Genomic DNA, 110,608 nt, shown 5'->3' on the forward strand with positions numbered 1-110,608 from the left:
CCCTGTTAAATATGCTTTAATAGCTATAATTTTAGTATCCCAGGAAATTTTAGTCATAGAAATACCCCCAAAGTTGTTTCCAACTTTGGGGGTACACGTCATTTAATCGAAGCTCTTTTTTTCTTGAAATTTTGCGAAGGTGAGTCTATACTCACTAGTGAGTAATCAATTACTTACCCATGAACGGAGGGGTTAAAATGGCGGATGGAATCATTGATTTGGAACACTTAGTTAAGAAATTTGGCAAACAGACCGTTTTAAAGGACGTTAATTTAGCGGTGATGCCCCAACAGATCGTCGGTCTGATCGGGCCATCGGGTGCCGGGAAATCAACGGTAATCAAAACAGCGTTAGGGATGGAAGTGACGGATGGCGGCACGGCCACGGTTTTTGGTCAAGTCATGCCGAAACGCCCGTTATTATCACGAATCGGGTACATGGCGCAAACGGATGCCCTGTATGAGTCGTTGACCGGGCGGGAGAACCTCAAGTTTTTTGCTCAGATGAAGGGCCTCAAAAAAGCGGCGTTGAGAGAGTCCATTGATCACGTTTCTCACGTAGTCGATCTGCAGGACGATTTGGATAAACGCGTCAGCGGCTATTCCGGCGGCATGATGCGGCGTTTGTCGCTGTCGATCGCGCTTTTGGGCAGTCCCGAACTGCTGGTGTTGGACGAACCCACCGTGGGCATCGACCCGGCGCTGCGCCGGCAGATCTGGCAGGAACTGGATGCCATTCGTGACGAGGGCCGCAGCATCCTGATCACCACCCACGTGATGGAGGAGGCTGAATTGACGGACAAAGTCGCGTTATTATTGGGCGGCAAGGTGATCGCCTTTGATGAACCGGCCGCGCTGAAAGCCCAGTATCAGGTTGATTCGATTGAAAACGTCTTTTTGAAGGCAGAAGGTGAATTTAAATGAGAACTTTTGCGATTATGAAACGGGTGCTGACCGAAATGCTGCGAGACAAGCGGTCACTGGCGCTGCTGTTCTTGGCGCCGATCCTAGTCCTCTGGTTAATGAGTGTTATTTTTACAGCCAACTCCACGACTAGCGTGGAAGTCGGTACGGTGGGCGTGACCACCAGCGTTTCCACGAACTTAAATCAGGTAAAACACGTCAACGTGCATCACTATGCCAGTCAAGCCACCGCTAAAAAAGCGCTGAAGGCTGATAAAATCGATGCAATCATTCACAAAACGGGTTCGAATTATAGCCTGACTTATGCGAATACGGATTCCAGTAAGACGTCGGCAGTCAAAATGGCGTTTAGAAGCGCGCTGACCCAGACGAACATCAGCCAGATGAAGTCGCAGCTAGGGACGGCACATAAAACTATCGGCAAACTGCAGAAGACCTTGCCGGCGCCGGTCCAAAAACAGTTGCGAAGTCAACTGCCGAAGCAAAAACAAGCGGCGGCGCCACAAATTACCAACCACTACGTATACGGTGACGCGAATACCGGGTTCTTTGATAAAATGTTACCTATATTAATGGGCTTCTTCGTGTTCTTCTTTGTCTTCTTGATTTCTGGGATGGCCCTTTTAAAGGAACGAACCAGCGGGACGCTGTCACGGCTGCTGGCAACGCCGGTGAAACGCTATGAGATCGTCTTCGGCTACATGGCCAGTTACGGGATCCTGGCGATTTTTCAAACGATTTTGATCGTCATGGCCACCATCTGGCTGCTGGGCGTGGAAGTGGTCGGCAGTGTCTTCAACATCATTGTCATTAACCTGATCCTAGCGTTAGTCGCGCTGGCATTTGGCATCCTGCTGTCGACTTTTGCCAACTCCGAGTTTCAAATGGTGCAGTTCATTCCGGTGGTGATTATTCCACAGATCTTCTTCTCCGGGATCATCCCAATGGATGCCATGGCCAGCTGGATCAAGGATATTTCCTACATTATCCCCATCAAGTACTCCGGTGATGCCGTCACCGGGATCATGATGCAGGGGAAGAATCTGTCGTCGTTTGGCCTGGACATTGGCGTACTGCTGATCTTCCTGGTCGTGCTCACCATTTTAAACGTCGAAGGGCTCAAACGTTACCGTAAAGTATAGGGGGGATTTTCTTGCGAGACGAAATATCTGCCAGCTACCGCGACTGGCTGGCTGAACAGGAAATGCCCAAGGGCAAGCGCGCGGCCATGCTGTCAGCGTTGGAACTTTTTTCCAAACAGGGTTACGACGGCACATCAACCATGGCGATTGCTAAGCACGCGGGCATCAGCCAAGCCACGATTTTTAAGTATTTTAAGACCAAGAATGACCTGTTAGCGGCGATTTTAAAGCCGATGATCAATCACTTACTGCCGGAATATCGCGAGGACTTTTTAGCTGAGATCCCGGCGATGGCCACCCTGCAGGAAACCGTCCACTTTCTGGTGCGGGACCGCTACGAGTTTTTGATCAAGAACCGGGAAGTGGCACTGATTTTTCTTACGCAAGTCATGACGAACGCTGACACGCGGGCCATGTTTCAGAAATTCATGGCTGAAACGGCGCCGATGTTCATCAACGCCATTTACGGCACACTTCAGAAAAGCGGCAGCCTGCGGGACGATTTACCACCGGCCGCCGTACTGCGAACCATTGCGGGACAACTGCTCAGCTACTTTATTCAGCGGCAGGTGCTGATGCCTGACGCGAAGGCGGATGAAGACGCTGATCTGCAGCTGATTGAAGCGTTGATCGTGCGGGCAATCAGTAAAACCTAGGATGTAAATTAAAAGGATTTGATCAGCGGTATGTCGCTGGTCAAATCCTTTTTAATTGTTTAATCTTGATCTTTAATAGTGACGTCAGCGGACTTGGGGTTGCGCTGCAGCAGGAGTGCCGCAGCAATACCGCCGATGACGGCAATGACGGCCGCGGTGATTGCAACAGTGGCCATGCCGTTATCATAAGCCTTGATGACGATCTGCTGGAAAGCGTGCGCAAACGGTGCGTGGCTCAACCGGTTCGAAAAGGCGATCCCGTGACCGGAAAACGGGCCGGCATCGATCAGGGCTTTTTTCAAACCGCTGAGAGCTGGGGCGGGCATGCGGACCGAAGCCAGGTGGCCGTTGAGATAGCTCTCGTACTGGTTATCCTGGATCAGGCCTAAGCCCACGACACCAATGGTGGTGCCCAGTTGCCGGAACACGTTCAGCAAACCAGAAGCCATGCCCATTTCGTTGGCTTGAATGCCTTCCATGCCGGCGGTGTTTAACAGGGGATTGACCATCCCGTTAGCGATCCCCATGCCGACCATTCCCGGCCACAGGTCAACGAAGCTAACGGTGGGACTAATGGCCCGCGCCATCAGCCAAAAGCCGATCGCTCCAATGAACATGCTGATGCTGATCATCCACTTTTTGGAATAACGGGCACTGAGGATACCCACGATGGGCCCCAGAACTAGCGACCAAACACTGATGGTCAGCTGACGCAGCCCGGTTTGAGTGGCGGAGTAACCGATGTAATTTTGCATTAAAGCGGTCAAGAAGGTGTTGTAAGCGTAGAAGCCGGCTCCCAACGTGAAGGCGACGACCACGACGCCGATGAAATGCGGTTTCTTAAACAGTTTTAAGTTGACCATCGGATCCTTCATCTTTGTCTCGGCAAAAATAAACAGGATCAAGAAGATGGCGCCGCCAAGCAGCCAGCCGCTGACCCGAACGTCGGTCCAGGTCCAGTGCGGGTGGCCTTCTTTGACGATCAGGCCGTAAATAATGGCGAATAAGCCAGCCGCTGACAGCAGCATTCCCAGCAGGTCAACTTTTTGGTTCTTACCGTAGCTGGGCGTTTCTTGAACGTAGATCACGGTTAAAATAACCGCCAGGATTCCAAACGGCACGTTGACGTAGAAGATTGCCGGCCAGCTGAAATGTTCAACTAAGTAACCGCCGATCAGCGGACCTGAAGCAGAAGAGACCCCGATGATGGAACCCAGGATGCCCAGCGCCAGGCCGCGGTCTTTTCCTTCAAAGTTTGAGGCGACCAAAGCCATTGACAAAGACATCATTCCAGCACCGCCGATGGCTTGAACGCCACGGCCGATGTCTAAGATCAGGAGGCTGGCCGCCATCCCGTTGACGGCTGAAGCCAAAACGAACAGGACCAGGGAACCCAGGAAAATTTTCTTCCGGCCGTACATGTCACCTAACTTCGACATGATCATTAGGGTTACCGCGTAGACCAGGGTGTAGGCGTTTAGGACCCACTGTAAATCGGTAAAGGTGGTGTTGAAGTCGCGTACCATGGTCGGCAGCGCGACGTTGACGACGGTGACGTCCAGCAGCCCCATGAAGACGCCCAGTCCCATGGCTGCTAAGGCGATCCACTGTTTGACGCTAGTTTTTTGCTTCATTGTGATGCTCCTCATTTAAAATTTCGAATAAATACTGCGTGACCCAGTCCAGTTTCGTCTGACTAATGGCCACGCTGAGATCGATGGAACGAATACCGGCCTTCAAAGCCTCGATGTTTAGACTATGATCCGCTAATAACGTTAATAAGTGCTCGTGAACCCCGCGGTAGATGTTGAGGTCTTCTTGAACTTTATTGGCATAGTCTTGCAGGATCCTTTTTTGCTGAGTCAGTTCAACGGCGAACAGCCCCCGGAACTTGAAGCGGTAAATGGATTCGCTGCGGGCACCGTCAGCTACGGGCTGTTTCATGAGCTCATAGAAGTGAGCCTCGCCGGCAGCCGTGATGTGCGCCAGTTTCTTATTGCGCGGGTCCTGTGAATCCTCGATGAAGACGATGTCGCCGTTAGCCTCCAGTTTTGAAAGCAGCGGGTAGATGACACCGTTGGAAATTTTACGCTGGGGGACCAGCGCACTGCCTAAAACGTCCCTTAACTTATAACCAGACATGTCGCGGGACATGAGCATGCCTAAAAGCAGTAATTCGTACATAAAACCCTCCATAGGTCAAAACGACTTATTGAGTATAGGTCGTTTCGACGGGTAAAGCAAGTAAAAGTTTAAGCGGGCAGGCTGAATGAGAAGAAATAATTGATAGTATTGTGGTATACGGTCATTCCAAAAATATATATTACATTTTGGAAAAAAGAATTATTTTGATTAAGGTCTGGCGCATTTCGTGTTATTATAATAGGTAAATACGGGACTAAATTCTCATGTACATTTTTCACAATGGTCTCTATGATGAGATGCACCGGCACGTTTAATTCCTGTAACTAGTCCTGAAGAGGCCGTTAGAAAGGGTGAATGACATATGAAGAAGTTTGTGGCACTGGTCGGTACCAACACCGCTAAATCAACTAACCGTAAGTTACTTAAGTATATGAAAAAGCGCTACGCGGACGACGCCGAAATCGACGTTGTTGAATTGAAGGGGCTGCCGATTTTTAAGAAGACCGAGGAGGTATTCATTCCGCAGCAAGCTAAAGACATTGCTGAAAAGATCGATGCCTCAGACGGGGTGATCATTGGAACACCAGAATATGATCATTCCGTTCCAGCATTGTTATCTAGTGCACTAGCTTGGCTGTCATACGGGATCCATCCATTAATGGATAAACCGGTGATGATCGTCGGTACTTCGTACGGGACGCTGGGGGCTTCCAGAGCACAGGCTCAGTTGCGACAAATCTTGGATTCACCCGAACTCAAGGCCACGGTGCTGCCGAGTTCCGAATTTTTGCTGGGGCATGCTTTACAAGCCTTTGATGACAACGGCGATTTGAAGTCAGCCGAGGAATCCCAAAAGCTCGATGGTTTGTTTAAGGACTTTTTGGAATTTGTTGATTTGACAGAACAGCTGGTTAACTCGAAGAAACTGCACGAGCAAGATGCAGCTACCTTCACTTGGGATAACGGTACTACAGGAGATGATAAATAATGGTTAAATTAGTTGGGATCGCCGGTTCGATCGGCGAACAATCATATAATCGGATGTTACTGGAATTTATCCGTGACCACTTTAAAAAATCAGTCGACATTGAGATCTTAAATATCAATGACGTCCCCGTGTTTAACGAAGACGAAGATCACAATGACAACCCGGTGGTTCATGAACTGGCACGTAAGATTTCTGGCGCCAACGGTGTGATCTTAGCCACACCGGAACATAACCACACCGTACCGGCCGCCATGAAGAACGTGATCGAATGGCTGTCCAATAACGTTCACCCGTTAAACGGCAAGGCGGTCTGGATCGTGGGGGCTTCCTACCATACCCAGGGTTCTTCGCGGGCACAGCTGCACTTGAAGCAGATCTTGGAATCCCCAGGGGTCAACGCCTTTGTCATGCCGGGCAACGAATTTTTACTCAGCAACGCCAAGGAAGCCTTTGACGACGATGGCAACCTGAAGGATTCGCGGACGGTTGGTTTTCTTGAATTAGTCATGAAGAAGTTCTTAACGTTTATGAAGGTGATTGAAATGATGGATGCGCCAGATCCAAAGAATGCTCACGAAGAAGATATGGATTCTAAGCACCCCGTGAACACCACCGTTGAAGACGTTGACATGACCGATCCGGAATGGGTTGAAAAGGCTGCGGAGAAGACCCATGCAGCCAGTGGCGGCGACTACGTTAAGTTAGATCGCGGTCTCTTAACGGTCGATCAATTGAACTGCTTCTTGAACTCCATGGCCGGCGAATTAACGTTTGCTGACGATAATAACCAGTTCATTTACTACAATAAAAACGCGGACGCAGCTCACATGCTGGCCCCAAGAACGCCTGATCAAGTTGGTAATCCGCTGAGCGCGGTTCACCCAGACCGGGTGATCGAACACGTTAAGCAGGTGCTTTACGCTTTGCGGACCGGCGAAAGCGACGTGGTTTCCATGCCGGCACAAACCGGTCCTAACCAGCACGTGATGCACTACTACCGTGCCATGCGTGACGAAAACCGCCGTTACCGCGGTGTGAACGAATTGGTGATCGATATCATGCCGATCCTGAAGTACTACCTGGCAGCAACTGGTCAAAAGCTGGTCAAGGATCCCGATGCCGTACCGATGTCACCAATCACCGGCTTAGATGCCGTTACCGGGGCTTCAGCACATTCAGATCCAACTACGGATGCGACTAGCGGCGCCTCAGCTTCTAAGTCAGCTGAGAAGCCGGCCGCACCTGAACCTGTGAAGGACGATGCCTTAACCGGTGCTTCCGAGGAACCGGCGGCAGACGCCGCACCAAAGAAGCCGGAAGAAACACCAACGGATACGGATGCCACTACCGGTGCCTCAGAAAGTTAAGCGTCAATGATTTAAACGAAGTGAATAAAAGCCCGTGCAGCTGCCATAGCCGTGCGGGCTTTTTAAGCTGGTTTACTTGTTTGGCTGGTGTAAAAGCAGTATATTGATTGTACACAATCTAACTGGAGGCGGGTCACGAATGAACAATATCTATGATTTCAAAGAAACCGAAATGAGCGGGCAGCAGATCAACTTTGCCGATTACCGCGGGAAGGTCGTCATGATCGTTAATACCGCCAGTAAGTGCGGCCTGGCGCCACAGCTTGAAGGCATTGAAAAGTTGTATCAAAAGTACCATGATCAGGGCTTTGAAGTCCTCGGCCTGCCGTCAAACCAGTTTCATCAGGAACTGGCGTCGGATGAAGCAACTGAGGCCTACTGCCAGCTGCACTATGGTGTCACCTTTCAGATGACTAAACAAGTGCAGGTCAATGGAGACGGTGAGGACCCGCTGTTTACCTACCTTAAGGATACGGCGGGGCACGGCCGCATCAAGTGGAACTTCACCAAATTTCTGATTGGCCGTGATGGCCAGCTGATCCGCCGGTATGCGCCGATTGTTAAACCGGCCAAGATTGAACCGGCAATCGTGGAAGCGTTAGGGTAGGCGCTGACCGCGTAAAATTAAAAAAAGTGTGAAGCTTAATCGGCAATGATTAGACTTCACACTTTTTTGCTACATATCTGGATGTTCTATTAGAACAGTCCGTTTCAAGAAATCAACGGTTTCATTAAAGACGTCATCTAAGTAGCCTTTAGCATGCCGGGTTCCAGGGACCATATTCAGTTCGAAGGGAACGCCAGCGTCGGTTAAAGCATTCGCCATGGCTAAGACGCCGCTGGTCGGCACGAATTCGTTCAAGGAGTTTGCTAAATACATGCGGCCGGTTTGGCTGGTTACCCGGTGGACGGGTGTTGCCGCGGTCAGTTCATCGGTGCGCTGGTCAAAGTAGTTCATCACGAACCACTTATAGAAGGCATCGTTAGCCCCAGTCTGGTTGATGGTGGCGCTGGCCTGCTGGTTAAACCCACTAGTGTCGCCTTCCGCCGCTACCACGTCCTGGTGTTTTGCCAGCCAGTCGTCAATGTCTAGGATACCGGAAAGGGAGACGGCGGGGATGCCGTAGCGAATCGCCATTTCCACTGCCATATTACCGCCTGCCGAGGAACCGACGACCCCAATGGGCATTTGGTTATAAGCGCTCCGTGAAATCCATTCCATTAGTGCTGCCATATCGGCCAAGGGTTCCGGATAGTAGACTGCTGGTGTCATCCGGTAATTCGGTACCAGTACCATGTAACCCAGGTCGGCTAACCGGGTTGCCCAGTCCGCGTCCTTGCTTTTGTCACCACGGAACCAGCCCCCGCCGTGAATATCAATGATCAGCCCTAAAAATGGTTTTGAGCCGTCATGATAAGCATCAAGTGTTAGGTGGTGATTTTCATCATAGGTAATGTCGTGTTCGACTTGCATATTACCCACCTCCAAAGATTGAATTTACGGTGAGTATGGCAAATATGTGGTACAAAATCAAGCATTTGGCCCGCAAGCACAGCTCAACGGCCATTAAAAAGCGGCATGAACGCCTTGCTCAGGAATTCATACCGCTACCATTCACGGTTGAAGATGATAGATAACGATGCCAGCTGCGTAGGCCAGCACGACCACGTTACTCGTAATGATGAGGTGACTGGCCAGCGACATGAGGTGGTGGTAGTGAGCGCTGAGTTCGGTTAACGGCGCTGAAACTTTAATCAGTTCGGTATGCTGCTGGTAAAGCTGCTCGTACTTTGAAGCCAGGGAGTCGTATTTAAGGTCCCAAAACCAAAACAGCCAGGACAGGCAAAATGAGCCTACTGCTAAGCTGACAAACAGCTGTTCAGCTGGTGCTGCCAGTACTTCCTGCATGCTAACGGCGGTATAACTCATGGACGCTAACGGCTGAACACTGACGACACCGATCGTTGACGCGAGAAAAAGCAACACGCAAATCAGCTGTGAACACGCTGTTCTGACGTGACATTTGGCTTGTTTATCTAACGCAATCAGTCCCTGAGAAACATCGGTTTGTACCTGAGTATTGTAGTGCAGGTTGGCAAGCATGGCAGACCACTCCTTTCTTGATTCAAGACCCTTTTGACAAAATTATAACTAAAATGCCCCATTTTTTAAAATAAAAGGCTCGCTAATCTTGAATTAGCAAGCCTTTGAGTGATTTTAGTATTTTTAGTACTTGGTTCTGATAATGGGCGGGACGTAGTTGTTCATAAACTCAAAAATAGCGGGTAGGGTATTGGCGAACAGCAGCTTACTGCGGTGTTCAGCGGTGAGAAAGTCTTGCTGAACCATTTGGTCAAACAGCGTTTTTAGCGGATCGTAATAGTGGTTGACGTTGTAGAAAACACAGGGACTCAGGTTATCACCGATCCTAGCCCAGGAGTAAGCTTCCGTAATTTCCTCTAAAGTTCCGGGGCCGCCCGGCAAGGCAATGCTGCCATCAGACATTTCCAGCATCTTTTGCTTGCGGATCGCCATGTTATCGACCACCGTTAAGTCGGTGATGTTGTCGGCACCAGCGCCGCGCTGCGCTAAGTTCTTCGGCATGACGCCGTGGACTTTGCCGCCGTTTTCCATGACCGCGTTGGCGAGTACAGCCATCAGTCCGACGCTGCCGCCGCCATAAACCAGTTCCAATTGATGGTCGGCAAGGTAGTGGCCTAAATCGGTCGCAGCTTGTTGATAAACGGGTAAATTACCGGTAGCTGCGCCACAGTAAACTGCAATTTTTTGAATCATTTTTCTAGCCTCCTAAACACTGCCTCTAAGCATTTTGTATCTACCAATGTATGATGAAATCAAGCTGCTTTATGCTTTTTCCAGAGCTAACAGGTAGCGCTTGCGTGCCAGCCCGCCGGCGTAGCCCGTTAAGCTGCCGTTAGCACCAACGACCCGGTGGCAGGGAATAATGATGCCGATGGGGTTGTGGGCTACGGCGCCGCCGACTGCTCTGGCTGAGCCCGTTTTGTGACCGTTGCGCTTCGTCAGCTGGTCGGCAATCTGCTGGTAAGTCATGGTGCTACCGTACGGGATCGTTGTCAGTACCCGGTACACCTGCTGGCGAAAGGGCGTCGTTTGCGGGTGTACCGGCAGCTGATCGATGGCGGGTTTGCGGCCGTCGAAGTAAGCGTCCAACCACCGGCTGGTCTGCTGAAGAATCGGGGAGGTGCCGTGCTCGATCGTCGCTAACCGATATTTGGCACCAACGTGAGCCTGATCCGAGTACCAAAGCCCCAGTAAAGCAGTTGAATCTGCCAGCAGGATCAGTTGACCCAGCGGCGAAGAATAGGTTGTCTGCAGCATGCCATCAGCTCCTTTTTAATTTACCTGAAGATTAGGCTATTTTTGGTGAATTGGCAAGTGGGGCGTACGGGCGCGTGGGGGTAAAATTAAATCGAAAATATGTTCGCCCTTCCTCTTCCGCCAGCAACGTTAATTTGCTAAAATGAAAACAACTTAAACGAACGGGGATCGATGATATTGAAATTACTCCATACGGCAGACTGGCACATTGGTCGGCGGCTTCACGGCTTTGATCTAACCGATGAACAGCAGAATGCTTTTAACCAAATTGAACGGATCGCTAAGGAAGAACAAGTCGACGGCGTGATCATTGCGGGTGACTTATATGACCGGCGGCTGCCGGCGGAAGCTTCAGTGGCCATGGTCAATGAGATGCTGCAGCAACTGAATTTGCTCGACCAGCTGCCGATTTACGCAGTTTCGGGAAACCACGACAGTGCTACCCGGCTGGCAACCGGGACACCCTGGTTTAAGGCGACCGACTTGTACCTGCACACGGCTTTGCGGCAGGCGTTCACACCGGTGGAACTGGCGGATACCCAAATTTTCCTTTGTCCCTACTTTGAGCCTTTCGACGCGCAGCAGTATTTCAACGACGATTCCTTACAGCACCTGGATCAGGCCTTCGAACGGGTTGTGACCGAAATGAAGCGGCATTTTGATCCCGCCAAAAAGCACCTGTTAGTGGCGCACTTCTTTGCTGCCGGCAGTGCCACGACGGACTCGGAAACGAATTTAACGGTTGGCGGTTTAGCCGCGGTACCGACGGCGCTGTTAGCCGACTTTGATTACGTGGCGCTGGGTCATTTACACGGCAAAGACGCGCTGCAGTTACCCACGGCGCGTTACAGCGGTTCGCCAGTTAAATTTTCCCTGTCGGAGGCGTCTCAAAAAAAAGGCGTTTGGCTGGTTGATACGGATCAGACACCGGTGGCACTGACCTTCAAACCCATTACACCGATCCATGACGTCAGGCAGCTGACCAGCAGCTTTGACGATTTAATGGCTTCGGCCGATGACGACACGGTTGATCACGAGGATTACGTGGGCGTTACCCTAACGGACCGGCAGCCGATCCCCAACGTGATGGCCCGGCTGCGGGAGGTCTTTCCGCGCATCGTAACCCTTAGCCGAGCGGACGGCTTTGAATCTCAAGTCCGCTACCAGGGTGAATCCAGTCGGCAGATCCGCCAAAAGTCGCCGCTGCAGCTACTGAGCGATTTTTACGAAGAAGTGGCCAAGGAGCCGTTAAGCCCGCAGCAGGAAAAGTGGGCCAAAGCGGCGCTGAAAGACGCTAGTGAAGAAGGTAAGCAAGCATGAAACCATTAAAACTTAAACTGCATAACTTTGGCCCCTACGAAAAACAGACCATTGACTTCACGCAGCTGGAGGATGCGTCGATCTTCCTGATCGCTGGACCGACTGGCAGTGGTAAAACCACCCTGTTTGACGCCATGACCTTTGCCTTATACGGCGAAAGTGCCAGCGACGACCGGGATCCCTCAGCGTTGCGGTCAGACTTTGCCGCGGTCAGTGAACCCACCGAAGTGACGTTGAGGTTTGAACACCAAGGACTGGAATACGAAGTGACCCGGCAGCCCAAGCAGACCTTGGCTAAAAAGCGCGGTACCGGTACCCGTGAGTACCCCAGCAGCGGGAAGCTGAAAATTTTTAAAGACGGGACCCAGACCGATGAGCTTACCCGGATGCAGGAAATCAACTTGAAGCTGACTGACATTTTGCAAATCAGCCGCAAGCAGTTCGTCCAGATCGTTCTGCTACCGCAGGGGGAGTTTAGACGTTTCCTAGTGTCTGATAGCAGTGAAAAGGAAGCCATTCTGAGGAAGGTTTTCGGCACGCAGTTATTTCAGCGTTGGGCTGCGGCCCTGAAGCAGCAGCTTAACCAGCAACGCGACAAGATCAAGTCAGCACAGTCGGTGATCGATAGTGGGCTGAAGCGCGTACGTTGGACCCAATCAGACGGGGAACACGACCTGGCGCAGTTAGAAGGACAGCATCAAGCCGATCAAAAGGCGTTACGAACGGCCAAGCAGGATCTGAAGACGACCCAGCAGCAAGTTAATCAGTTAAAGAATCAGCTTGAAGCTGACCAACAGATGAACCGCAACATTGAGACACTCACTGCCAAGAAAGCAGAAGTGGAAAGGCGTCAACGTGAGCAGCCTAAGATCAAGCAACAGCAGCAACGGTTAGCAACTTTGAATTGGGTGCATGATCAGCGCCACGTTTACGAGCAGCAGCAAGACTTGGCAAAACGGGCTGAAGAACTGAAATTGCAAAAAGTTACTTTAACTAAACACTTAAAAGATCAAAACCAAACCACAACCCAGCTACAAGCCAAACAGGCACAGTTAGCCGACGCAGCACAGGCCATTTCCGATACCCAATCAGAAATCGCCGTGCTGACCAAGCAGCGGCCGTTATACCAGCAGGTGCGCCAGTTAAGCGAACAGTTAGAGCAGAAAACGGCCGCCTATGCCGGTACGGCTGACAAGCTTGCCCAATTACAGGAAGATGAAGGGCATCAACAAGAACAGCTCAAGCAACTCAATGACCAGATCAGCCAGCAGCCGGCGTTGCTGAAAACCAGCGCTAAACTGACGACTGACTCGGCCACTTTGGCAAACAGCAAACAGCAGATCAGCGACTTGCTGACGCAGCAAAGTCAGCTGGATCAGCAGCGGCAAGTCGTTGCCGATGCGCAATCAGCAGTGGCCGCGCTCAAGCAGACAGTCGCGCAAGCCAGCCGTGATTATGATGAGTTGAGAAATCAATGGTTAGCCGGCCAAATTGCGGTGCTGGCAAGTCAGCTGAAACCGGGAACACCCTGTCCCGTTTGCGGCAGTACCGACCATCCGGCACCGCACGTGACAACGGCCACTCAGCTAGTGGATAACCAAACGATTAAACAGGCAGAACGGTCCCTGCAACAGCAAAAAGACCAGCAGACAACGGCTGAAGCTAATTTAACGACTAGTCTAACAGCTTACAAAAAGCAGGAACAAGCCGTTCAGGAACAGGCAAAAGCCTTAAAAAGTCAGTTGAAAGTGTCAGCAGAGCTTTCAGTTGAAGACTTGCTGGCGCAAGTGACAAAACAAGCAACGCAAACCAGTCAGCAGCTGAACACGGTCAATGACCAGCTAAAGGCCATCGACCAAGCCTTTGAAAAACAGCAGCGCAAGACGGCTGAGATCAAGGACCTGCAACAGCAGATTCAAAGGCTAAAGGAGCAGGTTCAAACCGCCAAACTGGCGCAGCAGACCACCCAGACCAAACTGGATGAGGCGCGCAAACAAGTCCCTGATCAGTTTGCTGACTTGGCCGCCTTGGACCACTACCTTGACCAGCAGCAAAAACAGGTTGCTGAGCATCAGCAGCAAGTCCAGGCCAATACTCAGGCTTTGCAACGCAGCAGGGAAGCTGTCGCCACTACTCAAGCCAACCTGAACAACGTCGATTCGTCCCTGCAGGAAAATCAGCAGAAATTAACTGAAACGACGGCTGCTTTGAGCCAAGCCGTGACTGAGCAGCTGGGATCAGATCAGATGGACCGGTTCGTTGAGCTGGTGGGTCAGTTAGACCAGATTGCGGGCCTCAAGCAAGCCATTGAAGATTATCAGCAGGCGCTGACCGCTGCCAAAGCGGACGTTGCTGCTTACCAGCAGTTAGTCGGCGACAAGCAGCCCGTTGATCTCAGTCAAAGTCAGGCTAAGCTCAGTCAGCGCAACGAACAGCTGGACGCGCGCCAGCAGGCAGTTGACGATCAGCAGCAGCAAGTGACCGTCAACGGGGATATTTTGGCACAAATCAAGGCTGCAACGCAGCAAGTTGCAACCCAATTAGCTGATTTAAATGAACTGCAGTTGTTGGTTGAAACGGTTGCGGGCGGCGGCGAAAACAAACTCGGTTTGGAGCGGTACGTTTTACGGGCCCAATTAGCCGAAATCTTGGCAATCGCTAATCAGCATTTAAAGCAGCTGAGCTCTGGCCGCTATTCAATGCAGCTTCACTTGGAAGCGGGGGCCTATCAAAAAAATACCGGCTTAGAAATTGACGTTTACGATGACAACGTCGGTCAAGTCCGCAGCGTCCACACGCTTTCCGGTGGTGAAAGCTTCATTGCCGCGTTGAGCTTAGCTTTAGCACTAGGGGAATCCATCCAAAATGAATCCGGCGGTATCAGTATTGACGCCCTGTTTATTGATGAAGGGTTCGGCTCCCTTGATCAAGAGTCCCTATCAACGGCGATGACGGCCCTAGAGAACGTGGAAAGCAGCAACCGGATGATCGGCATTATCAGCCACGTGTCGCTGCTGCAAGAAACGATTCCTTATCAGATTCAAGTTCAGCCGACGGGTCAGGGGAAATCGGTCGCTAAAGTGGTATTACCCTAGTTCCAGATTGGCGTATAATGATCTGTCGACGGATGCAGAAGTCTGACGCGAATTAAAGCATTTATCAAATGAAGAAATAATAGAGGGGTATTTTATGATTACATTAAAGTCAGCACGTGAAATCTCACAGATGCGTGCATCCGGTGCCGTTTTAGCAGGCGTTTTAAACGGACTGGAGAAAGTCATCAAACCAGGTATTTCAACCTGGGAAATTGAAAAATTTGCCAATACTTATATTGAAGACCACGGTGCGACCGCGGAAGAAAAGGGTTTTGAAGGCTATAAGTATGCGACTTGCGTGAACGTCAACGATGAAGTGGCCCATGCAACGCCGAGAAAAGCCCTGATCCTTAAATCAGGGGACGTGGTGGCGGTAGACTTAGTCGTTAATCTCAACGGCTTTTTGAGTGATGCCTGCCGGACGTTTGCGGTTGGTGAAATTTCAACGGCTAGTCAACGGCTGCTGGACGTCACCCGAGACGCGCTTTATCGCGGCATTGATCAAGCGGTGATCGGCAACCGTCTGGGTGATGTGGGGGCTGCGATTCAGCAGTACGTTGAAACCGAAAACCACATGGGCGATGTGCGGGAACTGATCGGTCACGGCATTCAGCCAACCATGCATGAACAGCCGGACGTGCCGGCTTACGGTGAAGCTGGTAAGGGGCTGCGGCTACGTGAAGGCATGACCATTACGATCGAGCCCATGGTCAATCTGGGTACCCGTGAGATTCGTGCCAAGGAAACTGCTGATCAGTGGGAGTATTACGTGACCGCCGATGGCAAACCGTCAGCTCAGTTCGAACATACACTGGTGATCACCGCTGACGGGCCGAAAATTTTAACTTCTCAAGACCCGGTCAGAGACGCCAAATACTTGTAGTTCATTTTTTGGGCCGCAAACAAAATTTGTGGCAAATCTCATTTCCACTATTATACTAACGATAGTATGGCATGAGGGTGAGGAGAAAAATTATGGATCAAGTCTTGTTATTAATCATCATTTTGGCCGTTGTGGTACTGGCTAATATCTTATCGCGGCACGTTAAGGCCATTCCGCTGCCGTTTTTTCTGATTGTTTTGGGGCTCTTGCTGGCACTGCTGCCGGCATACGCCGGTTTCCATTTGGATCCGTCAACGTTTGCGTTTGCCATTATTGCACCGATGCTGTTTAACGAAGCACAAAACAGTTCACGGTTTTGGATCGGCCGTTCGATTACCAATATCCTGTCATTAGCCGTGGAATTAGTGGTGGTGACCGTCCTTGTTGTGGGGACGAGTATCCACGCGCTGTACGTGGTCCTGCCGCTGAGCTTAAGCTTTGCGCTGGTAGCCATCGTGGCCCCGACCGATGCGTCGGCGGTCAACTCGATTTTCGAGGCGAATCCGATTGCTGAAGAACAGTCGGCCACGCTGCAGCACGAATCGCTGTTTAACGATGCTGCCGGTATCGTTATTTTCGACATGGCTCTGGCCGCCTATATGTCGGGGAAGTTTTCGATTGAAGCCGCCGTTGGCATGTTTGCCTGGGAGTTTTTAGGCGGTCTGCTATTTGGTGCCATCATCGGTGTCATGGTGGTCAGTGCCCGGCTGTTTTTGATCCGGCACAATGACGATACGCCATTGATCATGGTGCTGATTCAGCTGCTGACGCCCTTTTTGGTTTATTTACTGGCCGAGAAGCTGGCACTATCAGGCATTTTGGCGGTGGTTGCGGCCGGAATGGTGCAGGGATCCGAACGGGATAAGTTACGCCTGACGTCTTCACGGATGCAGCTGGTCACAAGCAACGTCTGGGAAATTGTCAGCGGCATTTTATCCGGGACGGTGTTTGTGCTTTTGGGCTTGTCATTGCCCGATGTGATTCGGGCTTTAAGGGCGCACTCAATCGCGCAGATCACGATTCCTAAGTTACTGGCGGTGGGGCTGTTCTTGTATGCTTTAAAGGGGATCATTCGCCTGTTATGGACCCGCTTTTTGCTTAAGCGGCGTACCAAGTCGGATCACGTCTGGCGGGATAGTTTGGTCATGGCGCTAAGTGGTGCTAACGGAACGATTACGCTGTCACTGGCATTTTCCATTCCCACCTTGGTCAATGGCCGGCCCTTCTTGTTACGGGGGCCGCTGATTTTCCTGTCTGCGGTAGTGATTCTGACCAGTTTGTTACTGCCGACCATTTTTGTGCCGCTGCTGCTGCCGAGCCAGAAGTCGACCCAGCCGCGGTTTAAGTGGGTGCGGCGGATGATTCAAGCCGGGATCAGTGACCTGGTTGCTGAAAAAGACCATCCCGCAGAGGCGCAGATCGTCGTGGATTCGCTGCAGCAGCAGTTAATTCTGGATTCCACGCCGAACTTACGGATCGAACGGCAAATCATGCGCCAGGCCCACAAGGTTGAGAGCCAAAAGATCCGTGAAATGTTTGAAGCAGGCCAGATTACCGAAGATGAAATGACCTATTATAATAAATTTTTGCAACTGAATTATTTTACTGCTGATGAAAAGGTTTGGAAAAACGTCTGGCTGCGCATTCGGTTTAGTTTGCATATCGGGACGCTGTACAAGGATCTGCACCGGGCACAGGAAGCTTTCTTAACGGCGCCAGTCGCGCTGGAAGAAGTTTACTGGCGAGAACAGTTCGACAAACACGGCGAAGATATTTTGCCGATTGAACAGGCCGGCTTTGAAGCAGTCATGGATTATTTGAAGCATAACAGCGGCGAAAACGGTGTGGAGACTAACTTAGTCCGTCGTTTCTACCGGACCCGGCACCGGCGAATCCGCGGTGGCGACGTTGACCCCGACATGGTTTATCAGCTCTTTATGCGGGCGTTTCATGCCGAATACGAACTTATCCAGCGAGCCATCGCTAAGGGTGAGATTTCCGCTGACTTAGCCGAGAAGCTCCAGCAGCGGATTTCGTTTGATGAAATCACCTATATTCAAAACAGTGAATCCTACCGTTAAAACTACGGTTGAAATATTACCCTGATATCAGTAACATAAGGATAGTAGGTGTCTCATTTTGGGAATCGGATAAATAAATAACGTTGTGGCGATTGTTAAACCGGGTGTCGTTTACGGTTCTTTCAATGTCACATGGAGGAATGAACTGGTGGTCCGTGAGGTGCTGGGGGAAACAGGAGATGATATTTTGATTGCTTATACGTTGAAGATTCAAAATAAGGTGACCACGAGAGACATTGTGGTGACGTATCGCGCAACGATCGATGGCGAACAGAAGGATTTAACGACGGGGTCCATGAAGTTTAATCTGGAAACCGCCAACGTTAACTACCTCACGCACAGCAAGTTTGTGTTGGGCCTGGTTGAAACGGTTATTTTGCGGTTGAACGATGAGTGTAAACTGGACCGCATTGAAGTCGACCAGTCCGCTAACCGGCTTCAGCTGCAGGTGCCGAAGCTGACTGAATTTAGATCTTACGTGCAATCGCATCATCTGCTCAACAGCGTGGCACAGTCCTGTGTTGCTAACGGGCACCAAGCCATTAACGTCACCATTTCGACACCGTTTAAATTAGGATAATACTTAAAAAGCTCACCTTGGTGAGCTTTTTTTATTGCTGGTTTATATAAATATGGAATATTAAATGATAACGAAGATGCATATTTAAAGCATTTTAATCGTATTCTGCAATGTGATTTATAAAATTTAATTGTGAGGTAATGCTGACTACATTTCCAAACTTATACATTAAATAACGCTGAAACAGCTTGTTATCAACTGATAAATGATATTTTAGTTATCAGCTTATTAGTGAAAAAAGTCACGAATTTGCGATTTTTTGTTTTATTAATGGCATATTTCGCGGTATAATTCTTACATAGAAGCACTTTATATATTTTCTAATTTACGTGCAATTATTTTGAATCATTGGAGAGCTCCTGGAGTAGGGGAAGGTTGCTTAGCAATCAACATATTATGTCAGTATCGGAGGAATTATTTATGAGAAATATGTGGGTTAAAAGATTATTTAGGGGTGCGTTGATTCTTATTTTGGCGTTGGTGAGTGTTAATTTACTTGATAAAAGTGCGCAGGCGTCAACGTATCAGGATGGGACGTATTCGATCCCGGTTAATGTATATAAAACTGGCACAACAGCACCATCATTGTCAGCAAAATTCTTTGGCCCAAATGCTGACGTTGTCGTGCACAATGATAATGCAGATGTAACAATGCACTTACAAGGTTATGGTCCGCGCTTTCTTACAAGCACAATAGTGAATGGGCAGTCAGCGTTAAGTTCTGATAAAAATTCACTTAATTTTACTATCCCAGCAGGAACAAAAACGGTTCAGGCGGCCTTTGATATTAAAGTTGGTGCAGGGATGCATGAAGTAGGTGATTTTTCCTATGATTGGAGTGGCGTACCAAAAGATACTGATCAATCCGGATCGCCAGCTGCAAACAATTTGCAAGACTCACAGAATCTGAAGACTGATTCTAGTTCTCCAGAGAAACTTCCGATTGTCGCAACGGAAACGAAAAAGGATTCTTCAGGTAAGACTATTGGTACGACAGTTGTCATTACTAATGCTGGGCAAACACCTGTGAGCTTTGATGTTTCTAATAGCGACAGCCTTTCGTTTAAGCCACTCGAAAGTGGTGATGGCTATAAGGTTTATGTTAATAATGCTGAAGTTGCCACAGTGCCTTCAGGAAAGGCACCAGTAGTCACTGAAACTAAAGGTCCTAATGGTCAAGTTATTGATCGGAAAATTGTTATTGATAACAAGGTAGTCGCACAGCTTCCCCCTGTAGCAGTAGCTCCGGAAACAACTAACGGAGAAGATAAAGGAAATCCGGTTTCTCCACTCACAAATGTTTCCAAGTTAACCTACTCAGTCCTTCAGTCGAATGACAAATCAATCTCTGAAGCCAACAAATACTACACTCACGTGGCTGACATTGAAAAGCTCAGCGATGGTTCGTATAAAGTGACGATGCACGTTCAATACGGTAAGAATTCCGGCATGTCCGCCAAGGGCTTTGTGCCGTTAACCGTGGATGGTCAAAAGGTGTCAGACGTGACGTACGGGTCAACGGATAAAGACTACACCGCCAGTTTTAGCTTCACGGCGAAAAGCCTTGATGAGCTGGTTAAGGCACCGGTTAAGGGAACGATTCACGTTTCAGTACCAATGATGGGGATCAGTTCTGACTTTGACGTTTATTACAAATTCGGTGCACCGGCGCAAGGCAGCAATAATAGTAGCAGCCGCAATGGCTCAAAAGCGGCTGAAGCGCCAGGTAAGACTGGTCAATCAGCAGCTAAGGCTAACGCGGCCAAGAAGGCGACCGGTGAGTTACCGCAAACCAGTGAACTTCAAACTATCACGGCGGCAGCCATCGGACTCGTCAGTCTAGTCCTGATCAGTACCATCGTCATTTACAGAAGAAAACGCGCTTAATGATATCGATCCAAGGCCCCTCAGGAGTTATTTTCTGTGGTGGTCTTTGTGACCGCTTACAACAAAACATAATTTACAGGAAGCAGGGAAAATAATGAAACGGATGAAATGGTTTATCGGCTTACTGGCTGTGGCAGCCTTTAGTTTGGCGCTGGGTGCTGGCAGTACGACCGCTCAAGCAAAAGCAATCAATTATCAGGCGTTAAGGTACCATACAAATCAAACTTCCATGGCTAGCGGCTACTTTGTTAAACCAGCAAGTGTCAAGGTATCCCACCATAAATACGTGGTCACGATGCATATCCGGACGGCTAAGAAGCTGTCCTCTTACCCAGTTAAAGTACTATCGGTCAACGGTGGTGCCGCTAAGCACGTGCGGCGGGTGAAGGATCACGCGGGCAATTCCAACCTGTATTATTCGTTTACCACGACCAACTTAAAGAAGCGGATCAACGCTAAACTAGCGATCGACGTGCCCAAGGTTTACAAAGCGACGCATTTGATTTCATTTAAGTTCAGTACCAAGGGTCTACCCAGTTTAAAAGGTAAGGCGGCTGCCACTGCCGCCACAGCAAAAGTGACTGGTGCGGCTGCCACTACTCAAAAAAAGCAGTCTAATGGCAAGGCCAGTGATAACAATGGTCAGCAGCCTCAGGAAAATAAGGTTAAACAACTAGGGCACAATCAGAAAAAGGGTCATAAGGCGGTCAACAGTCAAAAGCCGGCTGCTAAAGCGTCGTCTGCTTCCAGCAATACTGCTAGTGATCAGACCGCTAAGCAGCCAGCCAATAGCGCTAAGACCGCTTCGACGGACAAAAAGGATCACAGCAATACCGGTTCGCGGTTACCATTTTTAATCGTGGGTGTGGTCGTGATCATTGCCGTCGTTGTTGGCGGCAGCTACATTGTCATGAAGAAGAAAGAATAGGGGGCGCCAATCTTGAAATCACCTAGACGAACAGCGTTGATCGTCATTATTATGCTGCTGGTGGTCGGTATCGTTGGCGGCTTCTTTGCTCACCATCAGCTGGCGAAGAATCGTCATCATGAGCGAATCGTCGCTACCACGTACGCAGTGGTTCAAATCGCTGATCGGCTAAAATTACCGCTAGTCGGTGTTCCCAACACGGAAAACAAGCTGCCGGCACGCTATAAGAACGTGACCAGGGTTGGCAGCCCGATGAATCCCAGTGCGGAGAAAATTGCTTCCGTCAAGCCGACGGCAGTCTACAGTGTCACCACGCTGAAGGAGCAGTTCGGTAAATCATTTAAACAGCAGCACATCAAGCCCTACTTCTTAGACCTGCAAAGCGTCAGTGACCTGCAGCGCGTCGTGACGAAGATGGGAAATCAGTATGACCGTAAAGCGGCAGCCCGCGGGGCCAACCGCGAAATTGACCATGCCATTTTAAAGGCTAAGCACCGGGCCAACGGTCAAAAGAAGCCCCGGGTTCTGGTACTCATGGGCCTGCCCGGCGCGGGTTACATGATCGCCACGAACCGTTCCTACGTGGGAAACCTGGTTCAGCTTGCAGGCGGCAAGAACGTGTTTGCTTCGAAGGACCAGGAATATATTCAGCCCAGCGATGAAGCCATTCAAAAGGCCCGTCCGCAAGTCATTTTGCGGCTTGAACACGCCATGCCGCAAATGGTGACTGAACAGTTTAACAGTGAATTTAAATCGCAATCATTCTGGCACCAGACACCTGCCGTCAAGTCAAAGCGAGTGTACGATTTGCAGGAACCCGACTTTGATGCCACGGCGAACATGCACGCGGCTAAGGCGTTAGGTGAAGTTTCCCAATGGTTGTATCCAAGAGGTAAATGAGATGGCAAAGGAACGCAGCGCATACGTTATTATTTGTCTGGCCCTTATCGTGACGGCTATTTTGGCGCTCATGCTAGGAACGCAGTTTTATTCACTGCCTCAGTTATGGCAGGCCCTGCTGGGTAATCGGCCGGCAGTCTTATCCACGGTGCTGACTTTTCGGCTGCCGCGGGTTCTAGCGGCCATGATCGCTGGGGGCATGCTGGCCTCAGCTGGTGCCATCAGCCAAGCGGTCTTTCGTAACCGGTTAGCGGACCCGACCATTTTAGGGGTCACCAGTGCCGGTGAGCTGTTCATGTTACTGGGCGGCATGGTACTGCCGGCATTTATCTTCCAAAAACAGCTGCTGGCTTTGCTGGGCGGACTCGTGGCCTTTGCGTTGCTGGCAAACCGCAAAACACTGCGGCAGCCTTACCAGCTCATCATCGTTGGGGTAGCGTTGAACCTGACGTTCATGGCGTTGACCCAGCTGTTTACCAAAGGCATCAACGTCAGCAGTTCACTGGGGTTCAACGGCATTACCTGGTCGTCGGTATACAGCCTGTTGATCACTGGTTTTGTTGGCTTAGTGGCAGTGTTATTGATGGCGCCTTGGGCCAATGACCTGAAGCTGTCGGATGAACAGCTGGCGTCCGTTGGTGTGCCAGTGACTGACATGCGGCTGGGCTTACTGGTGCTGGTGGTTTATCTGTCGGCGGACGTGACGGCCGCCGTGGGGACGATCCCGTTTATTGGGATTATTGTGCCCAATATTGCCCGGTATTTTGTCGGCCATGATTACCAGACCATTTTGCCGTTTTCGATGTTAAGCGGTGCTTGGCTCCTATTAGTTGTGGATACGATCGGTCGACTGGTCGTATTGCCCAGTGAACTATCAGCGGCCACAATCATGGCGGTGCTTGGCGGCCCGTTCCTGATCATTCTGGTTCAAAGAGGGGGATTCCATGGAATTAAAGCACGTTAACTATGGCTATCCTGGCTCAGGGCAGCTGATTACTGACTTCACCGCTAGCGTACCAACGGGGCAGATCCTGTCGATCATCGGTCAAAACGGAGCGGGTAAATCCACTTTGCTAAAATTACTGATGGGGTCGCTTTCACCGTCATCAGGCGTGGTTGAACTGGACGGAAAACCCATTTCAACGTTATCCAGCCGAAAACGGGCGGCCAAAATCGCGCTGGTGAGCCAGCAGCATCAAATTTATGATGAAATGACTGTTAAAGAAGTGGTCAAGACCGGCCGTTTACCGTTTCATTCCTTGCTTGCCACCATTACTGACGCTGAAGTGCGGCCCTTTTTAGAGACCGTTAATTTAGTTCAGGCAATGGACCGGCCCCTGACGTCACTTTCGGGCGGTCAGCAGCAGCGCGTTTGGCTGGCAACGGCGCTAGCGCAGGAACCGGCGTATTTGTTTTTAGACGAACCCACCACTTACCTGGATATCCGGTACCAGCACGATTTGATGGCGCTGATCCGGAAACTGAACGTGACCCAACACCTGACCGTTATCATGGTCTTACACGATATCAACCAGGCACTGAAAATCAGTGATCAGCTGTGGCTTATCAAACAGGGACAGCTGGTTAAAGCAGGGACGCCAGCAGAACTCCTGGACGAGCAGCTGCTCAGTCAGGCATTCGAGTTACCGATTAAAATTGTCGAGATTGAAAAGTACGGGCCGTACGTGATTCAGCTAACGGCCTAAAAGCGGTGCTAACCGCTTTTTTTTGACCAATTTTCAATGACGACTTGAATTATTGTTAAATAAGTTTATAACTATGGCATGGTAGTTAATATTCTATGAGAGATTTATGAGAAGACTGGAAGAGAGGTTGATATGATATGAAGGAGATTCGACTTAATTCTGCTTACATTGTGGCCGCCATGAGCGTTTTGATCGCTATGCAGGTGGTCCTTGGCAGCTTTTTCTCAATTCAATTGCTAATCACGAAGATTACTTTTTCGTTTGTTGTGACGGCTATTATGGCGCGCTTGTTTCCGCCGAAACTGACCGCAGCCGCTACCGGCATGGCCTATTTGATTGGCATGATCTTGTTCCCTAAGTTCAGTTTCTTTTTCGGCTTTGTGATCACCGCTGCTTTGACCGGGTATACCTTTGGGGTGCTGTTTTATCAAAAGCCGGTTAAGCTGTGGCGCATCACGCTGGCTTCTTTGATCGTGACAATGGGCTGGAATTTACTCTTGAATAGTCTGTGGCTGCACATGATGTACGGCATCAACTGGCCGACTTTGTTTGCAACTCGCTTGCCGCAGGAATTGATTTCCTTCGTGATTTATACGGTGCTCATCGCGGTCGTCTTCAAGGCCTTCCCAATCGACCGTTTCCTGCATCGTTAGACGACAAGGTAATCTTTAACTAGTGGAGTAGACTTAATTGACTTTAACCGTTAAAACGGGCATACTACCGGCATTAAATGGGGGTGGTGAGATGTTAGCCATTTTAATTGGTCTAGTGATCGGTATTGGGTTACCCATGCAGACCAGCATTAATTCCCGCCTGCGTTCAGCGTTAGGATCGCCGTTTTTAGCGTCGTTAGTTTCCTTTGGTATTGGGACGGCTTTTCTGGCTGTGATGACCCTGATAGACCAGCGCAGTTTACTGATCGGCATGCCGCTGATCAGGACGCAACCGTTTTGGCTGTGGCTGGGCGGTTTGTTAGGGGTGATCTACCTCACTGGTAACATTATGCTTTTTCCAAAGTTAGGCAGTGTCCAAACGGTTATTTTCCCGGTTTTAGGTCAGATCTTGGCGGGACTATTGATCGATGATCTTGGCTTGTTTTATTCACCAATCAGCCAGTTAACGGTGGTCCGCGGTTTGGGCGCCTTACTGGTGATTGCCGGTGTGATGATTACGGTAGCTGGTAATGGCTGGCTAGAGCGGATCACGGGTCAAGCTGGTCTGGAAACGGTGGCAGAGGAGACGCCAAGAGCCGCACACCTAATGCTGTGGCGGCTATTCGGTATTTTTGCCGGTGTCTTAAGTGCCACGCAAACTGCGGTGAACGGTCATTTAGGCGAAGTACTCGGTTCCAAAATTCAGGCGGCTTACGTGTCGTTTCTTGTCGGGACCGTGACGCTGATTGTCATTGTATTGGTCTTGCGGCCGCCGCTGATGTTTCAGCGAAACCACGGCAAGTCGCCGTGGTGGATGTGGATCGGCGGTTTACTGGGCGCTTTGTTTGTCCTGGGAAACGTTTATCTGGTGCCGGTTATCGGTACCGGTTTTGCGGTCATTATCGTGCTGATCGGTTTAATGATCGGCAGTCTTTTGATTGACCAGTTTGGCTGGCTGTCGTCTGAAAAAAACCCGGTGACACTGCTTCAGCTCGGTGGGCTGTTGGTGATGATCATTGGGGTTGTCGTGATTCGGTTACTATAGAAGAAGTTATTCCAACGCATCAGTACGGCGTAATCGTGCGCTAAAATTCAGTTTTTTGCTAATTAACCTAAAAATAGTGCCTGTCCCGATAACGTTTACCGGAACAGGCACTATTTTTAGGTTAAATTCTGGAATCTACTGCGTTTGATGACGCACTATTTTTTTGAATAATACCGATTGCGAACCACACTGTTACGGTAGCCGTAGCTGAAGTAGAATATCAGCCCGATAGCCAGCCAAATGAAGAAGGCAATCCAGGTAAAGGTCTTTAATTCCAACATTAAAATAACGCAGAGAATAAAGGAAACGATTGGCAGCACGGGATAAAACGGTACCCGGAAAGCCGAATCAAGTTCGTTAAACTCCGGGTTCCGCCGCAGGAAGACGATCCCAATAGAGACCATGGCGAAAGCAAATAGCGTCCCGATGTTAACTAACTGCGTGATCTTATCAATGGGAATCACGCACGCGAAGAAGCTTCCTAAAATACCGAATAACCAGGTGTTAGTCACGGGGACGTGCGTTTTGGTGCTCAAACGGCTGAACACGCGTGGCAGCAAGCCGTCACGGCTGATGGCGAAGACTAGTCGGGTACCGCCATACAAGAACACCATCAGCACGGTCGTCATACCGATAACAGCCCCTAGGGAGACAATTCCTGAGACCCAGTTTTGATGGATAAAATGCAGGGCATAGGCGACGGGATCAGCAACTTCCAAGTGCGTGTATTTCACCATTCCGACTAGGACCAGTGAAAGGGCAATGTAGAGGATCGTTGCGATTAACAGTGACCCAATGATTCCCAGCGGAACGTTCTTTTGGGGATTTTTGACTTCTTCAGCGGCAGTAGATACCGCATCAAACCCAATGTAGGCGTAAAAGGCAACGGCCGCACCGGAGATGATTCCCTTCATCCCAAAGGGCAGGAAGGGATGGTAGTTTTCTGGCCGAACGTAAAACACGCCGACAACGATAAATAAAATGATCACAATAATCTTTAAAATAACCATAATGGCGTTGATCTGAGCTGATTCACGGACACCGCCGATCAGCAGGAATGATAGCAGCATGATAATCACGAAGGCTGGTAAATCAAAGAGCGCGTGGGGCATGCCGGCCGTACCGTACGCTGCCCGGAACGCTTCCGGCAAATACCAGTGAAACCCCGCTAAAATATTTTGGAAGTACGATGACCAACTTGCTGCAACCGCCGAAACGGAGAATAAATATTCTGATACTAATGCCCAGCCTAAAATCCAGGCGATAAATTCCCCGAAGACGGCGTATATGTATGTATATGCGCTACCAGCTAGTGGAATGGTCGAAGAGAATTCGGAGTAGCATAACGCAGCCAGGGAACAGACAACGGCGGCTACGATGAATGAAAGAAAAGCACCAGGACCAGCGTACTTTGCGGCAATAATGCCGGGCGTGATAAAAATCCCAGCCCCAACAATTGCGCCAACCCCCATTGTGATTAAACTAAAAGCGGTTAGAGATTTTTCCAGGCCAGTCTTCTTATAAAGGTCGGTTTTGATATCTTTACGAAGAAATAGCGTGGAAGTCTTCTTGTTCTGACTCATTTCTAAACTCCTTTCATGAAATGAATAAAATATTAAAACCTGAATATATTTATTATATTATACATCAAACTCTAATAAAAAGAGCATTTAAATGAGAAACCGTTTAATCCAAATGATTTTTAACGGTCAAAGTTCACTATTTTTCTTGTGCTTTCACGCTGGATGAGATAGAATGCTACAAGTGAGGTTGCCACGGTAACCCGGTTCGATTATAAAAGAAGAGTAGTCAGTTAGCCGGCTGACAGCGAGTTTGGGGTGATGGAAGCCAAACAGCCGACCTGATGAAGCGCGCTTTTTAGAATAACAATTTTATAAGTTGAGTGGATAGCAATATCAACAAGAGTGGTACCGCGGGTAGTCTCGTCTCTTACAGGTTTCATTGTAGGAGGGGGACTTTTTTTATTGCCCTAATATCACCGTCGTCAGATAAGCACCGTCAGAATTTAATACGTAAGGAGTTAATACCATGGATTATAAACAATTTGTTGCTGATACGTTAGCACCAGCGTTAACCGATGTCCTTTCAGCAGAGGACATTTACCAAAAAATCGAACGGCCTAAGGATACCAGCAAGGGTGACTACGCCTTTCCAGCGTTCACTTTAGCGAAAACCTTCAAAAGGGCCCCTCAGCAGATCGCCGCTGACTTAGTTGAAAAAATTGATACCAGTAAATTCGACAAGGTTGAAGTTGCCGGTCCGTACCTGAACTTCTTCTTGGATAAGACGGCTTTCAGTGCTCAGATCTTAAGTGAAGTTTTGACACAGGGTGCCGATTACGGTCAAAATCAATCCGGTAATAATGGTAACGTGCCGATTGACATGTCATCACCCAACATTGCCAAGCCCATTTCAATGGGACACTTGCGTTCAACAGTGATTGGTAATTCCATTGCCGAAATTTTGAAAAAGAACGGCTATAACCCGATCAAGGATAACCACTTGGGCGACTGGGGGACACAATTCGGTAAGCTGATCACGGCTTACTTGAAGTGGGGCAACGAAGAAGACGTCAAAAAAGATCCCATCACTAACTTGGTGAAATACTACGTTAAGTTCCATAAAGAAGACGTGGAACACCCTGAACTGGATGATGAGGCCCGCGAATGGTTCAAAAAGCTGGAAAACGGCGACGAACAGGCTCACCAACTCTGGTCATGGTTCCGTGACGAGTCATTGAAGGCCTTTAAAGCAATCTATGATAAATTAGGCGTTCAATTTGATACCTATAATGGGGAAGCCTTTTATAACGACAAGATGCAGGGTGTTGTTGATGCATTAAAAGACAAGGGCCTGCTGAAAGAATCCCAGGGTGCCCAAGTGGTCAACCTGGACAAGTACGATTTAAACCCAGCTTTGATCTTAAAGAGTGACGGTGCGTCACTTTACATTACCCGTGATATTGCCACGGCCGTTTACCGTGAAAACACCTATCACCCAGCCATGAACCTTTACGTGGTTGGTTCCGAACAGATCTACTACTTCAAGCAATTGAAGGCGGTTTTGACCGAAATGGGTCTGCCTTCTGCTAAGAACCTGCACCACATTCCGTTTGGCTTGATCACCGTTAACGGCAAGAAGCTGTCAACCCGTTCCGGCCGGATCATTTTGTTAGACGAAGTGCTGGATGATGCCATTGCCATGGCACAAAAGCAGATCGCTGAAAAGAACCCTGACCTGCCGAATAAGGATAAGGTCGCTAAGCAGGTCGGTGTTGGCGCCATCATCTTTGGTGATCTGAAGAACGAACGGATGAACAGCATTGACTTCAATTTAGCTGAACAGCTGAAGTTTGAAGGGGAAACCGGACCTTACGTGCAGTATGCTCACGCGCGTGCTGAAAGTATTTTACGTAAAGCAAGCGACGTTACGATTCCAACGGAAGGTGCTCAGATCTCTGATCCAGAAGCTTGGGAGACGGTCAAAGCATTGGCTGACTTCCCAGATACGGTGGTCGAGGCGCTGAAGGAATTTGAACCTTCAGACATTGCCAAGTACGCTATTCGCTTGGCTAAAGCGTTCAATAAGTACTACGCCCACTCTAAGATTTTAGCGGACGATGCCGAAAAGCCAGCCCGTTTGGCCTTAGTTAAGAGTGTGTCAACGCTGCTGAAAGAGTCCCTGCGGCTCTTGGGTGTTGAAGCTCCGGATGAAATGTAAGTTAGAATTTAAAAAATGCCTGTTCCAGCGAATTGCCGGGGCAGGCATTTTTGTAATCAAATGACCGGCATGTACTTTGATACGGCTACTTTGGTGTTTGAAGGGCATCACTGATGCATTTAGAATAGAAACCAAACGTTGCATAAAATTATCATTTACATTAAAAAAGTATTAACATAGCGTTAGGTATCGCCAGATTTTAACCAGCGCTTTCTGAATTAATATTAGTTAATGAAGAGACAGATTCATTATAGTGACCGAAAGTTAATTCTTAACCGCTTAATTCACGCTTTGATTTATACTCACTTTGAATACTTATTTAAAATCTGCTTTCTTTTCGTTTTTCATTTTGTTATAATAATTAGGTATTAGTACAGTTAAGGGGGGCTGCATTAGGATGAAAAAAAGTATTCGTCAATCACGGATTGAACAGTTGATCAATCAGTATCCGATCGGTACACAAGAAGACCTAATGCGTCATCTAAATGAAATTGGGATTAAGGCGACGCAAGCAACGATTTCTCGTGATATTCGCGAGATGCAGGTTGTCAAAGCCCAAGATGGCCATGGACACTTGCGTTATACGATCTTTAAACCCGGAAATAAATCAGAAGAAGAACACCTGCGTGAAACCATTAACGAAGTGGTGATCGACTTGACGCGAATCGAATTTATGAACGTGATCAAGACTTTGCCAAGTAATGGGAACTTGTTAGCCGCAATTTTAGATGATTTGAAGTTACCTGAAGTTGTGGGCACGCTAGCCGGTCATGACACGATTTTAGTGATTAGTCCAAACGCTGAAGTTGCGCAGCAGTTGAACGATGAAATTGCTGAAAACATGAATCCAGACATTGCACACTAACATCTGCGGGTATCAAACACGCCATTTATGGCGTGTTTTTTGTTTAAGTCCTGTTAAAACTTCTCGGCGGCTTTTAGCCACCCTGATAAAATATGATAGAATTAACAGTGCAAATCTTTTACATGTTGAGGGAATCTAATGAATAATAATCGGGGAAATCAATCAAAACAGGGATTCAGAGCGATGGTATCGCCGTATTACCAAAGGTTTAAAAAACACTTTGGTCAATTTTGGCATCGCTATCAACTGACACGCTGGGTCATCGTGGTTATATTAGCGCTGATCTTCGTGGTGAGTGCAACGCTGACTTTTCAGGCCAAGACGGCAAACGTTGGCGATTTAAAAGCCCAATTGGAAAAAACAACTTATATTTACGATAAAAGCAACCATAAGGCTGGGTCACTGTATGCCCAAAAGGGGACCTTCGTGCCTTTACGGCAGATTTCGCCTAACGTGCAAAAAGCGGTGATCTCAACTGAAGACCGGAATTTTTACCACGAACACGGCTTTTCTGTCAAGGGAATTGCGCGGGCTTTCTTTTTGCTGGCGAAAAATAAACTGCTTCACCGCGACTATATCAGCGGCGGTGGGAGTACGCTGACCCAGCAACTGGTAAAAAACGCGTTCTTAACGCAGCAGCAAACCATGACCCGGAAGCTGAAAGAAATTTTCTTGGCAATTGAAGTCGAAAACGTTTATTCCAAGCAGGATATTTTATCCATGTACCTGAATAACGCGTACTTTGGCAACGGTGTCTGGGGTGTCCAAGACGCGGCACACAAGTATTTTGGCACCAACGCAGCTAGTCTGACGGTGCCGGAAGCGGCTGTTTTGGCTGGGATGCTGACGTCGCCGAGCGGCTATAATCCCATTGACCATCCGCAGGCGTCTAAGGATCGTCGTAACGTGGTCCTTGGTTTAATGGCGGAAACCGGCGCAATCACGAAATCGCAGGCAGCCGCTTATCAAAGAACGCCGATCGTTACTGAAGATACGTACCAGTATAAGGATTCGTACCGTTACCCGTACTATTTTGATGCGGTGATCGACGAAGCAATTTCAAAGTACGGCCTGACCGAATCAGACATTATGAATCATGGTTATAAAATCTATACTTACTTGGATCAGAACTACCAGTCTCGCCTGCAGCAGAACTTCAAGAGTGACTACCTCTTCCCGCAAAATGCGGTTGACGGTATGAAGGTCCAGGCGGCATCGGTGGCCGTTAATCCCAATAACGGCGGTGTCATGGCCGTAGTTGGCGGCCGTGGCAAGCACGTGTTTCGCGGGTATAACCGGGCAACACAAGTTAAGCGGCAGCCTGGTTCAACGATGAAACCGCTGGCAGTTTACACGCCGGCACTGGAGAACGGCTACTTCTACGATTCAGAACTGCAGAACAAAAAGAAGTCATACGGCAGCAACCATTACACACCGAAAAATTACAATAACGTTTACACCGGGAAGATCCCGATGTATGAAGCGCTGGCGAATAGTGTGAACGCGCCGGCGGTTTGGCTGCTGAATAAAATCGGTGTGAATAAGGGTTATGAATCGGTTAAGAAGTTTGGCATTCCAGTGACGCCATCGGATAAAAACTTGGCGTTAGCATTAGGCGGATTAAATAAGGGAGTCTCACCGCAGGAACTCGCGGGAGCTTACACTGCCTTTGCGAATAACGGGACGCGAACGGATACCCACTATATCAGAAAGATCGTGGATGCTTCTGGTAACGTCATCGTGGATAACCCGAAAGTGACCACGCATCACGTCATGTCGCCGAAGGTTGCTAAGCAGATGACCAGTATGATGCTGGGGGTCTTTAACAACGGGACTGGGGCGGATGCCAAACCCTATGGCTATCAAGTTGCCGGAAAAACGGGGAGTACTGAAGCCGACGACACCGGGGATGGTGATGCCACCCGTGATAAGTGGATCGTGGGCTACACGCCGGACGTGGTGCTGACCACCTGGGAAGGCTTTGACAGTACGAACAAGAATCATCATTTGGAAAACTTAAGCGGAACGGGCGTTGGTCCGCTCTTTAAGACGGAAATGCAAGAAATCCTACCTTATACCAAGCAAACGCAGTTCGATACCCAAGATGCGTCAACTTTGGCGAAGGCCTCGAAGTCGGATGATAACTTCTGGGACAGCGTGCAGAAGGGAGCCGGCAGTGTGGGCGACCAAATTGAACAGGGTGCCAATGACGCGGTGGATACTGTAAAGAATTGGTGGCAGAGTAGGTTTGGAAATTAGAGAGTGTGAAGTAAGGCGTTTAGAGACTGGAGTATAACAGGAGTCCGGCATAAGCCCTGAACTTTGGGGCTTGTGCCGGACTCCTGTTATATGCATATGCAAGTCTCTGCCGCACGGAACACGTTTAGGCTAGGTAAAATCAACGAGAAAGTCCTGAACTTTGGGCTTTGTGGCGGGGCTTCACTATATGCAGGTCTCTGCCGCACGCAACACGTTTAGGCAAGGTAGAAATTATGACCAGAAACTGTCAACGCTTTCTTTCCCCACCTATCATTTCATGATACAATATGGAAGTATCGAAGACAGGAGGATGCTTTTTATGGCAGACATTTTAACAACCGCTGGTGAGTTACGCGACGAGTTAGCTAGCTCTGATGAATTCACAGCTTTACAGAGATCTTATAACATCATGAAGGCGGATTCTGAAGCCTATGACTTGTTCAAACAGTTTCAGGAGATGCAATTAAAGTTACAGCAAAAACAAATGCAGGGACAGCAACCTGATCAAGACGAAATGAAACAAGCGCAGGACCTCGCTGGTAAGGTTCGGGAAAAAGACGCCATTAAAGATTTGATGGAAAAGGAAAAGGACGTCAATCAGTTACTGGCTAAACTAAACAATGAAATCACAAAGCCTATCCAAGCCCTGTACGAAAGCTAAAGCAGGCACTTGATCGTGGGTAATAGATCAAAAACGTCGAAGAACTTTCTTCGGCGTTTTTTAGGAGTTGATTAGCAGTGAAGTTTATTCATGCGGCAGATTTACACTTGGACAGTCCGTTTGAGGGGTTACAGCGCTTACCGAAGGCACTGTGGCAGCAAATTCACCAGGCACCGTTTAACGCGACAAAAAAGATGATAACGGATGCTATCGAACAAAAGGTAGATTTTGTATTACTCGTCGGTGATTTATTCGACCGTGAAACGCAGAGTGTTCAAGCACAAGTTTTTTTAAACGAACAGCTGCAGCGCTTGTGCGATGCAGATATTGCCGTTTTCGTTTCCTTCGGGAATCACGATTATTTGACCGGTGATCAGCAGCTGGCATTACCTGAAGGTGTCAGCGTCTTTGGCAGTGAAGTGACCACCAAGCAATTAACGACGGCAGACCACACTCAGGTAGCCATCAACGGGTTTAGTTACGCTGACCGCTGGCTGGCAGAAGACGTGATCCCGCAGTTTCCTAAATGCGGCACCGCCGACTTTCAAATCGGCATGCTGCATGGTGCGGTGAAGCAGGGTGATAATAACCATTATGCGCCGTTTACGGTTAGTGAACTGACGGGGATTCACTACGATTACTGGGCTCTGGGTCACATACATAAGCCCAGCGTGTTAGCCGAACAGCCGCCCGTCATTTACGCGGGGACCATTCAGGGCCGGCACAAACTGGAAGCGGGTCAGCACGGCTACCAGTTGGTCAGTTCACGGGGGCAGCGGCTAACAAGGCAGTTCGTGCCCGCGGATCAGGTGCGCTGGTCGTCACTGACGCTAACGGTTGATGAAGACACGACGGATGCCAGTTTGATCGACGCCGTGCAAACAGCACTCACACAACGGCAGTCAACGGTTTTTGAGCTAATCGAATTAAGGTTAAACGGCATCGAAAAGCTGTCTGCCAGCATGCTGAGCAGGTTAAACGATAGGACGTGGCTTGAACGCCTGGACCAAACGCAAAAGAAGACTTATTCAAAAGCACAAGCCTGGATCTACGAAGTCAACGTGCAGCCGACGGATCAGCCGGTTCAGTACGCTCAGCTGGACGCAGCTTATTGGCAGCGCGCCCAAGCCAAAGTATTTACACCCGATAACGTGGAACTGACTGCCGGTAAACTCATGCAGTATCCGTTTATCGCGGACCATTTGCGCGATCCCAAAACGACCGCTAATTTGACTGATCGGGCTAAGAACGAACTGTTAGCGCAATCGCGTTTGGAGGAAGAAAACGATGCAGATCAAAACGATTAAAATCTACGGGTTCGGTAAATTCCACGATACGACGATCGACCTGTCCAATCGTTTTTCACTTCTTTACGGTGAAAATGAAGCCGGTAAGTCGACGTTAGTGGCTTTTATCACCAGTATGCTGTTTGGGTTTGCGACGGCTAAGCACCGGTATGCGATGTATCAGCCCAAACAGGGGTCGCAATACGGCGGTGAACTGACCTTTAGCCACGCCCAAAACGATTATTGGCTTAAGCGGGTAGACGGCACCCACGGCGGTGCGGTGACCCTCCGCAATTTAACCACGGATACGGCACTCAGCAAGGACGATTTGACGCAACTATTACAGCCGTTAAATCAGGAACTGTTCCACCAAATTTTTTGCTTCGGTGAACGGGAACTGCAGGCCGTTTTTGATTTAAACCGCTTTGATTTAGTGAAGCGGATCCAACGAATCGGCGCTATCGGCAGTGAAAACTGGATCGGACTGACGCAGGAACTCACGGCCTCGGCGGGTGAATTGTATAAACCCCGCGGACGGGTCCAGCCCTTGGTACGGCTATTGAAACAGTACGATGAGCTGTCCGAAAAGCTTGACATTGCCAAGCTGCAGTTCCAGCAATATCAAACGTTGCAAACGGACGCTGTCGAGACGACCCAGGAACTGACGGCGGTTCAACAGCAGTTAGCCAATTTAACGGATCAGTTGAACCAGTATCAGCGGCTGATCAAACTTTACCCCCAGTACCAGCAGCTTAAAACTGAGGCATCCACGTCAGAAACGACGCCTATCACCACGAAAGATTGGCAGGAGGCGACCCGACTTTCAACGGCCGTTAAACAGCTTAAGCGAGATCTCACGACACAGGAGCAAGCAATCAAACAGCAGCAACAACACGTTGCCAGTGAAGCGCAGCAATTCTATAACGCGCATCAGCAGCAGATCGACCAGTTAGCTGGCCAGATATCAGCGGTGAAGCAGCTGCAGCAGCGTCAGCAGCAAAATGAAACGCAGTTGGTTAACGTTAAACAGGAACTAGAAAAGCTTAACCAGCACTATGGGATGTCATTGACCAATCTAAAAGTGCTGATTCCCAGTGAGCAGCAGCAAATTAAGGCCTTATTTGAGCAACAGCAGCATTTAAGTATCGAACGGGATTCCCGTGCTGATCAGCGGCAGGAACATCAAAAGACGTTTGAAAAACTGCGGCAGCAAGCCGATGCCGATACGTCTTCCGGGATGGCGCCTAAGTGGCTGATTGCCGGTGTGGGCATCGTGTTAGTGGCCCTGTTTGCGCTGAGCGGTCTGCTGCGGACAGCGGGCGGTATGATTGGTATGCTGGTAGCGGGTTACGGCATTTTTAAGCCGATCATTTCCGGTAATCAGCAGTCTGCCATCGATTCACAGATGGCGTTGCTGTCGTCGCAGTTGGATCAAGATCGACAGCAGTTAGCCGACTTAGACCAGCAGCTGATCGACGCGGATGCGGAGGTGACCAAATTTGGTGCGCAACATCGGCTGCAGGGCTTTGCCCCGGAAAGATGGCTGGATCTTCAGGGTGATTTAAGCCTTTATCAGGCGGCCAGCACGCAGCAAATTCAACTGCAGGAGCAGCAAAATCAGCTCAGTCAAAAAATCCGGACTTATTTAGCCCAGTGGCAGTTTGCCGGTGACGTTATCAGTTTGGGTGGCAGCACCGAGCATCAGCTTCAGCAGATCAGCCAGTTCTTGTCAGAACGGCAAGATGAAAGTCAGCGGCTGCATTGGGCCAATGAGGCGCTGACGACGAGTACTCAGCGCCAAACGGCACTTCAGCAGCAGTATCAGTTGCAGCAGGGGGCTTTAACGCAGTTATTGTCGCAGTACCATCTGGCTTCCTTTGCTGAGTTTGAGCAGCGTTATCAGCAGGATCAGACCACCGCTCAGCAAAACCAGCGCTTAGGCGTCTTAAACGCGCAGCTGACCCAGACGGACCGGCAGATCTTGGCTGATAGCGGATCTCAGGAGGCACTGGAAAAGACCAGTCAGCAACTCCAAGCTCAGCAGCTGGCAAAAAAGCAGCGTCAGTCTGAACTGCTGAAGCAGTCCAGCCAGCAGCAGTATCAGCTGCAGCACCTGGCATCCAGCGACAAGTATCAAAACTTACTGCAGCAGCAGGCCGATCTGCAAGCTGAAATCACGGCGCTAACGGATGACTGGCTGACGAAGAAACTGTTGATCAACTGGATCGATCAAACACTGATCAACGCTTCGCAGGGCCGTCAGCCGCAAATCATTAAGGTCGCTGAGCAGTTCTTTAATGAGCTAACTGGCAACCGTTACCGGCAAATCATTTTTACTGATCAAACGGTTCAAGTGGTTCGCAAAGATGGGCTGACCTTCGACGTGGGGGAGCTATCCAGCGGCACTGCCGAGCAGCTGTACGTTGCCCTGCGGTTTGCCTTTACTAAGGTCATGGCGGACGTCATCGCCATGCCGATCATTGTCGATGATGCCTTCGTCAACTTTGACCGTCAGCGAACCCAAGCAGCGGTGAAAATGCTAAAGGGGTTAGCGCAAACTAGTCAGGTCATTTATTTGACGGCTAACCATGATAACCTGACGCTAGCAGATGAGGATGAAGTCTATGATTTGGACGCTGGAAAGTCGGTTTGAAAAACTGTAGAATTAGGTTAAACGAGGGGGATTAATCATGGCAGAAAAACAATTAATGGCTTACACAGTTGGCGAACAGATGAACCTGATGGCACTCTTGAAGAGCGTTAATGTTCGGGTGGCCAAGAACGGGAAGCAGTACCTTGATTTGACCTTTGAAGATCAGTCCGGTGAAATCACCGGTAAGTTTTGGGATGCCAGCACTGCTGATGTTGAGCGCTTTCAAGCTGGTCGGGTAGTTCGCCTAGCCGGTAAACGGGAAAATTATCAGGGTTCCCCGCAGGTTAAAATCGTTTCTTTACGGCTAGCCAACGCTGATGAGCTGCATGACCCCAGCGAATTTGTGGTTCACGCGCCAATGAAGGCGAGTGAAATGGAAGATGAACTGAACCAAGTGGTTTTTGAAATCACCAATCAGGTTTGGAACCGCATCGTGCGTTACCTGATTGCCAAGCACCGTGATGCCTTTTTCACGTATCCAGCCGCTAAACATAACCACCACGCGTTTGAAGGCGGGTTAGCCTACCATACGCTGTCGATCTTGAGACTGGCACACAGCGTAGTGAAGCAGTATCCGTCGATCAATGCCCCGTTGCTTTATGCCGGCGCAATTTTGCATGATTTAGGGAAAGTCATTGAGCTGTCCGGTCCCGTTTCTACCCAGTACACGGTGGCAGGCAACCTGCTGGGCCACATCAGTATTGTGGATGGTGAAATCGTGTCAGCTTGTAACGAATTAAAATTTGACTTAAATAACGAAAACGTGGTGTTGCTCCGTCACATGATTTTAGCCCACCACGGTCTGTTGGAATACGGGTCACCGGTACGGCCGCGGCTGTTAGAAGCAGAAGTCCTGCACCAACTGGATGAACTGGATGCTTCGATCATGATGATGACCAACGCCGTTGAAAAGACGACGCCAGGGGAATTCGGCGAACGGTTATTCGCGATGGACGGCCGTTCGTTCTACCGGCCAAGCGATTCTTTGACTGATGGTCAAGATGAACAAAAGTAAATAACAGCACAAACAAAAGGATCGGCCAACTGGTCGATCCTTTTGTTTACCTGATTAAAGTTAAGGATAACTTACTTTGTGCTGGTCTTTGATGAACTGCTTGAAGTCAAGTAGTCAGCAAGAACGTTTTGTAATTGACTATCCTTAATTGAAACGTTACCCTTCTTGAGGACTTTAGAAACAACGCTCTTCAAGGTTGCGCTGTCGTTCATCCGCTTGTCATAAATCTGGCTCTTCAGTTCAGATTCATGCTGCTTATAAGTGCCCTTGCCAGGGTTGCTGTCCATCTTGATGACGTGGTAGCCATAAGACGTCTTAACAGGGGCCTTGGTGTACTGGTTAGTCTTCAGCTTGAAAGCAGCTTTTTTAAAGCTGGAATCCAGTTGGGTATCAGTGTTGTTAAACGGATCTAACTTGCCGCCCTTGTTCTTAGTGGCGCTGTCAGTAGAGTACTTCTTAGCTAATGAAGCAAAGCTCTTGCCTTGGTTCAACTGCTTGATCACAGTTTGAGCAGTAGCCTTCTTAGAGACTAAGATGTGAGAAACCGTTACCTTTGGTTGGTAACTCTTAAACTGCTGCTTAAGCTGTGCATCGGTAACCTTGGTGTCGGCCTTAACGGCTTCCTTCAAGAGCAGGTTGCTCTTGATCTGCTGCTTCAATTGAGAAGCAGTCATACCGCTTTGCTGAAGGACAGAGTTAAACGATGAACCGTATTGTTTCTTGTAGTTGTTGTATTGTTTGGTAACTTCTGCATCCTTAACCTTGCTACCAAATTGTTTCTCAAGAACTTTGTTCAAGATCATTTGCTGTAAGACTTGCTTACCGCTAGAAGTGTTCTTCAAGCTGCTGTAAAATTGGCTTTCCGTAATTTTACCGCCTGAAGTAGTAGCAACTGTTTTGCTACCACATGCTGCAAGGGTCAAGCTTAACATGACACCTGCAAGAGCAACGAGCCATTTTTTCATATTCGAAAACACATCCATTTCTTTAGATTAGTTTCATCCCGTTGGGACATCTTACTTAATATAACATAAACTCAAAATAATTTTCAGTTGTAAAGGGAACTTAATAAAAATTGAATACTTCTATTGGTTTGATTTAGACTTACCTAAATCAGCTACCCGGGCATTAATCGCATCCATGTGCGGCTTGATCTTAAACTGAAACTGATCGACTGACGATTCAATGCTGTCAATGACTGGTTGCGCCTTTTTAAGTTCCGTTTGTAAGTCGGCTAAGTGCGCTTTCACTTCACTGGCTTGTTGGCTAACGTGAGTTAACGCAGCCTTACGCGCCTGAACGTGGGCGATAGTCTCTTGGACAAAGGCACTGGGCGACTGCTGTTTGCGATATAGATGCACGGCCAGAGAAGCGCCAGCCGTGAACAGGGCACTGGTTAAAAAGCGTTTCATGCTTTCACCTCGCTACTTTAGAATTGTGATTTGATGGCGTTTTGAATATCGGTATAAGCCTTTTCGTCATACTTGCTGGAATTATCCTTGAAGGTCATGCCGAAATCATCGTGATCGGTATAACGTGGGACTAGGTGAATGTGAGAATGGAAAACGGATTGGTAAGCCACCTTACCGTTGTTGATCAAAATATTGAGTCCCTTGATCTCGGGGTTAGAAGCCTTGACCGCCCGCGCAATCTTGGGCAGTTTGCTGAAGACAGTGGCTGCTAAATCAGCATCGTAAGCGTAGATGTCAGGCACGTGGGTCTTGGGTACGACTAACGTGTGGCCTGGCGTCCCCTGTGAAATATCCAAAAAGGCTTTCACGTCATCATCTTCGTAAACGGTGTAACTCGGAACGTCTCCCTTAATAATTTTGCAGAAAATGCAATCATCATCATAGTTATGAACCATGTTAAATCCTCCTTTAAAAATCATAAAAGTTAGTTCAAGTATACCGCAATATTCCAGAATTCCATACTCCTGTGCGTATGATATAATGAAACCAATTGACCAAAATTACAGAGAAATGAAGGGATGTTCATGACGCTTCAGGTGATGAAAGTCGTCGGCGGTTATTCGCAGATACCAGTTTTAAAAGAAGTAAGCTTTGACGTTCAAGATGGTGAACTTGTGGGCCTGATTGGACTAAACGGTGCGGGTAAATCAACCACGATCAACCATATTATTGGCTTATTAACACCCTTTAAAGGTGAAATCAAAATTAACGGCCTGACTTTAAATGAAGATAAGAACGCCTATAAAAAACAAATTGCTTATATTCCAGAAACCCCGATCCTTTATCAGGAATTAACCTTAAAGGAACATTTAGAAATGACCATGATGGCTTACAGTCTGGACCGCGATAAGGCTTGGAAGAAGGCTAACCACTTACTGAGCATTTTCCGGTTGGATAATAAGCTGGATTGGTTTCCCGCTAACTTTTCGAAGGGGATGAAACAGAAGGTCATGATCGTGTGCGCGTTCATTACGGATGCGCCGCTGTTTATCATTGACGAGCCGTTTTTGGGATTGGATCCCTTAGCGGTTCATGACCTGCTGGACTTGATCGACGAACAAAAGGCCAAGGGTGCCAGTGTCCTGATGTCAACTCACGTACTGGATACGGCCGAAAAGTACTGTGACCGCTTCGTGTTACTGCACGATGGCACGGTAAAAACGGAAGGGACCCTGCCAGAATTACGCAAGGCTTTGCCGGACGCGGGTGAATCCTTAGACGATATCTACATGTCGATGACGAGGGCTGATCAGCATGAATAATTTATACCGACAGCGTTTATCCAGTCATTTAAAAGAAATGTTTAAATACCTGCGGCTGGTCTTCAACGACCACTTCGTTTTTGCACTGCTGATTTTTATCGGTGGACTAGGGTACGCCTATTCCAACGGGTTAAAGGAACTGCAGCCGAACCTTTGGTGGGCGAAACCGGTGATCGTAGTCGTTTTGCTGCTTGTCTTGCAGCTGGGCCGCTTTGCAACCTTATTTCAGGATGCCGACGTGGTTTTCCTGCTGCCTAAAGAAGCGGAAGTCCGTCAGTACTTACGGGGGGCCCGCACTTATAGCGAAGGCTTAGCCGTGGTCTACGAACTGTTCGGGATGTTTGTCTTGCTGCCGTTCGTTCAGGTGACGGATGCCATGTCCGTTTTTGACCTAGCACTCATTGCTGTTGCGCAATTACTCATGAAGGATAGTTTGTTCAGCCTGGCAATCATCAGACGCTTTCAGGTGAAAGCCGCTTGGCTGAAGGAATCGTTCTGGTTTAAATGGGCGGTACCGCTGGTGATTTTACTCGTTAGTGTTTACGGGCTGCCAGTGATTGGTACGGTGCTGGCGTTAGTACTGGCCGTGAGTCTGCGCGTCGCTGACCGCCGTTACGATGCGGTACCCTTTGATTGGTGGCAGGCGATCACTTTAGAGAATAACCGGATGATGGGCGTTTACCGTTTCTTCAACTTGTTTACTAACGTGCCAATGCTTAAAGGTGTGGCCAAACGGCGCCACTATTTAGATTGGTTGCTGAACATTGTGAAGATCACCCCCAGGAATACTTACCTCTACCTTTATAGTCACGGGATCGTCCGCAGCGGTGAGTTCAGCGGCTTATACACACGGTTGACCATTTTAGGAATGATCTTGCTGTACTTTGTCCGCGGTACGTGGCTGCCAGTGGCGTTAGCCGTTTTGTTTCTTTATTTGATCGGTTTTCAGCTGATCCCGTTTTACTGGCAGTTTGACGACATTGTTTTCACTCATTTGTATCCCATTGCCGAAAAGCAGCGAGTGAACAGCTTCAGGCGGCTGATGTTTTCTCTGACTGGTATCACGGCGTGCCTTTTCTTGGTGATGGTCGTTATCGCAAACCAGGACTGGCAAGTCGGCCTGATCGCCTTAGTCGTTGAAGGCGTCGAAGTGGTACTCATGGTGCAATACTATTTGCCGCTGCGCCTGAAGAAGAAAAAGTAGCAAAAATCTGTTGACGCAAGGGGCTTAATTGCCTAAAATGAACATTATTCTGAAACGGCGGGCTTGATTTAAGTTCGTCGTTTTATCATGGAAATCGGAGGAACAACATGCGTGTACGTAAAAAGCCGTGGGCAGCACCCTACATTAAAAGCCATCCGGACCTCATTGTGACGGATCCCGAGACACAGCTGGGCCACTGGCAGGAACGCTTTCCCAGTCAGCAGCCGATTCAAGTCGAAATTGGCATTGGTAAGGGTCAGTTTATTATCGAAATGGCCCGGCAGAACCCTGAGATCAACTTTTTAGGGATTGAAATTCAGGAATCGGTGATTGCAACTGCCCTGCGTAAATTGGTGGAAAGCGAGCTGCCAAACGTGCAGCTGGTGGAAACAGACGGCGCGTTTGTGGACACTTTATTTGCTGAAGGCGAGATCGACAAGTTATACCTGAACTTTTCGGACCCGTGGCCAAAGAAGCGGCACGCTAAGCGACGGCTGACGTCACCGAACTTTTTGATTCACTACCAAAAGGTGCTGAAGGGCGATGGCCGGATTCAATTTAAGACGGATAACCGCGGCTTGTTTGAGTACTCGTTAACGAGTTTCAATAACTTCGGTATGGTTTTTGATGAAGTTTGGCTGGATCTGCATCACAGCGAAGGCAACGTTGGCAACGTGCAAACTGAATACGAAGAAAAGTTCAGTGCTAAGGGACCGATTTATAAGTTGGTGGCACATTTCAAAGAAGCGTAGCAAGGAACCGTAAAACAAAAAGTCCCCGCTGCAGCTTAAGCTGCGGTAGGGACAGTTACTGAAATGAGACGTTACAGGCGCTGCATTTTTAAGATACTGCCGGTTTTAGCGTCCGCGATGAACTCGTACGAAACGAGTTTTTCATCTTCCATGCGTGACAGACCGCCGGAGTAAACCATGGTATGGATGGCAAACTGTGCGTGCTTGTGCGGGTGTTCGTCGATCCAAGCGCCTTCAATTGTCGATTCTTTTCGAAAAGCCTGCTTCACTTCGTCCAAAATGGCATTAGGTGTCAGATATTGATGGTTGAACACGTTTTTGCCCATCAAAAAACCGAATAAAATACTTAATAGAGATAGTAGACTTAATTGTTGATAATCTTTTATGTTTAGTTCCATACGCGTTCCCTCCTGCGCTATTTAGTATTATGGTAGCTCAAAATTCGGTTTGATACCACATTAATGTATTTTTTCTGAAAACGCGGTATAATTAATCTACTAAATAAAAGTAAGTGAGGAGCGAGTGTAATGGAAAAACTGCCCAAAATGACAAAGGATCAATTGCTTGAAAAAATTAAGGATGGCCGCTACATGCTGTTTTTCTCAGCAACGTGGTGCCCAGACTGCGCCTTCATTAAGCCTGCAATGCCGGCTATTGAAGCTGAGTATCCCGACTTTAAGTTTCTCAGCGTTGACCGCGATGAGAACATTGATTTGGCCGTGGAACTAAACGTGTTAGGCATTCCCAGTTTTATTGCGTATAATAATGGGGAAGAGATCGGTCGCTTCGTTAACAAAGACCGTAAAACAAAACAGCAAGTAGAAGAGTTTATTAACGCACTTTAATTCTCCCGCTTTTGAAAGGATGCTCCATGTTAATTTCTAGTTATAATCAAAAAGCACTTGGTGACGTGATGATCATCTACGTGGCACCAGATGCTGAAGAACAAGACGTTGTTACTAAGGGTAATTTTACCCGAATCTTTGACCCTAAAACGGATACGACGCTGGGGTACAATGTGGCCCACGTGTCAGCTATTTTAGGCGCCATTGATCAAAATGGTCAGGTCTTTTTATCAGAGGATCAAGTTGCTCAGTTAAATGAGGCGTTGGCTGCTGTTGGGTTCAAACCAGAGTTAAAGGCTGACTTATCGTCGAAGTTTATCGTGGGTTACGTCGAATCTGCTGAACCGCACCCTAAATCGGATCACTTATTAGTGACTAAGACCCGGGTCCAGGACGGCAAGACGCTGCAAATCGTTTCCGGTTCGCCGAATATGCAAGCTGACATCAAAGTGGTCGTTGCCGAAATTGGCGCAATGATGCCAGATGGCGAGATTATTTGGCCTGGTAAATTGCGTGGCGTTGAAAGTGATGGTATGATTTCATCAGGAAGAGAATTAAAGATTCCTGGGGCACCCGATCGGCCGGGCGCGTTGATTTTACCTGATGATTACGAAGTTGGAACGCCATTTGACTTTAACAAGGCACAGACTTTATTCAGTTAGATGAACGACGTAAAAGGAGCCGATGCTCCTTTTTATTTTGCCCTGAGCCGTTAAATAACTTAAACTAACTTGAACATTGAATGGATGACGAAATATGAATCACTATGATGGACCAGCTTTTTACCGGAAATACCGCCGACCGGAAAAGTCGGCGAAACAGCCTGTTTCACCACAGTTTAAAGTACCTGGCAAACGCTTAAAACATGTCGATGAAGAACCGGCAATTTTTCAGCAGGATGAGCCTCAGCGTGAAGAACTCAAACAGCGAGAAGAAAAACGGTGGGCTGAAAAACGTCCGGAGACACCGCCCGAACCCTCAAAGCCAATTAAAAATGACTGGCAGCCCGCGGCAACCCATTTTCGGCCGACGCAGGTTCCAAAGCAGCTTAATCGGAGCGTGGAGCAGCAACCGCGGCTTAATTACACGGCAATCATCAAACAGTATTTTCAAAAGACTGATGATGATGTGCTGCTATTTGATGACGGCGCACAGACTGCGAACGAACCAGCGGAGACGGCTCAAAATAGGCTGACTTTCGAGCCGGCCAGCAGTACTGAAGAGGCAGAAAGTACCTCAGTCACGGGGCAGACTCAAGCTGAGGAGTCGGCGCCCGAACAGACACAGACTGCACCGCAAGAAGAACATACAACAGCTGATGAACCTGAAAAAACGGATAATAATGAACAGCGGATCGCGGCAATTCAGCAGCGAATCGATCACCTCAAAGCAGCCAGAAGTGAAACGCCAAGTGAACCTGCTGAATCAGAGACCCCCAACACGGACGGTGCTGATTCAGACAGTTCAACGCTAGCAGCGGATGATCGCCAGCAACCCATAACGCCGGCTGCGACAACGACTGACACGGCTGAGCAGGAATCTGCTAATACTACGAAAAATGAAGAGATGGCACTCTCAGCACCAGAAACTAACGCTGCGTCGACGCCACGTGAAGTTGAGTCCGCGGCCGAACAGTCAGCGACTCATACAGAAGGCACCGAACAAGCTGATACGGCACCATCAGATGATGAGCAAACAGCGGTGGTCACGCAAACGCCTGGTTCAGTGCAGCCCGTCGAGCAACGTGAACCCCAAACACAGCCTTCAGAAAAACAAGCGTCAGAGACCGGAACAAAAACCGCAGAAAAAGACGAGTTAGAGCGTGGCTTAGGTCATTCTCTAGGGGATATTCTGGCGGAAGAAAATACCAGTTCACAGATGAATAAGCTGGCCTTGTTCCAAGATAAACCAACGGCCAAGCCGGTCAGTGAAGTGAGTCAAGATGACCGCGGCTATCAATTCCCCTCGACCTCGCTGTTAACGCCGCCGGTTGAAACTGACGAAAACGCCCTTGACGAGTGGATCGAGCATCAAGGCGAAGTATTAGATGAAACCCTGCAGGCCTTCCACGTGGACGCTCACGTAGTGGATTGGACGGTTGGGCCAACCGTCACGCAGTTCCAAGTTCATTTAGCATTAGGGGTTAAGGTTAATAAGATCACTAATCTTACGGATGATTTGAAACTGGCGTTAGCCGCTAAGGACATCCGGATCGAAGCACCGATTCCTGGTAAAACCACGGTGGGGATTGAAATTCCCAACCCCAAGACGAGACCGGTCATGCTGTCTGAAGTGCTGGAATCTAAAGCCTTCAAAGATAGTGCGTCACCGCTGACCGTTGCACTGGGGGTCGACCTGTTTGGTCAGCCGCGAGTCACGGATCTGCGGAAGATGCCTCACGGCTTGATAGCTGGGGCTACCGGTTCTGGGAAATCAGTCTTCATTAACAGTTTGCTGATTTCGCTGCTGTATAAGGCAACGCCAGCGCAGCTGCGGCTGTTGCTGATCGACCCGAAGGCAGTTGAACTGGCACCTTACGATGGGCTGCCGCACTTGCTGTCACCGGTGATCTCAGATCCACAAGCGGCTGCTGCAGCCTTAAAGTGGGCGGTCAAAGAAATGGACGACCGTTACGACCGGCTGGCAGCCGCCGGTGTGCGAAACGTTGAACAATACAACGATCGTGCCGAACTAACGGGTGATTATGCGCAGAAGCTGCCGTACATTGTGATCGTGATCGACGAATTAGCCGACTTAATGATGATGGCCTCCAGTGAAGTACAGGACTACATTGTCCGAATCACGCAAAAAGCCCGGGCTGCGGGAATTCACCTGTTGATCGCTACTCAGCGGCCGAGTGTGGATATCGTCACCGGGACGATCAAAAACAACATTCCGACTCGGGTAGCCTTTATGGTTTCCTCGCAGGTTGATTCACGGACCATCATCGATACCTCTGGTGCTGAACGGCTGCTAGGGAAGGGTGACATGCTGTTCTTAGGCAACGGGGCTTCACAACCGGTTCGGCTGCAAGGGACCTTCGTTGATAAAGAAGTCGATCGGGTTACCGATTTTGTTCGGACGCAGGGCAAACCGCACTACGCCTTTGACCCGGATGGCCTGCTGGAAAAGCAGCAGGTTCAGGAGAGCCAAGACGAACTGATGCCCGAAGTGCTGGATTATATCGTTCAGGAAAAGACGGTTTCAACGTCTAAGCTACAACGGGTCTTTTCAATCGGCTATAACCGAGCCGCCAACTTAATCGATACCCTTGAAAACAAGCAGTATATTTCTGGCCAAAATGGTTCTAAGCCGCGGGAGGTTTTTCTCACGGAGAAGCAGTTAGCTGAAATGCGGGCGCCCAGAACGGATTAATAGGTGAAGGCTACTCATGTTACAGTGTTGAAAAGGCACTGTTCAAGAAGTGTTCGCTCTGCTAAAATATTGATATGGACCAATCATGGCTGATTAACCAGCAATAGTCGGCCTAAATTAAATCATTGAAACGATGAAAAGAGGATTTTGTTTGATGGACAACACAACCACATATTATTTTGTTGGTATCAAAGGATCAGGGATGAGCTCATTAGCACTCATTCTTCATGACAAGGGTTTTAAAGTAGCGGGATCGGATATTACGCAGTACACGTTTACACAACGCGGACTGGAGCAGGCTAAGATCCCCGTTTATCCATTTGACGAAGCGAATATTCACGAAGGCTTAACGGTCATTGCTGGGAATTCCTTTAAGGACGATCATCCAGAGATTAAAAAAGCTCGCAAAATGGGCTTACCCGTTTACCGTTACCATGAATTCTTGGGTAAGTTAATTGAGGGGTATACCAGTATTGGGGTTGCCGGGGCCCACGGTAAGACCAGTACTACCGGCTTGCTCTCACACGTGTTGTCCGGCATCGCGCCAACGAGTTATCTCATTGGTGACGGCACTGGCAAGGGAACGCCAAACGCGCGCTTCTTTGTTTATGAAGCTGATGAATACCGGCGTCACTTCTTAGCAACTAAGCCTGATTACGCCATCATGACGAACATTGATTTTGACCATCCTGACTACTACAAGGATATTAACGATGTGTTCGATGCTTTCCAGACCTATGCTAACCAAGTCACTAAGGGAATCTTTGCCTGGGGCGATGATGAAAATCTGCGTCGGCTGAAGACTGATGTACCGATTTACTATTACGGTACCAGTGACCGGGACGATTTTCAGGCCCGTGACATCAAGCGGACGACTAAGGGGTCACAGTTCGACGTTTACTATCACGATGAATTTCTCGGCAACTATCACGTGCCGCTGTTTGGTGAACACAACGTTTTGAACAGTTTGGCTGTGATCGCCGTTGCTTACTTTGAAGACGTTGATTTGGATGCCATTAAGGCTGAACTGCTCAATTTCAAAGGGGTTAAGCGCCGGTTTGCTGAACGGAAAGTCGCTGACATGACCATCATTGATGATTATGCGCACCATCCATCAGAAATTCGCGCCACGTTAGATGCCACTCGGCAAAAGTACCCTGACAAGAAAGTGATTGCTGTCTTTCAGCCGCACACCTTTACCCGGGTGATCGCACTGATGGATGACTTTGCTAAGGCGCTGAATAACGCTGATGTCGTCTACCTGACCGATATCTTTAGTTCCGCCCGTGAATCAAGTGGGAAAGTTTCCAGTGCTGACCTTGCTAAGAAGATCAATAAGGGCGGCGAAATCCTTAAGCTTGATAATATGTCGCCGCTGCTTGATTATCATGATGCGGTAGTCGTCTTCATGGGTGCTGGTGATGTTCAAAAATACGAGCGTGCTTACGAGGATTTACTGAGCCACTTATCATTAAAAAACAACTAGTTCTTAACATTTCCTAAAAGGTAGCTTATTCATGCTGTAAGTAATCGCTTTTCATTGCTTTTTCCACTCAGCTTGTTAGAATGTATTCTTAATGAGGGATATCAAAAGGAGGAACCTTGATGAACAATTACGATGAACAGCCACGACGCGTCGTTAATGCGGACGTTGGTTTAAATAAATTCCTAACCAAAATGTACGGCTGGATGGCAGTCGCCGTTCTGCTATCAGCATTTTCTGCGTTTTACGTTTCAACTACACCAGGGTTAATGGCGTTATTTACGGGATCTTACCGGATCGTGCCGTTGATCGTCTGGTTTGTCTTTCCGTTCTTAGTTAGCGGACAAGCAATGAAGCGGCCGTCAATTAGTTTTGTGCTCTTGATGTTCTACGGTTTACTGACTGGCGGTATCATGTCAATGTACGCCTTAGTTTACACGGGAACGACCATGGTGAGTGCGTTTGTTTCAAGTGCTACCATTTTCATTGCGATGGCCGCATACGGTGTTGTCACCAAGCGTGACTTGTCACGTGTCGGTGCGCAAGCCACTTCTGCTTTGATTGCCTTGATTGTTGCCTTCCTCATTAATATCTGGTTGAAGAGTTCCATGATTGCGTTCGTCTTCTCCATTATCGGTGTGGTGATTTTCACGGCTTTAACGGCTTCAGATAGTCAAAAGATGAAGCGGCTCTACCTGCAAAGCGACGGTGGCGCGACAACTGTGACTGGCTTAGCCCTTATTGGCGCAATGCAGCTGTACCTCGACTTCGTTAACCTGTTTATTTTGTTATTGCAGATTTTCGGTGGTATGGGCGATCGTGACTAATCCAATTAAGATTAAGTATCAAGATTTAAAGTTTAAGACAAATAGTTAAAAACTGATTGACTGTCATTTCCTGACGGTCAATCAGTTTTTTTGTGTTAAACGCCCTTTTAACGGTTTTTATGCAGGGTATGTCGGCGAAAAACAGTGTGCCTTTTTTTTCCAAAAATTCGAAAAAATAAGTAGGCTTTTCTTATGTGTACGGGGTTAACAAATCACTATCCAATGTTATACTTGGCTTAGTTCTTTTTTAAGTTTAAATTTAACAGTAACTAGTACAAGCTTAGAGAAGTAGGGTTATTTACATTTGTCTAATTTAAAATGGTGAAAGCGGGGGTTCACGATGCTAAAAAGGAGAGCGTCATTAGCACCAATTATTTCAGAAAAACAGCATTTTAAGATGTATAAGAGTCATAAAACCTGGGTTTTTGCTGCAATTACCGGCATTAGTTTTCTATCAATGATGAGTGCCGGCTCGTTAGAGACGCAAGCAGTTACTGCCAGCAAAAGTGCGGTAACGGTTGCACCAGCAGCCCCAACGGGGACACACGATTCAACTTCGGAAAATGAATCTATGGATCAGCCAAATGGAAACGGTTCAACGGCCAATGGGTCGGTACAAGCAGCTGTGCCTGATTTTAATCAAAAAGTAGCGGACTATAATAAACAAAAGTCCACGTACGAGGCCGCAAAACAGGCGTACCTAGCTGGCCAGCAGCAGGTTGCTAACGAACAATCAGCCTACCAGCAAAGTGTGAGTGAGTACAATCAAAAGAAGGCTGATTATCAAACTGAGCAGCAAACTTATCAAAGCGAGAAGCGCAACTATGATCAAGCCAAACAGCAAGCTGCTGATCAGGCAAGTACCGCAGCAGAGGATAATCAGCAATTAACTACTGTAGAAACGGCACTGAATACGACTAATACTCAACTGTCAAGTACTAAGCAAGCCTATGATGACAATTTAAACACGTATAACCAGGATAAGGATACATACACGCAAACATTAGCGGCTTATACGCAGTTAAACGATCAAATTAAAGCAGCCGAAACTACTTATGAACAGCAGCTCAATGATTTTAAACTTCAAAACGCGGCATACGAAGCTGATGCCTCCGCCTTTAACGGCGCACAGGCTGACTATCAGCAAAAAGCAAGCGCTTTAAAAGAACAAATTCAGTCTTATCAAAGTAAACTAGATCAGTATCAGCCCTTAGTTGATGCATACAACCAAGCTAAGGCCAAGTATGAAGCGACCAAGGCAAACTACGATGCCGGTGTTTCTCAATTATCAACGCAGTTTAACGAAGCCGGTTACCAGGATGCCCTGAGTGCTTATAATACGCAGAAGAATCATTATGGGACCATCAAGGCTGCCTACGACGCTGCTAAAGCAGATTATGATCAAAAGCAGGCAGCGGGTGACGCAACCGATCCCGATTTTTCGGCGCTTGAGGCACAGTACCAGACTGCTTACCAAGATTATTTGACTGCCCAGCAGGCCTACAACGAAGCCGATACACGCCGTCAACAGCAGACGACAGCTGCCGCAAGACAAAATAACCAGTTTACCGTTTTACAAAGTGAATTTGATGACGCGCAGGCTAAATACCAAGCGGCCAGTCAGCAGTTTGAAGCGGTAAAATCAAACTACGAGACTTTGCACGGAAAAGTTGCGGCCTTAAATCAGCAGGCCAATCAGTTAGACGAGCAGCACGATACACAGCTGGTAGAGCAGCAAGCACAATTGAATAGTGAAAAACAGACGCTTGAAAATCTGCAAGCGGCGAGTCAAATTTCTGCCGATCAAATCAGTGACTTACAAACTCAATACAGCAGTGTTAAAACACAATATGATACGGCTGTGACTAACTATGCAAACGTTCAACAGCAGCATGATACGTTAGCTGCTCAACTTAATGTGTTACAGGACCAATACGCTGCAGCCAAGGCGGACTACAATCAGGCCAATGCTAATTATCAAGCTGCTGAAAATAAACTGACCAACTTGCAGAACTTCTACAACCAAGTCAAAAGTGATTATGATGCGGCTCATCAATCATATGTTGACGCCAATGATCAGTTGCAGCATGCCAAAGACGCGGTGACTGCCTCGCAGAAGACTTTGCAGACTTCTCAAGCACTATTTAAGTCTTTGCAAACAACCTATAATTCGGCTAAAGCAACGTATGATCAATTAGCGGGCGAATTACCGGCACTTCAGGCGGATTACCAAAATCAGCTTACACAATATAATCAGGATCTTGCAGCCTTCCAAGCATACACGGCAGCTGTTCAAACGTATCAGCAGGCTGTGTCAAACTTGACGACTAACGTTACGCCTGCACAGACAGCTGCAAAAGCTAAAGTTGAGGCTGCTACCACAGCCGGTGACAAGGTTAACACTGATATTACGGCTCTTAATGCTGCATTAGGCAACGTTAACTGGAATGATGATGCTTGGGTAAGCGACTTTAATGCGAAATTGTCTCAGTTAACAACGGATAAAAACGACTTGGATAATGCTCAAAACGGGTTGGGAGATGCCGTTAGCACTTACGACCAAGCTTTGAATACGTATGAATCCCAGACTGGTACTTCTGAACCAGCAGCTCTGAATACACCGGCTGCGATGGCTGATTACACCAGCACTGTATCTGCGTTGACGGCTGCACTGGCTAATCTGCAAACCGCTAAAACGTACAATACGACATTGGCGACAAGTTTAAAGACTGCTCAGGATGCAGCCAGTACGCTTAATACTGCAATTACGACTGCCAACAGGCAAATTGCCCAAACAGTCATCGATAGTCAAAGTGGGGCTCCTTTAACGAATGACCTCACAGCCTTAAACACCAGTAAAACAGATATAAACAATAAATACACTGCCTTCAATTCAGCAGTGACTGCAGTTAATAATCAGGACGCGGATGTAATCTCAACTGACAAGTTAAACGCGTTGACACAGCAGCAAACCCAAAATACAGGTAACTTAAACAACTTTATTACGGCAGCAACTGCTTTTGATACCCAAACCAAGAATTACAATACTCAATTGGCAAAGTACAACGCCGCAGTAACTGCTAAACAAACAGCTGATGCCGCTGTAACGACTGCTTACACTGCTGCTAATAACGCTAATACAGATTTAACTAGTTTAGCTGCTTTGCTGGCAACGCCAAAGCCTAATGATTCAACTTGGTTAACTCAGGTCAATAATCTGGTCGCACAATTAAAGACGACCACCTTGAGTCACACTAACCTCGATACGTTAGTCAGCGACTATCAAAGTAAGCTAGACGCGCTGAGCAGTGGATTAAACGCAGTTCAGAAAGTTGACCCACAAGCACCAAACACAATTGCAAACTACAATCAGTTAGCGGATCAATTTAATACTGATCTGCAGACCGAGTTGACGAATCTTCAAAATAACTTGAAACAGTATCAAAACGGTACGGCTGTTAATACTGCTGCAACTGCATTAAGTTCGGCTTTGACTAATCTCAATACTGCCATTCAAGCAATTAAGCCAAATTTGACTAGTGACCAGCTTACAACTGATTTAGCTGCGCTTGACACTGCTAAAACGGCTTATGATAATGCGTTATCCGCTTATAATACGGCAGCTGATACTTACAATGCTACGGCTCCAGCGGACAAACAAGCAACCAAGGTGGATGCAAGTCAGAATTCTTCAGACACCGATTACAATAATTTCAAATTGTCTGCTAAAGCTGCAGCAGCCTTGAACCAAGCAACGACTCAAGACGGTACGCTGCAGCAAGCTGTTACCGATACTCAGACTGCTCTGACCACATTGTCTCAAGCCGTTCAAGATTATAACAATACGGTTGGTGCGGCTACTAAGCCAACAGCCACTCAACTTCAAGCTAAGACGGATGCAGTTCATCAGGCACAGAATGCCGTTAAGACGGATGTGGCTAAGCTGGTTACAGCCAACGATGCTTACAAGCAGAGCTTAACCGATTATCAAACCGCCTTGGATGCGTACAACACTGCCGCTGGTAAAACTAAGCAAGCTGTAGTTCCTGGATTTGATAATCCTAATGATACCGCTCAAGCATGGGGCAAATTCGAGCAGGAAGTACAAGCACTGAACACTGATTACAAGACCTATTCTGACAGTGACGTTACGAGTACCACTGCGCCTGCCAAGAATAATCAAGTGATGAAGACGAACATGTATCACTTGCAGGGCAATGATGCGCTCTCAACCAGCGTGAAGGCATTGACTCAAAAAGTAGCTCAAATTAATGATTTAACCCAAAAGGTCAATGACGCCAACACCAAATTTCAAGCGGAAGTTAAAGCAGCTACCGATGATGGCCGTTGGGCACTATACTTTGCCGGCGATAATGGGTTGCTGAGTCTGTATAACAATCTAATCACGGCTTCTTACAACTATCTGGATGCCGTGAACGGCACCAAAACTCCGTTAATTCAAAAGAATATTTCGGTAGACGACGGAAAGGGCTTTATCATCACAACGAACGGCCCTGCTAAGGCGAACACTGGTACCGATGTTAACTCTCGCAGCTATCAAAGTGTCGTGGATGATTTCAATAACGCCGTTAACACGTATAACACCACCGCACCGGCGGATAAAAAGCTCAGCACTGTATCAGCCACTGACCTCAATACGCAAGTGACAACGCTTAAAAATACGTTGGAAAAATCAGGTGGTTTTCAGGCCCAAGCAACTGCAGGATTTACAGCACTAGCTAACCGAGCCCCTGATGAAAAGCAAAACGCCATTGCACTGGCTCGATTGGATCCGAAGTCACCGACTTATTCTGGTACTACTGACGGTATAACCAGCACAACTTCTAATTTCTTCCCAACTAGCGTTACCCTCCTGGTGAGCTTAATCAATGACACGAGTGATAATCCTTGGCCTGCGACACTAGCATCTGGGGAAAATGGTGTTGGATACTCAACAGATGGTTTGACGCTTAACCCACACAGTGATTATGTTGCTACTGGGTATATTGCACCAAATGGGTTGCCATATACAGAACTTAAGGACCCGAATAAAATTACAGATTATCTTGCAACAGCCCCCATTTATGGTTCTACAACAGATAATGTAAGTGATACCCCGCTCAGTAATGGTATACAACCGACATACACTGTCAATGGTGTAACCTATTACTTTGCAGCGCTTGCGGTTACCTCTAGAGAGAATCAAGAGCTTAAATTTACCAGCACAGATCAAATCATCACTTTTGATACCCCAGATGTAAAAACTGCCATTAAGAATTTACCAATTCATACGCTGTGGGGTGATAAGGATGTTAGTATGCGGGTCATGGCCTACTACTTACCAGAAGTTTCGTACAGCAAGTACTTCCTGACTGTACCTGAGCAAACAGCTATAAAGGTTACCACACCGACGATTGATTCGTCGTTAGCAAAAATTACTGACGAGCCAACTCTCGATACTTCGGCCATACCCGTTAAAACGCAGTTAACTGACTTGAAATACCAAGATGGTAAGACGGTCACACCAAGCTTTGATAATCAGTTTAAAGCACCCGTTGCGCCTGATTTGACCTTGTCGACGCCGACTAAGCCGACATCGACAGCAACTAAGCTGACGGGTACAACGTTGGAACAAGTTACTGTGCCTAGTGTGCCTGACAAACAAATTGATCACTTAACGGATGTTGGCCAGTTATCATTGAACACACCGGTTCAGCCAACAGCGCCAACAGAGGTTAAGGACCCAACGCCACCAACAAAGCCATCAGTGCCATCAGCACCGTCGACTTTGCCGGATGGACCTCAAGATATTAATTTAGCTGTTACTGGCATAGGTGATGTCACTGAACCAGAAAAGCTTAATATTCAGACGCCTAATAAGCCAGTGGAACCAACGCAGCCAAATATTTCGGTCCAGACACCGACGACACCGGTCGGGCCAGAAGAGCCAGCAACCGAGCCGGAAAATCCGGGTCCAGTTCAACCGCTAAAGGGTGATGTGCCACCATTGAACTTGAATTCAGTGACGCCACCTGATTCAATGGACAAACCGGATCAGCCAGTGACACCTTGGACACCGCTGGAGGGCGTCGTTCCGCCAGTTGAGCCGCAACAGCCGACCGTGCCACCGATAACACCAATCGTACCGGGAACGCCGGAACGTTCACAAGTGCCACCTGAGCCACAAGTGCCCGGTACCCCAGAACGTTCACAGGTACCGCCTGAGCCGCAAGTGCCTGGCACCCCAGAGCGTTCACGGGTTCCTCATGAACCGATCACGCCTGATACGCCTGAAAAGGGACGGGTTGTCAAAGCGGATGTTAAGTCTGCGGCAGCAAAAGTTGCACCAAAGGTCGCTCAAGCATCCACGGTTAAAGCACACGTTACAAAGAAGACGACTCAGCAGGCCCCAGCTGCTAAGCACTTGCCGCAAACTGGTGAGAAAGCCGAAAGCGGATTAGCTGCTCTTGGCTTAGCCCTGCTGAGCACACTGGGATGGTTTGGTTTTGGCAAAAAGAAACGTCAAGATTAATCCAGTCGTGAAAGAGTTTTTATTGTTTTAATTAAAGCAGCCCCAAAATCAAATCAGATTTTGGGGCTGTTTTCGTGCTAATTCGTGGCGAATCGGGTATGATTTTAAAAACCAGTGTGATGGCGAAAAGGAAATGTAAGCGCTTGACCTAAATATGGCGATGCTTTACCATCTGTGTAGTAGTTTAGCGATGAAGGGAGTTGGGATAAGGGATTTTTCAAACTAAATATAAGTACTTTTAACTTTAACTTATTGTTAACAATTGTCTTTTAGGTGAGGAGGGTCAGCCAAAAGCTAACGGTAGTTAAGCAATTGAGAGTTGGACATTTATTTTACGGAAGCGAGAAAATTCATGACAATTAAAGACAAAATTTTAGGAACGTTATACGGTCAAGCCATTGGGGACGCGATGGGCATGCCTTCTGAACTATGGCCGGTGGAAAAGATTCGACAGCAGTTCAACGGTCAGATTACGACTTTTTTGGATGGGCCGGCCAATAACGACATTGCCGTTAATTTTACCAAGGGTGAATATACGGATGATACTAATCAGGCACTGGCGATCCTTGATTCGCTGATCGAAACGAACTGGCAGCCAAACCAGCAAAACCTGGTTCAGCACATTATGCGGTGGGCTGATCAAGTGGGTGCCTGGGAGAATAATATTTTGGGCCCTAGCAGTAAAGCGGCGCTGACGGCTATTAAACGCGGCGAAGATCCGCGGCCAATCACGGATAAGGCGCTGACAAACGGTGCCGGGATGCGGATCTCCCCAATTGGGTCACTGTTTGACCCCCAGGAACTGAGCGCGCTGATCAAAATGGTTTACGACGTTACTCGAGTGACGCACTCCAGTGACGTTGCCATGAGCGGTGCAACCATGGTTGCCGGTGCCGTCGCCGCCGCGGTGGCAGACTACTCGTGGGATGAAATCATTGATTTTGCACTGAACTGCAATGACCAGGGTTTCAAGATGGGGGCACCGACCTGGGCAGCGAAGACCCATGAACGGTTAAAAATCGGGATCGCATTAGCGGACCGTTACCGAACCGATGTCCATCGCTTCAGCCAGGCCATTTATGATGTGATCGGTACAGGGACGATGATCTCAGAAAGCATTCCGGCCGCCGTAGCGATCGCCTACTACGCGAAAACGGTCCGTAAGTCCGCCCTGTTGTGTGCCAATTTAGGCGGTGATACAGATACGATCGGTGCGATGGCAACCGCGATTTGCGGGGCGAAGAACGGCGCGTCATCAATTGATCAGTCGTGGATCGACCTGATCGATACCAAAAATCCACAGCACCATTTTGAAGATTACGCAGAACAGATGTTGCAGTTTCGGTCAACCAAGAAATAGGATGGTATAACGATATGGATGATAAGATGATCAAGGTACCCGAAAAAGACAAAACACTGACGCCGCATAAGTTATTTTATAACTGGTTCGCGGCTAATATCGGCATCATGGGCTTCGTCTACGGCGCGATTATTGTGAGCTATCATTTATCCTTTATTCAAGCAATCGTGGCGTCGCTGGTCGGCGCGCTGTCGTTTCTGGTACCCGGCTGGGTGGCCATGATTGGTCAGCGTGAAGGGGTCACCACCTTTAAAATGAGTAGAGCCGCGTACGGTACGTACGGCAACAAAATTCCCAACGCCATTGCCTGGTTCAACATGGTGGGCTGGCTGGCGGTTAACGTGATCACGGGGACACTCTTACTGGTTTCCTTGTTTCGGGTGATCCAGGTTCAAAAGAGTACGCTGACTACGGCCATTGCGCTGGTCGTTTTCGGCGGGCTGGTGCTGCTTTCCGGGTTGCTCAAAGAAGATACGTTAGCCAAGATTCAAACGTGGCTGAGCTGGATCTTTGGTATTTTGACGGCGGTTATCCTGGTGATCTTTCTGGCCAAAGCAAATTGGCACGAAGCGCTGTCACTGCCAAGCGGCAGCTGGATCACGGGATTTCTACCTGCTGTTAGTATCGTTGCGGCTGGTTCTGGTATCTCCTGGTCCATGGCTGCGGCTGATTGGGGTGCCTACGTTAAGCCCGATACCAAACCGGCATCAACTTTTTGGAACACCACGATGGGCGGTGCGGTTCCGCTGTTTATTTTGATGGCGGGCGGTGTCTTATTGAGCACCATCGAACCCAAACTGGCCACTTCCGGCGATCCCTTTGACGTGATGTATAGTGCGCTGCCAAGTTGGATCGGGGTCATTTATTTCTTGGTGGCAGCCGGCGGTTTGATTCCGCAATGTATCGTGTCGCTGCGTTCGGCACGGATCAACCTGTCAACGATCGGTATCAATGTTTCGCAGCGAACTTCATTGATCGTACACGGTTTGATTGTCATTTTAATTCCGGTATACGTGCTGTTTATTTCCGGTAATTTTCTTAGTAACTTTGAGATTTTTCTTAACTTCCTGGGAATCTGCCTGGCTAGCTGGGTCGCCATTTTCCTATGCGACAGCGTGATGTTTCGCGGCCAGGGCTATGACGTTCGGCTGATCGACCCGCAGTCCAAAACCCACTATAACTGGGGCGGTATTATTTCGTGGCTCATTGCCACGGTCACCGGCTTCCTGTTTACCAACAACGCGGTTTGGACCGGGCCATTTGCTCACGGGATCTTCGCTAACAACAGTTTGGGCGTCTTCATTTCAGCAATCTTGGCCATTATCTGTATGTTTATCGTCAAAGTGATCAAGGGCAGCGGCCATAGTGAGAAGGTGGCGTAATGGTCAAAACACTGATTTTAGGTGCCGCCTACGTCGATGTGGTCATTAACGTGCCGCAGCTGCCTTTTTCTGGTGGTGACGTGACGGGTGATCTGAGATCCTATATCGTTGGGGGCTCCGCTTTTAACGTCTATGGTGCCATGCACGCTGCTCAAGCCGAAGCGGACTTGTTCGTGCCGGTGGGCCAGGGGCAGTATGCTGACCTGGTGCGTGCGGAGTTAAAACGCCGGCAGATTCCGGAGCTGCTGCCCGTGACAGCCGCTGATAACGGCTGGGACATTGCCATGGTGGAACCTTCTGGCGAACGGAGCTTTCTGACGATCCCCGGCATTGATCAAATTTGGCAGAATGACTGGTTTGACCGGATTGATTTAGCCGACTACCGCTACTTCTACATCAGCGGGTATCAAGTTGAAGATGAGCAAATTGCCAGCCAAATTTTAGGCAGGTTAACCCGGCGTGCTGACGATGCCTATATTTTGTTCGACGCCTCCCCGCGGATGAGCCATTTAACCGCGAAGACGGTGCGGCAGTTACTGCAAAAAAACGTGATCATTCACTGTAACGAAGATGAAATCGGCTATTTTGGTGCTGCGGGCGCGTCGATTGACGAAACCGCCAGCAGTATTTTTGCCAAAACGCAAAGCCCAGTAATTGTCACGTTGGGCGCTCGGGGGACCTACTACTTTGATGGTCAGCGATCGGGTATCCTGCCCGCCGACCACGCCGAGGTGATCAATACCAGCGGTGCAGGCGATACCCACTGCGGCGGTCTTTTGGCTGGTTTAGCAAGCGGTAAGGATTTAGTTGCGTCGGCGAAACTGGCCAATACGCTGGCCGCCAAAGTGGTGAGCCAGGAAAACAGCAGTTTATGAGCCTAAATATTTACGAGCCAAACGCAGCTTTCTATCAATAATTAATAATGCTTGTTCCGGTAAACTTGTCGGGACAGGCATTATTTTGGTTAATACTAACAGCGACTGCGTTTTGAAAAGGTACTTGCGCGGTTGAAGATATTTTTTGCGGGTGGCTAGTTTCACGACTCAGTCAAACCACTTTAAGATTTACCGGTAAACCGATTTTTAATTGTTGAATTTGTCTGGTAAACTAGAGGTAATACAAATTGCGGAGGCTGATCAATGACTGAATCAAAACGATTATTACTTATCGATGGCAACAGTGTGGCTTTTCGGGCTTTTTACGCGCTGTACACGGCATTGAATAGTATGACAAATGCGGACGGTTTGCATACCAATGCAATCTTTGGCTTCAACCGGATGCTGGATATTATGTTAGAGGATGTTAAGCCAAGCGAAGCTTTAGTGGCCTTTGATGCTGGTAAAGTGACTTTTCGGACGAAAAAATACGCTGATTACAAGGGCGGCCGTGCTAAAACGCCGCCGGAACTTTCGGAACAGATGCCGGTAATCCGTGACCTGTTAAAGGCACGCGGTATCAAGTCCTATGAGTTAAAAGACTACGAAGCCGATGACATTATCGGTACCATGGCTAAGCGGGCGGAAGCTGCTGGTTACACCACCACCATTTTTACTGGGGATCGTGATCTGACTCAGCTGACGTCTGCTAAAACCAGCGTTGCTGTATCTAAAAAAGGCGTTACCGAAGTCGAAAAGTATACTCCTGAACACGTGGAAGAAAAACTGGGTGTTCGGCCGGATCAGATTATTGAAATCAAGGGGCTGCAGGGGGACACTTCGGACAATTACCCCGGGGTCACCGGTGTGGGTCCGAAGACCGCCGTTTCGCTGATTCAAAAATACGGCACCATTGACGGTGTCTACGAAAACATTGATCAGATTACTGCCAAGAAAATGAAGGAACACCTCATTGCAGATAAGGATTCCGCCTTTCAATCACGGGATCTGGCGACGATTCGCCGGGACGCGCCAGTTGAAATTAAATTAGGCGACCTGACATACCTGGGAGACCAGCGTGATGAACTGGTTGAGTTTTATCAGAAGATGAACTTCCAGTCATTTTTAAGTAAAATGAACGCCGATGCTGATGGTGAAGATGTTTTAGGCCTAAAGCCGGTCAAATTTACGGTGCTGAACGCCGATCATTTAAGTGATTTGGCACAGTTTAAGGACCACGTTTCGTTTTATCTGGAAATGCCGGAAGAAAATTACCACACGTCGACTTTTGCTGGTTTTGTGATCGGCGAAGACGGCAAGTGGTTTGTCAGCCGTGACGTGGAACTGTTGGAGCAGGAACCGTTAAAGGGTTTACTGACCAGTGACCAGGTTCAAAAAGACGTCTTTGACGTCAAGCGGACTTACGTGGGTTTGAATCGCTTGGGCATTCACCTCACTAACGTCGACTTTGACCTGCTGCTGGCGTCGTATCTGTTAGATACGAACGAAAACAGCAATGACCTTGGCCGGTTAGCTTTTCAGCATGGCTATCACCAGATTCAGTCGGATGAAGAAGTCTACGGTAAGGGTGCTAAGCGCGCCATTCCGGATGATGACCAAACCTTTTTTGAACATTTGACGCGAAAGGGCATTACCATTGAATCGTTAAAGAAAGCCTTGTTTAAGCAACTGGATGAAAACGAACAGACCAAACTGTACCGTGACCTCGAGCTGCCGATGGCTTACGTCCTGGCCCACATGGAAATTGCCGGGATCATGGTGGATACGGATCGTCTGTCGGCGATGCAAAGTGAGTTCACCGAACTGCTGGCGCAGACCCAGCAGACGATTTTTCAAGAAGCCGGCGAAGAATTTAACATCGGCTCTCCCAAACAGCTGCAGCACATTCTGTTTGAAAAGTTAGGCTTGACTCCAATCAAGAAGACTAAAACCGGGTACTCGACTTCGGTTGACGTGCTGGAAAAGCTGGCCGCCGAAGCACCGATCGTGGAAAATATTTTAAAGTACCGTCAAATTGCCAAGATTCAATCGACCTACGTTGAAGGCTTATTAAAAGTTGTTCACAGTACGGACCAGAAAGTCCATACGCGCTATTTACAAACGTTAACGCAAACCGGCCGTCTGTCTTCAGTAGACCCCAACCTGCAAAATATTCCCATCAGGACCGAAGAAGGCCGGCGAATCCGGCAGGCCTTCATCCCCAGTCATCAGGGCTGGCAGATCTTCTCGTCTGATTATTCACAAATCGAATTGCGGGTACTGGCCCACATTACTCACGATAAAAATCTGCAGGAAGCCTTCAAGGAAGGCGAAGATATTCACGCTTCAACCGCGCGGCGAATCTTTCATTTAGGCCCCGATGCCGAAATTGATCCGAACATGCGCCGTCAGGCCAAAGCGGTGAACTTCGGTATTGTCTACGGCATCAGTGATTTTGGCCTATCGCAAAATATCGGGATCACCCGCAAGCAGGCCCGTCAGTTCATCGACACCTACTTCGAAGAATATCCCGGCGTTAAAAAGTACATGACTGATATCGTGGCTTCCGCTAAGGATAAGGGTTACGTGGAAACGATTGCCCATCGTCGGCGCTATTTGCCGGATATCAACGCCCGGAACTTCAACCAGCGTTCATTTGCCGAACGAACCGCCATGAACACGCCGATTCAAGGCAGTGCCGCTGATATTATTAAAATTGCGATGATTCGGATGGAAGATGCCATCAAAGATATGCAGGCCACCATGCTGCTGCAAGTACACGATGAACTGATCTTTGAGGCACCTGCTGAAGAGATCCCAACGCTGGAAAAACTCGTGCCAAGCGTGATGGATTCAGCTGTTAAGCTGGAAATTCCGTTAAAAGTGGAGAGCCATTTTGGCAACACCTGGTACGACGCCAAGTAACGATACAAGGAGGCACTTTGGATGCCTGAATTACCCGAAGTTGAAACGGTTCGACGCGGGCTGACACGCTTAGTCGGTCACGCCCAGATCACGTCCGTTGATGTGTATTACGAAAAAATGGTCTCGCCTGAGGCCAATCAATTTAAAAAAATGCTCGCTGGCAAAACGATCGAACGGATCGACCGGCGGGGGAAATATCTGCTGTTCAGATTCAATGATGATCTGACCATGGTGTCGCATTTGCGGATGGAAGGCAAGTACGACGTGCAGCCGGCTGGCAACCCGATTACTAAGCACACCCACGTGGTGTTTCATTTGGCCGATGACCGTGATTTAAGGTACACTGATACCCGCAAATTTGGCCGGATGCATTTGCTGAAAACCGGTGAGGAGACCGAACTGGTTGCTGGTCTGAAAAAAATGGGGCCGGAACCCACCGCGGAAACGCTGAGCGTGGCTTACATGAAAACCATTTTCGGCAAGAGCAAAAAGGCCATTAAGCCGTTTTTACTGGACCAAAGTAACATCGCGGGGTTAGGTAATATTTACGTGGATGAGACGCTTTGGCTGAGCCGCATCCATCCGGAACAGCCGGCTAACACGATCCCGGAATTTCAGATCCGCCAGCTCAGAGCAAACATCATTGCGGAGATCAAGCGGGCTATCGATGGTCACGGGACCACCGTGCACTCGTTTTCTACCGCTTACGGTGAGGCCGGTGAATTTCAAAACCACCTGATGGTGTACGGCCGCAAAGGCGAACCCTGTTTTCGCTGCGGCACGCCCATTGAGAAGACCAAAGTGGCCCAGCGCGGGACGCATTTTTGTCCCGACTGTCAGGCTTTGCGCAAGAATCCGGGTGAAACCATGGTACTTGGCCTGACGGGTGGTATTGCCACTGGAAAGTCAGCGGTCAGTGACCTGTTTAAGGCCTACCAGATACCGGTGATCGACGCCGATAAAATTGCTCGAAAAGTGGTGGCACCAGGCACCACCGGGTTGAAACAGATTCAAAGCACCTTCGGCTGGCAGATGATTCAGCCGGACGGATCGTTAGACCGCCACGCGCTGGGGACCCTGGTGTTCAGTCAGCCGGAAGCGTTGGCCCAATTAAACGGGATCACTGGGCCGCTGATCAAAAAGGCTGTGAAGCGTCAATTACAGGGTTACCGTCGGCGAAAAGTACCGCTGGTGATTTACGATGCGCCGACGTTATTTGAAGCGCACCAAGCTGCCGTGGTCAATGAGATTATGGTGGTAACCGTGCCGGAACAGGTGCAGTTAGAGCGTTTAATGGCGCGGGATCAACTGCCTAAAAAAGAGGCGCTTGACCGGATCAGCGCACAGTTGCCGTTAGCCGAAAAGGTCAAACGGGCTGATGTGGTGATCGATAATCGCCATTCAGTTGATAAAACAAAAGCGCAAGTGGTAAGATGGCTGAATGAAGCCGGATTCGGCTCATTAATGACAGATAAAGCTAAGTGAGTAAAAATAAACGATTCAATGCAGAATAAGAGGTGAGACTATGCACTGTCCACACTGCCACCATAATGGTTCACGGGTCGTTGACAGTCGGCCGACGGATGAGGGCCGGGTCATCAGACGGCGCCGTGAATGTGAGAACTGCGGGTTTCGGTTCACAACTTTCGAGCGCATCGAAGCGACACCATTACTAGTGATCAAGAAAAACGGGACCCGTGAAGAATTCAACCGTGAAAAGATTTTACGGGGCATTATCCGTTCAGCGGAAAAGCGGCCGGTCGGCATGGATGTCATGACCAAACTGGTTGACGAAGTTGAAAACGAAGTGCGTTCACTGGGTGAAAATGAAGTGTCCAGTCAATTGATCGGTGAATACGTCATGAAACGACTCGTTAATATTGACGAGATCTCCTACATTCGTTTTGCGAGTGTTTACCGTCAGTTCAAGGATATGAGCGTCTTTTTGGAAGAACTGAAAGACGTTATGAAAAAGGACAAGAAAAAAGGGGCTTCCTCCGATAAAAAGAAATGAAACGGGGCTTAATCATGGCGGAGTCAAAACCACTGACGTCCAAAACGGCTGTTGCTATTGCGGCAACAACCAGGTTGCAGGATGAACGGCGACGGGTACTGGATCTGCTTTACCAGCCGATTCTAGGCGTTGCTGCTTATAGTCTGGCAACCGTGATGTGGCAGCAAGTGTCCTTAACGGCTGATTTGAAAGTCGAGGTCACGCACACTGACTTATTAGCACTGCTGAATATTAGTATGTCGACGCTTAAAGAATCACGTCAACGGCTGGAAGGCGCGGGGTTGTTACGCACCTTCGAAAATCAGCCCGACCGCTTGCCGGAGCTGATTTATGAGTTGCAGCAACCGGTCAGCGGTGAAATGTTTTTCAAGGATGACCTGCTGAGCCTCTTGCTACTGGAAGTCGTGGGTGAACGGCAGTTTGACCGTCTGCGGCAGGCCTTTTTGCCGCGTCAGCTTAAACGCGATAAGTGGCACGAAGTTTCGAAATCATTCTTAGACGTCTTTTCACTGGATAATCGGCTGATTGCCGCGCCGCCTAAGCTGATTGAGGCTACCAAAGCGGCTTTTTCTCAGGGTGATTCGTCAGTTGAACTAGAACAGCCTACTGCGTCGGACTTTGACTTTGGCCTGCTTTCTGATTTGCTGAAACGGTCGTACACTGATCTGTCCGATCTTCGACAGTACCGCCAGTTGATCATCAATGAACACCTTTTGTACGGCATCGATGAGACGGAAATGGCGCGTTACATAGGCGATGCCACCAATTTAGCAACCAACAAACTCGATGCTGATCAGTTCAAACGAGCGATTGCGGCAGCTTATCAAAACGAGGCCCAAGCAGTCGTGTCGGCTAAGAAAAACGTGACCGCCGCTAAGTCCAGTGAGGGCACGGAGGAGGCTGCTTTGGTTGCGGCTGCTAAACAGTATGAGCCGATGGCTTTTCTGGCACAGATCAGGCAGCAGCAGGGCGGTTACGTGGCGAGCGGCGAGCAGCGAATCGTGGAACAGATCGCAAATAAGCAGATCTTTTCCAGTGCCGTGATCAATATTTTAATTTACGAAGTTCTGATCGATTTGGATAATCCGACGATTACGCAGCGGCTGACCGATACGATTGCTAACCGCTGGGCACAAGACGGTGTTAAAACACCGGAAGACGCCTTAGCTAGTATCCGTAAGTTTAAGGCGGAACGGGACAAACCGAAGAATTCCCGTCGTCGAAGAAGTACTAAAAATATTAAAGAAACACTGCCAGACTGGGCGAAAAATGATTATCAGCCCCAAAAGAAAAAAGCGTTGTCCCAGTCTGATCAGGATCAATTTAACGAGCAGCTGAATAAACTTAAAAAACTGCGGGATGGAGGTGATTAGTGTGGAAAATATCAGTGAGTCTATGAAACGATACATGGACCAACACCAACTCAATGCTAATTACCAAAAGCTGATGAATACTGTGTATCAAGATGCCGACGTGCAGGCCTTTTTAAAGGCTCACGCTGATCAGCTGAATGCCGAGCAGATCGACCGGTCGTCAGCCAAACTGTATGAATATGTCAACGAACGTAACAAATTAGCTAAGGGTGAAACGACCTTTGCACCGGGGTATGAACCGAAGCTGGTTTTGAATGACCACCTGGTCGAAGTGTCGTATCAACCAACTGATGCCCAAAAAGAAAAGTTGAAAAAAGCGGCTTTGAAACGGCGGGTCAACGCCATTATGATGCCGAAACTGATTAAGAATGCCACTTTCGATAATTTCATCAACGATCCCGACCGTGCGCAAGCACTGCAAGCAGCGGTGAACTTTATCGAAGCTTATTCGAAGGATTCCAGTCACTTTCATCAGGGCCTTTACCTGTACGGCAGTTTTGGTGTGGGTAAGACGTACTTGCTCGGCGCCATTGCTAATCAGCTGGCAGACATGGGGATTAAGACGACTTTGGTGCATTTCCCGAGTTTTGCCGTGGAAATGAAGAACGCCATTGCCAGCAATCAGGTTGCGGGCCGGCTGGATGATGTCAAACGGGCACAAATTTTGATGATCGATGATATTGGGGCCGATGCCATGTCTGCATGGGTCCGTGATGATATTCTCGGCGTCATTTTGGAATACCGAATGCAAAATGAATTACCAACTTTTTTCTCGTCAAATTTCTCGATGAAACAGTTAGAAACTGAGCATTTAGCAGAGACGCAAAAAGGCGACGTAGAGCCGTTGAAGGCCAAACGGCTAATGGAGCGGATTCGCTTCTTAGCTCAGGAGGTCGAAATGATCGGCGAGAATCGTCGGCAAAAAAAAAGTTGACAATTATTTTGTGAAGTGTTTATATAGGAATTGTACTAAATCAAATGAATTTCAAATGTCTGAAAGACATGACTTGGTTGAGCTTTCACAGAGAGAAGCACCACTTCTGGAAGTGCTTTGTCAGTGATTCTAAGTTACCACTTTCTCGAATGTGTGATGGATAATATCACATCGGCTGTCCCGTTATCACTGAATGAAGGTTTGGTTCGCAGTATGAATCAAATAAATTTCGGGTGGAACCGCGTAAACAACGTCCCGGTATGTACAGTAATGTGCATGCCGGGACTTTTTATTTACAAAGTTTTGTTAGATTGGGTGTTTGAAATATCAGAAAAAGGAGAAGATTAGAATGGCAGATATCAAGATTGAGTTTCCAGATGGCAAGCAAAAAGAATTTGGTGCAGATCAAACAACCAAAGACGTCGCTGAATCAATTTCCGTTAGCTTAGCTAAGAAAGCCGTTGCCGGCAAACTTAACGGCAAACTGATTGATTTAAATGCCCCTTTGAAGCACGACGGCAAGATTGAAGTTGTTGCAAGTGACAGTGAAGACGGTTTATCCGTATTACGTGAATCCGTTGCTTTACTGGCAAAAGTTGCTTTGAAGGAAAGCTTCCCATCAATCGAATTTGGTGAAGAAGTTGGAGATGAAAAAGGCTTCTACATTGATACTGATAAGGAAGATGGTCAGGTCAGTGCTGATTCATTACCCGCCATTTCTGATAAGGTTCAAGCCTTTATTAACCAAAAAGCACCAATCAAACATATTTCAATGAGCAAAGCTGATGCACTGAAGAAGCTTGATGGTACTTCATACGAAGCAAAGCTTGTTCAAGACAGTGACGAAGAAGAAGTTTCATTCTACGAAATTGATGGTGTTCAAGTCTTAGCAAGCGGCGTTGCCTTTGAAAACGCTGGCGACATCAAGTACTTCCGTCTTCTATCAGTTGCTGGTGCTTACTTTGAAGGTAAGTCATCTAACCCAATGTTACAACGGATTTACGGTACTGCCTTTTACAAGCAAGCCGATCTTGATGCTGACTTACAACAACGTCAAGAAGCACGTGAACATGACCACCGTGTAATTGGGAACGACCTGGACTTGTTCTTCGTTGATCCTAAAGCCGGTGCCGGTCTTCCATACTGGATGCCAAATGGTGCTACGATTCGTCGTACTGTTGAACGTTACATTATTGATAAAGAAGTTGCCGATGGTTACGAACACGTTTATACCCCAGTTCTTGCTAACCTTGACCTTTACAAGACTTCAGGTCACTGGGATCACTACCGTGACGACATGTTCCCACCAATGGACATGGGCGATGGCGAAATGCTTGAATTACGGCCTATGAACTGCCCAAGCCATATTCAAATTTACAACCGTCACATTCGTTCTTACCGTGAATTACCATTACGGATCGCTGAATTAGGGATGATGCACCGTTACGAAAAATCAGGTGCCCTATCAGGTTTGCAACGTGTTCGTGAAATGACTTTGAACGATGGCCACACTTTCGTTGCTCTGGATCAAGTTCAAGACGAATTCAAGAAGATCTTGAAGCTGATCATGGACGTCTACAAGGACTTCAACATTAACGATTACAGCTTCCGTCTTTCATACCGTGATCCTAAGAACACTAAGAAGTACTTTGATGATGACGAAATGTGGAACCGCAGTCAAAAGATGCTCAAGGGCGCCATGGATGACCTTGGCCTTGACTACTACGAAGCCGAAGGTGAAGCTGCATTCTACGGTCCTAAGCTGGATATCCAGACCAAGACTGCTTTGGGCAACGACGAAACGATGTCAACTATTCAATTAGACTTCATGTTACCAGCACGATTCGATTTGAAGTACGTCGGTGCTGATGGTGAAAACCACCGTCCAGTTATGATTCACCGTGGGATTGTTGGTACTATGGAACGATTCATTGCTTACTTGACGGAAATCTACAAGGGTGCTTTCCCAACTTGGTTAGCTCCTAAGCAAGTTAAGATTATCCCAGTTAGTGATGACAAGCATGGTGACTACGCTGACAGCTTCAGCAAGAGCTTGAGATCAGCTGGTGTTCGTGCCGAAGTTGACCACCGTGGTGAAAAGATGAACTACTTGATCCGTGATGCCCAGACGCACAAGATTCCATATACGTTAGTTGTTGGTGATGACGAAGTTGCTAACAAGTCCGTCAGTGTCCGTGAATATGGTGAAGACAAGAGTGAATCCATGAGTGCAGACCAATTTAAGGACAAGGTTTTGGATGACATTGCACATTACAGTAACTACAAAGGATAGTCAATTTTGAAAAGTAGCTTGACACACGAAATAATAGGGATATACTTATTATTCGTGAGCTTAAGCCAAGTGATTTGACTAATATTTCCTATCATGGTATATTGGTTGAGTTGGAAAATGTAAGTAGAAGCACCCGCTTCTCGCCTCGTGGTTAACACTGCCTGGCCGATACGTAAATAAACCAAACCTGAGAAGGCTTTGGGAATTTAACGGGTGCGCATTGCGTGCCCGTTATTTGTTTGGGTAAGACTTACGTTTCATTGTTTTCAAAATCACTCGGAGGTGAATGACCATAGCAAACGATATGATGGTTAACGAAGGAATCCGCGCTCGCGAAGTACGGTTGATCGGTAATAAAGGCGAACAACTGGGCATTAAGAGTAAGCGGGATGCGCTTCAACTGGCTGAAGATGCAGACTTGGATCTTGTTTTAGTGGCAGCGAAAGCAAAGCCACCGGTTGCCCGGATCATGGATTACGGGAAGTACCGTTTCGAGATGCAAAAGAAGCAGCGTGAGGCCCGTAAGAAGCAAAAGGTCGTTAGCGTTAAGGAAGTTCGCTTAAGTCCATCAATTGATACGAATGATTTCAATACGAAGCTGAAGAATGCTAAGAAGTTCTTGGCTAAGGGCGAAAAAGTTCGTGTTTCAATTCGATTTAAGGGTCGGGCAATTACCCATAAGGATATTGGTCGTCAAGTCTTGAACCGGATGGCTGAAGAAACAAACGATGTTGCGACCGTTGAACAGCGTCCTAAGATGGATGGGCGGAGTATGTTTCTGATGCTTGCACCAAAAAAAGAAGACTAGTTGTTTAGTATTTGAGGAGGATTTTCGATTATGCCAAAGATGAAGACAAACCGCGCCAGTGCCAAGCGTTTTAAAGTAACTGCTAATGGTGGTATCAAGAGTGCGAATGCTTACACGAGTCACCGTTTCCACGGGAAGACCAAGAAGCAACGTCGTCAATTACGTGGGACTTCAATGATGAAATCAGACACGATTAAGAAAACTTATCGTCAATTACTGCAAAAGTAATCTGACAATTGTTTCATAAATTTAATCGTTGAAAAACGATGATAACCGTAAGTATTAGGAGGAATTTAATATGCCACGAGTAAAAGGTGGAACAGTTACACGCGCACGTCACAAAAAGATTCTTAAATTAGCTAAAGGCTACCGTGGTTCAAAGCACCGTTTGTTTAAGGTTGCTAAGGACCAAGTAATGAAGGGTCGCCAATATGCTTTCCGTGACCGGAAGGCCAACAAGCGTAACTTCCGTCGTCTTTGGATTGCACGGATCAACGCTGCAGCCCGTATGAACGGTTTAAGCTACAGCAAGATGATGTTTGGCTTGAAGCAAGCAAACGTTGAAGTTAACCGTAAGATGCTGGCTGACTTAGCTGTTAACGATGCTGATGCTTTCAAGGCATTAGCTGACGAAGCAAAAAAGGCATTATAATTTAAACCTAAACGAGGCTGGATGAAGACTTCCAACCTCGTTTTTGTTTTATTCGAAAGAGATGCGCTATAATCATAGTATTATAGGAAGAAATCTCGTATAATAAACTCTCAGTATAGGGATAAAGGAGTCTGTAATGTTAGCACAGTTTACACCAACTTGGATGATTAATGAGACCTATGATATTAATCCACAGCAGTTGAAACAATTAGGTGTCAAGGTTGTTTTAACGGATCTTGATAACACACTGATTGCATGGAATAATCCCTATGGAACTGAAGAGCTCCGAGAATGGATGACAGCACTGGAACGTGAGAATATTCAGTTGGTCGTTGTGTCGAACAATTCCCATCGTCGGGTAAAAAAGGCGGTAGCGCCCTTGCAGCTTCCCTTTATTTCACGTGCGTTAAAACCATTTTCGGGTGGTATTCGACGGGCGATGCGTCAATATCACGTCACTCAAAGTGAAGTTGTAATGGTTGGCGATCAGCTTTTAACGGATGTGGCTGCCGCTAATTTTAGCGGGATCCGCAGTATTTTGGTCAGACCAATTATTGAAAGCGATGCGTGGAACACTCGGATCAATCGTTTTTTCGAGCGATTTGTGATGTCCGCAATGCGTAAAAAGCACCCAGAACTCAAGTTTCGAAAGGACTTAATCAATGAGCGAAACAAATAAAGATGAAGTATTAGTTGACGGTGAAGCCGTGTATTGTATCGGTTGCGGCGCTAAAATTCAAACCACTGATAAAGACCGTCCGGGTTACACACCGAAGTCGGCTTTGGATAAAGGATTGGAAACGGGTGAGTTGTACTGCCAGAGATGTTTTAGACTGCGGCACTACAACGAAATTGTCCCGGTTGGGTTAACGGATGATGATTTTCTACGGTTGCTGACCCAAATTCGTGATGCTAACGCTTTGATCGTTTACGTCGTCGATATCTTTGACTTCAACGGTTCAGTCATTCCTGGGCTGCACCGGTTTGTTGGGGATAACCCCGTGATGTTAGTGGGGAACAAGGAAGATTTACTGCCAAGTTCACTGCGACGTTCAAAGTTGCGTGACTGGTTGCGTCAACGCGCTAACGAACAAGGACTTCGGCCAATCGACGTTTCGCTGCTCTCAGCTAAGACCAATCAGTCAGTGGACCAGTTCTTGGATAAGGTTGAAAAGCACCGTGATAACCGTGATGTGTACATCGTGGGTGTCACCAACGTGGGGAAGTCAACCCTGATCAACCAGATCATTCGACGCAGTACCGGCGCCAAGGACGTGATCACCACGTCCCGTTTCCCGGGCACAACGTTGGATAAGATCGAAATTCCGCTGGATGATGACCACGTTTTAGTGGATACGCCAGGGATCATTCATCCATCACAGATGGCACACTATTTGTCCGGTAAAGAACTAAAAATCGTGACACCGCAAAAGCAGATCAAGCCGAAAGTTTATCAGTTAAACGATCAGCAAACGGTTTTCTTAGCCGGTGTTGCACGTTTTGATTACGTTTCGGGACCCAAACACGGATTTACGGTCTACGTTGAAAACAATTTGCCATTGCACCGTACTAAACTAGAGAACGCCGATAACTTTTACAGTAAGCACGTTGGTGACTTGCTGACACCGCCGGAGAGTCCGGACAATGACCTGCCACCGCTGGTAAGACACGAATTTAAGATCACCGAAAAAAGTGACCTCGTGTTTGAAGGCTTAGGCTGGATCACGGTTCCCGCAGGGGTAGTCGTTGCCGGCTACGCGCCAGAAGGTGTCGGTGTTGTGGTTCGTCGAGCAATGATATAAGGAGAAATTAATTTGAAGTTAAAAGGAAAACAAAAACGGTTTTTGCGTGCCCAGGCACACCATTTAAACCCGATTTTTTCGGTGGGTAAAAACGGGCTTAACCAAACGTGGTTAGCTCAGTTGGACGGTGCGCTTCAGAAGCGTGAACTCATCAAGATCAATCTGCAGCAAAGTGCTGACGAGACGGTTGAAGAAGTACAGGCCTACATTGAAGACAACACCCCCATTCAAGTTGTCCAAACCATTGGCCGGGTACTGGTTTTATTCCAGCCGGCATCTGAAGAGAAATATCAGGATCTTTCATTACAAGTAAAAAAATTAGCGTAATTATTTTGAAGTAAGGGGAAATCAGGATGGTTAAGGTAGTTGAGCAGACGAAAACGAAGGTTGTTGAACAGCTCGCAGCCACCGTTAAGAAAAAAAGGATCGGTATTCTTGGTGGCACGTTTAATCCACCGCACATCGGGCATTTGATCATGGCTGATCAAGTGATGACACAGTTAGGACTTGACCGGGTTTTGTTTATGCCGGATGCTAACCCGCCGCACGTCGACCGGAAAGTGGCAATTGATGCCAGTGACCGGGTTAAAATGGTGTCAGCCAGTATCGCGGATAACCCCAATTTTGGAATTGAACTGGCTGAAATTCAGCGGGGTGGAATCAGTTACACCTATGACACGATGCTGGAACTGAAGCGTAAGCACCCTGAAAACGAATACTACTTTATTATTGGCGGTGACATGGTCGATTATTTGCCGAAATGGTACCGAATCGATGATTTAGTCAAGCTGGTGCAATTTGTCGGTGTTCGTCGCGAAAATTACCCGGTAACCTCTAAATACCCAGTTCTCTGGGTGGACATTCCCTTAATTGATATTAGTTCTACCATGATTCGCAGCCGAATCAGACAGGGACAATCTATCAGGTACTTCGTGAAGGATGCAGTAGCGAAGTATATTAAGGAGCGACAGTTATATCATGAGTGAAGAAGTAACGTATTCGGGTCGGTATACGGCTGATAGTCGTGAGCAGCTACTGGCTAAAATTGCTAAGCAGTTAAAGCCTGCCCGGTTTGCTCACGTCCAGCGGGTCGAACAGACCGCGGTCAAGTTAGCAAAACAGTATGGCGTTGAAGTTGAAAAAGCTTCGATTGCTGGTTTAGTTCATGATTACGCCAAACAGCGTCCTGATGAGGACTTTATTGCAGCCATTCATCACTACCAGCTGGATCCTGATTTAGTGAACTGGAACAATGCCATTTGGCATGGTCTTGTAGGAGCTGAACTGATTAAAGCTGAATTGGGCATTGCTGACGAAGATATCCTGGATGCTGTGCGTTACCACACGACCGGGAACCGTTACATGACCAAACTGGCGCAGATTATTTATATGGCTGACTATATTGAACCGGCTCGTGATTTCGACGGGGTCGAAAAAGCACGCTTACTGACCTCTCAGAACCTTGAATTGGCAGTGGCCTATCAGACCAAACATACGCTGCTGTACCTGCTGGAAAATAATCAGCGTATTTACCCGAAAACAATTGAGACTTACAACGCTTGGGTTCCTCAAAGCGGATTGAAAGATTAACGGAGGTATTTAATGAATAGCAAAGATATTTTGGAAGTGACTGTAAAAGCAGCTTCAGACAAGCGAGCAGAAGACATTGTCGCTTTAGACATGCAAAGCGTAAGTTTGATCACGGATTATTTCATGATTACTGACGCCACTTCTGGTCGGCAAGTTCAAGCCATTACTGACAACATTCAGGAAGCCTGTGAAAAAGCTGGTATCGCCATTAAACGGATCGAAGGTCGCGACGCTGCTCGCTGGGTTTTGATTGATCTCGGCGACGTCATGGTCCACGTTTTCCAAAAGGACGAACGGGCCCACTATAATCTGGAAAAATTATGGTCCGAAGCACCGCTAGTTAACGTTGATGACTGGGTCGAAGCATGATCTATCAGACCTTTGCCAAATTATACGATGAACTGTTTGACAGCGAATTATACCTTGAATGGCGTTCGTTTGTAGAAAAACAGGTGATTGACAAGCAGCAGCCGCTGCTGGAGCTTGCCTGCGGAGCGGGGCGCTTAGCGGTGCTGTTAGCGCAGGACGGCTATAACGTGACCGGTTTTGATCTTTCTGATGAAATGTTGAGCTTGGCTGATCAGCACGCGAGAGAAGCCGATGTTACGCTGCCTTTGATTGAAGGCAATATGCTTGATCTCAACGATCTGGAAACGTACCATACGGTGACCTGCTTTGCCGATTCACTGTGTTATTTACCGGACGAACAGTCATTGTCGACAACATTTGAACAAGTTGCACGTCATCTGGACGATGATGGGCAATTTTTGTTTGACGTTATTTCGCCGTACCAAACGGATACGGTTTACCCCGGGTATATGTATAATTACCGGGATACTGACCAAGCTTTTATGTGGTCTAGTGAAGCGGGAGAGGACCCCCATTCAGTTGATCATGATCTGACGTTTTTTACCTATAATGAAGCCAAAGATGCTTACGACGAAGTTGCTGAACTGCACCATGAGCGTACCTACGAACTGGCAACTTACCAACGTTTGTTGAAGACGGCCGGCTTCAAGCAGGTCGAGATTTCTGCTGACTTTGGTAAAGCCAGTGTTAAGCCAGATACGACGCGCTGGTTCTTTGTCTGTTCTAAATAGCTGATTACGGGAGGTGGCCAGTATCACAAATATTTTGGGAATTGTCGCGGAGTATAATCCGTTTCATAATGGCCACATTTACCAGCTTCAGCAAGCCAAACAGCAAACTCAGGCAGATGTGACCGTTGTGGTGATGAGCGGTAACTGGGTGCAACGCGGTGAGCCGGCACTGTTAGATAAGTGGCAGCGGACTAAATTAGCCCTCTTTGGCGGCGCTGATTTAGTGGTTGAACTGCCGTTTCAGTTTGCGGTGCAGCCAGCACACTTGTTTGCACAGGGGGCCGTTCAGCTGCTCTCTGAACTAGGCTGCACTAGTCTGGCTTTTGGGGCTGAACATCCTGATTTGGATTTCAATACCTTGGTAGCTAACCAGCCCACGAATGCCAGCAGTCATTTTAAACAGTTTGATGAAACCTATCCAACACTGTTTAACGACTATTTGCAGGCACAGACGGGGATGGATCTTCGCGCTTCCAATGATATCTTAGGTTTTAGTTACGTTGCGGCCAATCACCGACTAGCACACCCCATGAAAATACTGCCGATTCAGCGGCGGGGCAGTTCCCACCGGGATACTCACGTTGGTACTGAAGCAACAGTTGCCAGCGGAGCAGCAATTCGCAAAGCATTGCAGGACGATAATTGGGCGATCATCGATCAGTTGGTTCCCCAAGCGACTGTCACTGCGTTGCGTGAGGAGACTCGATTGACTTGGGCCGACTATTGGCCGTTCTTGAGGTATCAGCTGCTTTCAACGTCGATCGAGAACCTTCATGAAATCTATCAGATGAGTGAGGGGATTGAATATCGGCTGAAGCAAGCAGCGCTGACCAGTCCTAATTTCACAGAGTTTTTGCGCAGTGCCAAGACGAAGCGGTTCACCTATGCGCGACTGCAGCGTCTTTGCGTGTACGTTTTAATGCAGATCGATCGGGTGGCCTTGCCAACAACGGTCAGGTATGCCCGTGTGCTGGGCTTTAATCATAGTGGGCAGGAATATTTGAACCGGGCCAAAAAGGCCACTGAGCTGCCCTTAATTGCCCGTGTCACGGATGATTGGATCAATGGTCCGTACCGGCTGGATTATCAGGCTGGCTTAATGCGTCAGCTGCTGAGCGGGGCGGATCAAGACCGGCTCTTGCATCCCGTGATCGTTTGATTTTAATTGCCCGTTTTGAATAAGTGCAACTTTTAGAATCATTTTGCAGCTGTTTTTCACGTGTCATGTAAATTCCCTTGACATCGTCACAGCCCATAGTTATAATAATAAAGTTGCGTTAGGAGGATACTGAATTGAAATTGTCGTTATCCGAGTTACAAAAAGAGTACCGGCAGGCACCGCTTAAATTCGATGAAGCCCTGGATTTAAAAGCAGATCTGATGGAACGTTATCCTGATGAAGTGCTTGACGTAACCCCAGTTCACATCAATGGGATGGTAAGCGTTGAAGGTAATGGCGACGCGTTGTTTTACGCACACGTTAAGGCCACTTTGACGGTACCATCGACTCGTTCGTTAGCACCAGTTGAATTACCAGCTGACTTTGACGTCACCGAGTTCTACGTTGATTCTCAAGCCGCACTCAGTCGTTACGAAAAGACCGACGTGGTGTTGGTTGTCAACAACGATGAGATTGATGTTGATAAAGCGATTGCTGACAATCTGCTGTTGCAGATTCCGATGCAAGTACTGACGAAAGCTGAACAGTCAGCAGATCAGTTACCTGAAGGCCAAGGCTGGGAGGTAACTATCGAAGGTGACCAGGATGCTGAGGAGTCAGATTCTAAAACTGTTGATCCACGTCTTGCTAAGTTGAAAAACTTCTTTGATGATTCGTCGAAGGGCGATGAAAAGTAAGGCTTTAAAAATCTTTCACTAGTGGATAATTTTAAATTTAAGGAGGTGTTTCCATTGGCTGTACCAGCACGTAAAACTTCTAAGACGAAGAAACGTATGCGTCGAGGAAACATTAAGTTGCAAGTACCTAATTTGAGTGCTTGCCCAAACTGTGGTGAATTACGTAAATCACACGTTGTTTGCCCTAACTGCGGCTTCTATGATGGTCGTCAGGTTGTTAAGACTAACAACTAATTAATTAAAAAAGAAACATCCACGAGAACCGCGGTCTCTGGATGCTTCTTTTTTTTGCGTAATTTAAGCGGGTTGAATGGGAGCTAAAATGCGTCGTAGCGGCTGCTATGCTTTTCGTTGGTAAGATGTCAGAACAGTAGTGATGGAGTGCTTACCGAGCAGTTATAGCGGCCTATTTACTTGAATTTGTAATTGATGTACTTTTAAGCTAACAAAAAGAACCGGAGATGATCAACATCCCCGGTTCTTTTTTATTTTATCTATATTGAAAATGAAAGAGATTATTCCTTAGTAAAGTCAACAACCATACGGCCGGTGATCTTACCAGCTTTCATTTCATCAATAATATCGTTAACTTCGCTTAAACGACGGGTTTGAACGATTGGGTGTACCAATCCTTCAGCACCGAACTGGAAGGTTTCAGCTAAGTCTTGACGAGTACCAACCAGTGAGCCACGTACTTGGATGCCATCAAGAACAGTTTTAGCAATGTTCAACTTCATGTCACCTTGTGGTAAAGCAACGGCAACTAAGCGACCATCTGGACGAAGGGCATTAACTGATTGAGTGAATGCAGCGTCGTTAACGGCAGTGACTTGAGCAGTGCTAACACCGCCAACTTGTTTTTGAATTTCTTCAGCAACGTTTTGAGTCTTACGGTTGATTAAGATATCAGCGCCCATTTCTTTGGCAGCCTTTAACTTGTCAGGGTTACCATCAACAGCAACAACGTGTGCGCCGAAGACGTGCTTAGCGTATTGAATAGCTAAGTTACCTAAACCACCGGCACCAACAACTTCAACCCATTGGCCTGGCTTAGTTTCGCCAACCTTGAGGGCCTTGTACATGGTAACACCGGCACAGGTTAAACTCGTTGCTTCAACGGGATCCAAACCTTCTGGCACCTTAACGGCGTAGTTAGCATCAACAATAACTTGTTGAGCCATAGCACCATCAACAGTGAAGCCGGAGTTCTTGACGTTACGGCAAAGTGTTTCGCGACCGGTTAAGCAATATTCACAGTGGCCACAGCCGTTGTAGAACCAGGCGATAGATACACGGTCACCAATCTTTAAGTTTGTGACGCCTTCACCAAGTTTAGAAACGATACCAACACCTTCGTGACCAATGATACGGCCAGGAACTTTACCAAAGTCACCAGCGGCAACGTGAAGGTCAGTATGACATAAACCACAATACTCAACATCAACTAATGCTTCACCATAGTTTAAATCACGAAGCTTGACATCCTTAATATCAACATACCCATCAACTGGGTCGCGCACAACAGCAGCTTTCATTATACAATTACCTCTTTCGTTTATGATTTCACAATGTTATTTAAACACATCGAATCAGAAAGTTCAAGTGATATTTTGAGCAAAAATAATCAATTTCAAAATTTTAACATTCAAGAAAACACTTGTTATCCGTATCTAAATGGTACTTTTAAGTACTTTTAAATTCGAATTATGAAAAAAACTTTTTCACTAAATCCTTGAAATGATAATTTTTTTCATTCAGTAGTATAAAATTCGCCAAATTTTAATTTATATAGTAAGATGGAAAAGTAATTTGAGTGACAGTATGGTACACTATTATCGGTGTGCTAGAAGTTTTTATGAGCATAAATACGAAAACTATAAATAAGAGGAGTTCGTTAAAATGAGTCGAATTTTAATTATTGAAGATGAAAAGAACTTAGCTCGTTTTGTGGAGCTAGAATTAAAGCATGAAGGTTATGACACCGAGGTGCAGTTTAACGGTCGAACTGGCTTGGATGCCGCTTTAGCCGAAGACTTTGACGTTATACTCCTTGATTTAATGCTACCTGAGCTAAACGGTATTGATGTCGCTCGTCGTATTCGAGAAGTGAAGAGTACACCAATCATTATGATGACGGCTCGCGATTCTGTTATTGACCGGGTTTCCGGGTTTGATCACGGTGCTGATGACTACATTGTTAAACCATTCGCTATTGAAGAACTACTGGCCCGTGTTCGTGCCTTGCTTCGGCGGATTCACATTGAAAGTGAACAAAAGGACTTCAAGCAGACAACGGTCACTTATAAAGATCTGACCATCGAAAAGGAAAACCGGGTTGTTCGTCGCGGTGATGAGGTGATTAACCTGACTAAGCGTGAATATGAATTACTGCTGACTTTGATGGAAAACGTTAACGTGGTACTTGCCCGCGACGTTTTATTAAACAAAGTTTGGGGTTATGAATCAGAAGTTGAAACTAACGTAGTTGACGTTTACGTGCGTTACTTACGTAATAAAATTGACCGGCCGGGTGAGAAAAGTTACATTCAAACGGTCCGTGGTACTGGGTACGTGATGCGTTCATGAGTGAGACCAGTAATAATGAAACAAACTTAAAAAAACGGCATCGTTTTTCGATGAAGTGGAAGTGGGCGCTGGGTAGTGCAACCGGCGTCTTTCTTATCTTTGTGGTTTTTTCCGTGCTGATGTTTCAGGGATTGTCAGGGGTTTTGCTGCAACAGGAGCGGACCCATGTCAGTAGTACTTTGGATACCGTCATTAGCCGGGTAGATAATCTTCAGGGGCACTTTACGGCTTCGTCCGTTAGCAATGCCCTGCAGCCTAATTTGAATCAACCCAGCGGCTCAGTTTCAGGTACTACCAATATTTACCAAAATTCGATCATCACGGATCTGTCTCGCGACAGCACTGGTGTTTCAGTTTATAACACTCAAAAAAAGGAAATTTTCAACTCCCGTAATCCCCACGTTGATAATAGTCGGCTGTCTGGCAAACGGGAAATGAAAATGGAGAACACCGGTCGTTTCAGCGGTTTAGTCGGGCGTGCCCCAATTTACTCGCAGAATGGCCATCACTTGCTGGGCTATGTCCAAGTTGCTAACGCCATGACGGAATATAAGGCGGCGCGCAATCGCTTTTCTTTAATCTTGTTTGTGTTAGTGATCTCAGCCGTGTTCGTGGCGTCCATCTTCAGTTACTGTCTCGCAGATCTGTTACTTAAACCCATTACTGAACTTAACAAGACCATGCGGGCAGTACGGTCGGACCCGCAGTCTGATGAACGGGTGCCGGTGACACGTCGGAACGATGAGTTATCCGACCTGAGTGAACTTTTCAACGACATGCTGGACCAGATGCAGCGCTACATCGATCAGCAACAGCAATTTGTGGGGGATGTTTCTCACGAATTGCGAACCCCTGTTGCCGTTATTCAGGGGCACATCGAGATGCTGCAACGGTGGGGTAAAGATGATCCTGAGGTCTTAAACGAATCACTTTCTGCAGCGATGCAGGAAAGCAAACGGATGCAAAGCCTGGTTACTGAAATGCTGGATCTCACGCGGGCTGAGCAGGTTCAGATCACGATGAATCACGAAACTTCCGATATTAAAGAAGTCGTTAACCAAGTCTTTAACGATTTCAAGATGATCCACCCGGACTTTACGTTTATCTTAGATGACGATGTCAAGCAGCATGCTTATTCGCAAATTTACCGTAACCACTTGGAACAGGTATTGATCATTCTGCTGGATAACGCTGTGAAGTATTCGGTGAAGCGCAAGGAAATTCACTTGTCTTTATCTTCCAGCGGGCACGTTGCTCAAATCGCCGTTCAGGATTTTGGTGAAGGTATTTCAGAAGAAAACCGTCAACGGGTTTTTAACCGGTTCTACCGGGTCGATAAAGCCCGCAGCCGTAACAAGGGCGGTAACGGGCTAGGTTTGTCCATTGCTAAACGGCTGGTGGAGGCCTATCACGGCAAGATCAGTATCGAAAGTGCCTTAGGCTATGGTTCAATTTTTCAAATTGAACTGCCATTAATTTCAGAAGACATTAAAATTCAACTGGATCATGCCAAGGAAGAAGACGAAGAAGAACGTTCGACCAGTGATTCCTTAGCAACTAACTTGGGGGCTGATCCAGCGGGTGATTCGACGTCAGATATTCCTGGTGTCTATCGTGCCAGTGAATCGTCAACCGCTGAACATGACGAAAAAGCGGCTCAATCTGATAAGCGTCATGACGGATAGAAATGAGCCTTAATCTGGTAATTAAATTTTAAAACGGCTTTCCAAAGTGAAGGCCGTTTTTTAGTTCTATCAATTGATGATAACGTATGCTTAATATTGAACGGATTTAATGGTGAAAATTTTAAAGCATTCGCAATGTTGCGGAAATATTTCATCATTATGTCATCTTTTCTGTCAATATACACAAAGATTTCTGATAGTGGTAACATAATTCAAGAAGCTATTCGTAGATTGGAGTGAACCACATGGCAACAATGATTTGCCCAAACTGTGGGAAGTCGATTCCTGCAGATGCTGCTACCTGTCCTAAATGCGGTTATCTATTAAAGACCAACGTGGCAGGTTCAGCGCAAGACTCTCAGAAAGAAAAAAGCCAACCCCGAGGGCAAGGGGTTGTTGCTCACCTCAAGAAGGTTAGCCGTCACCCGTTGAAAAACAAGTGGCTATTAGCTTTGCTGGGGGTGCTTTTTTTCGGGTTATTATTCTTCCTTTTTCACCAGTATCACCTTCATCAGCAGGCCGTTCGTACTCAGCAGCAAACAACACAAATGGTCAATACCCTAAAGCAGCAAAACCAAACTGTGGCTAAACAGGAACAGCAAATTCAAGAAGATTCCAATAATAAGGAGTCTAAGGATTCCAAACGGCCTATCTTGCTGCTGCACGGCTTTGGAGGAACTTACAATTCAGAAAAATACATTGCTGCTAGCTTGAACCAAAGCCGTACTGCCAAGCAGCAGTTGATTATTTACGTTGATAAAAAGAACCACGTTCATTTGATTGGGAAATACCAACCGACTGTGACGCAAAGAATTATCATTCCAATCGTTATCGCTAAGAATCACGCGGGTGAGTTTTATTACAGCGACATGTTAGCCAAAATCATGCCTAAACTTAATCGCCAATATCACATTAAGAGTTACGATGCGATTGGCCATTCAATGGGGGCTTACGCCTGGATTAATTATTTTGAAACTCACTTAAATCAAACCCGTCGGATTATCCCGAACCGCTTAGTAACGATTGCGGGACCCTTTAACGGGATTTTAGATCTACATAAGTCAGACCAACCGGCGTATAAGACACAGATCGGTCGCTTATGGGATGACCATGTGGGTGAAAATTCCTTTGAAAAAAATGGTCGTCCTAAAATTGAAAGGCCGGAATATCGGCATCTTTTAAAGTATCGGCACCGCCTACCGATGGGCCTTTCTATTTTGAATATCTACGGTAACTTAGAAGACGGTACGGATAGTGATGGCCTCGTGACCACGGTAAGTGCACGGTCATTAGGATATTTGGTTAAAACGAGCAACGTTAAAATGAGTTATCAAGAAAAGCAAGTTACCGGTTCGAAGGCCCAGCACAGTCTTTTACACGTTAATAACTTAAAAGTTAATCGTTTAATTAAGAACTTCTTATTATATTAATAAGGGTGTTTAGGTGTGGTTCGTTAAAGTTGGATAATGTATGGTGGTGAAGGTGTTTATTATGAATTTTACTCAGGATAGCAAACCTCAATATTTGTCAGCCAATAACGACGATGAATCAAATCAGCAACCTGCTCCTCATAAACGGCGCCGGATCGTTTGGCTGGACATTGCCAAAGGAATCGGCATGGTGGCAGTTGTTTGCGGGCATAATTTGCTGCCTTATGTGGAACTTGGTCAAGTCGACCGATACTGGTACAATTTTATTTATTGGTGGCACATGCCGCTATTCTTTTTGATCAGCGGCTTTTTTCTCAGATCCATTAACTTAGTGGATATCGAAAGGGTCACCGTTTTTTTCAAGAAAAAGGTCCTGCCGATTTTACGCAGTTACTTTGTGGCTGGGTTGCTGCTGATTATTGCGTATAAATTTATTCATAATAAGTCGATCACCTATAGTTTGGTTTACGTTCTCAAACTCTTTTATGGTGGTAAAACGTTGGGACATTACACAACGATTTTCTGGTACCCGGAAACCTATATTTTAGGGATCATTGGGACCACTGTGATTATCAGTCTGATTCGGTTTAAACCGTTGCAATTGGTGATTGCCGCGTACTTTATTTATTGGTCCACCAGCTATGTTCAAGAAACTAAATTTCAGTTTTTGGGCGTTGTGACTGCACCCTGGGACATGGACATTGCGGTATTGGTCATGGCTTACATGCTGATTGGCTATAATCTATTTTATTTCTGCAAGCATTACTTAGTTAAATGGTACGTTTTTTTGCCTTCGGCAGTGGCCGTTTACTGGCTGTTTGTACAGTTGAAAACGGAAAAGTTTTCCTTTATTCTTTTCATGCGCAGTCACCAAATTACGGCTTCGTTTGACAAAGTTCCGGCAACTCACATTCAGTTAGCTTTAATGGTCGGTATCATTCCTATTTTGTGCTGCTTGGCGGTGTTTGGTATCAGCAGAATGATTGCTTTTCCTTTAAAATTTACCCACTCAGCTGCCAAAGTGGTCTTATTTCCCGTGCAGTTGATTGCCAGAATATTATCGTTAGCCGGCAAACACACTTTGATCATTATGTATATGCATAAAATGATTTTAGATATACTCAGGACCACTCAAGCGACCAGTTTGTTTTGGATGCAGGTGTTCATTGCCACCGCGGTGCCTTTGCTTATCGGCATCGCTTTTAAACAGTGGCAACGTCTTAGAGCTCATGAATGGCAAGGCTTTTATAAGTCCTTAAAGGCTAAGCAGCAAGAAAACGACAAGTGGTGAATACAACACATTGACAAACCTAAGCAGGTTCCGGAGACGCAGGGATCTGCTTTTGTGATTAAATGGCGAACGCTTTTATTTCTCTTAATTTTTCGAAAATTCGAATCAAAGTTCACCAAAATTACGTATAGTAGACTTAGGTTAAAGAACCTATTCGTAGATCGGAGTGACAAAAATGGCAGCAATCATTTGCCCAAACTGCGGCCGCTCAATTCCTTCAGGATCACCATTCTGTCCGGAGTGCGGCTTCAAATTAACTGATAACTCAACAGCGATTCCATCCCGGCGGACAAGGGATCACACCTCACTGCCGCGTCGAAAGGGACGTTCATCGAATCATTGGCAGTACCGGTTGATTCCCAACCTAACGCACCTTAGGCAAGTTGGCCAATTCGTGTTGAATAACGGCTGGTTTATCCTACTGTTTTACGTGATTAGCCTATTATTTAATGCGTGGCGGTGGTGGTTTTTTGGTTTGTTTATCCTGACCACTTACTTGTATCCGTTATTGACTGGTCGAAATACCTTTCTGGAACGGAAGCCGACTGAGCCCAAAAACGGCCGTGACGACCAGCAATTCAGTGAAGTGACACCTTCAGCTGCCAAGGAGACTGAGGCAGACCAGGAGGCCCCGCAACCGCGGTTTCGCAAACCGGCAAAAAAGGGGAGCCATCATTTAGTTTCCAACCGTGAGTTCCAAACGGGCAGTATCCTGATCATCCCCAGTTTAATTTGCTATCTAGTTACTAGGCGAATCATTAGGGGGCAGGGGATTCAACTTGATCAGATTTTTAATCAAACTCATTTAGGAAGAACCGTTGACGTTTATTTTATTGCTTTAGGCGTATTAGGCATTGCTACTGCTATGGTAATCGGCGGTCTAATAAAAGCCGTCACGCACCATGCCTTCGGCGGGCAAAAATTTAAACGCTGGGGGATAATTACGGCGGTATTGACGGTTCTCCTCGCCGTTGTCATGTATCAAGACGCGGTTACGGCAACTTCAGCAGGGGCAGTCGTGAGTGCGATTGGGGCGTTTTTAATGCCGTTTTTACCCTGGCTGGCGGCAATCTTTTATGGTATGGGTGTTATTAAAAATATTTTGACGCCGCAAAGACGTCCGTAAACGAAAAAGGGGCTGTGACTTAAGTCTATATTGATAAAAATTTTATTTGGTTTCTTGACTTAAAGACAATTTAAAGGTTGCTTTTGCTCAATACTTTAATCTAGTCTAACCTGCGCCACAACTCAGATTCCGGCCATTTAACGCAAAAAAACGTATTCCGACAAAGTTCGACGGAATACGTTTTTTTACGTTAAATTCTGGAATCTACCGAGTTGTGGCACACTCTCTTTTATATCTCTATTTTTATTAATGGTGACGCTGTTTGCCAGCATTCCGATTCCGGTTATGCTTATCTTGCGCAACGATACTTGGTTGAACCGTTGACTTAGGTGTTGCTGGATTCGGAGTAGCAGCAACTGGCTTAGGCTTAACGATCTTCGGCGGGTTCTTTTTCATTTCTGCTTCGATTTCGCGCCGGATCCGTGGCCGATACAAATTAATGATCAGTGTTTGGACACAGGCGAAGATACCACCGATGAAGAAGTAAAGACCTAAACCGGCAGACGTTGAAATCGTGAAGAACAGGATCATGACGGGACTAACCACCATCGTCATTCGCATGGCTTTTCGTTGGTCAGCAGGCATCCCAATCATTGACAAGTAACCTTGCAGAAGATAGGCCAAAAACGAAAGAACGGCGAGCAGGATTGAAGATTTTCCCAGCGGGATTCCCATGAAAGTCGATGAGGAAAGTTCCGGTGAGTATTGAATCGCTGCGTACAGTGCCGCGAAAATCGGCATTTGAATCAGCAAAGGCAGGCAGCCAATGCCACCGGTCATGCTGATACCGTTTTGGCTATAAAGCTGCATCATCTCTTGACTAGCAGCGGTTTTCTCTTCGGGTGTGGCAGCTTCTCTTTGTCGCTTTTGCAGTTCAGTCATCTGTGGTTTAATGGCTGAAATTTTTTCCTGCTGAACCGTTGAACTGCGTAATTGCCGTACCATTAACGGCAGCAATACCATTCGAACGACCACGGTCACAACGATAATGGCCCAGCCATAGGAATGGCCCAGCATATTAGCTAGCCACTCCATCACGTGCTGTCCGGGAACTGCGAGGTAATCGTAGACCAGTCCGTACGGCTTACCGCTCTTGGTACGTTGCACACAGCCGCTCAGCAGCGGTAACAGTGCGGCCACCGCTAGACCCAGTTGTAAAGGCTTTTTTGATTTCATTTACTTTTATTCAAATCCCTTCTGAACAAATTCTTTATTATACTATAGTAGCGAAGTTCTCTAAAGATGACAACAAGATAAATCTTACTTGATATGAAGGGCTTTTTCAATCGGTAATGGTAAACTTTTTAAAGTCTTCAACATTTTTGTCAGTTATTGTTAAGCGGCTGACTTTAGCGTAGGGTGTTGGTGATTTCTTTAACGCTTCGATAAAAGCGTTTAAACTGGTTTCATCAGCCTGTGCGCGTACTGTTACTGACCCATCCGGCTCATTTTTAACCCAGCCAACGACCTGGAGCCGGTTGGCTAAGCGCGCCGTTGTCCAGCGGAATCCGACCCCTTGGACCCGCCCGTGAATTGAAATTGTCACTGATTTCATCAAAACACTCCTTAATCGTGATATTATGGTCAATAGTAACAAAAATCGGAAAGAAGAGGAATTCATGATCGAAGAAATTACGTCGACTCAAAACGCAAAAGTCAAAAAATGGCAACACTTGAGCACCAAAAAAGGGCACCAAAAATTCCACCAATACCTGGTAGAAGGGTGGCATATTGTTGGCGATGCCATTGCAGCTGAACAGCCAGTGGTTCAAATTATGGCGACTGCTGAACAGTTAAATATTCACCAGCACCAGTTTCCAGACAACGTTGAAACCTTTGAAATCACGGATGAAATTGCGAAAAAGTTGTCTGACACGGTCACGCCGCAGGGTATTTTTGCCGTGTTGGATATCCTAGCAGCTGAACACGTTGATCCGGAAACGGCAACTGGCGCATGGTTGCTGCTAGACCGAATTCAAGACCCGGGAAACATTGGTACGATGGTTCGAACTGCGGATGCGGCCGGTTTTAGGGGAGTCGTTTTTGGCGACGGAACCTCTAGCCGTTATACACCAAAAGTTATTCGGTCAATGCAGGGCAGTCAGTTTCACATTCAGTTGACCCATAGTAACCTTGAGGACTGGATCAGTGCCTTACAGGCCAGAAACATCCCCGTCTATGGTTCAGCATTGAATGAGAATGCCAAGGATTACAGCACGGTCACGCCGCCAGCTGAATTCGGTTTGGTTTTAGGCAATGAAGGGCAGGGAATGGCTGAAAAGTTAATGACCCAAACAACGGCTAACCTGTACATTCCAATTAAGGGTCAGGCGGAGTCTTTGAACGTTGCGGTCGCCGCGGGTATACTCATGTTTAAACTGAACCAAAATTTGGCTTAAGTCCCGTCATTTAGGGTATTTTGCTTGCAATATTATGTTACATTAAGTATAGTTTACGTAGATTATAAACTTACTAAAAGTAAAGGAAGCGTTGTATGACAAGAAATGATTGGCGCCAAGACTCAGAATACGTTGCTTTAGTCGGTGATTTGCTGGCTAAGCCAGAAGTTCAAAAACTGGCCAATTATACCCAGCACCACCACTCCAACCGGTTAGATCATTCCATCTCCGTTTCTTACGATAGCTACTTAATTGCCAAAAAGCATCATTTGAATGTTCGTGCCACTGCACGGGCTGGATTATTGCACGATTTGTTTTACTATGACTGGCGGACAACTAAGTTTAACTTAGGTTCTCACGCTTTCATTCATCCACGGGTGGCTTTACGAAACGCAGAGAAACTGACTGAACTTAGTCCGATGGAAAAAGACATCATCCTCAAGCATATGTGGGGGGCTACGGCTGCGTTACCAAAGTATCGCGAAAGTGTGATCGTCAGTTTAGTTGATGATAAAGAAGCGGTTGTTGAGTTCTTATCACCGATGCGAAAACGGGTCATGGCTTGGCGGAAACGTAATATTGACCGTGTATTGAATTTATTAGACAAGTAATCGGACTAGATTAGGGGTGTTGATATGGATCAAGTCGTTGACAAGACCATTGACGTCACGGACTTCGAGCTTTGCCCGAAGTTTGAATGGACGTTTTCGATTTTAGGTAAAAAGTGGAACGGTCTTATAATCGATGTATTATTAAATCTCGGACCACAACGATTTAAAGACATCGCTAATAAGGTCAGTAAGTGTTCCGACCGCGTGTTAGTTGAACGCCTTAAGGAATTAGAAAGTGATGGCATCGTGATGCGGAAGACCTACCGGAATTCTGCGCTGATTGAATATGCGCTGACCGAAAAGGGTCAGGATTTAGCAAGCGTGATGAAGTCAATTCACGGCTGGTCAGAAAAATGGTGTCAAAATCAATCTGCTCCTAAGGTTGACCAATGCCACCAACCGCTGTAAACTAGTGGTTGTGTAAATTGGAAAAATGCGATGACGAAAGACCAGTAATTCTGATTCAATCCAAGAGATGCGGGCGTTTTAGTGGAAGTTCGCAGTTTGATAAGAATGAATTCACTTTCTAAGCAGAGGTTGGGCGTTACTGAGGTAACAAATAATCTTCCGGTTAATTGACCGTTATTAAATTACCGAGTGTACTTTATTAAAGTAAACAAGGGTGGTACCGCGAAAGCTTCGTCCCTTTATTTAGGGACGGAGTTTTTTTATTTTGTTAAGGAGGGTCAGACATGACACTGATCGATCAGCTGGAAAAGATCCGGCAGCAACGGAAACAAGATATTAAAGACGTAGGGGATCTAAAGAACTTAGACGCACTGCGGGTGGAGTTATTAGGTAAAAAGGGGCCAATCACACAAGCACTTCGCGGCATGCGTGATTTACCTGCTGACCAGCGGCCGAAGTTTGGTCAGTTTGCTAACACCGTCAGAGATGAACTGCAAGGTGCCATTGAAGCACGGCGTGACGAATTAAAGAAGGACAGACTAAACAAGCAGCTGGCTAACGAAAAGATCGATGTGACATTGCCTGGTAAACCAGTTGCTCAAGGGCAGCCTCACGTTATTCAACAAATTATCGATCAAATTGAAGATTTATTCATCGGCATGGGTTACCAGGTTTTAACTGGTCCAGAAGTCGAGGAAGACAAATACAACTTTGAAATGATGAACTTGCCAAAGGATCATCCAGCACGTGATATGCAGGATACGTTCTACATCACAAAGGATATTTTAATGCGGACGCAAACCTCGCCAATGCAGGCTAGAACCTTGGAAAAGCACGATTTCAGCAAGGGCCCGTTAAAGATGATTTCACCAGGGGTCGTTTATCGTCGGGATACCGATGATCCAACCCACTCCCACCAGTTCCACCAAGTGGAAGGAATCGTGATCGACAAGCACATTACGATGGCAGATTTAAAGGGGACCCTTGAATTGATTGCCCATGAACTCTTCGGTAACCGGTTCGATATTCGGTTGCGGCCAAGCTACTTTCCATTTACGGAACCGTCTGTTGAAGCCGACATTACTTGTTTCAACTGTGGTGGCAAGGGCTGCGCAGTCTGCAAGTATACTGGCTGGATCGAAGTTCTGGGTGCCGGAATGGTGCACCCGAACGTCCTTGAGATGGCTGGCGTGGATTCCGAAGTGTACGGTGGCTTTGCCTTTGGCCTTGGTCCAGACCGGTTTGCAATGCTGAAGTATGGTGTAGACGACATCCGCAACTTCTACTTGAACGATGTTCGTTTCCTCACCCAATTTTCAAAGAAAGGATAATCAGCCAAAATGAAAATCTCTTACAGTTGGTTACAAGAATATTTAGATCTTAAAGCTTCACCGAAAGATTTGGGTGAAAAAATCGAACGTTCCTCCGTTGAAGTCGATTCAGTGACGCAACCCAGCGACGGTTTAAAGAAAATCGTCGTTGGTAAAATTGTTTCTATGGAGCCGCATCCTGATTCAGATCACTTACAAGTTTGCCAAGTCGATGTCGGCGATGAGGAACTGTCCCAAATCGTCTGCGGCGCACCCAACGTTGCGGCGGATAAGAAAGTCATTGTGGCCTTACCAGGATCACGAATTGGCGGCAACGTCAAAATCAAGCGCTCTAAGATGCGCGGTGTGGTTTCTAACGGGATGATCTGTGCCTTAGATGAAATCGGGTTTTCAAAAGACGTTGTGCCGAAGGAATGGGCCGATGGGATTTACTTCTTGCAAGACGACGCGAAGGTTGGCGAACCCGTTTTCCCATACTTAGGTATGGACGATTATCTCATCGACGTGGACGTTACGCCTAACCGTGGTGACATGCTGAGTGTTTACGGTGTTGCTCGCGATTTGGGTGCCATTTACGACCAGACACCTCAGCTTAACCACCCTCAAGTGGAAGAAGTTTCAACGCCAGCAGCTGATAAAGTCTCTCTGGACGTTGATAAAGATTTAGCACCCATTTATACAATGCGGGTCGTTGAAAACGTGAAGATTCAGCCGAGTCCCCGTTGGTTGCAAATTAAGTTATGGAATGCCGGTATGCGGCCCATTAATAACGTGGTTGATGTCACAAATTACATTTTGTTGAAGTATGGTCAACCACTGCACGCCTTCGATTACGGTAAGGTTTCTGGTTCTACGATCAAGGCCCGTTACGCCCAAAAGGGTGAGAAACTGACGACTCTGAATGAAGAAGAACATGAACTGAATGAAAAAGACATCGTGATTGCCGACGACCAAAAACCAATTGCCTTAGCTGGTGTGATGGGTGGTTTGAATTCTGAAATCGATGATCACACGACTACGGTAGCCATTGAATCAGCCGTTTTCACACCGACTTTGATTCGGAAGACCGCTCAGCGCCAAAACCTCCATACCGATGCTTCGCAGCACTTTGAACGTGGCGTTGACCGTGGCGGCGTTGAAGAAGCAGCTGACGCGGCAGCTGAAATGATGCACGAACTGGCTGATGGCGACGTGTTAAAGGGAATCGTCACGGGCTCAAGCTATGACGTGAAAGACGTTATCGTCAAGGTCACTTTGTCACGGGTAAACCACGTACTGGGTACTGACCTGAAACTGGATCAAGTTGCAGACATCTTTAAGCGGCTGGGATTTGGTGTGCAAGTTGATGGCGAAACTTACACCGTCAGCGTGCCTTCTACTCGCTGGGACATTCATATTCCGGCTGATCTGCTGGAGGAAGTTGCCCGGATCTACGGTTATGATAAGATTCCATCAACTCTGCCCAGTGGGCCAACAACGGTTGGTGCCTTAACCGAAAAGCAGAAGTTGATGCGGGATTCGCGGCACGTTCTGGAAGCACTGGGCCTTAATCAAGCCATTTCCTACGCCTTGACAACCGAGACTAAAGCGGGTCAGTTTATGATGCGTGAAAGTTCTGAAACCCAGTTAAGCTGGCCAATGACAGCTGATCATACAACCTTGCGGATGAATCTGATCAGTGGCTTACTGGATGACATTGCTTATAATAACGCTCGCCGTGTGAAGGACGTTGCCCTGTACGAACAGGGGCGGGTCTTCTACAAAGATGCTGCCGACCAGGTACGCCCTAGTGAACACGAACACATCGCTGGTGCAGTTAGCGGTCAATTAATTGTCGATCCGCTGAAAAACGCGAAGAACAATGCTGTTGATTTCTATCAACTCAAGGGAATTGTCGAAAAGTACTTGGATAACCTGGCTATTAAGGGCGACGTTGAATTCGTTGCTACTGACCGTTACCCTGAAATGCATCCGGGAAGAACTGCTGATATTACGATTCACGGTCACTACATTGGGTTTATTGGTCAGGTTCACCCAACCGTTGCTGAAGCTTATAAGATCAACCAAACCTACGTCTTTGAATTAGATTTGGATGCACTGATTGACATGCCGAAGGATATGGACCAGTTTGAACCAATCTCCAAGTATCCTTCCATTACGCGTGATGTGGCGTTACTGGTCGACAAATCCGTCACTAATGCGCAAGTCTTAGCGCAGATTCAGAAACGGGGCGGCGCTTACCTGAAGTCGGTTGCGCTGTTTGACATTTATGATGGGAAGAACCTGCCAAGCGGTAAGCAATCCTTGGCCTATACACTGACCTATCAAAATCCAAACGCCACGTTAACTGATGACGAAGTCAACCACGCCTTTGAAAAGGTTCAAAAGACACTAACCAGTGAACTGGGCGCAGAAATTAGATAATGTGAACCCCCTTACTGGATGAGACTTCATTCAATAACACGGGTCGGAATCAATGATCAGGGAAGATCGATCCGTTATTCAAAAAACGCTAGAATTAGCAACGTAATGCTGTTCTAACGTTTTTTGCTTTGACAGAATGACGTGTTAACATTTCATCAGTCTATTTCAAAATTCTTAAGTTCGCCATATTTTTACTGCACTGGCACTTAAAATCTTGTATAATGGTGCAGATATTGAAAGAACGGAACGGAGGAAATATTTTGGATAACGACAAGCAGCCCACTTCCAAACGGCCAGGGAAGAAGAAAATGTCTACTGGACAAAAAATCATTACGGGGGTCGTCAGTGTCTTAGTAATTTTGCTGATCGTTAGTGGCGTCGTTTTCTATCATTACTTTCAGTCGGCACTCAAGCCGCTGAATCCCAAGAGCGAAGAAGTCGTACAAGTTGATATTCCTATGGGAGCTTCCAGCAAACAAATTGGTTCGATTTTACAAGATAAAAAGATCGTGAAAAACGGTTCAGTTTTTAATTACTACGTTAAATCGCATAACTACTCGGAATTGAGAGCCGGTTATTACCAGCTAAAAGCATCCATGACGTTAAATCAAGTTGCGAAACGTTTGCAGCAAGGTGGTACCAGCGAGCCGATTCAAAGTTCTAGGGGTAAAGTGTTGATTCCTGAGGGCGCTGGTATTGCGGATATCGCAAATAAGATTTCGTCAACCACTGATTTCAGTAAGGCCGAATTTTTAAGTTTAATGAAGAATCAGTCCTATATGAAATCACTTGAAAAGCGGTATCCTGATTTGCTGTCTTCATCAATGACTTCTAAAGGCGTACGCTATCACCTTGAAGGATACCTGTACCCAGCAACTTATATCGTTAATAAGCATATGTCCCTGAAGGGGTTAGTTAATCAGATGGTGGCCCACACCAACGATGAACTGTCTCCGTATTATAAAAAGATCAAGAAGCAGAAGCTGACGGTTCAGCAAGTCATGACCCTGGCCTCATTAGTTGAACGTGAAGGGGTGAGTCAATCTTACCGCCGTCAAATTTCTGGGGTTTTCTTTAACCGTATTGCTCAAGGGATGCCGCTTCAATCTGACGTTGCGGTGGAATACGCAATCGGGCACCACAAGCAGCATCTTTCATCGAAGGACCTTCAATCAGATTCGCCGTATAACCTGTATAAATTTGCGGGTTACGGACCAGGACCATTTAATAATCCTAGTATGTCAGCGATTCAAGCAGTGCTAAATCCGTCTGATCGAAGTAAGGGCTATCTTTACTTCGTCGCCAATACCAAGACTGGCAAGATTTACTTCTCAAAGTCGCTGTCTGAACATAACAAACGTGTGTCATCATTGTCCAAAGTGAATAACTAGTTAGATAATTTTTATATTGAAGGGGTCAACTTAAATCATGTCAGTACAACAGTCAAGACCAGTGATCATCGGTGTTACCGGTGGTTCTAGCAGTGGAAAGACTACTGTTAGTCGCGCAATCTACGACCAATTGCAAAATGAATCAATCATGATTTTGCAGCAAGACGCTTATTATAATGATCAGGCCAATATGACGATGGCTGAACGTAAAGCAGTGAATTACGATCATCCATTGGCATTTGATACTGATTTATTGATCAAGCACATCAAACAACTGCGTGATAACCAGGCCATCGAAAAACCGGTTTATGATTACGCACAGTATACCCGCAGTTCTCAGACGATTCATCAAGAACCTAAAGATGTGATCATCCTGGAAGGAATCTTGATTTTGGATGACGAACGTTTGCGTGATTTAATGGATATTAAAGTATTTGTTGATACGGATGATGACATTCGCATTATTCGGCGAATTCAACGCGATATTAAAGAACGTCACCGTGATTTAGACGGTATTATCAAGCAGTATCTAACGACGGTTAAACCGATGTATCACCAATTTGTTGAGCCAACCAAACGCTACGCAGATTTGATCGTCCCAGAGGGCGGCGAAAACCAGGTGGCGATCGATCTTTTGACCACTAAGATCCGTTCGATTTTAGCTCAGAAGAAAAATGGCCGTCCCAGCAAATAGGTTCAAAAAATGATGAATATCGCTTGCACGGATGACTTTCACATGCTATTGTAAGCGACAGAAAACTATAAAATGTAATGAGGTGCTATTTTGGCTGAACAAAAAACTTATCCAATGACCGCTGATGGTAAGGTCAAACTGGAAAAAGAATTAGAAGATTTAAAGATGAACAAACGTCCCGAAGTAATCAAACGTATACAAATTGCGCGTGGGTTCGGGGACCTTTCTGAAAACTCCGAGTATGAATCTGCTAAGGACGAACAGAGTATGCTTGAAAGCCGGATCACGACGATTGAACACATGCTACAGTATGCTGATGTGGTTGATAATAATGGCACTGACAAAGACGAAGTCAATGTTGGTAAAAAGGTGACTTTCAAGGAATTACCTGATGAAGATCCTGAATCATACACGATTGTTGGTGCAGCTGAGGCTGACCCAATGTCAGGCAAAATTTCTAATGATTCACCAATTGCTAAGGGCCTGTTAGGCCACAAGGTCAACGAAGAAGTCACAATCGCCATTCCAGCAGGCGACATGAAAGTTAAAATTCTAAGTGTCGAATCCGCTTCGTAAATTTACCAAGTTTTTAAAGCTTGTGTGAGAAAACTCGGTAAATGCCAGCGTTTAATCTAATAGTGCCTGTTCCGGCGAACGTTGTCGGGACAGACACTTTTTTAGTAGGTTAAGTAGCTGGAATCTGAGTTGGGTGCATCTGCCAAGCCTGCGATGAGGTGCTTTAACTTGCACTGATGTGAAAAATAGGTTATAAATGAGTCGAATGAAAGCGCAATCATTATTTGCATATAAAGGAGAAACCTCTCATGAAAATTATTGTTACTGATCAGGCAAGCAAATGGTTTCATAGTGAAATGGGGCTATCAGACGGTCGCGGTGTTCGTTTCTATGGCAAAGTGTACGGCAGCACGCCGGTCCACGATGGCTTTTCGTTAGCGATGACGCCGGATGATCATCCAGATAAGCCATATGCCATCACCAAAAAAGATGGGGTTAACTACTATGTTCCAGAGGATGACCGCTGGTTTTTCAAGGGTTATGACTTGATTATTAACTATGATCCCAGTGAGGATGGACCGAAGTATAACTACGTTGAAAACGGCGAAATATAGTGAAGTTTATATACAAAAGGGACTTGCTGAATTATCGTGGTTGTGATAATTCGGCGAGCCCCTTTTGAATTTCAGTGATCAGTTAATGGTGACGTTGCTGTTTATAAATGGAAAACGCGCAAATGCTCAGACTGATTAAAGTCATGATCAAACCGGTAGTCAACATTGGCGGCCAGTATCGAAAGCGGATCGTATGGCGACCATGCTGAAGCTTTAAAGCGGTGAAGATGCCAGCGACTTTGACCGCCTTTGCAGCATGGCCATCAACCGCGACATGCCAGCCCTTGCTGTAAGGAATAGTGGTCATTAAAGTACTGTCGTTCGATTTAACGTCAACTGAGCCGGTCAGACTGCTTTGACTGTGCTGAGTCACCTTTAGCGGATTAGCCGCTAATCTCTTTTGTCCTGCAGCGAATTGCTGATTATTGAACTGGTAAAGGGTGAAGTTTTGCAGCCACAGAGTGGCCTTCTTCAAGGTGAGTTGTAATTGAACTGGTTTTCCCTTTTGGTGATCGGCAACGTTAACGATGATGGTATTGCGGTAAGTGGGGTACTGCGCTAGCGGATGGTGATTGAGATTGATCGATACATTATCGTCGATCAGGTTTGCGCCAAGCGTCAGGTAGTAGGCGTTATTGGTTTTGGGCGTAAAGTTAAAGGTAATCACGCCAGGCTTGACCAGATTGTTTTTTTGTAAAATTGCGCCGGTGAGTTTAGTTTGCTGTTTGACGTTTTGAAAAATAACGTGGTCGAAGTTTTGAGCACCGAAGAGATGTTCATCTTGAGGATTGCCCGTTAAGCTTGACCAGAGATTCGCCTGATACTGAGTCGGATCTTTGGTGAAGTTGTCCAGACTCAGTATGTTATTGCTGGAAAGAAATCCTAGTGGTAAAGCATAGGGATTCTTGTAGGTGGAAATCATCCCATCTTTACGGACACGCTGATAGTCAGTTAAGTCTGTTCGGGTAGAAACGGGATTCACAACATTAGTGCCCAACGTACCGGAATTGGTGTGCCGGTCAATGACATATTTCATGTTGAGAAGTGAATCACTCAAAAGTGTCCCGTTGCTGTAAGTCACGAAACCATCACCATCCGGTTCTCCCATGTTGCCCATGAAGGTTGGCATACTTTTCTCCAGAGTGGATGAAAAGACGGAACCGCCGTTGAATTGACCGGATAGCGGGTCGTTTTTAGTCCGCATAAACGTGGGTGTCATGCGGTACCAGCTATGATCATGATCAGTCACGTCAGCCGCTTGAGTGGATAAGACCTGCTGGTAGTTTTGATATTCGGGTTTTGTGACGTAGCTGATACGGTTCAAGCTAGTAGCGGCACTGCTGGTCATTTCAATCACGGCAAACAAGACAAAGGCTAACTGGTAAAACCAGGGCCGCTTGTTGGGGAGAGCTACTAAGCAGAAGGCAGCAACTAGCAACAAACTGCCAATCAGCATTTGATTTTGACTTAGAAACGAAAATTGATCAACGTTAACCCAGACGTAAATCACCGTGGCCGTACATAGTAAAATGGGGATGATCAACTGTTTGAAGGTTGGTGTAAATTCAGGCTTGAGCGTATTGGCAGCCAACCAGATCAGCCAGAAACTGACCACAAAGGAGAACCGGTACGGGTACCAGATGGGAAACTGCATACCGTGCCATAGGAGGTCCAATGGTTCAAAACAGAGTGACAGTGCTAAGATGACAGTTACCAGTAGGGCCAGCCACCGATTTTTTTTCGGATGCACTGCTTGCAGAAAATAAAGGATTGCGCCCAGGACCATCAGGCTGCCAATGAACAAGTTAGGGGTTCCCTTCGGCATTTGACTAAAATTAAAGCTGCCGATGAAGAACTTGGCTAACATTTTCGGCGGGAAGTACTCAAACTTAGCTGACCAGTCCGTTTGGAGATACTGATTTTTGCTGATTCCTAGCGAATACCAAGTTGGCAGCAGGGTGACTGCGGCAATTCCCGCAGCCAGCACTGATCCGGCGATGAAGCGGTATAGCGACGAAAAAGCAGCTTTGCCAGAATGAGTCTGTGACAGCCAGTACCACAAAAAGAAGAGACCGGCGAACAAACAGACCATGTAAGCCATGTAGTAATTAATGATGAGAAGAGCCGCAAGCCAGCCAACGTAAGACCGCATCTTGCCAGTGTCCACGAGTTGGATAATCCCCCAAATGATCAGCGGTAAAATAACGACGGCGTCCAGCCACATCAGGTTTAACTGATTAGCCACCATCCAGCCCATGAGGGCGTAGCTGGTGGAGAAGGCCAGAACCGGCAGATGTTTTTGCACCTTTGTTTTCATTAAAAGCCAGGCAAAACTCAAACCAGCAGCACCGTATTTGAGGACGGTAATCCAAAAAATCGCACTGGGCAGTGTTTTATCTGAAAACAAGAGCAGAATGAAGTTGAACGGACTCATTAAGTAGTAAGTCCAGACGCCAAACATTTCGCCGCCTAACGCCTTTTGAAAAGTGTAGAAGAAACCGCTGGGATGGCTCAGCAGGGTGTGGCGAAAGTAAGCAAAAAAATCAACGTATTGCTGACCGAGATCAACGGTCAGCAACGTTGAACTGCCAAACGGCCCCATTCCCCGGTAACAAAAGTAGGCTGCCATTACGGCAGCTGGAATGATGAAGCTCAGCGTTAAGAGGGATAATTTTTCGTGTTGACGTATCCAGTGAATAAATAATTTCAAAAATAAAAACCTCCGTTAACCCCGTAAATTAGCGATCCTTTTACGAGTATGATTCTAAGTAACTAGCATATCATAAAAAGTTCCTAAAAAGTTTTAAAACCGTTCAGTGTTAATGGTTTCGTTACTAAAATTCTGGTAGAATAATGAAGTTAGATAAGGAGCGTTAGGACATTGAAAAATTTCTTTAGTCGAGTTACTCAACACCGGACGTCTCGCAGCAAGTCGTCAACAACGGCTCAGATCCCGTTCAGAATGAATTTCCTATTTATTATTGTCGGGCTTTTATTTGCGGCGTTAATAGCACAATTAGCATATTTGCAAATTCTCCATGGCACTCAGTTGAAAGCTGAAGTCAGTCGGACGGATAGCACAGTTGAAACGAATAACGTTCAACGAGGAATGATTTTTGATTCTACTGGTCGTGTTTTGGTCGGCAATAAAACCCACCAAGCTATCAGTTATACCAAGGGTGTCAATGTGATGGCCCCCGATATGTACCGAATAGCTAACCGGTTAGGGAAATACCTGTCGGTGCCGACAGGTTCACTAACACGGCGTAACCGGGCTGATTATTTCTTAGCATCTTCAAGCAGAGAAAAGCAGATCCAGTCGAAAATTCCTGGCATCAAAAACGGCGTTCAGTCGGATGCTAACGACAAAGAGCTTCAGTACTTGTATGCGCATCCTTCTGAGTTTAGATTAAATAAACAGCAGAAAAACGATGCCATGATTTATGCCAGGATGAGTGGGGCTTATTCATTATCAACCACTTATATTAAGGAAACTGGCGTGACCAGCAAGGAATTAGCTGAAGTGGGTGAACATCTAGGTCAAATGCCGGGCGTAAAAGTCGGGACTAGTTGGACGCGTGACTACCCGTACGGCAGTTCCCTAAAGAGTATTTTAGGAACGGTTTCTTCCGAAAAGATCGGGCTGCCAGATAACAAAGTCAATCAGTATTTGGCCCAGGGATATTCCCGAAATGACTCGGTGGGTCAAAGTTATCTTGAACAGCAGTATGAGCCTGTCTTACGAGGCAGCAAGTCTCAAACCGACGTTGAGGTTTCCGGGACTAAGATCATGAAGGAAGTTAAACGTTATGGCGGTCAAAAGGGTGATAATCTGCAATTGACCATCAACGCTGGTTTCCAAAAGAAATTGCAATCGCTGGTTCGGCAGGCTGAGGGTGGTGCCGGCGGTGTTTCAACCGGGACGTATGCCGTTGTGATGAACCCCAATAATGGTAATATTATTGGGATGGCAGGTGTTGACCGTAATCCGCACACCCAAAAGATTACTAATAACGCATTGGGTGCGATCAATAACTCCATTACCATGGGGTCAGTGGTTAAGGGTGCGATGGTTTCTGGAGCCTTGATGGATGGTGTCATTACGCCAACTAACAACACAATGACTGATATGCCAATTACCGTTGGTGGCACCAAGAAGGCTTCATGGTTTAACAAAAACGGTGGTCAAAACATGGCGGTTAATGCTTCGACGGCACTGGAAGTTTCCTCTAACTCGTACATGATGCAATTAGCAATGAAAGAGGCCGGTTTCAAGTATTCTCCGGGTGCGGCGCTAACCATGAACCCTAATATTTTCAGTAAATTGCGCGGCTACTTTAACCAGTTTGGTTTAGGAGTTAAAACGGGGATCGATCTGCCAGGTGAAACCACTGGACTGGCAGGGTCAGATTCTAAAAAACACTTAGGGAATGCTTTGGATGAAGCCTTTGGTAACTATGATGCCTACACGACGATTCAGGTTGCTCAATACATGTCAACCATTGCCAATGGCGGTTACCGGATTAAGCCGCATATTTTGTCTGCCATTCGGGGTACCAACAAAAACGGCGGCTTAGGAACTGTTAAGGGCTCCGTGACGCCAACGGTCCTTAACCATATTGACATGACGCCAGCAGAACGCAAACTGGTAACTGAAGGACTCTATGACGTTGTTCACGGGACTAACACCTGGAAGACCGGTGGCGAAATGGATACGATCAAGCCAGAAATTTCAGCAAAAACTGGGACGGCGCAAACCTTCTACAAAGGTACCCAAACGGTTACTTTGAGTTTGGCTTCTTACGCACCTTCAACGCATCCGCAGGTCGTTGTTGCTTTAGCAATGCCTAACTTGGACTATAACGCTGAAGATAACAATATGAAGTTAGCCAAATCAATTTATCAGGCATACTGGAGTACGGTTCAGTCTACTTCGACCCTGAAGTCTGATAGCAATACACCAAGTAATATCGCTACTAATACGACTACCGCTGGCAATTAAGGCGCGATCGTTTAAATCAGCTGTAAAGTAAATTTACTTAACAAATCTAGTATTTGGGCTGGTAATTAGTTTGAATAAATGATAAAATACTACGAGTTAAGGCTATTTGCCAAATCATAAAAACGTAGGGAGGTCACAAGCCATGCGCGTACACATTACATTGGAATGTACCGAATGTCACGAACAAAACTACTTATCAAGTAAAAACCGTCGTAACAATCCTGACCGGGTAGAGCTTAAGAAGTATTGCCCACGTCAACACAAGGTGACGTTACACAAAGAAACAAAATAAAGGCATAGGCGATGAGCCTGCGCCTTTTTTATTTAAGAATAGGAGGAAACGACAATGGCAACTAAAAAAGCAGTCCGGGAACAGGTTATGGCAGCACTAAACGCAATGCCAGATGATGTTCGTCATTTTCAGGCGGGAACGCTGTACGAACGGTTATTTGAGTCTGAAGAGTGGAATCGCAGTCAAACGGTAGCCGTGACGCTATCGACAGGATTTGAATTAGATACGCAACCCATTATTGATGCTGCCAAGCAAGCTCATAAAGAGATTGTCGTTCCCAAAACATTTAGTACCGATCGTAAAATGGTCTTTTTGCCACTAACGGATGCCACTGTTTTAAAGGAGTCCAAGTTTGGTATTATGGAGCCCGAAAACGGCACAGAAGTGACCAAAAAGCAAATTGATTTAATCGTTGTTCCCGGACTTGGTTTTACTAAGAAGGGTGTTCGGCTTGGCTTTGGCGGCGGGTATTATGACCGTTTCTTAGCTGATTATCAGGGCCGTACAGTTACGCTAGCATTTGAACCCCAAATGTTTAAAGAACCAACCTGGCAAGTTGCCGATACTGATGTGCTGATTCAGCACGTCATTACAAGTTACTAAGGGGGCAAAGGATGCAGCAACGGCTTAAGCACTGGTTAGCCGGACCATACATTACGATCAGCTTGATTGTGATCACCATTTTAGTCTACCTGGCGATGACGCTGGCTGGCGGTAGTCAAAATACGCAAGTTCTGGTTGATTTTGGCGCAAAATATAATCCATTGATTCTTGCGGGACAGTGGTGGCGTTTGATTACCCCCATTTTTCTGCATATGGGTTTTGAACATATTTTATTTAACATGGTGACATTGTATTTTATTGGATTTCAAATCGAAGCGATTTTTGGCCATTGGCGTTACTTGGCGATTTTCTTAATATCGGGAATTGGCGGCAACTTGGCTAGTTTCGCGTTTAATCCCAACTCAATTTCTGCCGGTGCTAGTACGGCCATTTTTGGCCTTTTTGGTGCTTTTCTGATGTTAGGTGAATCGTTTTGGGAAAATCCGTATATTCGCCAAATGACCAAAACGTTCCTGTTGTTTATTGGCTTCAACTTAGTTTTTGATATCTTTAGTGTTGGAACCGATATTCAGGGACATATCGGCGGTTTGGTGATTGGCTTTTTAATGGCCTACATCGTTGGTGTCCCAAAGGTGGGACGGATCAGTACCGTTAAAAGAATTTTAGCTGTAATCGTTGCCATTCTTGTTATGATTGGGCTATACTATTATGGTGTAACGAGGTAAAATAAAATGGTAGTCGTGTTAATTTTCGGAGGATGTCGAAATGAAAACGCTCTATGATGTACAGCAGCTGCTAAAACGATTCGACATTTACGTGTACGTTGGTAAGCGATTGTGGGATATCGAGGTCATGGCTTTGGAATTAGATCATCTCCATGATGCCCACTTGATTGACCATGACACGTTTGCGCATGCCAAATTAGTTTTAACACACGAACACCGTCTTGAAGAAGCACGTGAAAAAACACGTGTAAACACGAAATAAGTCTGGAGGAACAGGTTCATGGCAAAGAGTTTGATTGGTATTGATTTAGGTGGGACAACCACAAAGATTGCGTTCGTCTCCCGCGAGGGTGATATCTTGCAAAAATGGAGTATTCCCACTGATGTCAGTGAAAATGGTAAGCACATTGTGCCTAACATTATTGCGTCACTTAAGAAAACAATGACCGATTCCGGTTATACGAAAGATCAGTTTATGGGTATCGGAATGGGTACTCCAGGCGCAGTTGATATTGAAAATGGAACCGTTATTGGGGCCTACAACTTAAACTGGACGACCACTCAACGCGTGCGTGATCAGATTCAAGCTGGCGTTGGGTTACAATTAGTCTTGGAAAACGATGCTAACGTGGCTGCTCTTGGCGAATTTTGGAAGGGTGCCGGCGAGAAGGATTCAGATGTGATTTTCGTTACCCTTGGTACTGGTGTCGGCGGCGGTGTCATTGCCGGCGGCCAATTGCTGCACGGGATTAATGGCGGTGCCGGCGAAATTGGCCACATTACTGTTCAACCCAATGGTTACTTATGTACTTGTGGCAAACGCGGCTGCTTGGAACAGTATTCTTCGGCAACTGGTATCGTTCACGTTGCTAAAGACATGGCAGCAGAATTTACTGGTAAATCACGTTTGAAAGAACTTTTTGATAGCCATGAAGAAGTGACTTCGAAGATGGTGACTTATTTAGCAGATAATGGCGATATTTTAGCCAGTCGAATTGTGGACCGCGTTTCGTTTTACCTTGGTTTAGCATTAGCTAACTGTGCTAATATTTTAAACCCTGCTAATATTATTATTGGCGGCGGTGTTTCAGCTGCTGGTAATACGTTACTGCAACCGACTACCCGTTACTTCCAAGAAAACTCGTTCCCGGCTGTTCGTGACTCAACACGGCTTAAATTAGCTCAGCTTGGTAACGATGCGGGTGCAATTGGTGCTTCATCGTTGGCACTTCGGTTTGAAAACGCAGGCGCATAATTAGTTTGGAAGGACGAGATACATGGCAATCGCAGCAATTTCAACATCGACGGTTTATACAGTTATTTTAGTTATTTTAATTCTTGGTTACCTCTGCTGGTACCTCTACGGACTACATCAACGTAACCAAGCGGCGACTATCATTGACGAAAAGACATTTAGGGAAGGTATGCGTAAAGCGCAAGTCATTGATGTGAGGGAGAAAAAGGACTTCGATGCCGGCCATATTCTTGGCGCACGAAACATCCCTTATTCAACCATGCGTGTCTACTATCAAGGCATTCGCAAAGATATGCCGGTTTACCTTTATGATCAAGGGAAGACAATGAGTTCCCGTGCAGCAATTCTGTTGAAGAAACACGGTTATCAAGATATTTATATTCTTAAGACCGGGTATGCACGTTGGGATGGTAAAACTAAAAAGTCGGTTTAATAAATCGTTTTATCAACTTCACAAAAAATATTTTTTTAGCATATTTTTAGTACGCTAAATGAGTGATTACTGGTTTCACCGAAAAGGACGCAATCTCCGTATTTAAAGGCGATTGTGTCCTTTTTGTAACCAACCCCTGGGGGTTAACTAACTGTTTTCTCAGAATGGAAATTCCTAAGTTTTAGTAAGCAAACAGATTGCCATTTTAAAAAGTTGTGGTACTATGGGTTTTATCAAAGGCGCCATCCAATACGGAACTAGTGAAGCGTGCTGGTGTTCGGGTTGTTGGAAGGATGCTATTTAAGCTTTAATTATTTTTTAATCCTATTTTAGAGGTTATGAACAGGAAGAGTAGTTGATGCTGTTAGGTAAAGAAAGTCCCGGTTGATGTGAAGGGACCCTAATGCATGAATGAAGTGCGCCTGTTTAGACGCCTATTTGCTTAATGGCAAATCGTCAGGACACGTTATCGTCCCGGGCTTGAATACGAGCCGTAGAACTTTTATCACAGGGTGGAATAGCGAATTCAATCGTCCCTATCAGTTTAGCAATGAACTGATAGGGACTTTTTTATTTGTCAAATGACGATCTTTCTAAAATATGAGTTGATTATCTTAAGTCAGGGGGCAAAATCACATGAGCAGCTGGCAAATTATCCAGCAAAGTTTACCACTTTTTGAAAAGGGGTTTGTACTGACGCTTTGGTTGTCGTTTATTGGCATTATTGGATCGATTATCGTGGGGTTGATCTGTAGCCTGCTAAAATATTTTCGAGTACCCATTCTCAGCAAGATAGCGGTCATTTACGTTGAAGTCTCTCGCAACACACCGCTGTTAGTCCAGTTATTCTTTTTATACTATGCTTTTCCGGTTTTAGGATTTAAGTTAAACGCTGAATTATGCGGGATCGTGGGGTTGATCTTTCTTGGCGGCAGTTACATGGCTGAAGGCTTCAGCGGTGGCTTTGACGGTGTCAGCAAGACGCAGGTCGAAACTGGAAAAGCAATTGGTCTGTCTCAGTTACAACTAGCCCGTTACGTTGTTTTTCCCCAAGGATTAATACTTAGTGTTCCGGCTTTAGCAGCGAACATGATTTTTCTGATCAAGGAAACTTCGATTTTTACGGTCATTGCGATTCCAGAAATGACCAACACGGCACTGGATCTGATTGGTATGTATTACCGCTCTAATGAATACCTGCTGATGCTCGTGATTGGCTATGCGCTGATTCTAATACCGTTGTCACTGATTCTCACCATTTTAGAAAAGAGGGTTCGCTATGGCTCATTCGGGAATTAACGTTTTGTTCGAAGGGCGCAACCTTATCCGTCTATTCGGCGGGTTGTGGACCACCGTTGAAATTGCTGGGGTTGCGTTGATCTTGGGCTTGCTTTTAGGCATTGTTTTAGGTGTCTTGCGGACGTTCCCTAATCGTTTATTACGGCTTGTGTTGCGGCTGTACCTGGAGTTTTTCCGGATCACTCCCACCGTGGTTTTACTCTTCTTGTTTTATTACATTTTGCCCCGGCAGCTAGGTGTTAACCTGCCAGCTAACCAGATGGCGATGCTCGCTTTTGCACTGTGGACCAGTGCCGAAATGAGCGATATTGTCCGCGGGGCTTTGATATCAGTCCCCAAGCATCAACGTGAATCGGGGATGGCAATCGGCCTTAACCGGTGGCAGTTATACCGGTACGTGCTGATTCCGCAGGCTGTTTCACTGGAATTACCGGCCACGGTCAACTTGGTCACCCGGGTGATCAAAACCACTTCGGTACTGATGCTGATCAGTGTCATGGACGTGATCAACGTAGGACAGCAAGTCGTCGAAGCAAATAATCAGAAATTCCCCACTGGCGTCTTTTGGGTGTACGGCATGATCTTCGTGATGTACTTTGCGATTGATTACCCACTGTCCTGGTGGGCAAAACGGCTGGATAAGAAGCGATTGGAGCGTGCAAATGGCTAAGCAAATAATAAAAGTTGAACATTTAGAAAAGTATTATCAAAAGGATCACATTCTTCATGACATCAATTTCTCGATCGATCAAGGAGAAGTTGTGGCACTGTTGGGCCCCTCTGGTTCCGGAAAAAGTACGCTGATTCGCTGCTTAAACGGGTTGGAAGCTTATCAAAAGGGAACCATCACGTTTAACGGCAAACAGGTTGAGCCAACAGAAAAGTACTGGCAACAGGTTCGTCAAAAAATCGGCATGGTTTTTCAAAGTTACGACCTGTTCCCCAACTTAACGGTTCTTGACAACATTTTGCTGGGACCAGTTAAGGTTCAACACCAATCACCCAAAGTGGCTCAAGCAAGTGCGGAAAAACTGCTGGATCAAGTTGGGCTGCGTGATTACGAGAAGGCCTATCCACGCCAATTGTCGGGTGGTCAAAAGCAACGAATTGCGATCGTACGAGCCTTGGCGTTGAAACCGGAACTGATGTTGTTTGATGAGGTGACCGCATCCTTAGACCCGGAAATGGTTCGCGGCGTTTTGAACATTATTTCCAAGTTGGCACAGGATGCCAACATGACCATGATCGTGGTGACTCATGAAATGAACTTTGCCCAACAGATTGCTGACCGCGTTTTATTCTTGGAAGATGGCAGAATCTTGGAACAAACCAAGGGTGATCAGTTCTTTAAGCAGCCGCAAACGGATAGGGCAAGAGCGTTTTTGGAAAGTATGGCGTTTTAGCTGTGAAGCAATCAAGCGTCAACCACATGAATTCATCAACCAGGCTTTAAAAACCAATCAAATTTTAGGAGGAAAAGTACATGAAGAAATTTGGCGTAAAAAAATTCGCGTTGTTCTTTGGTATCACTGCTAGTCTTGCGTTGGTCCTCAGCGGTTGCGGCAGCAATAAGAGCAATCACTCTACGGCTTCATCAACGAATGGTTCAAGTACGGTACAGCAGATCAAAAAGCGCGGTACGATTCGAATTGCGGTTTTTGGTGATCTGCCGCCATACGGCTGGGTCAACAAGCAAGGCCAGCGGGTGGGTTACGACTTAACGCTGGCACGACGAATTGCTAAAGACTTAAAGGTTAAGCCCAAGTTTGTTCAGGTCAACGCCAACAACCGGGTAGATGCGTTAAATGCCAACAAAGTCGATCTGGTTTTGGCTAACTTCACTGTGACACCGGAGCGAAAGCAAGTGGTTGCCTTTGCCTCACCATACATGAAGGTTTCCGTCGGGGTCGTGTCGCCGAAGGCTAAACCGGTGACCAAGGTCACACAGCTGCAAGGGAAGAACCTGATTGTAACGAAGGGAACCACGGCTGAAAATTACTTTACCGCAAAGCAGTCAAAGGTCAACTTGCTGAAATTTGATTCGAAAACGCAGCAGTTTAACGCTTTGAAAAACAATCGCGGGGCTGCGTTAGCAGATGACAATTCGTACCTGTATGCCTGGGTAAAGGACCAACCGAAATACACCGTGGGTATTAAATCAATCGGCCCCAAGCAATACATTGCACCAGCCGTGAAGAAGGGAAATAAATCACTTCTGAACTGGACCAATCAGGAAGTCAAATCACTTAATGGTGAAGGCTTTTTCGAGAAGGATTACAATTCTCAACTGAAACCGTACTTTGGCAAAGAGGTTAAGCCTCAAGATATCATCATCAAGTAAAGTCAATTATTGATTTAAGTCCGTTTAAACCGTCAAAAAGCTCATTGCTGACAAATTTCTGGGTCAGAGATCAACGGAAATTTGGGCCATGAGCTTTTTGCGCGTATCAGTTTAGCCGATAAAAAAACCTCCAACTGAATAGACAGAGTGTCTAATCAATTGAAGGGTATGCTTTTAGAATGTTAGTGGTGAGCTGAACGACTTTTACGCGCAGCCCGTTTGCGGTTTTCCTCAAACTTTTCTTCTTCATCTTCGATTGGTTCAACAACCTTTTTCTTGAACGATAATGCTGCACCCGCAACGGCACCAACAGTAGCGACAGTGCCAAATAAAAATCCCTTGATAAAATGCTTCATTGTTAAAGGCCCCCTAACAGGTTAAAATATGGTTTGTTACCTATATTATGTATTATGCAGGTTTTAAAGTTAAATTTCCAGTAATTAACAAAATTATAGTGGAGTGATCGGTTTGAAGAAAGTACTGGCCATTATTGGACCAACCGCGGTTGGAAAAACCGCCTTATCATTGGAACTAGCAAAAAAATTTCGGGGTGAAATTATTTCTGGTGACTCGATGCAGGTCTACCGCGGTTTGGATATTGGAACTGCGAAGATCATGCCTGAAGAGCGGCAGAATATTCCACACTATTTAATTGATATTCGTAACGTTGATGAACGCTATTCCGTTGCTGACTTTGTGCAAGAAAGTCAGCGGTTGATTGATGAGATTTCAGCTCGTGGTGGCCTACCGATGGTGGTGGGCGGCACCGGCTTTTATCTTAAAGCACTACTATATAATATGCAGCTTGGCGGCGATCATTTTGAACAATCAAAACGGGTTAGAAACAAGTGGCACACATACGCTGCAGATCACGGCCAGCAAGCACTATGGGATCGCTTAAATCAAATTGACCCGGATGCAGCACAAAAAATTCCTGTCGGAAACGAGCGCCGGGTCGTGCGAGCCTTGGAAGTTTACGAACGGACCGGGAAACGCTTTTCTAAGCAGCAGTCAACACTAACCCCAAGGTATGACGCCTTTGTGATCGGATTGAACACGGACCGGGCTAAAGTGTATGAACGCATTAACGCCCGGGTAGATCAAATGCTGTCCATGGGTTTAATTGACGAAGCAAGGCAGCTTTATGAAGCCGGCGGTGAGCAGTGGCAGTCTGGTAAGGGGATCGGTTACCGGGAGCTTTTCCCCTATTTTAAGGGCGAGATCTCAGCGGCTGCCGCAACTGAAAGGATCAAACAGGATACCAGGCACTATGCCAAGCGACAACTAACCTGGTTTCGACACCAAATTCCCGTCCATTGGTATGATATTATTGCTGATTCAAGCGTGAAAAGTGACATTGGTATGGCCATTTCTGAGTGGTTAGAAAAATGATGTAATAAAACATAACATGAAGTGTTGACAGGCAAACGAATAGTGGTATGATTATACATGTTAGAGGGAGGTGAGTGCAATGGCAGAAAAAGAACTACAACGATCAAAATCAGTTTTACCAATTGGTACAGTTATGAAATTAACTGATTTAACGGCACGTCAAATTCGTTACTACGAGGAACAAAAGCTGGTTATTCCGCAACGAACGGAGGGTAACCGGCGGATGTATTCGTTAAATGATATTGATAAGCTGCTTGAAATCAAGGATTATTTGAATGACGGCATCAATATGGCTGGTATTAAAGCAATCTACGCTCAGCAAAAGAAACGGGTGGATGATTTGCAAAACGAATCGTTGACTGATAATGATGTTCGTCGAATTTTGCATGATGAATTTCTCAATATTAGCGGTCTTGAACCTAATTCCGGCCCTTCATTGCATCCACAGCGACCCCTTAAGTAACACTAATTTCTGACGGTTAATACAATCTATCATTCAAGGAGCGATTTTATGCCAAAACACGATTACACCAAAGACGATATTCGTCAAATGGCTAAGGACGAAAATGTTCAATTTTTACGCTTAATGTTTACTGATCTGTTTGGAACGATTAAAAACGTTGAAGTGCCAATTTCACAACTGGAAAAACTACTTGATAACAAGTTAATGTTTGACGGTTCTTCAATCGACGGTTTTGTTCGAATTGAAGAAAGTGATATGTATCTGTATCCGGACTTACAAACTTGGATGGTTTTCCCTTGGAGCAGTGATCGTGGTAAAATTGCACGGGTTATTTGCGAAGTTTACACACCCGATAAGAAACCGTTCGAAGGTGATCCTCGGAACAACTTGATTCGTGTTTTGGGTGATATGCGCAAGGCTGGTTTCACTGATTTTAACATTGGACCAGAACCAGAATTCTTCCTATTTAAGATGGATGAAAACGGTAAGCCAACCACCGATTTAAACGATCAAGGGTCATACTTCGATATGGCACCAATGGATATGGGTGAAAATTGTCGTCGCGAGATTGTGCTAACGCTTGAGGATATGGGCTTTGATGTGGAAGCCGCTCATCATGAAGTGGCACCAGGTCAACACGAAATTGATTTCAAGTACGCGGATGCATTGCACGCCGCTGACAACATTCAAACCTTTAAACTGGTTGTTAAGACCGTTGCACGTAAGTTTGGTCTATACGCAACCTTTATGCCAAAACCATTAACTGGGATCAACGGTTCCGGCATGCACTTGAACATGTCACTCTTCCACAAAGACGGCAACGCCTTTTACGATGAGAAGGGCGAATTGCAGTTATCACAAGATGCTTACTACTTCTTGGGCGGCTTGCTGAAACATGCACGCAGCTACACCGCAATTTGTGACCCAACCGTTAACTCATACAAACGGTTAGTTCCTGGTTACGAAGCACCCGTTTACGTGGCATGGTCTGGTTCGAATCGTTCACCATTAATTCGGGTACCAAGCTCTCGTGGGTTGTCAACCCGTCTTGAACTTCGGAGTGTCGATCCAACAGCTAACCCATACTTAGCCATTGCTGCCGTGTTGGAAGCTGGCTTAGATGGTTTGAAGAATAAGATCGTTCCTGAAAAGAGCGTTGATCGTAACATCTACCGGATGGACGATAAGGAACGCACTGATAGTCACATTACTAATTTGCCGGATACGCTGCACAACGCCCTTAAGGACTTGTCAGCTGACGAAGTTATGCGCAAGGCAATGGGTCCGCACCTATATGCAAGCTTCATTGAAGCCAAGAACTTGGAATACGATGCATACCGTACCCAAGTTTCTAAGTGGGAACGCGATCAGTACCTCGAATTATACTAAACTGAAGTTTGATAGATTTTAAATATGAATGATTAATAGAGGCTGTGACTTAAGTCATAAATCATAGCTTTCAAAAAAGACTTATCGAAG

General features: G+C 46.8%; 100 protein-coding genes, 1 pseudogene and 2 other annotated features. Of the genes and pseudogenes, 85 read left to right on the forward strand and 16 right to left on the reverse strand.

Features of this window, described 5'->3' with window-relative positions:
* Positions 1–197 precede the first annotated feature (197 nt).
* The 3 genes from CES81_RS05270 to CES81_RS05280 are packed head-to-tail and all read left to right on the forward strand — an operon-like array spanning position 198 to position 2,721.
* Positions 198–923 (forward strand): ABC transporter ATP-binding protein, encoded by a 726-nt coding sequence (locus CES81_RS05270; RefSeq protein ID WP_089120966.1) that lies wholly within the window; start codon positions 198–200, stop codon positions 921–923.
* Positions 920–2,065, forward strand: coding sequence for an ABC transporter permease (locus CES81_RS05275; RefSeq protein ID WP_089120967.1), 1,146 nt, complete (start codon positions 920–922; stop codon positions 2,063–2,065). Before CES81_RS05270 ends, CES81_RS05275 begins: the two co-directional genes overlap by 4 nt.
* 11 nt (positions 2,066–2,076) lie before the next feature.
* Complete coding sequence (locus tag CES81_RS05280) at positions 2,077–2,721, forward strand: TetR/AcrR family transcriptional regulator (protein ID WP_225356350.1); 645 nt, start codon at positions 2,077–2,079, stop codon at positions 2,719–2,721.
* 59 nt (positions 2,722–2,780) lie between these two features.
* On the opposite strand, the gene CES81_RS05285 is transcribed toward CES81_RS05280, so the two are convergent.
* A complete protein-coding gene (locus CES81_RS05285) occupies positions 2,781–4,370 on the reverse strand; it encodes an MFS transporter (RefSeq protein WP_439951275.1) in 1,590 nt (529 codons plus the stop codon).
* Positions 4,339–4,905 (reverse strand): PadR family transcriptional regulator, encoded by a 567-nt coding sequence (locus tag CES81_RS05290; protein WP_089120969.1) that lies wholly within the window; start codon positions 4,903–4,905, stop codon positions 4,339–4,341. The genes CES81_RS05285 and CES81_RS05290 overlap by 32 nt, the downstream gene beginning before the upstream one ends.
* A 322-nt stretch (positions 4,906–5,227) precedes the next feature.
* Between CES81_RS05290 and CES81_RS05295 the strand changes: the two genes are divergently transcribed.
* The 3 genes from CES81_RS05295 to CES81_RS05305 all read left to right on the forward strand — a co-directional run bounded on the left by CES81_RS05295 (position 5,228) and on the right by CES81_RS05305 (position 7,828).
* Positions 5,228–5,854, forward strand: a complete 627-nt coding sequence (locus CES81_RS05295; RefSeq protein WP_089120970.1) for an NADPH-dependent FMN reductase — start codon at positions 5,228–5,230, stop codon at positions 5,852–5,854.
* Positions 5,854–7,221, forward strand: coding sequence for an NADPH-dependent oxidoreductase (locus CES81_RS05300; protein WP_089120971.1), 1,368 nt, complete (start codon positions 5,854–5,856; stop codon positions 7,219–7,221). The genes CES81_RS05295 and CES81_RS05300 overlap by 1 nt, the downstream gene beginning before the upstream one ends.
* Before the next feature lie 139 nt (positions 7,222–7,360).
* Positions 7,361–7,828 carry a glutathione peroxidase gene (locus CES81_RS05305; protein WP_089120972.1) on the forward strand — a complete coding sequence of 156 codons (468 nt, stop codon included), beginning with the start codon at positions 7,361–7,363 and terminating at the stop codon, positions 7,826–7,828.
* Positions 7,829–7,897: 69 nt separating this feature from the next.
* Here the strand turns inward: CES81_RS05305 and CES81_RS05310 are convergent, their stop codons facing one another.
* From CES81_RS05310 to CES81_RS05325, 4 genes are all read right to left on the reverse strand, one after another.
* Positions 7,898–8,704 (reverse strand): alpha/beta hydrolase, encoded by an 807-nt coding sequence (locus CES81_RS05310; RefSeq protein ID WP_089121022.1) that lies wholly within the window; start codon positions 8,702–8,704, stop codon positions 7,898–7,900.
* Positions 8,705–8,836: 132 nt separating this feature from the next.
* The gene (locus CES81_RS05315; protein ID WP_089120973.1) at positions 8,837–9,325 is read right to left on the reverse strand and encodes a hypothetical protein; all 489 of its coding nucleotides are present in this window, start codon (positions 9,323–9,325) and stop codon (positions 8,837–8,839) included.
* Between the two features lie 123 nt (positions 9,326–9,448).
* Positions 9,449–10,015, reverse strand: coding sequence for an LOG family protein (locus CES81_RS05320; RefSeq protein ID WP_089121023.1), 567 nt, complete (start codon positions 10,013–10,015; stop codon positions 9,449–9,451).
* A gap of 72 nt (positions 10,016–10,087) precedes the next feature.
* Positions 10,088–10,582 carry a methylated-DNA--[protein]-cysteine S-methyltransferase gene (locus CES81_RS05325; protein ID WP_089120974.1) on the reverse strand — a complete coding sequence of 165 codons (495 nt, stop codon included), beginning with the start codon at positions 10,580–10,582 and terminating at the stop codon, positions 10,088–10,090.
* Positions 10,583–10,759: 177 nt separating this feature from the next.
* On the opposite strand from CES81_RS05325, the gene CES81_RS05330 reads away from it, so the two are divergent.
* The 12 genes from CES81_RS05330 (at position 10,760) to CES81_RS05385 (ending at position 25,660) form a co-directional block, all read left to right on the forward strand.
* A complete protein-coding gene (locus CES81_RS05330) occupies positions 10,760–11,902 on the forward strand; it encodes an exonuclease SbcCD subunit D (RefSeq protein WP_089120975.1) in 1,143 nt (380 codons plus the stop codon).
* Positions 11,899–14,997, forward strand: coding sequence for an AAA family ATPase (locus CES81_RS05335; RefSeq protein ID WP_089120976.1), 3,099 nt, complete (start codon positions 11,899–11,901; stop codon positions 14,995–14,997). Before CES81_RS05330 ends, CES81_RS05335 begins: the two co-directional genes overlap by 4 nt.
* Positions 14,998–15,091: 94 nt before the next feature.
* On the forward strand, positions 15,092–15,880 hold the full coding sequence (map, locus tag CES81_RS05340) for a type I methionyl aminopeptidase (RefSeq protein WP_089120977.1): 789 nt from the start codon (positions 15,092–15,094) through the stop codon (positions 15,878–15,880).
* Positions 15,881–15,972: 92 nt separating this feature from the next.
* Entirely contained in the window at positions 15,973–17,961 is a 1,989-nt protein-coding gene (locus tag CES81_RS05345; protein WP_089120978.1) for a cation:proton antiporter, read from the forward strand.
* 160 nt (positions 17,962–18,121) lie between these two features.
* Positions 18,122–18,541 (forward strand): hypothetical protein, encoded by a 420-nt coding sequence (locus CES81_RS05350; RefSeq protein ID WP_145993331.1) that lies wholly within the window; start codon positions 18,122–18,124, stop codon positions 18,539–18,541.
* A gap of 420 nt (positions 18,542–18,961) precedes the next feature.
* Positions 18,962–20,428, forward strand: a complete 1,467-nt coding sequence (locus CES81_RS05355; RefSeq protein WP_180949737.1) for an LPXTG cell wall anchor domain-containing protein — start codon at positions 18,962–18,964, stop codon at positions 20,426–20,428.
* 94 nt (positions 20,429–20,522) lie between these two features.
* Positions 20,523–21,356 (forward strand): NEAT domain-containing protein, encoded by an 834-nt coding sequence (locus CES81_RS05360; RefSeq protein ID WP_089120981.1) that lies wholly within the window; start codon positions 20,523–20,525, stop codon positions 21,354–21,356.
* A gap of 12 nt (positions 21,357–21,368) precedes the next feature.
* A complete protein-coding gene (isdE, locus tag CES81_RS05365) occupies positions 21,369–22,256 on the forward strand; it encodes a heme ABC transporter substrate-binding protein IsdE (RefSeq protein WP_089120982.1) in 888 nt (295 codons plus the stop codon).
* 1 nt (position 22,257) lies between these two features.
* Positions 22,258–23,220 (forward strand): iron ABC transporter permease, encoded by a 963-nt coding sequence (locus tag CES81_RS05370; RefSeq protein WP_089120983.1) that lies wholly within the window; start codon positions 22,258–22,260, stop codon positions 23,218–23,220.
* Positions 23,201–23,962 (forward strand): ABC transporter ATP-binding protein, encoded by a 762-nt coding sequence (locus tag CES81_RS05375; protein ID WP_089120984.1) that lies wholly within the window; start codon positions 23,201–23,203, stop codon positions 23,960–23,962. Before CES81_RS05370 ends, CES81_RS05375 begins: the two co-directional genes overlap by 20 nt.
* A 137-nt stretch (positions 23,963–24,099) precedes the next feature.
* Positions 24,100–24,615, forward strand: coding sequence for a folate family ECF transporter S component (locus CES81_RS05380; protein ID WP_089120985.1), 516 nt, complete (start codon positions 24,100–24,102; stop codon positions 24,613–24,615).
* 91 nt (positions 24,616–24,706) lie between these two features.
* A complete protein-coding gene (locus tag CES81_RS05385; protein ID WP_089121024.1) occupies positions 24,707–25,660 on the forward strand; it encodes a DMT family transporter in 954 nt (317 codons plus the stop codon).
* Between the two features lie 155 nt (positions 25,661–25,815).
* Here CES81_RS05385 and CES81_RS05390 read toward each other — a convergent pair whose 3' ends face one another.
* On the reverse strand, positions 25,816–27,243 hold the full coding sequence (locus CES81_RS05390; protein ID WP_089120986.1) for an APC family permease: 1,428 nt from the start codon (positions 27,241–27,243) through the stop codon (positions 25,816–25,818).
* Positions 27,244–27,709: 466 nt separating this feature from the next.
* On the opposite strand from CES81_RS05390, the gene argS reads away from it, so the two are divergent.
* From argS to CES81_RS05425, 7 genes are all read left to right on the forward strand, one after another.
* Positions 27,710–29,401, forward strand: a complete 1,692-nt coding sequence (gene argS / locus CES81_RS05395) for an arginine--tRNA ligase (RefSeq protein ID WP_089120987.1) — start codon at positions 27,710–27,712, stop codon at positions 29,399–29,401.
* A gap of 397 nt (positions 29,402–29,798) precedes the next feature.
* On the forward strand, positions 29,799–30,266 hold the full coding sequence (gene argR / locus CES81_RS05400; protein ID WP_089087620.1) for an arginine repressor: 468 nt from the start codon (positions 29,799–29,801) through the stop codon (positions 30,264–30,266).
* Positions 30,267–30,404: 138 nt separating this feature from the next.
* Complete coding sequence (locus CES81_RS05405; protein WP_089120988.1) at positions 30,405–32,525, forward strand: PBP1A family penicillin-binding protein; 2,121 nt, start codon at positions 30,405–30,407, stop codon at positions 32,523–32,525.
* A gap of 319 nt (positions 32,526–32,844) precedes the next feature.
* Positions 32,845–33,186 carry a YlbF family regulator gene (locus tag CES81_RS05410; protein ID WP_089120989.1) on the forward strand — a complete coding sequence of 114 codons (342 nt, stop codon included), beginning with the start codon at positions 32,845–32,847 and terminating at the stop codon, positions 33,184–33,186.
* Positions 33,187–33,263: 77 nt separating this feature from the next.
* On the forward strand, positions 33,264–34,493 hold the full coding sequence (locus CES81_RS05415) for a metallophosphoesterase family protein (RefSeq protein WP_089120990.1): 1,230 nt from the start codon (positions 33,264–33,266) through the stop codon (positions 34,491–34,493).
* Positions 34,474–37,125, forward strand: a complete 2,652-nt coding sequence (locus CES81_RS05420) for an ATP-binding protein (protein WP_089120991.1) — start codon at positions 34,474–34,476, stop codon at positions 37,123–37,125. Before CES81_RS05415 ends, CES81_RS05420 begins: the two co-directional genes overlap by 20 nt.
* 37 nt (positions 37,126–37,162) lie before the next feature.
* Positions 37,163–38,140: a 3'-5' exoribonuclease YhaM family protein gene (locus CES81_RS05425; protein ID WP_089120992.1), complete on the forward strand. Its 978-nt coding sequence runs from the start codon at positions 37,163–37,165 to the stop codon at positions 38,138–38,140.
* A 71-nt stretch (positions 38,141–38,211) separates the two neighbouring features.
* Here the strand turns inward: CES81_RS05425 and CES81_RS05430 are convergent, their stop codons facing one another.
* From CES81_RS05430 to CES81_RS05440, 3 genes are all read right to left on the reverse strand, one after another.
* Entirely contained in the window at positions 38,212–39,105 is an 894-nt protein-coding gene (locus tag CES81_RS05430; RefSeq protein WP_089120993.1) for a peptidylprolyl isomerase PrsA, read from the reverse strand.
* A gap of 120 nt (positions 39,106–39,225) precedes the next feature.
* A complete protein-coding gene (locus CES81_RS05435; RefSeq protein ID WP_089087627.1) occupies positions 39,226–39,552 on the reverse strand; it encodes a hypothetical protein in 327 nt (108 codons plus the stop codon).
* Between the two features lie 17 nt (positions 39,553–39,569).
* A complete protein-coding gene (locus tag CES81_RS05440; RefSeq protein WP_089087628.1) occupies positions 39,570–40,007 on the reverse strand; it encodes an HIT family protein in 438 nt (145 codons plus the stop codon).
* 129 nt (positions 40,008–40,136) lie between these two features.
* On the opposite strand from CES81_RS05440, the gene CES81_RS05445 reads away from it, so the two are divergent.
* The 3 genes from CES81_RS05445 (at position 40,137) to trmB (ending at position 42,830) form a co-directional block, all read left to right on the forward strand.
* Positions 40,137–40,874, forward strand: coding sequence for an ABC transporter ATP-binding protein (locus CES81_RS05445; protein WP_089120994.1), 738 nt, complete (start codon positions 40,137–40,139; stop codon positions 40,872–40,874).
* The gene (locus tag CES81_RS05450; protein WP_089120995.1) at positions 40,867–42,078 is read left to right on the forward strand and encodes an ABC transporter permease; all 1,212 of its coding nucleotides are present in this window, start codon (positions 40,867–40,869) and stop codon (positions 42,076–42,078) included. The genes CES81_RS05445 and CES81_RS05450 overlap by 8 nt, the downstream gene beginning before the upstream one ends.
* 107 nt (positions 42,079–42,185) lie before the next feature.
* Positions 42,186–42,830 (forward strand): tRNA (guanosine(46)-N7)-methyltransferase TrmB, encoded by a 645-nt coding sequence (trmB, locus tag CES81_RS05455; RefSeq protein ID WP_089120996.1) that lies wholly within the window; start codon positions 42,186–42,188, stop codon positions 42,828–42,830.
* 71 nt (positions 42,831–42,901) lie between these two features.
* Here trmB and CES81_RS05460 read toward each other — a convergent pair whose 3' ends face one another.
* Positions 42,902–43,228, reverse strand: coding sequence for a hypothetical protein (locus CES81_RS05460; RefSeq protein ID WP_089087632.1), 327 nt, complete (start codon positions 43,226–43,228; stop codon positions 42,902–42,904).
* 129 nt (positions 43,229–43,357) lie between these two features.
* Between CES81_RS05460 and CES81_RS05465 the strand changes: the two genes are divergently transcribed.
* The 29 genes and pseudogenes from CES81_RS05465 (at position 43,358) to rpmF (ending at position 77,091) form a co-directional block, all read left to right on the forward strand.
* Positions 43,358–43,675, forward strand: coding sequence for a thioredoxin family protein (locus CES81_RS05465; protein WP_089120997.1), 318 nt, complete (start codon positions 43,358–43,360; stop codon positions 43,673–43,675).
* Between the two features lie 26 nt (positions 43,676–43,701).
* Positions 43,702–44,337 carry a YtpR family tRNA-binding protein gene (gene ytpR, locus CES81_RS05470; protein ID WP_089120998.1) on the forward strand — a complete coding sequence of 212 codons (636 nt, stop codon included), beginning with the start codon at positions 43,702–43,704 and terminating at the stop codon, positions 44,335–44,337.
* 94 nt (positions 44,338–44,431) lie between these two features.
* A complete protein-coding gene (locus tag CES81_RS05475; RefSeq protein ID WP_089120999.1) occupies positions 44,432–47,050 on the forward strand; it encodes a DNA translocase FtsK in 2,619 nt (872 codons plus the stop codon).
* 154 nt (positions 47,051–47,204) lie between these two features.
* Positions 47,205–48,536 carry a UDP-N-acetylmuramate--L-alanine ligase gene (murC, locus tag CES81_RS05480; protein ID WP_089087636.1) on the forward strand — a complete coding sequence of 444 codons (1,332 nt, stop codon included), beginning with the start codon at positions 47,205–47,207 and terminating at the stop codon, positions 48,534–48,536.
* A gap of 119 nt (positions 48,537–48,655) precedes the next feature.
* The gene (locus CES81_RS05485; protein ID WP_089121000.1) at positions 48,656–49,360 is read left to right on the forward strand and encodes a Bax inhibitor-1/YccA family protein; all 705 of its coding nucleotides are present in this window, start codon (positions 48,656–48,658) and stop codon (positions 49,358–49,360) included.
* Between the two features lie 340 nt (positions 49,361–49,700).
* Positions 49,701–55,892 (forward strand): LPXTG cell wall anchor domain-containing protein, encoded by a 6,192-nt coding sequence (locus CES81_RS05490; RefSeq protein ID WP_089121025.1) that lies wholly within the window; start codon positions 49,701–49,703, stop codon positions 55,890–55,892.
* Positions 55,893–56,244: 352 nt separating this feature from the next.
* Positions 56,245–57,252, forward strand: coding sequence for an ADP-ribosylglycohydrolase family protein (locus CES81_RS05495; protein ID WP_089121001.1), 1,008 nt, complete (start codon positions 56,245–56,247; stop codon positions 57,250–57,252).
* Positions 57,253–57,266: 14 nt separating this feature from the next.
* Positions 57,267–58,634, forward strand: coding sequence for a purine-cytosine permease family protein (locus CES81_RS05500; RefSeq protein ID WP_089121002.1), 1,368 nt, complete (start codon positions 57,267–57,269; stop codon positions 58,632–58,634).
* The gene (locus tag CES81_RS05505) at positions 58,634–59,509 is read left to right on the forward strand and encodes a PfkB family carbohydrate kinase (RefSeq protein ID WP_089121003.1); all 876 of its coding nucleotides are present in this window, start codon (positions 58,634–58,636) and stop codon (positions 59,507–59,509) included. The genes CES81_RS05500 and CES81_RS05505 overlap by 1 nt, the downstream gene beginning before the upstream one ends.
* A gap of 264 nt (positions 59,510–59,773) precedes the next feature.
* Positions 59,774–62,434, forward strand: a complete 2,661-nt coding sequence (polA, locus tag CES81_RS05510; RefSeq protein ID WP_089121004.1) for a DNA polymerase I — start codon at positions 59,774–59,776, stop codon at positions 62,432–62,434.
* A gap of 21 nt (positions 62,435–62,455) precedes the next feature.
* Positions 62,456–63,265, forward strand: a pseudogene (gene mutM, locus CES81_RS13655) (DNA-formamidopyrimidine glycosylase); the annotation flags it as partial.
* Between the two features lie 36 nt (positions 63,266–63,301).
* Positions 63,302–63,919 (forward strand): dephospho-CoA kinase, encoded by a 618-nt coding sequence (gene coaE, locus CES81_RS13660; protein ID WP_225356354.1) that lies wholly within the window; start codon positions 63,302–63,304, stop codon positions 63,917–63,919.
* A 40-nt stretch (positions 63,920–63,959) separates the two neighbouring features.
* Positions 63,960–64,448 (forward strand): transcriptional regulator NrdR, encoded by a 489-nt coding sequence (nrdR, locus tag CES81_RS05520; RefSeq protein ID WP_089087643.1) that lies wholly within the window; start codon positions 63,960–63,962, stop codon positions 64,446–64,448.
* A gap of 14 nt (positions 64,449–64,462) precedes the next feature.
* Positions 64,463–65,821, forward strand: a complete 1,359-nt coding sequence (locus tag CES81_RS05525; RefSeq protein WP_180949740.1) for a DnaD domain protein — start codon at positions 64,463–64,465, stop codon at positions 65,819–65,821.
* Position 65,822: 1 nt separating this feature from the next.
* A complete protein-coding gene (gene dnaI / locus CES81_RS05530; protein ID WP_089087645.1) occupies positions 65,823–66,755 on the forward strand; it encodes a primosomal protein DnaI in 933 nt (310 codons plus the stop codon).
* Positions 66,756–67,104: 349 nt separating this feature from the next.
* A complete protein-coding gene (thrS, locus tag CES81_RS05540) occupies positions 67,105–69,048 on the forward strand; it encodes a threonine--tRNA ligase (RefSeq protein WP_089121006.1) in 1,944 nt (647 codons plus the stop codon).
* A gap of 115 nt (positions 69,049–69,163) precedes the next feature.
* Positions 69,164–69,294 (forward strand) — a sequence feature (ribosomal protein L20 leader region).
* Between the two features lie 40 nt (positions 69,295–69,334).
* Complete coding sequence (gene infC, locus CES81_RS05545) at positions 69,335–69,856, forward strand: translation initiation factor IF-3 (protein ID WP_089087648.1); 522 nt, start codon at positions 69,335–69,337, stop codon at positions 69,854–69,856.
* A gap of 30 nt (positions 69,857–69,886) precedes the next feature.
* Positions 69,887–70,084, forward strand: a complete 198-nt coding sequence (gene rpmI / locus CES81_RS05550; RefSeq protein ID WP_089087649.1) for a 50S ribosomal protein L35 — start codon at positions 69,887–69,889, stop codon at positions 70,082–70,084.
* 70 nt (positions 70,085–70,154) lie between these two features.
* Positions 70,155–70,508, forward strand: a complete 354-nt coding sequence (gene rplT / locus CES81_RS05555) for a 50S ribosomal protein L20 (protein ID WP_089087650.1) — start codon at positions 70,155–70,157, stop codon at positions 70,506–70,508.
* 136 nt (positions 70,509–70,644) lie between these two features.
* A complete protein-coding gene (locus tag CES81_RS05560) occupies positions 70,645–71,187 on the forward strand; it encodes a YqeG family HAD IIIA-type phosphatase (protein WP_089121007.1) in 543 nt (180 codons plus the stop codon).
* On the forward strand, positions 71,171–72,310 hold the full coding sequence (gene yqeH / locus CES81_RS05565; RefSeq protein WP_089087652.1) for a ribosome biogenesis GTPase YqeH: 1,140 nt from the start codon (positions 71,171–71,173) through the stop codon (positions 72,308–72,310). The genes CES81_RS05560 and yqeH overlap by 17 nt, the downstream gene beginning before the upstream one ends.
* 12 nt (positions 72,311–72,322) lie before the next feature.
* Entirely contained in the window at positions 72,323–72,637 is a 315-nt protein-coding gene (gene yhbY, locus CES81_RS05570; protein ID WP_089087653.1) for a ribosome assembly RNA-binding protein YhbY, read from the forward strand.
* 26 nt (positions 72,638–72,663) lie between these two features.
* A complete protein-coding gene (locus tag CES81_RS05575; protein WP_089121008.1) occupies positions 72,664–73,296 on the forward strand; it encodes a nicotinate-nucleotide adenylyltransferase in 633 nt (210 codons plus the stop codon).
* Positions 73,289–73,900, forward strand: coding sequence for a bis(5'-nucleosyl)-tetraphosphatase (symmetrical) YqeK (yqeK, locus tag CES81_RS05580; RefSeq protein ID WP_089087655.1), 612 nt, complete (start codon positions 73,289–73,291; stop codon positions 73,898–73,900). The genes CES81_RS05575 and yqeK overlap by 8 nt, the downstream gene beginning before the upstream one ends.
* Before the next feature lie 12 nt (positions 73,901–73,912).
* Positions 73,913–74,269, forward strand: a complete 357-nt coding sequence (rsfS, locus tag CES81_RS05585) for a ribosome silencing factor (protein WP_089087656.1) — start codon at positions 73,913–73,915, stop codon at positions 74,267–74,269.
* Positions 74,266–75,000 carry a class I SAM-dependent DNA methyltransferase gene (locus tag CES81_RS05590; protein WP_089121009.1) on the forward strand — a complete coding sequence of 245 codons (735 nt, stop codon included), beginning with the start codon at positions 74,266–74,268 and terminating at the stop codon, positions 74,998–75,000. Before rsfS ends, CES81_RS05590 begins: the two co-directional genes overlap by 4 nt.
* Positions 75,001–75,022: 22 nt before the next feature.
* Positions 75,023–76,159 carry a nucleotidyltransferase gene (locus CES81_RS05595; RefSeq protein WP_089121026.1) on the forward strand — a complete coding sequence of 379 codons (1,137 nt, stop codon included), beginning with the start codon at positions 75,023–75,025 and terminating at the stop codon, positions 76,157–76,159.
* 134 nt (positions 76,160–76,293) lie between these two features.
* Entirely contained in the window at positions 76,294–76,857 is a 564-nt protein-coding gene (locus CES81_RS05600; RefSeq protein ID WP_089121010.1) for a YceD family protein, read from the forward strand.
* A 54-nt stretch (positions 76,858–76,911) separates the two neighbouring features.
* The gene (gene rpmF, locus CES81_RS05605) at positions 76,912–77,091 is read left to right on the forward strand and encodes a 50S ribosomal protein L32 (protein WP_054655005.1); all 180 of its coding nucleotides are present in this window, start codon (positions 76,912–76,914) and stop codon (positions 77,089–77,091) included.
* A gap of 281 nt (positions 77,092–77,372) precedes the next feature.
* Here rpmF and adhP read toward each other — a convergent pair whose 3' ends face one another.
* Positions 77,373–78,392, reverse strand: a complete 1,020-nt coding sequence (adhP, locus tag CES81_RS05610; protein ID WP_089087659.1) for an alcohol dehydrogenase AdhP — start codon at positions 78,390–78,392, stop codon at positions 77,373–77,375.
* Between the two features lie 364 nt (positions 78,393–78,756).
* Between adhP and CES81_RS05615 the strand changes: the two genes are divergently transcribed.
* The 5 genes from CES81_RS05615 to CES81_RS05635 all read left to right on the forward strand — a co-directional run bounded on the left by CES81_RS05615 (position 78,757) and on the right by CES81_RS05635 (position 84,975).
* A complete protein-coding gene (locus CES81_RS05615) occupies positions 78,757–79,443 on the forward strand; it encodes a response regulator transcription factor (RefSeq protein WP_054655009.1) in 687 nt (228 codons plus the stop codon).
* Positions 79,440–81,128, forward strand: coding sequence for a HAMP domain-containing sensor histidine kinase (locus tag CES81_RS05620; protein WP_089121011.1), 1,689 nt, complete (start codon positions 79,440–79,442; stop codon positions 81,126–81,128). The genes CES81_RS05615 and CES81_RS05620 overlap by 4 nt, the downstream gene beginning before the upstream one ends.
* Positions 81,129–81,373: 245 nt before the next feature.
* Positions 81,374–82,558: an alpha/beta hydrolase gene (locus CES81_RS05625; protein ID WP_089121027.1), complete on the forward strand. Its 1,185-nt coding sequence runs from the start codon at positions 81,374–81,376 to the stop codon at positions 82,556–82,558.
* A gap of 61 nt (positions 82,559–82,619) precedes the next feature.
* Positions 82,620–83,849 carry an acyltransferase family protein gene (locus CES81_RS05630; protein ID WP_180949741.1) on the forward strand — a complete coding sequence of 410 codons (1,230 nt, stop codon included), beginning with the start codon at positions 82,620–82,622 and terminating at the stop codon, positions 83,847–83,849.
* 175 nt (positions 83,850–84,024) lie between these two features.
* Positions 84,025–84,975, forward strand: coding sequence for a zinc ribbon domain-containing protein (locus tag CES81_RS05635; protein ID WP_089121013.1), 951 nt, complete (start codon positions 84,025–84,027; stop codon positions 84,973–84,975).
* 246 nt (positions 84,976–85,221) lie between these two features.
* Here the strand turns inward: CES81_RS05635 and yidC are convergent, their stop codons facing one another.
* Positions 85,222–86,151: a membrane protein insertase YidC gene (gene yidC / locus CES81_RS05640; protein WP_089087663.1), complete on the reverse strand. Its 930-nt coding sequence runs from the start codon at positions 86,149–86,151 to the stop codon at positions 85,222–85,224.
* Positions 86,152–86,257: 106 nt separating this feature from the next.
* Complete coding sequence (locus CES81_RS05645; protein WP_089121014.1) at positions 86,258–86,530, reverse strand: acylphosphatase; 273 nt, start codon at positions 86,528–86,530, stop codon at positions 86,258–86,260.
* Positions 86,531–86,597: 67 nt separating this feature from the next.
* Between CES81_RS05645 and CES81_RS05650 the strand changes: the two genes are divergently transcribed.
* The 9 genes from CES81_RS05650 (at position 86,598) to CES81_RS05690 (ending at position 95,363) form a co-directional block, all read left to right on the forward strand.
* Positions 86,598–87,374 (forward strand): TrmH family RNA methyltransferase, encoded by a 777-nt coding sequence (locus CES81_RS05650; protein WP_089087758.1) that lies wholly within the window; start codon positions 86,598–86,600, stop codon positions 87,372–87,374.
* A 95-nt stretch (positions 87,375–87,469) separates the two neighbouring features.
* Positions 87,470–87,985, forward strand: a complete 516-nt coding sequence (locus CES81_RS05655; protein WP_089087665.1) for an HD domain-containing protein — start codon at positions 87,470–87,472, stop codon at positions 87,983–87,985.
* Positions 87,986–88,009: 24 nt separating this feature from the next.
* A complete protein-coding gene (locus tag CES81_RS05660) occupies positions 88,010–88,393 on the forward strand; it encodes a winged helix-turn-helix transcriptional regulator (RefSeq protein ID WP_089087666.1) in 384 nt (127 codons plus the stop codon).
* 21 nt (positions 88,394–88,414) lie between these two features.
* Positions 88,415–88,635: a binding site (T-box leader), on the forward strand.
* Between the two features lie 42 nt (positions 88,636–88,677).
* Complete coding sequence (gene pheS, locus CES81_RS05665; RefSeq protein ID WP_089087667.1) at positions 88,678–89,724, forward strand: phenylalanine--tRNA ligase subunit alpha; 1,047 nt, start codon at positions 88,678–88,680, stop codon at positions 89,722–89,724.
* A 9-nt stretch (positions 89,725–89,733) separates the two neighbouring features.
* Entirely contained in the window at positions 89,734–92,148 is a 2,415-nt protein-coding gene (gene pheT / locus CES81_RS05670) for a phenylalanine--tRNA ligase subunit beta (RefSeq protein WP_089121015.1), read from the forward strand.
* Positions 92,149–92,369: 221 nt separating this feature from the next.
* Entirely contained in the window at positions 92,370–93,539 is a 1,170-nt protein-coding gene (gene mltG / locus CES81_RS05675) for an endolytic transglycosylase MltG (RefSeq protein ID WP_089087669.1), read from the forward strand.
* 37 nt (positions 93,540–93,576) lie between these two features.
* Complete coding sequence (udk, locus tag CES81_RS05680) at positions 93,577–94,233, forward strand: uridine kinase (protein ID WP_089087670.1); 657 nt, start codon at positions 93,577–93,579, stop codon at positions 94,231–94,233.
* 90 nt (positions 94,234–94,323) lie between these two features.
* Complete coding sequence (gene greA / locus CES81_RS05685) at positions 94,324–94,809, forward strand: transcription elongation factor GreA (RefSeq protein WP_089087671.1); 486 nt, start codon at positions 94,324–94,326, stop codon at positions 94,807–94,809.
* Between the two features lie 248 nt (positions 94,810–95,057).
* On the forward strand, positions 95,058–95,363 hold the full coding sequence (locus CES81_RS05690) for a HesB/YadR/YfhF family protein (RefSeq protein WP_089087672.1): 306 nt from the start codon (positions 95,058–95,060) through the stop codon (positions 95,361–95,363).
* An 82-nt stretch (positions 95,364–95,445) separates the two neighbouring features.
* Here the strand turns inward: CES81_RS05690 and CES81_RS05695 are convergent, their stop codons facing one another.
* Positions 95,446–98,073, reverse strand: coding sequence for a YfhO family protein (locus CES81_RS05695; RefSeq protein ID WP_225356352.1), 2,628 nt, complete (start codon positions 98,071–98,073; stop codon positions 95,446–95,448).
* Positions 98,074–98,244: 171 nt separating this feature from the next.
* On the opposite strand from CES81_RS05695, the gene CES81_RS05700 reads away from it, so the two are divergent.
* From CES81_RS05700 to CES81_RS05750, 11 genes are all read left to right on the forward strand, one after another.
* Positions 98,245–100,365 carry a peptidoglycan D,D-transpeptidase FtsI family protein gene (locus CES81_RS05700; protein WP_439951277.1) on the forward strand — a complete coding sequence of 707 codons (2,121 nt, stop codon included), beginning with the start codon at positions 98,245–98,247 and terminating at the stop codon, positions 100,363–100,365.
* Between the two features lie 142 nt (positions 100,366–100,507).
* Positions 100,508–100,657, forward strand: coding sequence for a 50S ribosomal protein L33 (gene rpmG, locus CES81_RS05705; RefSeq protein ID WP_082593127.1), 150 nt, complete (start codon positions 100,508–100,510; stop codon positions 100,655–100,657).
* Positions 100,658–100,711: 54 nt separating this feature from the next.
* Positions 100,712–101,260: a 5-formyltetrahydrofolate cyclo-ligase gene (locus tag CES81_RS05710; protein ID WP_089121016.1), complete on the forward strand. Its 549-nt coding sequence runs from the start codon at positions 100,712–100,714 to the stop codon at positions 101,258–101,260.
* Between the two features lie 11 nt (positions 101,261–101,271).
* Complete coding sequence (locus CES81_RS05715; RefSeq protein WP_089121017.1) at positions 101,272–101,946, forward strand: rhomboid family intramembrane serine protease; 675 nt, start codon at positions 101,272–101,274, stop codon at positions 101,944–101,946.
* A gap of 40 nt (positions 101,947–101,986) precedes the next feature.
* Entirely contained in the window at positions 101,987–102,208 is a 222-nt protein-coding gene (locus tag CES81_RS05720; RefSeq protein ID WP_089087675.1) for a YqgQ family protein, read from the forward strand.
* A gap of 18 nt (positions 102,209–102,226) precedes the next feature.
* Complete coding sequence (locus CES81_RS05725; RefSeq protein ID WP_089087676.1) at positions 102,227–103,201, forward strand: ROK family glucokinase; 975 nt, start codon at positions 102,227–102,229, stop codon at positions 103,199–103,201.
* 22 nt (positions 103,202–103,223) lie between these two features.
* Entirely contained in the window at positions 103,224–103,634 is a 411-nt protein-coding gene (locus CES81_RS05730) for a rhodanese-like domain-containing protein (RefSeq protein ID WP_089087677.1), read from the forward strand.
* A 636-nt stretch (positions 103,635–104,270) separates the two neighbouring features.
* Complete coding sequence (locus tag CES81_RS05735; protein WP_089087678.1) at positions 104,271–104,933, forward strand: amino acid ABC transporter permease; 663 nt, start codon at positions 104,271–104,273, stop codon at positions 104,931–104,933.
* Positions 104,914–105,603, forward strand: a complete 690-nt coding sequence (locus CES81_RS05740) for an amino acid ABC transporter permease (protein WP_089121018.1) — start codon at positions 104,914–104,916, stop codon at positions 105,601–105,603. Before CES81_RS05735 ends, CES81_RS05740 begins: the two co-directional genes overlap by 20 nt.
* Entirely contained in the window at positions 105,596–106,336 is a 741-nt protein-coding gene (locus CES81_RS05745) for an amino acid ABC transporter ATP-binding protein (RefSeq protein ID WP_089121019.1), read from the forward strand. Before CES81_RS05740 ends, CES81_RS05745 begins: the two co-directional genes overlap by 8 nt.
* Positions 106,337–106,416: 80 nt before the next feature.
* Complete coding sequence (locus CES81_RS05750) at positions 106,417–107,274, forward strand: transporter substrate-binding domain-containing protein (protein WP_089087681.1); 858 nt, start codon at positions 106,417–106,419, stop codon at positions 107,272–107,274.
* Positions 107,275–107,456: 182 nt separating this feature from the next.
* Here the strand turns inward: CES81_RS05750 and CES81_RS05755 are convergent, their stop codons facing one another.
* Positions 107,457–107,630, reverse strand: a complete 174-nt coding sequence (locus CES81_RS05755) for a DUF3042 family protein (RefSeq protein WP_089087682.1) — start codon at positions 107,628–107,630, stop codon at positions 107,457–107,459.
* Positions 107,631–107,742: 112 nt separating this feature from the next.
* Here CES81_RS05755 and miaA point away from each other — a divergent pair, with 112 nt between their 5' ends.
* From miaA to CES81_RS05770, 3 genes are all read left to right on the forward strand, one after another.
* Entirely contained in the window at positions 107,743–108,666 is a 924-nt protein-coding gene (gene miaA, locus CES81_RS05760) for a tRNA (adenosine(37)-N6)-dimethylallyltransferase MiaA (RefSeq protein ID WP_089121020.1), read from the forward strand.
* 79 nt (positions 108,667–108,745) lie between these two features.
* Positions 108,746–109,129, forward strand: coding sequence for a MerR family transcriptional regulator (locus CES81_RS05765; protein ID WP_089087684.1), 384 nt, complete (start codon positions 108,746–108,748; stop codon positions 109,127–109,129).
* 48 nt (positions 109,130–109,177) lie between these two features.
* Positions 109,178–110,518: a glutamine synthetase family protein gene (locus CES81_RS05770; RefSeq protein ID WP_089087685.1), complete on the forward strand. Its 1,341-nt coding sequence runs from the start codon at positions 109,178–109,180 to the stop codon at positions 110,516–110,518.
* Positions 110,519–110,608 lie beyond the last annotated feature (90 nt).

Source organism: Secundilactobacillus pentosiphilus (assembly GCF_002217985.1).
Classification (GTDB): domain Bacteria; phylum Bacillota; class Bacilli; order Lactobacillales; family Lactobacillaceae; genus Secundilactobacillus; species Secundilactobacillus pentosiphilus.

Excerpts from the sequence above, each read along its gene's own strand:
- CES81_RS05270 (WP_089120966.1), top strand. The coding sequence starts at position 198 with ATGGCGGATGGAATCATTGATTTGGAACACTTAGTTAAGAAATTTGGC.
- map (WP_089120977.1), top strand. The coding sequence starts at position 15,092 with ATGATTACATTAAAGTCAGCACGTGAAATCTCACAGATGCGTGCATCC.
- CES81_RS05375 (WP_089120984.1), top strand. The coding sequence starts at position 23,201 with ATGGAATTAAAGCACGTTAACTATGGCTATCCTGGCTCAGGGCAGCTG.
- CES81_RS05560 (WP_089121007.1), top strand. The coding sequence starts at position 70,645 with ATGTTAGCACAGTTTACACCAACTTGGATGATTAATGAGACCTATGAT.
- CES81_RS05300 (WP_089120971.1), top strand. The coding sequence starts at position 5,854 with ATGGTTAAATTAGTTGGGATCGCCGGTTCGATCGGCGAACAATCATAT.
- CES81_RS05620 (WP_089121011.1), top strand. The coding sequence starts at position 79,440 with ATGAGTGAGACCAGTAATAATGAAACAAACTTAAAAAAACGGCATCGT.
- CES81_RS05450 (WP_089120995.1), top strand. The coding sequence starts at position 40,867 with ATGAATAATTTATACCGACAGCGTTTATCCAGTCATTTAAAAGAAATG.
- polA (WP_089121004.1), top strand. The coding sequence starts at position 59,774 with ATGACTGAATCAAAACGATTATTACTTATCGATGGCAACAGTGTGGCT.
- CES81_RS05730 (WP_089087677.1), top strand. The coding sequence starts at position 103,224 with ATGGCAATCGCAGCAATTTCAACATCGACGGTTTATACAGTTATTTTA.
- coaE (WP_225356354.1), top strand. The coding sequence starts at position 63,302 with ATGGTACTTGGCCTGACGGGTGGTATTGCCACTGGAAAGTCAGCGGTC.
- CES81_RS05715 (WP_089121017.1), top strand. The coding sequence starts at position 101,272 with ATGCAGCAACGGCTTAAGCACTGGTTAGCCGGACCATACATTACGATC.
- CES81_RS05325 (WP_089120974.1), bottom strand. The coding sequence starts at position 10,582 with ATGCTGCAGACAACCTATTCTTCGCCGCTGGGTCAACTGATCCTGCTG.
- CES81_RS05745 (WP_089121019.1), top strand. The coding sequence starts at position 105,596 with ATGGCTAAGCAAATAATAAAAGTTGAACATTTAGAAAAGTATTATCAA.
- CES81_RS05380 (WP_089120985.1), top strand. The coding sequence starts at position 24,100 with ATGAAGGAGATTCGACTTAATTCTGCTTACATTGTGGCCGCCATGAGC.
- CES81_RS05315 (WP_089120973.1), bottom strand. The coding sequence starts at position 9,325 with ATGCTTGCCAACCTGCACTACAATACTCAGGTACAAACCGATGTTTCT.
- CES81_RS05615 (WP_054655009.1), top strand. The coding sequence starts at position 78,757 with ATGAGTCGAATTTTAATTATTGAAGATGAAAAGAACTTAGCTCGTTTT.
- nrdR (WP_089087643.1), top strand. The coding sequence starts at position 63,960 with ATGCACTGTCCACACTGCCACCATAATGGTTCACGGGTCGTTGACAGT.
- rplT (WP_089087650.1), top strand. The coding sequence starts at position 70,155 with ATGCCACGAGTAAAAGGTGGAACAGTTACACGCGCACGTCACAAAAAG.
- CES81_RS05660 (WP_089087666.1), top strand. The coding sequence starts at position 88,010 with ATGGATCAAGTCGTTGACAAGACCATTGACGTCACGGACTTCGAGCTT.
- CES81_RS05750 (WP_089087681.1), top strand. The coding sequence starts at position 106,417 with ATGAAGAAATTTGGCGTAAAAAAATTCGCGTTGTTCTTTGGTATCACT.
- argS (WP_089120987.1), top strand. The coding sequence starts at position 27,710 with ATGGATTATAAACAATTTGTTGCTGATACGTTAGCACCAGCGTTAACC.
- rsfS (WP_089087656.1), top strand. The coding sequence starts at position 73,913 with ATGAATAGCAAAGATATTTTGGAAGTGACTGTAAAAGCAGCTTCAGAC.
- CES81_RS05475 (WP_089120999.1), top strand. The coding sequence starts at position 44,432 with ATGAATCACTATGATGGACCAGCTTTTTACCGGAAATACCGCCGACCG.
- CES81_RS05690 (WP_089087672.1), top strand. The coding sequence starts at position 95,058 with ATGAAAATTATTGTTACTGATCAGGCAAGCAAATGGTTTCATAGTGAA.
- trmB (WP_089120996.1), top strand. The coding sequence starts at position 42,186 with ATGCGTGTACGTAAAAAGCCGTGGGCAGCACCCTACATTAAAAGCCAT.
- CES81_RS05460 (WP_089087632.1), bottom strand. The coding sequence starts at position 43,228 with ATGGAACTAAACATAAAAGATTATCAACAATTAAGTCTACTATCTCTA.
- CES81_RS05495 (WP_089121001.1), top strand. The coding sequence starts at position 56,245 with ATGACAATTAAAGACAAAATTTTAGGAACGTTATACGGTCAAGCCATT.
- CES81_RS05275 (WP_089120967.1), top strand. The coding sequence starts at position 920 with ATGAGAACTTTTGCGATTATGAAACGGGTGCTGACCGAAATGCTGCGA.
- CES81_RS05425 (WP_089120992.1), top strand. The coding sequence starts at position 37,163 with ATGGCAGAAAAACAATTAATGGCTTACACAGTTGGCGAACAGATGAAC.
- CES81_RS05525 (WP_180949740.1), top strand. The coding sequence starts at position 64,463 with ATGGCGGAGTCAAAACCACTGACGTCCAAAACGGCTGTTGCTATTGCG.
- pheT (WP_089121015.1), top strand. The coding sequence starts at position 89,734 with ATGAAAATCTCTTACAGTTGGTTACAAGAATATTTAGATCTTAAAGCT.
- CES81_RS05500 (WP_089121002.1), top strand. The coding sequence starts at position 57,267 with ATGGATGATAAGATGATCAAGGTACCCGAAAAAGACAAAACACTGACG.
- CES81_RS05630 (WP_180949741.1), top strand. The coding sequence starts at position 82,620 with ATGAATTTTACTCAGGATAGCAAACCTCAATATTTGTCAGCCAATAAC.
- CES81_RS05370 (WP_089120983.1), top strand. The coding sequence starts at position 22,258 with ATGGCAAAGGAACGCAGCGCATACGTTATTATTTGTCTGGCCCTTATC.
- CES81_RS05645 (WP_089121014.1), bottom strand. The coding sequence starts at position 86,530 with ATGAAATCAGTGACAATTTCAATTCACGGGCGGGTCCAAGGGGTCGGA.
- CES81_RS05755 (WP_089087682.1), bottom strand. The coding sequence starts at position 107,630 with ATGAAGCATTTTATCAAGGGATTTTTATTTGGCACTGTCGCTACTGTT.
- yidC (WP_089087663.1), bottom strand. The coding sequence starts at position 86,151 with ATGAAATCAAAAAAGCCTTTACAACTGGGTCTAGCGGTGGCCGCACTG.
- CES81_RS05635 (WP_089121013.1), top strand. The coding sequence starts at position 84,025 with ATGGCAGCAATCATTTGCCCAAACTGCGGCCGCTCAATTCCTTCAGGA.
- CES81_RS05285 (WP_439951275.1), bottom strand. The coding sequence starts at position 4,370 with ATGAGGAGCATCACAATGAAGCAAAAAACTAGCGTCAAACAGTGGATC.
- CES81_RS05740 (WP_089121018.1), top strand. The coding sequence starts at position 104,914 with ATGGCTCATTCGGGAATTAACGTTTTGTTCGAAGGGCGCAACCTTATC.
- CES81_RS05765 (WP_089087684.1), top strand. The coding sequence starts at position 108,746 with ATGGCAGAAAAAGAACTACAACGATCAAAATCAGTTTTACCAATTGGT.
- CES81_RS05385 (WP_089121024.1), top strand. The coding sequence starts at position 24,707 with ATGTTAGCCATTTTAATTGGTCTAGTGATCGGTATTGGGTTACCCATG.
- CES81_RS05505 (WP_089121003.1), top strand. The coding sequence starts at position 58,634 with ATGGTCAAAACACTGATTTTAGGTGCCGCCTACGTCGATGTGGTCATT.
- CES81_RS05295 (WP_089120970.1), top strand. The coding sequence starts at position 5,228 with ATGAAGAAGTTTGTGGCACTGGTCGGTACCAACACCGCTAAATCAACT.
- CES81_RS05770 (WP_089087685.1), top strand. The coding sequence starts at position 109,178 with ATGCCAAAACACGATTACACCAAAGACGATATTCGTCAAATGGCTAAG.
- CES81_RS05710 (WP_089121016.1), top strand. The coding sequence starts at position 100,712 with ATGGCAACTAAAAAAGCAGTCCGGGAACAGGTTATGGCAGCACTAAAC.
- CES81_RS05445 (WP_089120994.1), top strand. The coding sequence starts at position 40,137 with ATGACGCTTCAGGTGATGAAAGTCGTCGGCGGTTATTCGCAGATACCA.
- CES81_RS05485 (WP_089121000.1), top strand. The coding sequence starts at position 48,656 with ATGAACAATTACGATGAACAGCCACGACGCGTCGTTAATGCGGACGTT.
- mltG (WP_089087669.1), top strand. The coding sequence starts at position 92,370 with ATGGTGCAGATATTGAAAGAACGGAACGGAGGAAATATTTTGGATAAC.
- yqeH (WP_089087652.1), top strand. The coding sequence starts at position 71,171 with ATGAGCGAAACAAATAAAGATGAAGTATTAGTTGACGGTGAAGCCGTG.
- adhP (WP_089087659.1), bottom strand. The coding sequence starts at position 78,392 with ATGAAAGCTGCTGTTGTGCGCGACCCAGTTGATGGGTATGTTGATATT.
- CES81_RS05655 (WP_089087665.1), top strand. The coding sequence starts at position 87,470 with ATGACAAGAAATGATTGGCGCCAAGACTCAGAATACGTTGCTTTAGTC.
- CES81_RS05720 (WP_089087675.1), top strand. The coding sequence starts at position 101,987 with ATGAAAACGCTCTATGATGTACAGCAGCTGCTAAAACGATTCGACATT.
- CES81_RS05290 (WP_089120969.1), bottom strand. The coding sequence starts at position 4,905 with ATGTACGAATTACTGCTTTTAGGCATGCTCATGTCCCGCGACATGTCT.
- CES81_RS05725 (WP_089087676.1), top strand. The coding sequence starts at position 102,227 with ATGGCAAAGAGTTTGATTGGTATTGATTTAGGTGGGACAACCACAAAG.
- CES81_RS05345 (WP_089120978.1), top strand. The coding sequence starts at position 15,973 with ATGGATCAAGTCTTGTTATTAATCATCATTTTGGCCGTTGTGGTACTG.
- rpmI (WP_089087649.1), top strand. The coding sequence starts at position 69,887 with ATGCCAAAGATGAAGACAAACCGCGCCAGTGCCAAGCGTTTTAAAGTA.
- CES81_RS05440 (WP_089087628.1), bottom strand. The coding sequence starts at position 40,007 with ATGGTTCATAACTATGATGATGATTGCATTTTCTGCAAAATTATTAAG.
- CES81_RS05355 (WP_180949737.1), top strand. The coding sequence starts at position 18,962 with ATGAGAAATATGTGGGTTAAAAGATTATTTAGGGGTGCGTTGATTCTT.
- CES81_RS05575 (WP_089121008.1), top strand. The coding sequence starts at position 72,664 with ATGGTTAAGGTAGTTGAGCAGACGAAAACGAAGGTTGTTGAACAGCTC.
- CES81_RS05430 (WP_089120993.1), bottom strand. The coding sequence starts at position 39,105 with ATGAAAAAATGGCTCGTTGCTCTTGCAGGTGTCATGTTAAGCTTGACC.
- CES81_RS05335 (WP_089120976.1), top strand. The coding sequence starts at position 11,899 with ATGAAACCATTAAAACTTAAACTGCATAACTTTGGCCCCTACGAAAAA.
- argR (WP_089087620.1), top strand. The coding sequence starts at position 29,799 with ATGAAAAAAAGTATTCGTCAATCACGGATTGAACAGTTGATCAATCAG.
- CES81_RS05590 (WP_089121009.1), top strand. The coding sequence starts at position 74,266 with ATGATCTATCAGACCTTTGCCAAATTATACGATGAACTGTTTGACAGC.
- CES81_RS05305 (WP_089120972.1), top strand. The coding sequence starts at position 7,361 with ATGAACAATATCTATGATTTCAAAGAAACCGAAATGAGCGGGCAGCAG.
- thrS (WP_089121006.1), top strand. The coding sequence starts at position 67,105 with ATGGCAGATATCAAGATTGAGTTTCCAGATGGCAAGCAAAAAGAATTT.
- CES81_RS05405 (WP_089120988.1), top strand. The coding sequence starts at position 30,405 with ATGAATAATAATCGGGGAAATCAATCAAAACAGGGATTCAGAGCGATG.
- CES81_RS05490 (WP_089121025.1), top strand. The coding sequence starts at position 49,701 with ATGCTAAAAAGGAGAGCGTCATTAGCACCAATTATTTCAGAAAAACAG.
- CES81_RS05390 (WP_089120986.1), bottom strand. The coding sequence starts at position 27,243 with ATGAGTCAGAACAAGAAGACTTCCACGCTATTTCTTCGTAAAGATATC.
- rpmG (WP_082593127.1), top strand. The coding sequence starts at position 100,508 with ATGCGCGTACACATTACATTGGAATGTACCGAATGTCACGAACAAAAC.
- CES81_RS05410 (WP_089120989.1), top strand. The coding sequence starts at position 32,845 with ATGGCAGACATTTTAACAACCGCTGGTGAGTTACGCGACGAGTTAGCT.
- murC (WP_089087636.1), top strand. The coding sequence starts at position 47,205 with ATGGACAACACAACCACATATTATTTTGTTGGTATCAAAGGATCAGGG.
- infC (WP_089087648.1), top strand. The coding sequence starts at position 69,335 with ATGACCATAGCAAACGATATGATGGTTAACGAAGGAATCCGCGCTCGC.
- pheS (WP_089087667.1), top strand. The coding sequence starts at position 88,678 with ATGACACTGATCGATCAGCTGGAAAAGATCCGGCAGCAACGGAAACAA.
- ytpR (WP_089120998.1), top strand. The coding sequence starts at position 43,702 with ATGTTAATTTCTAGTTATAATCAAAAAGCACTTGGTGACGTGATGATC.
- CES81_RS05625 (WP_089121027.1), top strand. The coding sequence starts at position 81,374 with ATGGCAACAATGATTTGCCCAAACTGTGGGAAGTCGATTCCTGCAGAT.
- CES81_RS05435 (WP_089087627.1), bottom strand. The coding sequence starts at position 39,552 with ATGAAACGCTTTTTAACCAGTGCCCTGTTCACGGCTGGCGCTTCTCTG.
- yqeK (WP_089087655.1), top strand. The coding sequence starts at position 73,289 with ATGAGTGAAGAAGTAACGTATTCGGGTCGGTATACGGCTGATAGTCGT.
- CES81_RS05420 (WP_089120991.1), top strand. The coding sequence starts at position 34,474 with ATGCAGATCAAAACGATTAAAATCTACGGGTTCGGTAAATTCCACGAT.
- CES81_RS05735 (WP_089087678.1), top strand. The coding sequence starts at position 104,271 with ATGAGCAGCTGGCAAATTATCCAGCAAAGTTTACCACTTTTTGAAAAG.
- udk (WP_089087670.1), top strand. The coding sequence starts at position 93,577 with ATGTCAGTACAACAGTCAAGACCAGTGATCATCGGTGTTACCGGTGGT.
- CES81_RS05360 (WP_089120981.1), top strand. The coding sequence starts at position 20,523 with ATGAAACGGATGAAATGGTTTATCGGCTTACTGGCTGTGGCAGCCTTT.
- CES81_RS05465 (WP_089120997.1), top strand. The coding sequence starts at position 43,358 with ATGGAAAAACTGCCCAAAATGACAAAGGATCAATTGCTTGAAAAAATT.